At 49.8% G+C, this 115,343-nt stretch carries 92 protein-coding genes and 2 riboswitches (2 of these 94 running past the window's edge); of the genes, 41 read left to right on the top strand and 51 right to left on the bottom strand.

Features of this window, described 5'->3' with window-relative positions; all coding sequences use genetic code 11:
• Window positions 1-787 carry the 5' portion of a nitrate- and nitrite sensing domain-containing protein gene (locus ACXAGC_RS15095; protein WP_474845110.1) on the bottom strand. It extends 542 nt beyond the left edge of the window, so 787 of the gene's 1,329 nt are visible here — the first part of the coding sequence; its start codon is at window positions 785-787; its stop codon lies off the left edge, out of view.
• 441 nt (window positions 788-1,228) lie between these two features.
• On the opposite strand from ACXAGC_RS15095, the gene ACXAGC_RS15090 reads away from it, so the two are divergent.
• The 3 genes from ACXAGC_RS15090 to cynS all read left to right on the top strand — a co-directional run bounded on the left by ACXAGC_RS15090 (window position 1,229) and on the right by cynS (window position 4,363).
• Window positions 1,229-2,086: a formate/nitrite transporter family protein gene (locus ACXAGC_RS15090; RefSeq protein WP_119500049.1), complete on the top strand. Its 858-nt coding sequence runs from the start codon at window positions 1,229-1,231 to the stop codon at window positions 2,084-2,086.
• Window positions 2,087-2,176: 90 nt separating this feature from the next.
• Window positions 2,177-3,898, top strand: coding sequence for a bifunctional protein-serine/threonine kinase/phosphatase (locus ACXAGC_RS15085; RefSeq protein ID WP_474845107.1), 1,722 nt, complete (start codon window positions 2,177-2,179; stop codon window positions 3,896-3,898).
• Between the two features lie 15 nt (window positions 3,899-3,913).
• Complete coding sequence (cynS, locus tag ACXAGC_RS15080; RefSeq protein WP_474845105.1) at window positions 3,914-4,363, top strand: cyanase; 450 nt, start codon at window positions 3,914-3,916, stop codon at window positions 4,361-4,363.
• A gap of 84 nt (window positions 4,364-4,447) precedes the next feature.
• Here the strand turns inward: cynS and ACXAGC_RS15075 are convergent, their stop codons facing one another.
• The 3 genes from ACXAGC_RS15075 to ACXAGC_RS15065 form a co-directional block, all read right to left on the bottom strand.
• On the bottom strand, window positions 4,448-4,717 hold the full coding sequence (locus ACXAGC_RS15075) for a hypothetical protein (protein ID WP_474845103.1): 270 nt from the start codon (window positions 4,715-4,717) through the stop codon (window positions 4,448-4,450).
• 98 nt (window positions 4,718-4,815) lie between these two features.
• Window positions 4,816-6,009 (bottom strand): JmjC domain-containing protein, encoded by a 1,194-nt coding sequence (locus tag ACXAGC_RS15070; RefSeq protein WP_474845101.1) that lies wholly within the window; start codon window positions 6,007-6,009, stop codon window positions 4,816-4,818.
• 244 nt (window positions 6,010-6,253) lie between these two features.
• The gene (locus tag ACXAGC_RS15065; RefSeq protein WP_474845099.1) at window positions 6,254-6,685 is read right to left on the bottom strand and encodes an OsmC family protein; all 432 of its coding nucleotides are present in this window, start codon (window positions 6,683-6,685) and stop codon (window positions 6,254-6,256) included.
• Window positions 6,686-7,115: 430 nt separating this feature from the next.
• On the opposite strand from ACXAGC_RS15065, the gene ACXAGC_RS15060 reads away from it, so the two are divergent.
• The 11 genes from ACXAGC_RS15060 to mobA all read left to right on the top strand — a co-directional run bounded on the left by ACXAGC_RS15060 (window position 7,116) and on the right by mobA (window position 22,198).
• A complete protein-coding gene (locus tag ACXAGC_RS15060) occupies window positions 7,116-8,681 on the top strand; it encodes a SulP family inorganic anion transporter (RefSeq protein WP_303573792.1) in 1,566 nt (521 codons plus the stop codon).
• Between the two features lie 355 nt (window positions 8,682-9,036).
• Window positions 9,037-11,580 carry a nitrite reductase large subunit NirB gene (nirB, locus tag ACXAGC_RS15055; RefSeq protein WP_474845096.1) on the top strand — a complete coding sequence of 848 codons (2,544 nt, stop codon included), beginning with the start codon at window positions 9,037-9,039 and terminating at the stop codon, window positions 11,578-11,580.
• A 12-nt stretch (window positions 11,581-11,592) separates the two neighbouring features.
• Window positions 11,593-11,946, top strand: a complete 354-nt coding sequence (gene nirD / locus ACXAGC_RS15050) for a nitrite reductase small subunit NirD (RefSeq protein ID WP_474845094.1) — start codon at window positions 11,593-11,595, stop codon at window positions 11,944-11,946.
• 52 nt (window positions 11,947-11,998) lie between these two features.
• The gene (locus tag ACXAGC_RS15045; protein ID WP_474845092.1) at window positions 11,999-14,770 is read left to right on the top strand and encodes a nitrate reductase; all 2,772 of its coding nucleotides are present in this window, start codon (window positions 11,999-12,001) and stop codon (window positions 14,768-14,770) included.
• Window positions 14,763-15,653 (top strand): uroporphyrinogen-III C-methyltransferase, encoded by an 891-nt coding sequence (cobA, locus tag ACXAGC_RS15040; protein ID WP_474845090.1) that lies wholly within the window; start codon window positions 14,763-14,765, stop codon window positions 15,651-15,653. The genes ACXAGC_RS15045 and cobA overlap by 8 nt, the downstream gene beginning before the upstream one ends.
• On the top strand, window positions 15,637-16,635 hold the full coding sequence (locus ACXAGC_RS15035; RefSeq protein ID WP_474845088.1) for a glycosyl transferase family protein: 999 nt from the start codon (window positions 15,637-15,639) through the stop codon (window positions 16,633-16,635). Before cobA ends, ACXAGC_RS15035 begins: the two co-directional genes overlap by 17 nt.
• A gap of 500 nt (window positions 16,636-17,135) precedes the next feature.
• Complete coding sequence (locus ACXAGC_RS15030; RefSeq protein ID WP_442858449.1) at window positions 17,136-18,461, top strand: CmpA/NrtA family ABC transporter substrate-binding protein; 1,326 nt, start codon at window positions 17,136-17,138, stop codon at window positions 18,459-18,461.
• Window positions 18,462-18,482: 21 nt separating this feature from the next.
• The gene (locus tag ACXAGC_RS15025; RefSeq protein ID WP_474845086.1) at window positions 18,483-19,472 is read left to right on the top strand and encodes an ABC transporter permease; all 990 of its coding nucleotides are present in this window, start codon (window positions 18,483-18,485) and stop codon (window positions 19,470-19,472) included.
• A 15-nt stretch (window positions 19,473-19,487) separates the two neighbouring features.
• Window positions 19,488-20,345 carry an ABC transporter ATP-binding protein gene (locus ACXAGC_RS15020; protein WP_119500064.1) on the top strand — a complete coding sequence of 286 codons (858 nt, stop codon included), beginning with the start codon at window positions 19,488-19,490 and terminating at the stop codon, window positions 20,343-20,345.
• A gap of 90 nt (window positions 20,346-20,435) precedes the next feature.
• Window positions 20,436-21,638 (top strand): alginate export family protein, encoded by a 1,203-nt coding sequence (locus ACXAGC_RS15015; RefSeq protein WP_474845083.1) that lies wholly within the window; start codon window positions 20,436-20,438, stop codon window positions 21,636-21,638.
• The gene (gene mobA / locus ACXAGC_RS15010) at window positions 21,611-22,198 is read left to right on the top strand and encodes a molybdenum cofactor guanylyltransferase (RefSeq protein WP_474845081.1); all 588 of its coding nucleotides are present in this window, start codon (window positions 21,611-21,613) and stop codon (window positions 22,196-22,198) included. The genes ACXAGC_RS15015 and mobA overlap by 28 nt, the downstream gene beginning before the upstream one ends.
• 53 nt (window positions 22,199-22,251) lie before the next feature.
• Here mobA and ACXAGC_RS15005 read toward each other — a convergent pair whose 3' ends face one another.
• From ACXAGC_RS15005 to ccoG, 5 genes are all read right to left on the bottom strand, one after another.
• Entirely contained in the window at window positions 22,252-23,640 is a 1,389-nt protein-coding gene (locus tag ACXAGC_RS15005; RefSeq protein ID WP_474845079.1) for a sensor domain-containing diguanylate cyclase, read from the bottom strand.
• Between the two features lie 167 nt (window positions 23,641-23,807).
• Complete coding sequence (locus ACXAGC_RS15000) at window positions 23,808-24,410, bottom strand: HD domain-containing protein (protein ID WP_474845077.1); 603 nt, start codon at window positions 24,408-24,410, stop codon at window positions 23,808-23,810.
• A gap of 67 nt (window positions 24,411-24,477) precedes the next feature.
• Window positions 24,478-25,101, bottom strand: coding sequence for a thiol:disulfide interchange protein DsbA/DsbL (locus ACXAGC_RS14995; RefSeq protein ID WP_119500069.1), 624 nt, complete (start codon window positions 25,099-25,101; stop codon window positions 24,478-24,480).
• Between the two features lie 94 nt (window positions 25,102-25,195).
• Window positions 25,196-26,203: a serine/threonine protein kinase gene (locus ACXAGC_RS14990; protein WP_474845075.1), complete on the bottom strand. Its 1,008-nt coding sequence runs from the start codon at window positions 26,201-26,203 to the stop codon at window positions 25,196-25,198.
• Window positions 26,175-27,608: a cytochrome c oxidase accessory protein CcoG gene (gene ccoG / locus ACXAGC_RS14985; RefSeq protein WP_119500071.1), complete on the bottom strand. Its 1,434-nt coding sequence runs from the start codon at window positions 27,606-27,608 to the stop codon at window positions 26,175-26,177. The genes ACXAGC_RS14990 and ccoG overlap by 29 nt, the downstream gene beginning before the upstream one ends.
• Window positions 27,609-27,873: 265 nt before the next feature.
• On the opposite strand from ccoG, the gene ACXAGC_RS14980 reads away from it, so the two are divergent.
• From ACXAGC_RS14980 to ACXAGC_RS14970, 3 genes are all read left to right on the top strand, one after another.
• Window positions 27,874-28,239: a hypothetical protein gene (locus ACXAGC_RS14980; RefSeq protein ID WP_474845072.1), complete on the top strand. Its 366-nt coding sequence runs from the start codon at window positions 27,874-27,876 to the stop codon at window positions 28,237-28,239.
• A 220-nt stretch (window positions 28,240-28,459) separates the two neighbouring features.
• The gene (locus ACXAGC_RS14975; protein WP_474845070.1) at window positions 28,460-28,990 is read left to right on the top strand and encodes a DUF3016 domain-containing protein; all 531 of its coding nucleotides are present in this window, start codon (window positions 28,460-28,462) and stop codon (window positions 28,988-28,990) included.
• A gap of 231 nt (window positions 28,991-29,221) precedes the next feature.
• The gene (locus tag ACXAGC_RS14970; RefSeq protein WP_474845068.1) at window positions 29,222-33,709 is read left to right on the top strand and encodes an ExeM/NucH family extracellular endonuclease; all 4,488 of its coding nucleotides are present in this window, start codon (window positions 29,222-29,224) and stop codon (window positions 33,707-33,709) included.
• 87 nt (window positions 33,710-33,796) lie between these two features.
• Here the strand turns inward: ACXAGC_RS14970 and ACXAGC_RS14965 are convergent, their stop codons facing one another.
• Window positions 33,797-35,557: an acyl-CoA dehydrogenase family protein gene (locus tag ACXAGC_RS14965; RefSeq protein WP_474845066.1), complete on the bottom strand. Its 1,761-nt coding sequence runs from the start codon at window positions 35,555-35,557 to the stop codon at window positions 33,797-33,799.
• A gap of 273 nt (window positions 35,558-35,830) precedes the next feature.
• Here ACXAGC_RS14965 and ACXAGC_RS14960 point away from each other — a divergent pair, with 273 nt between their 5' ends.
• From ACXAGC_RS14960 to ACXAGC_RS14950, 3 genes are all read left to right on the top strand, one after another.
• Window positions 35,831-37,699 (top strand): acyltransferase family protein, encoded by a 1,869-nt coding sequence (locus tag ACXAGC_RS14960; protein ID WP_474845064.1) that lies wholly within the window; start codon window positions 35,831-35,833, stop codon window positions 37,697-37,699.
• A 119-nt stretch (window positions 37,700-37,818) separates the two neighbouring features.
• Window positions 37,819-38,568, top strand: a complete 750-nt coding sequence (locus tag ACXAGC_RS14955; protein WP_474845062.1) for an SDR family NAD(P)-dependent oxidoreductase — start codon at window positions 37,819-37,821, stop codon at window positions 38,566-38,568.
• A gap of 2 nt (window positions 38,569-38,570) precedes the next feature.
• The gene (locus ACXAGC_RS14950; RefSeq protein WP_474845060.1) at window positions 38,571-39,410 is read left to right on the top strand and encodes an amidohydrolase family protein; all 840 of its coding nucleotides are present in this window, start codon (window positions 38,571-38,573) and stop codon (window positions 39,408-39,410) included.
• A gap of 57 nt (window positions 39,411-39,467) precedes the next feature.
• On the opposite strand, the gene ACXAGC_RS14945 is transcribed toward ACXAGC_RS14950, so the two are convergent.
• From ACXAGC_RS14945 to ACXAGC_RS14925, 5 genes are all read right to left on the bottom strand, one after another.
• Window positions 39,468-40,832: a TrkH family potassium uptake protein gene (locus ACXAGC_RS14945; protein WP_474845058.1), complete on the bottom strand. Its 1,365-nt coding sequence runs from the start codon at window positions 40,830-40,832 to the stop codon at window positions 39,468-39,470.
• Window positions 40,829-41,485, bottom strand: a complete 657-nt coding sequence (locus ACXAGC_RS14940) for a potassium channel family protein (RefSeq protein WP_474845056.1) — start codon at window positions 41,483-41,485, stop codon at window positions 40,829-40,831. The genes ACXAGC_RS14945 and ACXAGC_RS14940 overlap by 4 nt, the downstream gene beginning before the upstream one ends.
• A gap of 197 nt (window positions 41,486-41,682) precedes the next feature.
• On the bottom strand, window positions 41,683-42,867 hold the full coding sequence (locus ACXAGC_RS14935) for a mandelate racemase/muconate lactonizing enzyme family protein (RefSeq protein WP_119500080.1): 1,185 nt from the start codon (window positions 42,865-42,867) through the stop codon (window positions 41,683-41,685).
• 175 nt (window positions 42,868-43,042) lie between these two features.
• Complete coding sequence (locus tag ACXAGC_RS14930; RefSeq protein WP_119500081.1) at window positions 43,043-43,810, bottom strand: class II aldolase/adducin family protein; 768 nt, start codon at window positions 43,808-43,810, stop codon at window positions 43,043-43,045.
• Window positions 43,811-43,929: 119 nt separating this feature from the next.
• Window positions 43,930-44,346 (bottom strand): hypothetical protein, encoded by a 417-nt coding sequence (locus ACXAGC_RS14925; protein WP_474845053.1) that lies wholly within the window; start codon window positions 44,344-44,346, stop codon window positions 43,930-43,932.
• Between the two features lie 351 nt (window positions 44,347-44,697).
• Here ACXAGC_RS14925 and ACXAGC_RS14920 point away from each other — a divergent pair, with 351 nt between their 5' ends.
• On the top strand, window positions 44,698-45,756 hold the full coding sequence (locus ACXAGC_RS14920) for an efflux RND transporter periplasmic adaptor subunit (RefSeq protein WP_474845051.1): 1,059 nt from the start codon (window positions 44,698-44,700) through the stop codon (window positions 45,754-45,756).
• 2 nt (window positions 45,757-45,758) lie between these two features.
• A complete protein-coding gene (locus ACXAGC_RS14915; RefSeq protein ID WP_474845049.1) occupies window positions 45,759-48,866 on the top strand; it encodes an efflux RND transporter permease subunit in 3,108 nt (1,035 codons plus the stop codon).
• Between the two features lie 60 nt (window positions 48,867-48,926).
• Here the strand turns inward: ACXAGC_RS14915 and tmpT are convergent, their stop codons facing one another.
• The 3 genes from tmpT to ACXAGC_RS14900 all read right to left on the bottom strand — a co-directional run bounded on the left by tmpT (window position 48,927) and on the right by ACXAGC_RS14900 (window position 51,883).
• Complete coding sequence (gene tmpT / locus ACXAGC_RS14910; RefSeq protein ID WP_474845047.1) at window positions 48,927-49,553, bottom strand: thiopurine S-methyltransferase; 627 nt, start codon at window positions 49,551-49,553, stop codon at window positions 48,927-48,929.
• Between the two features lie 30 nt (window positions 49,554-49,583).
• Window positions 49,584-51,143: a sodium:solute symporter family transporter gene (locus tag ACXAGC_RS14905; protein ID WP_474845045.1), complete on the bottom strand. Its 1,560-nt coding sequence runs from the start codon at window positions 51,141-51,143 to the stop codon at window positions 49,584-49,586.
• 212 nt (window positions 51,144-51,355) lie between these two features.
• Window positions 51,356-51,883 (bottom strand): NADPH-dependent FMN reductase, encoded by a 528-nt coding sequence (locus ACXAGC_RS14900; RefSeq protein WP_474845043.1) that lies wholly within the window; start codon window positions 51,881-51,883, stop codon window positions 51,356-51,358.
• A 239-nt stretch (window positions 51,884-52,122) separates the two neighbouring features.
• Here ACXAGC_RS14900 and ACXAGC_RS14895 point away from each other — a divergent pair, with 239 nt between their 5' ends.
• The gene (locus ACXAGC_RS14895; protein ID WP_474845041.1) at window positions 52,123-53,265 is read left to right on the top strand and encodes an MFS transporter; all 1,143 of its coding nucleotides are present in this window, start codon (window positions 52,123-52,125) and stop codon (window positions 53,263-53,265) included.
• 3 nt (window positions 53,266-53,268) lie between these two features.
• Here the strand turns inward: ACXAGC_RS14895 and ACXAGC_RS14890 are convergent, their stop codons facing one another.
• The 4 genes from ACXAGC_RS14890 to ACXAGC_RS14875 are packed head-to-tail and all read right to left on the bottom strand — an operon-like array spanning window position 53,269 to window position 57,796.
• Window positions 53,269-54,675 (bottom strand): ABC transporter ATP-binding protein, encoded by a 1,407-nt coding sequence (locus tag ACXAGC_RS14890; RefSeq protein ID WP_474845039.1) that lies wholly within the window; start codon window positions 54,673-54,675, stop codon window positions 53,269-53,271.
• The gene (locus ACXAGC_RS14885; RefSeq protein ID WP_474845037.1) at window positions 54,672-55,463 is read right to left on the bottom strand and encodes an ABC transporter permease; all 792 of its coding nucleotides are present in this window, start codon (window positions 55,461-55,463) and stop codon (window positions 54,672-54,674) included. The genes ACXAGC_RS14890 and ACXAGC_RS14885 overlap by 4 nt, the downstream gene beginning before the upstream one ends.
• Complete coding sequence (locus ACXAGC_RS14880; RefSeq protein ID WP_474845035.1) at window positions 55,463-56,401, bottom strand: ABC transporter permease; 939 nt, start codon at window positions 56,399-56,401, stop codon at window positions 55,463-55,465. The genes ACXAGC_RS14885 and ACXAGC_RS14880 overlap by 1 nt, the downstream gene beginning before the upstream one ends.
• A complete protein-coding gene (locus tag ACXAGC_RS14875; RefSeq protein WP_474845033.1) occupies window positions 56,402-57,796 on the bottom strand; it encodes an ABC transporter substrate-binding protein in 1,395 nt (464 codons plus the stop codon).
• Between the two features lie 354 nt (window positions 57,797-58,150).
• Between ACXAGC_RS14875 and ACXAGC_RS14870 the strand changes: the two genes are divergently transcribed.
• From ACXAGC_RS14870 to ACXAGC_RS14855, 4 genes are all read left to right on the top strand, one after another.
• Window positions 58,151-60,283: a TonB-dependent siderophore receptor gene (locus tag ACXAGC_RS14870; RefSeq protein WP_474845032.1), complete on the top strand. Its 2,133-nt coding sequence runs from the start codon at window positions 58,151-58,153 to the stop codon at window positions 60,281-60,283.
• A gap of 69 nt (window positions 60,284-60,352) precedes the next feature.
• Window positions 60,353-61,399 carry a succinylglutamate desuccinylase/aspartoacylase family protein gene (locus tag ACXAGC_RS14865; RefSeq protein ID WP_474845030.1) on the top strand — a complete coding sequence of 349 codons (1,047 nt, stop codon included), beginning with the start codon at window positions 60,353-60,355 and terminating at the stop codon, window positions 61,397-61,399.
• Between the two features lie 233 nt (window positions 61,400-61,632).
• Window positions 61,633-62,445 carry a 2,5-didehydrogluconate reductase DkgB gene (dkgB, locus tag ACXAGC_RS14860; protein WP_474845028.1) on the top strand — a complete coding sequence of 271 codons (813 nt, stop codon included), beginning with the start codon at window positions 61,633-61,635 and terminating at the stop codon, window positions 62,443-62,445.
• 21 nt (window positions 62,446-62,466) lie between these two features.
• Entirely contained in the window at window positions 62,467-62,760 is a 294-nt protein-coding gene (locus ACXAGC_RS14855) for a putative quinol monooxygenase (protein WP_474845026.1), read from the top strand.
• Between the two features lie 67 nt (window positions 62,761-62,827).
• Here the strand turns inward: ACXAGC_RS14855 and tyrS are convergent, their stop codons facing one another.
• The 10 genes from tyrS to rpsU all read right to left on the bottom strand — a co-directional run bounded on the left by tyrS (window position 62,828) and on the right by rpsU (window position 73,967).
• Complete coding sequence (gene tyrS / locus ACXAGC_RS14850) at window positions 62,828-64,117, bottom strand: tyrosine--tRNA ligase (protein WP_474845024.1); 1,290 nt, start codon at window positions 64,115-64,117, stop codon at window positions 62,828-62,830.
• 80 nt (window positions 64,118-64,197) lie between these two features.
• A complete protein-coding gene (locus tag ACXAGC_RS14845; protein WP_474845022.1) occupies window positions 64,198-64,977 on the bottom strand; it encodes a response regulator transcription factor in 780 nt (259 codons plus the stop codon).
• A gap of 68 nt (window positions 64,978-65,045) precedes the next feature.
• Complete coding sequence (gene dgcA, locus ACXAGC_RS14840) at window positions 65,046-66,050, bottom strand: N-acetyl-D-Glu racemase DgcA (protein WP_474845020.1); 1,005 nt, start codon at window positions 66,048-66,050, stop codon at window positions 65,046-65,048.
• Window positions 66,050-67,045, bottom strand: a complete 996-nt coding sequence (dgcN, locus tag ACXAGC_RS14835; RefSeq protein ID WP_474845018.1) for an N-acetyltransferase DgcN — start codon at window positions 67,043-67,045, stop codon at window positions 66,050-66,052. Before dgcN ends, dgcA begins: the two co-directional genes overlap by 1 nt.
• Window positions 67,046-67,159: 114 nt before the next feature.
• On the bottom strand, window positions 67,160-68,047 hold the full coding sequence (locus tag ACXAGC_RS14830; RefSeq protein WP_474845016.1) for a LysR family transcriptional regulator: 888 nt from the start codon (window positions 68,045-68,047) through the stop codon (window positions 67,160-67,162).
• A gap of 150 nt (window positions 68,048-68,197) precedes the next feature.
• Window positions 68,198-68,923: an SHOCT domain-containing protein gene (locus ACXAGC_RS14825; protein WP_474845014.1), complete on the bottom strand. Its 726-nt coding sequence runs from the start codon at window positions 68,921-68,923 to the stop codon at window positions 68,198-68,200.
• 171 nt (window positions 68,924-69,094) lie between these two features.
• Window positions 69,095-70,936, bottom strand: a complete 1,842-nt coding sequence (gene rpoD, locus ACXAGC_RS14820) for an RNA polymerase sigma factor RpoD (protein ID WP_474845012.1) — start codon at window positions 70,934-70,936, stop codon at window positions 69,095-69,097.
• A gap of 294 nt (window positions 70,937-71,230) precedes the next feature.
• Entirely contained in the window at window positions 71,231-73,006 is a 1,776-nt protein-coding gene (gene dnaG / locus ACXAGC_RS14815) for a DNA primase (RefSeq protein ID WP_474845010.1), read from the bottom strand.
• A 174-nt stretch (window positions 73,007-73,180) separates the two neighbouring features.
• On the bottom strand, window positions 73,181-73,627 hold the full coding sequence (locus ACXAGC_RS14810; RefSeq protein ID WP_119500099.1) for a GatB/YqeY domain-containing protein: 447 nt from the start codon (window positions 73,625-73,627) through the stop codon (window positions 73,181-73,183).
• Between the two features lie 124 nt (window positions 73,628-73,751).
• The gene (gene rpsU, locus ACXAGC_RS14805; protein WP_012517258.1) at window positions 73,752-73,967 is read right to left on the bottom strand and encodes a 30S ribosomal protein S21; all 216 of its coding nucleotides are present in this window, start codon (window positions 73,965-73,967) and stop codon (window positions 73,752-73,754) included.
• A 252-nt stretch (window positions 73,968-74,219) separates the two neighbouring features.
• Here rpsU and tsaD point away from each other — a divergent pair, with 252 nt between their 5' ends.
• The gene (gene tsaD, locus ACXAGC_RS14800) at window positions 74,220-75,233 is read left to right on the top strand and encodes a tRNA (adenosine(37)-N6)-threonylcarbamoyltransferase complex transferase subunit TsaD (RefSeq protein ID WP_474845008.1); all 1,014 of its coding nucleotides are present in this window, start codon (window positions 74,220-74,222) and stop codon (window positions 75,231-75,233) included.
• Between the two features lie 82 nt (window positions 75,234-75,315).
• Entirely contained in the window at window positions 75,316-76,539 is a 1,224-nt protein-coding gene (locus tag ACXAGC_RS14795; RefSeq protein ID WP_474845006.1) for an alkaline phosphatase family protein, read from the top strand.
• Here ACXAGC_RS14795 and ACXAGC_RS14790 read toward each other — a convergent pair.
• Entirely contained in the window at window positions 76,514-77,710 is a 1,197-nt protein-coding gene (locus tag ACXAGC_RS14790) for an MFS transporter (RefSeq protein ID WP_474845004.1), read from the bottom strand. The genes ACXAGC_RS14795 and ACXAGC_RS14790 overlap by 26 nt on opposite strands.
• An 80-nt stretch (window positions 77,711-77,790) precedes the next feature.
• Window positions 77,791-78,390: a glycerol-3-phosphate 1-O-acyltransferase PlsY gene (plsY, locus tag ACXAGC_RS14785; protein WP_119500103.1), complete on the bottom strand. Its 600-nt coding sequence runs from the start codon at window positions 78,388-78,390 to the stop codon at window positions 77,791-77,793.
• A gap of 144 nt (window positions 78,391-78,534) precedes the next feature.
• Between plsY and folB the strand changes: the two genes are divergently transcribed.
• From folB to ACXAGC_RS14765, 4 genes are read left to right on the top strand one after another with little or no spacing between them, the layout of a single operon-like run.
• The gene (gene folB, locus ACXAGC_RS14780; protein ID WP_474845002.1) at window positions 78,535-78,900 is read left to right on the top strand and encodes a dihydroneopterin aldolase; all 366 of its coding nucleotides are present in this window, start codon (window positions 78,535-78,537) and stop codon (window positions 78,898-78,900) included.
• Complete coding sequence (folK, locus tag ACXAGC_RS14775; protein ID WP_119500105.1) at window positions 78,900-79,394, top strand: 2-amino-4-hydroxy-6-hydroxymethyldihydropteridine diphosphokinase; 495 nt, start codon at window positions 78,900-78,902, stop codon at window positions 79,392-79,394. Before folB ends, folK begins: the two co-directional genes overlap by 1 nt.
• A gap of 2 nt (window positions 79,395-79,396) precedes the next feature.
• The gene (locus tag ACXAGC_RS14770; protein ID WP_303573745.1) at window positions 79,397-80,197 is read left to right on the top strand and encodes an undecaprenyl-diphosphate phosphatase; all 801 of its coding nucleotides are present in this window, start codon (window positions 79,397-79,399) and stop codon (window positions 80,195-80,197) included.
• Window positions 80,198-80,215: 18 nt separating this feature from the next.
• A complete protein-coding gene (locus ACXAGC_RS14765; protein WP_474844999.1) occupies window positions 80,216-80,587 on the top strand; it encodes a histidine triad nucleotide-binding protein in 372 nt (123 codons plus the stop codon).
• A gap of 130 nt (window positions 80,588-80,717) precedes the next feature.
• Here the strand turns inward: ACXAGC_RS14765 and ACXAGC_RS14760 are convergent, their stop codons facing one another.
• The 3 genes from ACXAGC_RS14760 to ACXAGC_RS14750 form a co-directional block, all read right to left on the bottom strand.
• A complete protein-coding gene (locus ACXAGC_RS14760) occupies window positions 80,718-81,944 on the bottom strand; it encodes a PepSY-associated TM helix domain-containing protein (protein WP_474844997.1) in 1,227 nt (408 codons plus the stop codon).
• A gap of 128 nt (window positions 81,945-82,072) precedes the next feature.
• Window positions 82,073-84,328 carry a TonB-dependent siderophore receptor gene (locus ACXAGC_RS14755; protein ID WP_474844995.1) on the bottom strand — a complete coding sequence of 752 codons (2,256 nt, stop codon included), beginning with the start codon at window positions 84,326-84,328 and terminating at the stop codon, window positions 82,073-82,075.
• A gap of 398 nt (window positions 84,329-84,726) precedes the next feature.
• The gene (locus tag ACXAGC_RS14750; protein WP_474845357.1) at window positions 84,727-86,415 is read right to left on the bottom strand and encodes a dipeptidyl-peptidase 3 family protein; all 1,689 of its coding nucleotides are present in this window, start codon (window positions 86,413-86,415) and stop codon (window positions 84,727-84,729) included.
• A gap of 270 nt (window positions 86,416-86,685) precedes the next feature.
• Between ACXAGC_RS14750 and ACXAGC_RS14745 the strand changes: the two genes are divergently transcribed.
• The gene (locus ACXAGC_RS14745) at window positions 86,686-88,683 is read left to right on the top strand and encodes a cache domain-containing protein (RefSeq protein WP_474844993.1); all 1,998 of its coding nucleotides are present in this window, start codon (window positions 86,686-86,688) and stop codon (window positions 88,681-88,683) included.
• Between the two features lie 49 nt (window positions 88,684-88,732).
• Here ACXAGC_RS14745 and ACXAGC_RS14740 read toward each other — a convergent pair whose 3' ends face one another.
• From ACXAGC_RS14740 to ACXAGC_RS14685, 12 genes are all read right to left on the bottom strand, one after another.
• On the bottom strand, window positions 88,733-90,571 hold the full coding sequence (locus tag ACXAGC_RS14740) for a TonB-dependent receptor plug domain-containing protein (protein WP_474844991.1): 1,839 nt from the start codon (window positions 90,569-90,571) through the stop codon (window positions 88,733-88,735).
• Window positions 90,572-90,736: 165 nt separating this feature from the next.
• Window positions 90,737-90,890: riboswitch (cobalamin riboswitch) on the bottom strand.
• Window positions 90,891-90,943: 53 nt separating this feature from the next.
• A complete protein-coding gene (gene cobD / locus ACXAGC_RS14735; protein ID WP_474844989.1) occupies window positions 90,944-91,993 on the bottom strand; it encodes a threonine-phosphate decarboxylase CobD in 1,050 nt (349 codons plus the stop codon).
• A complete protein-coding gene (locus ACXAGC_RS14730; RefSeq protein ID WP_474844987.1) occupies window positions 91,990-92,952 on the bottom strand; it encodes a cobalamin biosynthesis protein CobD/CbiB in 963 nt (320 codons plus the stop codon). Before ACXAGC_RS14730 ends, cobD begins: the two co-directional genes overlap by 4 nt.
• Window positions 92,945-93,802 carry a cobalamin-binding protein gene (locus ACXAGC_RS14725; protein WP_474844985.1) on the bottom strand — a complete coding sequence of 286 codons (858 nt, stop codon included), beginning with the start codon at window positions 93,800-93,802 and terminating at the stop codon, window positions 92,945-92,947. The genes ACXAGC_RS14730 and ACXAGC_RS14725 overlap by 8 nt, the downstream gene beginning before the upstream one ends.
• Window positions 93,802-94,395 carry a cob(I)yrinic acid a,c-diamide adenosyltransferase gene (cobO, locus tag ACXAGC_RS14720; RefSeq protein WP_474844983.1) on the bottom strand — a complete coding sequence of 198 codons (594 nt, stop codon included), beginning with the start codon at window positions 94,393-94,395 and terminating at the stop codon, window positions 93,802-93,804. Before cobO ends, ACXAGC_RS14725 begins: the two co-directional genes overlap by 1 nt.
• 88 nt (window positions 94,396-94,483) lie before the next feature.
• Entirely contained in the window at window positions 94,484-95,965 is a 1,482-nt protein-coding gene (locus ACXAGC_RS14715; RefSeq protein WP_474844981.1) for a cobyric acid synthase, read from the bottom strand.
• A complete protein-coding gene (locus ACXAGC_RS14710; RefSeq protein WP_474844979.1) occupies window positions 95,966-96,592 on the bottom strand; it encodes a histidine phosphatase family protein in 627 nt (208 codons plus the stop codon). It lies immediately after the preceding gene.
• Window positions 96,589-97,122: a bifunctional adenosylcobinamide kinase/adenosylcobinamide-phosphate guanylyltransferase gene (gene cobU, locus ACXAGC_RS14705; protein WP_474844977.1), complete on the bottom strand. Its 534-nt coding sequence runs from the start codon at window positions 97,120-97,122 to the stop codon at window positions 96,589-96,591. The genes ACXAGC_RS14710 and cobU overlap by 4 nt, the downstream gene beginning before the upstream one ends.
• Window positions 97,119-97,916, bottom strand: a complete 798-nt coding sequence (locus ACXAGC_RS14700; RefSeq protein WP_474844975.1) for an adenosylcobinamide-GDP ribazoletransferase — start codon at window positions 97,914-97,916, stop codon at window positions 97,119-97,121. The genes cobU and ACXAGC_RS14700 overlap by 4 nt, the downstream gene beginning before the upstream one ends.
• Window positions 97,917-98,990: a nicotinate-nucleotide--dimethylbenzimidazole phosphoribosyltransferase gene (gene cobT, locus ACXAGC_RS14695; RefSeq protein ID WP_474844973.1), complete on the bottom strand. Its 1,074-nt coding sequence runs from the start codon at window positions 98,988-98,990 to the stop codon at window positions 97,917-97,919.
• 16 nt (window positions 98,991-99,006) lie between these two features.
• On the bottom strand, window positions 99,007-100,017 hold the full coding sequence (locus ACXAGC_RS14690) for a FecCD family ABC transporter permease (protein ID WP_474844971.1): 1,011 nt from the start codon (window positions 100,015-100,017) through the stop codon (window positions 99,007-99,009).
• On the bottom strand, window positions 100,007-100,840 hold the full coding sequence (locus tag ACXAGC_RS14685; protein WP_474844969.1) for an ABC transporter ATP-binding protein: 834 nt from the start codon (window positions 100,838-100,840) through the stop codon (window positions 100,007-100,009). Before ACXAGC_RS14685 ends, ACXAGC_RS14690 begins: the two co-directional genes overlap by 11 nt.
• 164 nt (window positions 100,841-101,004) lie before the next feature.
• Window positions 101,005-101,146, bottom strand: a riboswitch (cobalamin riboswitch).
• Between the two features lie 303 nt (window positions 101,147-101,449).
• Here ACXAGC_RS14685 and ACXAGC_RS14680 point away from each other — a divergent pair.
• Together ACXAGC_RS14680 and ACXAGC_RS14675 are read left to right on the top strand one after the other, a co-directional pair.
• Entirely contained in the window at window positions 101,450-102,286 is an 837-nt protein-coding gene (locus tag ACXAGC_RS14680; RefSeq protein ID WP_474844967.1) for an HDOD domain-containing protein, read from the top strand.
• Between the two features lie 217 nt (window positions 102,287-102,503).
• Entirely contained in the window at window positions 102,504-103,688 is a 1,185-nt protein-coding gene (locus ACXAGC_RS14675) for a benzoate/H(+) symporter BenE family transporter (RefSeq protein ID WP_474844966.1), read from the top strand.
• A gap of 17 nt (window positions 103,689-103,705) precedes the next feature.
• Here the strand turns inward: ACXAGC_RS14675 and rdgC are convergent, their stop codons facing one another.
• On the bottom strand, window positions 103,706-104,611 hold the full coding sequence (gene rdgC, locus ACXAGC_RS14670) for a recombination-associated protein RdgC (protein WP_119503293.1): 906 nt from the start codon (window positions 104,609-104,611) through the stop codon (window positions 103,706-103,708).
• Between the two features lie 97 nt (window positions 104,612-104,708).
• Window positions 104,709-106,439 carry a sensor histidine kinase gene (locus ACXAGC_RS14665; protein ID WP_474844965.1) on the bottom strand — a complete coding sequence of 577 codons (1,731 nt, stop codon included), beginning with the start codon at window positions 106,437-106,439 and terminating at the stop codon, window positions 104,709-104,711.
• Window positions 106,440-106,637: 198 nt separating this feature from the next.
• Between ACXAGC_RS14665 and phoB the strand changes: the two genes are divergently transcribed.
• The 5 genes from phoB to ACXAGC_RS14640 all read left to right on the top strand — a co-directional run.
• Window positions 106,638-107,327, top strand: a complete 690-nt coding sequence (gene phoB, locus ACXAGC_RS14660) for a phosphate regulon transcriptional regulator PhoB (RefSeq protein ID WP_119500123.1) — start codon at window positions 106,638-106,640, stop codon at window positions 107,325-107,327.
• A gap of 83 nt (window positions 107,328-107,410) precedes the next feature.
• Window positions 107,411-108,709, top strand: coding sequence for a phosphate regulon sensor histidine kinase PhoR (gene phoR / locus ACXAGC_RS14655; RefSeq protein WP_474844964.1), 1,299 nt, complete (start codon window positions 107,411-107,413; stop codon window positions 108,707-108,709).
• Window positions 108,706-109,668 (top strand): PstS family phosphate ABC transporter substrate-binding protein, encoded by a 963-nt coding sequence (locus ACXAGC_RS14650; protein WP_474844963.1) that lies wholly within the window; start codon window positions 108,706-108,708, stop codon window positions 109,666-109,668. Before phoR ends, ACXAGC_RS14650 begins: the two co-directional genes overlap by 4 nt.
• Before the next feature lie 315 nt (window positions 109,669-109,983).
• Window positions 109,984-112,743, top strand: coding sequence for a hypothetical protein (locus tag ACXAGC_RS14645; RefSeq protein WP_474844962.1), 2,760 nt, complete (start codon window positions 109,984-109,986; stop codon window positions 112,741-112,743).
• A gap of 123 nt (window positions 112,744-112,866) precedes the next feature.
• Window positions 112,867-115,343, top strand: the 5' portion of a protein-coding gene (locus ACXAGC_RS14640) for a TonB-dependent receptor domain-containing protein (protein ID WP_474844961.1). The gene runs 175 nt beyond the window's last position; 2,477 of the gene's 2,652 nt are visible here — the first part of the coding sequence; the start codon lies at window positions 112,867-112,869; its stop codon lies off the right edge, out of view.

The raw sequence follows: 115,343 nt of genomic DNA, 5'->3' as shown, positions 1-115,343 counted from the left end.
TGGGACTGCCATCAGCCAGTTGTTTTATCATTGTTCGCAGGCGGGTAAGGTCGGCCTGGGCATCGCTCTGACAGATGACTTCCCATTGCTGCAGCGTTTGCGGATCCGCAAAAGCCGTAAAAATGTCAAAGCTGTGTTGCTGATCCTGCTGCAGTTGATCAAGGCGGTCGCACAATGACTTATTAAAATGGGTTTCAGCAAAGCCAATAGCACCCCAGGCCCGCTCTTGTCCGGCCAGTTCTTTACCCTGTAAAAAATTGAACAGCGCCACCAGAAGCCGGGTGATATCCGGATCGCTCGCTACGTCAGCGGCCTCAAAGATAACCGAGAGTAAACCCGTTACCAGCCGGCAGTATGCCTGTGTTGACTCAAGGGATGTCAGTGCCTGTTCAGCTACCTGATCCCGCAGGGAAGAAAGGTTATCCAGCCCTTGTAGCGCCATGGTGATGCTCACCAGTAAGCGCATGTTAGCGGCACTTTCATCACCTGAGAGATATAGAGATTTTAGCTGGCTGCGTAAGGTTTGTTCGGCAAAATTACTGTCTGCAATCTGATCTTCCCGTTGCTGACCAAACCGTTCCCCTTTCGACGCAAGATATACGTTACTGATACCGCGCTCCCGCTGGAGTTGATGGATCATGTCTTTCACTGAGGTCACCAGTTTGCAGTTGGATGCCAGTTGATTAAGTGCGTGAATTTCGGCGTGCTTTGCCGCCAGTAGGAACCGTTTTGTCGCTTCGCTGAATACTGCCATGGTGGTGCTGGTGTCTTTCTGTGGTGGTCGCAATCGACGTTGCCTGTTTATAAGATTTAGCAAAGCCTGTTCCACCATTTTAACCTGTTGATAATTAGGGATTAGTTTCCTCTGGCTAACTTGTTAATACGCAATCCGTTTGGCTTTGACGGAATTTTCCCCGTTTCACAGGAAATTGCGGATCTTCATTGTGCGCGGATGAACTTTTTTGGTGCAATAAATAAATGAATGCTCGGCAAGTCACACGTGAATATTCATAACTGTCAGAAAAATAATGACAATTTAAATCTGGCCTTTTCCTTGCTGTTTAAAATTGCAACACGGGGTTTTGCATACAACACAATGTAAACTTGGATAACGGCGTCCAATACCACACTGGAAACAGTGCATGGTTGGGCGTTTTTTTGTGCCCGCATTTTGTTGTGTGCAACACATGTCAGCGACTAAACAACACACAACAAAAAGGTATACACAATGGCTTACTTACTTCCGAATGAATTTGTAACCAAGATGGTGGATGCGGGTGAATCCAAAATTTACATGTCTACCCGTGATACATTAATCCGCGGTTATATGGCCGGCGCAATCCTTGCTCTGGCAGCGGTTTTTGCAATTACGATTGCTGTACAAACCGGCGTATTTTTAATTGGTGCGGTGCTGTTTCCTGTTGGCTTCTGTATGCTTTATCTGATGGGATTCGATCTGTTAACCGGTGTTTTTGTACTGACACCACTGGCCTGGCTGGCGAAACGGCCCGGCGTCACATGGTCTCAAATTCTCCGTAACTGGGGGCTGGTATTCTGCGGTAATTTTGCCGGTGCACTGACAGTGGCGTTCATGATGTCATTTATCTTTACCATGGGTTACAACACTGATGGTGGTGCTATTGCAACAAAAGTAGCCGGTATCGGTGAAGCCCGTACCCTGGGTTATGCTCAGTACGGTATGGAAGGCTGGCTGACCATTTTCATCCGTGGCATGTTATGTAACTGGATGGTATCACTGGGTGTAGTAGGTGCCATGATCTCAACCCACGTGAGCGGTAAAATCTTTGCCATGTGGATGCCAATCATGTTGTTCTTCTTCATGGGCTTTGAACACTCTGTGGTAAATATGTTCCTGTTCCCGTTCGGCCTGATCATGGGCGGTGATTTCTCTGTAATGGATTATTTCTTCTGGAATGAAATCCCGACGGCTCTGGGTAACCTGGTCGGTGGTCTGGCGTTTACAGGTTTAACGCTGTACAGCACGCACTTCCGTACTGCTCCCAAGCGTAAGCTGGCTGCGCAATCTGCACCGGTAGCAACAGATTCAAAACCTGCTGCAGTTTAATGAAGATTTGCCGGATATTCTCCGGCACACAGGGCTTGCCGGGCAATGTCCGGCAGGCTCAATTCAAACCTCTCACTGAGCTGCTTCAATATGCTTAGTTTATCCATCGGTCAATATTCCAGTGCAGGAGAAAAGCCGCTGAACCAGGACAGTTATGGTTTCAGGCTTCCCGAAGGTGAATTGCTCACATTTAAAGGCGCTGCGGTGGCACTGGCAGACGGCATCAGTACCAGTTCAGTGAGTCACATTGCCAGTCAGGTATGTGTTAAACACTTTCTCGAAGATTATTTTTGTACCTCAGATACCTGGACGGTCCCCCGTGCGGCTACGCAAGTTATTACAGCAATAAACCGCTGGTTACTCGGCCAGAGTCGCAACAGTCCCTATGCCGGCGAACCGGACAAAGGTTACGTTTGCACATTCAGTGCACTGATTTTTAAACACCAGCGTGTACATATATTTCATCTGGGGGACGCCAGAGTGTACCGGCTGCGGGGCAGGGTGCTGGAGCAACTTACCCGCGACCACCGTCAGATGATAAATGGTGAAAAGCACTATTTGTCCAATGCCATGGGCATTAATGAATCATTGCAACTGGATAAAGACAGCCGCTCTCTGAAAGAGCAGGACTGCTTTCTTCTGCTCACCGACGGTGTGTATGAGTTTATCGATGAGGCCAGCCTCTGCAGTGTAGTGACTGAATATGAGCATGATCCGGATGAGGCAGCGAAGAGGCTGGTGGAAATGGCCTTTGCCAGAGGCAGTAACGATAACCTGACAGCTCAGATAGTCAGGGTAAATACCCTGCCAGCAGCCCATACCAGTGCCGCCGGGTCTGAAGAGGAAGAATTACCCATTCCCGGTGTCCTGCAAAGCGGGGATTTTCTCGATCAGTTTAAAATTGTTCGCAACATCTATCACAGTGCCCGCAGCCACGTTTACCTGGCTCAGAACACAGCAGATGGCAGCCAGGTGGTGCTGAAAGTGCCTTCTGTGGAAATGGCACATGAACTGGCACATCTTGAAGCATTCAGGATGGAAGAGTGGATAGCAAGGCGAATTCACAGCCAGCATGTGGTGAGCGCCCCCGATCAGCAGGCTGCCAAAACAGCATTGTATACCGTGACAGATTTTGTGCCGGGACAAACACTGGCCCAGTGGCTGAATGATAACCCGCAGCCGGATCTGGAAACTGTCCGCATGATCATTGAGCAGGTCGCCAGGGGATTGATGGCATTGCATCGCAAAGATGTTCTCCACCGTGATATCAGACCTGAAAATATCATGATTGATATCAACCATCACATCACACTGGTGGATTTAGGTGGGGCTTCTGTTGCCGGTATCAATGAATTTACCGGTGATAATGATGATATTCCCGGTACAGCTATTTATGCAGCACCGGAGTATTTTCTTGGTCAGGGTGGCAGTGAACAGTCTGAGCAGTTTTCGCTGGCGGTGCTGACCTACTATTTGCTTAGTGGCCGCTTCCCCTATGGCACGCAGGTTGCCAAATGCAGAAGCGTGACATCACAGCATAAATTGAAATATGAAAGCGTGTTAGATCCGAACCGGAGCATTCCCTTCTGGCTTGATCACACGCTAAGAAAAGCACTGCATCCCAATCCGTTCAAGCGCTATGACGCACTTTCAGAGTTTGTGTATGCCCTGAGACATCCGGATGCAAAATTTCTCAGCAGCGAGAGGCCGCCCCTACTGGAGCGCAATCCCGTTGCTTTCTGGCAGGGAGTCAGCGGTTTACTCCTTTGTCTTATTCTCGTTCTCTTACTGGAACGATTTTCACTTATCTAACCCGTGGAGCCCACTATGATTACTGACAGACAGCAAGTCACCGCAATGATTATGAGCGCAAAAGTCACTAAAGGCATTAAATGGTCGCAGGCCGCAGAAGTGATCGGCGAGTCGAAAGAATGGAGTACTGCAGCATGCCTGGGCCAGATGGCAATGACCAAAGCGCAGGCTGAAGCCACCGGTGAATTATTCGGGTTATCAGAAGAAGCCGTCGCCTGGTTACAGATTGCACCTTATAAAGGCTCTCTGCCAACGGCTGTTCCTACTGATCCGTTAATTTACCGCTGGTACGAACTGGTGAATGTGTACGGCACCACACTGAAAGAGCTTATTCACGAAGAGTTTGGCGACGGTATTATGAGTGCCATTGATTTTGAAATGGACTTAACCCGTGAACCTGATCCTAAAGGCGACCGTGTGAAAGTGGTGATGTCCGGTAAATTCCTGCCGTATAAAACTTACTGACCGTAGTCGTAACTTAAGGCGAGACGGCATCATGAAACTCGATGGTGCCGCGTCATGCCTTTAAAAGGATATTTTGAAATTAAATTATTTACGTACCACGTAAAGAAACCAGCCTACGAATACTGAAATCAGAATTGCGAAAAAACCAAGCAGGGGCAAAATCGAGAATACCCAGCGGCGAACTTCATCAGGCTCTGCTTCCACGCCGAGTGGCAGGTACATTAACCCCACAGATGTAACGATGAAAATGGAAAGTGCTGAGGTAAGCGTGGCGCGCCAGAATGGCCTTGGCATGAACCAGTTCACGATAAAGGCGACAACAATGGCTACACCTGCCAGAAGATATGCAATCAAGGGAGCTCCGTATTAGCTTAGCAAAAACGCACAGTTTGACAGGTCACCCGCCAAATGCAATTGCTGAACTCCGCTTTTGCACGGTAAATCATGGATGATTATTGGCGGGCTGGCGAAGGTTCAAGAAAGCCGCAGGCAAGCAAACGCTGTGTCAGGGCGACACGTACATCATCACCTATCTCACCCGGAATATCAGCAACCCTGAACGCAGACGTTGTTATCATGAATTGCAATTGTGCTTTTACGCCAGGGTGAATCAGTATTTGTTCGCCGGGAACAGATAAATCAAGAATATTGTCTGTCTCTACTAACTCGGCCATGGCAAGGGGACTGCGCTGAACATAAGTATTTACGGAGACAGGATGCCGCGCAGTCGCTGACGGCGTCAATTTTGGCATATCCTGAATCAGTCGTGCCCGCTGGCGTTTAAGTGACTCCATAATAAACTGATCGTGTTGTGCAGCACTCAATAAGCTTTGCAGATGCTCCTTTACCTGCTGAGAAACCTGCTCCAGTGCATTATGTGACGCAAGGCAGTCCGCTCTCGGGCCTATATCTTTCCGCAACGGCAAACTAACTTCAGTTAAATGGTCCAAAACAGCATTAACTGTATCCCTGACGGTGACCGGGACAAAGCCAATGGATAAGTGGATTGACTCTGAAGTCGACTGCACAGTATGGACGGTGCCCCGTGGCAGATAGATAAGATCGCCTGCCTTCACATCGACTGTTTGATAATGGGGCATTTGAGGAGGGAGTGAACCCGCCTTTTTCCATCGCGTAGGAAAGGAAGGCGGTGCGTCGGAAATAAACCAGCGTTTTGTGCCTTCCAACTGTATAACAATAACATCCACCTCATCGTGATGCACCGGAGCCTGTGCGCCCTGATGACTCCAGAATACGACGACACTGACCGGTGATTGAATGAGCTTTTCAAGTGACCGGGTAAAATTCGTAAGGTCAGGTGACAGTCCGGTGACATCGGGTATGCGGACTGTGTAGTCACGCTTAAAGTGATCAGAAATCAGCTGATAAAAAGCTTGTTCGTTTTCAACTTCCGTTGCCGCAGGAGGGGGCAGCTTGGGGGCATGAGAGTGACAGGTTACCGCAGGAGCATACCTGCGATGTCCCTGAAGTAATTTTTCCCTTGGAGATGTACCGCCAATCGCTGCTCTGAAAGGATTGTTGTCTTTAATTATTAGTGGCCTTTTACCCACATAGGAATTGAAGAAATCGTCGTAACTGACCGGGTTCAGGACCCTTTGCAGCGCTTCCCTGGCGTCTGAAAGCATTGGTTTTCCTCCAAAAATTCTCATACTACATTAAGAATGGTTGGATAAATGTAACCTTTTGTAAAGAAATTTGAACAGTGAAACACTTAGTGAATTCAGCTTGAGTTATTTTCCCGTACCAGCCTCATTGTGTTTTACTGTGTTCTGGTGAGACTATCCACCAGAATGAACGGTCACAGCAAAGGCACAATTTCACAGGAGTAATTACTGAAACCGTCCCTGGCTTCATTTGCTTGCCGGCCGGTTAGCTTTGTAAAGTGTAATCGAGAGTGATTTTGGCGTTCAGCAATTTAGAGATCGGGCAGTTTTCTTTTGCGCCCTTCGCGATATCTGCAAACTTACCTTCATCAATCCCGTCTACTTTAGCTTCAAGGGTTAATGCAGATTTCGTTACGGTAAAGCCATCACCGTCTTTTTCCAGTGTGACCTCAGCATCAACTTTTAGATCACCGTTTTGATAACCTGCGTCTGATAACGCAAACGACAACGCCATGGCATAGCAACTGCTGTGAGCAGCAGCAATCAGTTCCTCAGGATTAGTACCGCTCTTGTCTTCAAAACGTGTATTAAAGCCATAAGGCTGATCAGACAAGGCACCACTTCCGGTGCTCACATGACCTTTGCCTTCTTTACCCAGCGGCTTATAGTGCGCAGAACCAGTTTTTACAATTGGCATAATTTCTCCTTTTTCGGGAACAGTGACGGGAAGCCTTTCTGGCCAGAAAGGGAATTCACATTTAAAACTCGCGGTAAACCCATCCCTGGGCGCTCGGCAGCCGCATCCATGCGGCTGACGGTTTTAAATGTGAATTCCCACTCTGTCCGCGGCTTCCCCGAACTAATCCCGAATGCAGTCCTTATGCCGTCAGCTATACTTTGTGCTGCAGCCCTTGCCATGAAAGAGCTGTATGTAATTTGGCTGCAAATTCTCTGCCTTACATTTATTGGAGATTACTGTAACCCTTACAGAGCCGCTGTACCTTTTTCTGGCAGCGTACAGTGACAGCGTGACAGCCGGTTTTAACATTCTGTTAAAGGACTTTGCAGGTCGATGGTGATAGAATCGCCGACCGTTTTCTAACCATGTACTGAATAATTGGACACCCATGTTTGATTTGATTAATAGCAAAGACAGCAATGTTAAAAACGACGTGCTGTCTGGCATTACTGTCGCACTGGCTTTAGTACCTGAAGCTGTGGCATTTGCCTTTGTTGCCGGTGTAGAACCTATGATTGGTTTGTATGCGGCCTTTATGATGGGCCTCATTACGTCTGCCATCGGTGGTCGTCCGGGCATGATTTCCGGCGCAACAGGGGCAATGGCCGTTGTAATGGTGGCACTGGTTGCAGAGCATGGCGTGCAATATCTTTTTGCTGCTGTGGTGCTGGCAGGCTTGCTGCAAATTTTGTGCGGGGTATTCCGTCTGGGTAAGTTCATCCGGCTGGTACCCTATCCGGTGATGCTGGGCTTTGTAAATGGCCTCGCTATCGTTATATTCCTTGCCCAGTTAGGTCAGTTTAAAGTGCAAAATGCGCCGGGTTCACTGGAATGGATGCAGGGCACCATGCTTTACATCATGCTGGGTCTGGTGGGGCTGACAATGGCGATCATCTATCTGTTGCCTAAGCTGACAAAGGCTGTTCCAGCCTCGCTGGTGGCTATCGTCACCATTACGCTGCTGGTACATGGTCTGGATTTAGAAGCCCGTACCGTTATCGATTTTGTCCGTGATTTACTACCGGCAGATCAAAAAGCCACGGCCACACTGGCCGGTGAGTTGCCAACATTCTCTATCCCTATGGTGCCGTTCACCTGGGATACGCTGATGATTATCCTGCCAACTTCAGTCATTTTATGCCTGGTTGGCTTAATTGAGTCACTGTTAACTCTCACACTTATCGATGAGATGACGGATACCCGTGGTCGCGGAAACAAAGAATGTATTGGTCAGGGTGTGGCGAACACCGTGAACGGTTTCTTTGGTGGTATGGGCGGTTGTGCCATGATTGGGCAGTCGATGATCAACATCAACTCCGGTGGCCGTGGCCGTTTGTCAGGGATTACTGCAGCGGTAGTGCTGCTGGGCTTTATCCTGTTTGCAGCGCCGCTGATTGAAATGATTCCCCTTGCTGCACTGGTAGGCGTTATGTTCGTGGTAGTAATCGGTACCTTCGAATGGGCATCGTTCCGCATAATTCGTGGTGTGAATAAGGAAGATGCATTCGTGCTGTTCCTGGTAACAGCGGTAACCGTTATCTCTGACCTCGCCATTGCTGTTGTTGTTGGTGTGATTGTGTCGGCACTGGTTTTTGCCTGGAAAGCGGCCCGCTACATTGAAGCAAAAACCCACATCGATGACGATGGCTGGAAGGTTTATGAGCTGCGCGGACCGGTTTTCTTTGGTTCGATTCATCACTTTAAAGAGATGTTTGATGTAGCTAATGACCCGAATGACGTGGTGATCGATTTTAATAACAGCCGCATCTGGGACTCTTCCGGTATCGATGCGCTGGACAGTCTGGCCGGTAAATACGAAGAGCAGGGTAAAAAGCTGCACATCCGGCATATCAGTTCTGAGTGTCGTGGCCTGCTTACAAAAGCCGATAAGTTTGTTGAAATTAATGTCAATGAAGACCCGCGTTATCGGGTAGCAACGGATAAATTAGGTTAAGCCGGTTAGTTGCGCCAGAGGTTGCCGGTCAGGACAAGGCTGGCACTAAAATAGTGCAATTGCAGTGTTAAGGTGCGTGTTTCCGGAAGCAGAATACGCATCTGAATCGCGCAGTTTAAGCTAACTTATTGATCTGTAGACATTGCTCAAACTGGCATCATACCTGCTATATCCAATACATAACCGTAAGTGATATCACGTAGATATCCACATAGCGTGAAGTTAAAGGCCGGCAAGAGCCTGACGCTGTGTAAGGAAACAATTTGTGCACGTTAAGTGCGTATCAGGCAAAGAAGCCCATGTTCAGTTTATCTGAGTGTGGGCTTTTTTTATGGCTCAAAGAAAGGGTTAAACAATGACAACATCAACAACACATCCAAAAGTACTCGTTATCGGTAACGGGATGGTTGGTCACCACTTTGTCGAACAACTGGTCGCCAGTGAGTACCCCTGTGACATTACAGTGTTAAGTGGCGAAAACCGTCTGGCATATGACCGTGTTTATCTTTCTTCGTGGTTTACCGGTGCAACGGCAGCCGATCTGGCCATGACAGATGAAGAAACTTATACCAAGTGGGGCGTTAACTTTAAGCTGAATGCCCGGGTCGAAAGCATTGACCGTAAGAACAAAACCGTCAGCACCAAAACTGACACCTTTGATTATGATGTGCTGGTGATGGCAACCGGTTCATATCCGTTTGTTCCACCTATTCCGGGTAACGACCAGCCTCATTGTCTGGTCTATCGAACCATTGAAGATCTTCAGGCCATCGAAGCCTCTGCTGCCGTCAGTAAAACTGGCGTGGTAGTAGGCGGAGGATTGCTGGGTCTTGAGGCAGCAAACGCACTGAAACAAGCCGGTGTAGAAACACACGTGGTTGAGTTTGCGCCTCAATTGATGGCCGTCCAGCTGGACGGGCAGGGCGGTGATCTGCTGCGCACTAAAATTGAAGATTTGGGCGTAACAGTACATACACAAAAAGCTACCCAAGTGATTGAGGCCGGTGAACAAAGCCGCTACCGCATGGTGTTTGCCGACGGCTCACACTTAGAAACCGACATGATTTTATTCTCTGCCGGTATACGCCCGTCGGATGCTCTGGGCCGGTCAGCGGAGCTGGCAGTAGGCGAACGTGGTGGTATTGTCATTAACAATCAGTGCCAGACATCTGACCCCGACATCTATGCTATCGGTGAATGTGCGTTATGGGACAACCGTATTTTTGGTCTGGTTGCGCCAGGCTACACCATGGCCCGTGCGGTTGCAGCAAACATCGCCGGTAAAGAAGGTGAGTTTGCCGGTGCTGACATGAGTACCAAACTTAAACTTATGGGCGTAGAAGTGGGCTCTATCGGTGATGCACATGCCAGAACCCCGGGCGCACTGAGCTATACCTATCACAACCAGCCAGACGGCGTTTACAAAAAGCTGGTGGTTGATGCGGCTCAAAAGCAGGTTATCGGTGCTGTGCTGGTAGGTGATACCAGTGATTACGATACCTTATTGCAATATGCGTTAAACGGCATTGAACTGCCTGAGCACGCTGAATCGCTTATTCTGCCTTCATCGTCAGACAAGCCTGCTCTGGGCGCTGATGCGCTGCCGGATACGGCGACTATCTGTTCTTGTCACAACGTGGCGAAATGCGATATTTCGGCAGCCATCGACGGCGGTTGCTGCAGTGTTGGCGACGTGAAGTCAGCGACCAAAGCGGCAACGGGTTGCGGTGGTTGTGCGGCACTGCTTAAAAATGTGGTGGACAGCGAGCTTGAGAAACGTGGTGTGGAAGTGTCAAAAGCCATTTGTGAGCATTTCAACTTTACCCGCCAGGAGCTTTACCACATGGTAAAAGTGGAAGGGATCCGAAGCTTCGATGCACTGCTTGAAAAGCACGGTACCGGTTTGGGCTGTGATGTGTGTAAGCCGGCAGTGGGCTCTATTCTGGCTTCAGTATGGAATGACTACATTCTTACGCAAACTAATTTGCCGCTGCAGGACACCAACGATACCTACCTGGGTAACATGCAAAAAGATGGTACTTATTCCATTGTACCCCGTGTACCCGGCGGTGAAATCACCCCGGAAGGCCTTATCCTGATTGGTGAAGTGGCGAAGAAATATGGCCTGTATACCAAGATAACCGGTGGACAACGTATCGATTTATTCGGTGCCCGTGTAGAGCAGTTACCTGATATCTGGCAGGAACTGGTCGACGGTGGTTTTGAAACCGGCCACGCCTATGCCAAAGCACTGCGTACGGTTAAATCCTGTGTGGGCAGCACCTGGTGCCGCTACGGTGTACAGGACTCTGTAGGTCAGGCTATTGATCTGGAAAATCGTTACAAAGGCCTGCGTGCACCTCACAAAATCAAATTTGCAGTATCAGGTTGTACCCGTGAATGTGCAGAAGCACAGGGCAAAGACATTGGCATAATTGCAACGGAAAAAGGCTGGAACCTGTATGTGTGCGGTAACGGCGGTATGAAGCCCCGTCACGCAGATTTGTTCGCCACCGATATTGATGATGAAACACTGGTCAAATATATCGACCGTGTACTGATGTTCTACGTGAAAACAGCTGACAGATTACAGCGCACATCGGTGTGGATGGAAAACCTGGAAGGCGGACTCGATTATCTTAAATCTGTCGTGATTGATGATGCACTGGGTATTTGTCAGGAGCTGGAAGATCAGATGCAGGCTGTGGTTGATGCTTATCAGTGCGAATGGAAAACCACACTGGAGTCACCTGAATCACGGAAGCGTTTCCGTCAGTTTGTGAACAGTAAAGAAAGCGATTCAAACATTCAGTTTGTAGACGAGCGTGGTCAGATCCGCCCTGCCACAGAGGCAGAGAAAATTGCGGGTACATCGCGTATTCCGGTAGAGCTGGTTTAAGGAGACAATATCATGCAAGCATCTGTAGAAATCATGCCGCGCTGGCACGACATCTGTGAACAAAGTGACCTGGTTGCCAACAGTGGCGTGTGCGCCCTGATTGACGAACAACAGGTTGCGATCTTCGCCTTGAACACAGCCGGCGGCACCAACCTTTACGCAGTCTCAAACTGGGACCCGGTAGGTAAAGCCAATGTGATATACCGCGGCATTGTCGGTTCTGTTAAAGGTGAAGCCGTGATTGCCTCTCCTTTGTATAAAGAGCATTACTCTCTGGTGACGGGGAAATGTGTCGAGAATGAAGCAGTCAGCCTGTCTGTATACGATGTCCGTCTTGAAGACGGCCGCGTACAGGTTGCACTGTAAGATTCCGGTTTAAAAGGTCTGCTGACCACCATTAAAAGCACAGGTAACTACCATGAATCACGCCCGCGCCACAGTAATTTCAGTACAGTCTGCCCCTAAAAGTGTTGCCAGGACACCAACGCTTGCGCAGACAACGTGCCCTTACTGTGGCGTTGGTTGTGGTGTGGACATCACGCTGGAAACAGCAGGCAATAAAACAACGCTTAAAGCCCTTACCGGTACGCCTGAACATCCGGCCAACTTCGGCAGATTATGTGTAAAAGGCACCAACCTGCTTGAAACCAATGATCTTAATGGCCGCCTGACTCAGCCTCAGATGGGCGGCAAGCCGGTATCCTGGGACACTGCAACCAGCGCCATTGCTGAAAAAATGCAACATGTGATTGATGAGCATGGCCCGGATGCTGTGGCGCTGTATGTTTCAGGACAACTGCTCACTGAAGACTACTACGTCGCCAATAAGTTTATGAAGGGGTATGTTGGCAGCGCGAACATCGACACCAACTCACGACTTTGTATGTCTTCTGCGGTTGCCGCGTATAAACGAGCTTTCGGGGAAGATATCGTACCGTGCAACTACGAAGACCTGGAGCAGACGGATTTGCTCATCCTTACAGGCAGCAACGCTGCCTGGACACATCCGGTGCTGTTCCAGCGTATGGAGCGGGCAAAACGACAAAATCCGGATATGAAAGTGGTTGTGGTTGACCCGCGGGCAACAGATACATCCACGCTGGCCGATTTACACATTCCGTTAAAACCGGGCACTGATGCAGTGCTGTTTAACGGTCTGCTGCATTTTCTGGCACAAAACGGTGGCCTGGATACTGATTTTATTGCCGCTTCAACCAGTGGTTTTGAGGCGGCACTGTCCAGTGCGGCAGAATATTCGCTGAGCCGTGTGGCTGAAGAATGTGACGTGCCGGAGCACGATATACTGGCACTGTTCACGCTGTTCCTCGAACGTCAACGAGCCATTACCTTTTTCTCTATGGGTATCAATCAGTCCACCAGTGGTGTAGATAAAGGTAATGCCATTATCAACTGCCATCTGGCGACAGGCAAAATTGGCAAAACAGGCAGCGGACCGTTCTCCATTACCGGACAACCTAATGCCATGGGCGGCCGCGAAGTTGGCGGACTGGCGAATATGCTGGCTGCTCACATGGATATTGATAACGCGCAGCACCGTGATCGGGTGCAACGTTTCTGGCAGTCGCCCCGTATGGCTGAAAAGCCGGGGTTAAAAGCGGTTGATCTGTTTAAGCGGATTAATGAAGGCAAAGTGAAGTTTGTCTGGATCATGGCCACTAACCCTGTGGTGAGCATGCCAAACCGCTGTGAAGTCGAAGCGGCACTGAGCAAATGCGATATGGTTGTGGTATCGGATATGGTGACCAAAAACGATACTCTGAAGTTTGCTCATATTGCGCTGCCGGCATCCGGCTGGTCAGAAAAAAACGGTACAGTAACCAATTCAGAAAGACGTATTTCACGCCAGCGCGGTTTACTGAAACCGGCAGGTGATTCCAGACATGACTGGCAGGCATTATGTGCTGTGGCAGCAAAAATGGGGTTTGCAGAACATTTTGATTACCAGCACCCGGCTGAAATTTTCGATGAACATGCCCGCCTGACCGCTTTTGAGAATCACGGCGACCGTGCTTTGGATTTGGGCGGCCTTAGCGGCTTAACAACTGCACAATACGATAACTTCCGTCCTGTGCAGTGGCCGGTGCCGGAAAAAACAGTAGCCGGCGCGACGCGCTTGTTTGCTGATGGCGCGTTTTTTACCGCAGATAAAAAAGCCCGGTTTATCGCGATTTCCCCCCGTTTGCCTGAACAGCAAACCACATCAGCATTTCCGTTTGTGCTTAATACCGGTCGCAGTCGTGAACAGTGGCATACCATGACCCGTACCGGTAAAGCAGGGAAATTACTCAAGCATGCACCGTATTCTCAACTGTCTTTGCACCCTGAAGATATAAAAGCGCTGGGACTGTCAGCACAGGAACTGGTTGCTGTGAACAGCGCCTGCAATACCGGTGAACCGGTTATTTTACCTGTGGTTGAAGACAAACAGCTGCGTAAAGGCAATTGTTTTGCGCCTATTCACTGGTCTGCTACCTGGGGCTCTAACCTGACACTTGGTGCGTTGTTTAATGGTGCCCACGACCCCTTATCCGGACAGCCTGAACTGAAACAGGGCGCGGTGAGTGTTGCCGCAGTCAGTTTTAATTTACACGGACAAATGATTATCAGCGACGCTGATGTGGCAGCGGCTCTGTCTCCGGCTTTTGATTACTGGGCGAAAACCACCACCGACGGCGGCACGGCCTTCCGCATCGCCAGCAACAACGACACCGTGAGTCTGTTCAGCAATTTGAAAAGCGTGCTTCCCGCGCACTGGTTACTCGTTACCCGTCAGCATGAAAAAGGTCTGACGGTCATCGCAACCAGTGAGAATCGTTTTGTTTTTGGTTTATGGCTGGAAAACAGCTACCGGGCTTTACCTGATGAGTGGCTGGACAGTTGTTTGCAACAGGACGACATCTCTTCAGAGCTGCTGGCTAATCTGTTGCGCGGTACACCTGATGAAGCGTTCCTCAACGGAAAACTGGTATGCAGTTGCTTCTCCGTGCGGGAAAAAACCATTGAAACTGCCATTCAGGCAGGTTGCTCCTCTGTCGACGGACTGGGCAATGAACTTAAATGCGGTACTAACTGCGGTTCCTGCAAACCGGAACTGCAGAAGATGCTCGACAGTTATTCTTCTACTCAAGCTGCAAAAGCAGTTACACCTGAGGTGCTTCTCCATGATTAATTCAGCCATCGCAAAACTGCCGCAAATGTTCTTCCGTAAGCTGATGACCGGCCAGCAACGTCACCGTGTCATGCAGCCAGCGACGCCGGCATCCCTGACGGATGAGAAAAAACAGGGGCAGGTATTTATTGTCGGCGCCGGCCCGGGCGATGCAGAGTTGCTGACCATCAAAGCATGGAAGTGCCTGCAGCAGGCCGATGTGGTGCTGTTTGACTGGCTGGTGGATGAGTCTGTCATTGCAGAAATTCCCCGCCATGTGAAAACGGAATTCGTGGGTAAGCGGGCAGGCAAACATTCAATGGTGCAGGATGACATCTGCAAGCGGGTGGTTGAGCTGGCGCAGTCAGGATTAAATGTGGTGCGGCTAAAAGGCGGGGATCCGGCAGTTTTTGCCCGTACCTGTGAGGAAACCGCTGCGCTGGAAGCCGCTGACATTCCGTTTGCCATTGTGCCCGGGATCACTGCCGCTTCAGGGGCTTCGGCTTATACCGGCATTCCTTTGACAGAGCGCAACTGCGCGCAGTCGGTGACATTAACCACCGCCAGTTTTAAAGATAAAAACCAGATGCCCGACTGGGCAACGCTTGCAGATACCATGCAGCGTCAAACTGTTGTGGTGTACATGGGATTGTCCCGGTTGAGCAAAATCACGTCTGAGCTGGTGGATGCCGGTATTCGTGAAACCCTTCCGGTGGCGGTGATTGAGAACGCTTGCACTCCCAACCAGCAAGTGATCACCGGCACTGTTTCTTCTATCGCTGAAAAGGTAACGTCAGCAAACCTGCAAGGTCCTGCTTTGTTGATCTTCGGAGAGGTGGTAAAGTCTCGCCAACAGGTCTCCACAGCACTGCTTCAGCAGGTAACCCATGTCGCAGGAATTTAGTCAGTACATCAAAATAATAGGAAAGGGTCAGAAAGGCAGCCGTAGTCTGACCCGAGAAGAAGCATTCACCGCGATGAGAATGCTGCTGGCCGGCGAAGTGACCGGTGATCAAAGGGGCGCATTTTTAATGTTGCTCCGTACCCGTGAAGAAACTCCCGAAGAAGTCATTGGCTTTGTTCAGGCATGCCATCAACTTATCCCGCAAGATTTAGCCACACTCAAACCTGACGTAGACATTGGTTGTTATGCCGGTAAAAGACGCCAGTTGCCCTGGTACCTTTTATCTGCAGCTTTGCTGGCAAAAACAGGAAAACGGGTTTTTCTGCACGGTGCCCATGAACCCGGTTCCGGTCGCTTATATGCCAGCCACGTGCTGCCAACGCTGGGCTTGCAGGCTATGACATCAATCAGCGAAGCGAAGTCTCAACTGGACAGCTTCAATGCCAGCTATCTGGATTTAGGCGTGGTTCTGCCGCCGCTAAATACTCTGATAAAGCTCCGCGAAGTCTTTGCGCTGCGTTCCTGTGCGAATACGTTGGCGCGGTTACTGAATCCTACGGTAGCCCCGTATTGTGTGCAGGGTGTTTATCATATGCATCTTGATCATAAACACCGGCACGTCAATGAAGCCTTCACTGCGTGGGATTCATTGTGTTTCCGGGGAGATGGTGGCGATCCGGAAGTGAATAGTGAAAGGCCTACGGATTTGTTTATTACCCGTAAAGGTGAGACGGAAACGGCGGTGTTACCTGCTTTTACGGAAAAGTGGGCCATGAAAGACAGGGATATGGACATTGCTGATATGCTGGCCTTCTGGCGCGGCGATATTCAGCATCAATATGGTGAGCAGGCCGTTCATGCGACCCTAGTGAGCTATCTGATGCTGACAGATTCCTTATCATCAGAGGAAGCCGCGACGCAGGCTGTTACTCTCTGGCAAAACAGAGACAAGCAAGCTTTACCTTTCACTCAGTCTTTGTAAGGCTGAGTTCTTCATCCTGCCGTTACCGGCAATATTCTGCATTTTGTGGCGCAAATCAGGCAGTTTAACTGCCTTTTTTGTTAATTTAATGTTTATTTACACCTTAATGATACACGTCGGCGGGTTTCTATTTGCATCCCAATTGAGCGCAATGCGCGCTTTTTGTGCACAAATTTGAAACAGCCTTTACTGTTCCTAATGCTGTATTTTTCTAAGTAATTGATATTAATAACTTTTAATTTTTGGCATACCTGATGCAATAACCAATTTGCGATAGTTACTGCTTATTAAAAGAACATTCATAGTAACGCGCTTACAACTTATTCTTGCTTCAAAGTGATTTGGAGTGCGGCAACGAAGCCCACCACCTTAGCGGTCATTCGCTAAGGTGGTGGGTTTTTTTTTGGCAACGAGGAACCCACATGAAAGCGTCAAAACCGTTATTTGGTCTGACAAAGAAAGTAAAAGCGCTGGCATCTACGCTGGCTCTGTCGTTGACAATGGCAGGCGCAAGCGTCTCAGCTGTTACAGCACAGGAAATTGACTGGCCCGAGAAAGAAGAGCTTAAATTCGGCTTTATCAAACTGACTGATATGGCACCTCTGGCTATTGCTTATGAGAAAGGTTTCTTCGAAGACGAAGGTTTGTATGTCACGCTGGAAGCGCAGGCAAACTGGAAGGTTCTGCTCGACCGTGTCATTGACGGTCAGCTGGATGGTGCACATATGCTGGCCGGACAGCCTTTGGGTGCAACCATCGGTTTCGGAACTGAAGCGCACATCATTACTGCATTCAGCATGGACTTAAACGGTAACGGTATTACCGTCTCCAACGACATCTGGAAGGAGATGGAAAAGCACATCCCTCAGGAAAACGGTCAACCGGTTCACCCGATTAAAGCGGATTATCTGAAGCCGGTAGTCGACAGTTACCGTGAAGCGGGCAAACCTTTTAATATGGGCATGGTATTCCCGGTATCCACCCACAACTACGAGCTGCGTTACTGGCTGGCGGCCGGCGGTATTCACCCGGGCTTCTATGCACCGCACAAAGGTGACACATCCGGTCAGATTGATGCTCAGGCACTGCTGTCTGTGACACCTCCGCCGCAAATGCCGGCTACCATGGAAGCGGGTACCATTTACGGTTATTGCGTAGGTGAGCCGTGGAACCAGCAAGCCGTGTTTAAAGGCATTGGTGTACCGGTTATTACCGACTATGAAATCTGGAAAAACAACCCGGAAAAAGTATTCGGTGTCAGCAACGAATGGGCCGAAAAGTACCCGAACACGCACCTTCGTGTTGTAAAAGCGATGATCCGTGCAGCGATGTGGCTGGATGAAAACAACAACGCTAACCGTCCTGAAGCGGTAAAAATTCTCTCTAAACCTTCTTATGTGGGTGCAGATGAAGCGGTACTGGCGAACAGCATGACCGGTACGTTTGAATACGAAAAAGGCGATAAGCGTGAGGTGCCTGATTTCAACGTATTCTTCCGCTACAACGCTACTTACCCGTACTACAGCGATGCAATCTGGTATTTAACGCAAATGCGTCGTTGGGGTCAGATCTCTGAAGCGAAACCTGACAGCTGGTATATGGACATGGCGAAGAAAGTGTATCGTCCTGACATCTACGCTGTCGCTGCTAAAGCGCTAATCGCGGAAGGCAAAGCGAAAGCTGCAGACTTCCCTGATTTCGACTCAGAATCTGGTTTTAAACCACCTCAATCAGAATTCATTGACGGCGTAACGTACGACGGTACTAAGCCCAATGCTTATCTGGAAAGCTTTGGTATCGGCCTGAAAGGCGACACCGTACTTTAATTACGCATACGGGAGACGAACATGAGCAAGTCAGCGTCATTAGTCACATCCATTGGATTAAAAGAAGGCAATATGGGCAAGGTCATATTATCAAACCTGCAAGCGTTGTTGTTGCCAGTCATTGGTTTACTGCTTTTCCTTGCCGTCTGGAACGGGGTAGCAAAAACCATCGATACGTCACTGGGCCAGTTCCCTGGTCCGGCACAGGTATGGACACAGGCGCTGACTCTCATGGACGAACACAATGCGCAACGGGAAAAGGCTGACGCATTCTACGAGCGACAGGAAGAACGTAATGCAGCGCGGGCAGCAAAGGACCCGGACTATGTACCGAAAATTCGTCCTTTTACCGGCGCACCAACCTTCTTTGATCAAATCTGGACAAGCTTGTACACCGTTATGGTCGGCTTTTTTATTGCGTCGCTCATCGCTGTACCGGTAGGGATAATGTGCGGACTAAGCAAGTCTGCTTATACCGCGATTAACCCACTTATCCAGCTTTTCAAACCCGTGTCTCCGTTGGCCTGGCTGCCATTGGTAACGATGGTAGTCAGTGCCCTTTATGTGTCAGACGACCCGATGTTTTCCAAGTCATTTGTCACTTCTGCTTTCACAGTATCACTGTGCTGTTTGTGGCCAACACTGATCAATACGGCAGTGGGGGTCTCTAACATCGACAAAGACCTGGTGAATGTAAGCCGCGTACTGCGTCTCAAGCCGCCTACACACCTGACTAAAATTGTTTTACCTGCCTCAATTCCGATGATCTTTACCGGTTTGCGCTTGTCGCTGGGTATTGGCTGGATGGTATTGATTGCTGCAGAAATGCTGGCACAAAACCCGGGGCTGGGTAAGTTCGTGTGGGATGAGTTCCAGAACGGCAGCTCAGAATCACTGGCCCGTATTATGGTTGCTGTACTGACTATCGGTGCCATCGGCTTCGTACTGGACCGCATCATGCTGATGTTTCAGCGCATGGTGAGCTGGGACAAAAACAGCGTATTACGCTAATCAGGAGAAACAGATATGACTGCAAAACATCTTGAACTGACGCAGGTAGGTATCGATTTTCCTACCCCGAAAGGCCCGTTCACTGCTTTACGGGACGTAAACCTGAAAATCAGCAAAGGCGAATTTGTATCACTAATCGGCCACTCAGGGTGCGGTAAGTCCACCGTACTGAACATCGTTGCCGGTTTACATCAGGCAACTTCCGGCGGTGTCATCCTGGACAACGCTGAAGTGAAAGAGCCCGGTCCGGAGCGGGCGGTAGTATTCCAGAACCATTCTTTGCTGCCCTGGCTGACCGTTTACAAAAATGTAGAGCTTGCTGTTAAGCAAACTCTGCGTGGTAAGTCTAAAGCCGAAATAAAAGACTGGGTGATGCACAACCTTGAGCTGGTGCATATGACCCATGCGATCGACAAGCTGCCTTCGGAAATTTCCGGCGGGATGAAACAGCGTGTTGGTATTGCCCGCGCACTGGCTATGGAGCCCAAAGTGCTGCTTATGGACGAACCCTTCGGTGCCCTTGATGCACTGACCCGTGCCCATTTGCAGGATTCACTGATGGACATCCATGCTGATCTTGGGAACACCGTCATCATGATTACCCATGACGTGGATGAAGCCGTTTTGTTGTCTGACCGCATTGTGATGATGACTAACGGTCCGGCTGCAACGGTTGGTGAAATTCTGGATATTAATCTGCCAAGACCACGGGATCGTCTGGTGCTGGCAGATAACCCGGAATACAACCATTACCGCCATGAAGTACTCACCTTCCTGTACGAAAAACAGAAAAAAGTTGAGCCGGTTAACAGCCGTCAAAAAGATTCAAAAAACACTAAGGCTACATCAGCAAAAAAGTCTGATGCTGCCTGACTAAAGCACACAGTTTAATAAAAACAATAGGATAGCTCAGCCGCAAGGCACGGGCGGGCTATCTCTGTCTCAAAATCAGAGGAACACACGATGAAACTAACTGCAATGTACCCGCGCACACTGCTTGCTGTTGCGCTCACAGGTGTCTTTTCCCCGGCTATGGCAGCCGACTGGTATGACGCAATGAAAGAAACCACTGCCACGGCAGCCTTTAATTTGCGTTACGAGGGTGTGCAACAGGATAACGCGCTGGCTGACGCCGATGCCCTGACGTTACGTACAATGGTGGGAATTACATCCGGTAGCTACAAAGGTTTTTCTTTCACTGCTGAAATGGAAGATGTGCGTATTGCTTTAGGGCAGGGCGATTACTCAGTGCCACCGGCCGGTTACCAGGCGGGTGAATATTCCGTTATCGCAGACCCTGAAACCACCGAGTTGCACCAGGGATTTGTACAATATAAGAATGAAGGCCTGACCATTAAAGGCGGTCGTCAGATCATTGCACTTGACGGTCACCGCTTTGTCGGCCACGTGGGCTGGCGTCAGGACTGGCAAACCTTCGACGGGGTAACCGCAAAGTACACGTCAGGTAATATGTCTGCATTTTACGGGTATGTTACCCAACGTAACCGTATTTTCGCTGAAGCGGCAGACCTGGACAGTAAAGATCACCTGCTGAACCTGTCTTACAGCAGCGATATCGGTAAGTTCACGGCGTATGCTTACTTACTGGAAGTGGATAACGGTGTTGATAACGGACTCGATACCTACGGCATCAGCTATGCCGGCAGCACCGCAACGGATTCCGTGAAATGGATTTATAATGCTGAATATGCCACGCAAACCAGCGATACCCCCGCGGCCAGCTATGATGCCGATTATTACATGTTAGAAGGTGGTGCAGTGGTTTCCGGCATCACGGCTAAAGTGACTTATGAAGTGCTGGGTTCAGACAATGGCATGTACGGCTTCTCTACACCGCTGGCGACCCTGCATAAGTTTAACGGCTGGACGGATCAATTCCTTGCTACACCGGCACAGGGTCTGGAAGACCTGGCCTTTACCGTCAGTGGCGGTCTGGCAGGTGGTAAATGGCTGGCAGCTTATCACGCGTTTGATGCAAATGAAGCCACTGAAGGGGTCAGTGATCTCGGTAGTGAAATCAATGTACAATACGTCACAAAAGTAGCTGAGCATTTCACACTGGGTCTGAAATACGGTACGTATTCTGCCGGTGATATTAAAGTGGACACTGATAAAGTATGGGTTTGGATCGGCGCGAAATTCTAAGTCATGAAACCGCAGGGTTAGTTCTCTGCGGCGGCAAGTCATCCAGAATGGGGCGGGATAAATCCCGCCTGACACTGAATGGTTTGACGCTGCTGGATACTACCCTGCAAACATTGTCAGGTGTTTGTGAGATGGTTTACACCCTTGGCAAAACAGACTGTGATTTTACCGATTTATACGAAGATAAAGGGCCGGCCATGGCCCTTTTCAGTATGCTCGGCCAAGCCCGTATTCAGGATGATGCCAGATTACTGGTTATGCCGGTAGACATGCCTCTTTGTACCACATCGTGCCTGCAGGCAATTCTGCAGGAGAGCCGCCAGCGTAAGACCAGCGTATATACCACTGATGCTATCATGCCACTGGTGATCTGCTACTCGCAGCAGGGCATGAATAACCTCAAACAATGCGTTAAAGATCAGTCCTCATTATCTCTGCGAAGATTACTCAATTGTTTCGGCTGCGAAGCGGTAGCCCTGCCACAATTTGCAGACGAATTGATGAATGTGAATAACCCTGACGACTGGCAGCAGGTGCTCGACAGAAAAGGCAGTGAGTAGGTTTGTCTGAACGAAAATGAAAAATTACGTAAAGTGGTGAATGCGGCGGAACCTTATATGATGCGATTCCGGCCGGCTTTTTTTGCATCGTAAAGTGCTCTGTCAGCCTCATCAAATGCCTGCCCAAATGGAGCGCCTGTAGTTGCTTCAGCGACACCGAAGCTACAAGTGGCAGTAAACTCAAAACCAGTAAACGAAAGTTGTGAGATGTTTTCTCTTAACGTAGCGGCAACCTGTCTGGCCCTGTGTACATTTGTCCGGGGTAAAAGTAAAACAAATTCGTCTCCGCCAAACCGCCCGAACACATCACTTTTGCGTAATTTTTGACGCACACAAATAGCAATCTCTCTGAGTACATTGTCACCCACAGAGTGCCCGTAGGTGTCGTTAATCACTTTGAACTTGTCCACATCAAAAACAATCAGGCTGACCGGCTTGTCGTAACGGGCTGCGTATTTCAGCTGCTGTTCAGCCAGAGCCGTGAAGTGTTCACGGTTTAAGGCCTGCGTCAGATAATCTATATGTACTTTTTCAAACAGTGCCCGGTTGTCCGCTGCCAGTGCAGGGACGCACATAGTAAAGTAAGCACTACAGGCGATGACATTGATGCCGAACTGGTAAATATAGGCCTGCGTGTCTACACCAATAACCGCCACTATTGCCGCAGTCAAAACACTCACTGCAGCCAGGCTGATACTGGCTCTGAATGGCGTCTCAGTAAATACAATCCAGGTGACAGGAATAGCGAGAAAGAAAATGAAGCATGCTATCTCCTCTGAGTTAAGCCATTCTGCCGTGACTAAAATTATGCTTAATAGCAGACCTGTCAGTACCAGTTTCCAGATAAACGTCGAAAGGGCTTTCGGGCGATCATAAAAATTAATTTCCGGCATGAATGAGTAACGTGGAAATAAACGGGTGACTATACCGGCAAATATCGGGGTCATAACTACAACACCCGTCATATCCCCAATCCACCAGGCAATCAGGCTGTCAACGCCATCGTAAGAATAAATCAGAGCCAACCCGCTTGCCGCCAGAATCAGACTGCTGACAGCGGCAATCAGCAAAAATCTGGTCACAAGAGTGACTAAGTTAAAAGACGCTGAAAGCGCCATCTGGCGCTTAAGCAGTAACGCGCCTCCACCATACAGGAACGTGTGCAGGGTAGCGAAGATACTGCCGGAAGCTAACAGTTCAGCGGTATCCCTGGCAGTATTAAATAAGCTGTTTTCCCAGAATGTAGAGAGCATGCAGGCAAGCCATACAGCAAGCGTTGCAGATCTGCTTCCCATGAGTAAGAAAGCTGCAAAGGTAAGTCCTGCAGGAGGAAACCAGAGACTCGCGTGCGGTGCATACTCCAGAAATACAGACAGCCTCCAGAGCAATAACCACAGTGGAAGCAGCAGACAACATTTAATGACAGCAGAGAAATTTAACAAGGATCCAGCACAGCATACGAGTATCTATACTTCCATCATAAAACGACCCTCTTGTTGTTCCAAACAAAACTGGAGCTTTTACCTGAAGACAAAAAGGTAAAGAGAAAAGTACAGTGCTTGTCTCATCGTGTGAGAGCGATTTGCAGACATCCCTCAGCTCAAACAGGCTAAGCCTTGTCACCGCTTTTCAGCCATCCCTTCTCAACGGCCACATCAAGCTGTTCGTTCACATAGCGCCATAAGCCCGGGGCGGCTTGTTGTAAGTGGGCGTTGCGGGCAAGAATTTTCTCTTTCGCTACCCCGTGACGCACCCAGCTTCCGCCTTCTGCTGCCATGTTCTGAAACACCGGTAATACTCTGTCCATGGCTTTGGCAAATTTAGCGTCGGGTGTTTCTGCAGCTTCAAACTCGTGCCACAACGCCAGCAAGGTTTCGCCCTGGCCCTTGGGAAGTAATCCGAAGATGCGCTCTGCGGCGGCAAATTCTTTTTCTTCCTGCTCAGCATGATCGGCCGCTTCAGCAAAAGCGAACATATCGCCGGCATCGATTTCAACCAGATCGTGGATAAGAATCATCTGTATGACACGGTGAATATTCACGTTTTGTTCTGCGTACGGTGCCAGCACCGATGCCATTAACGCCACGTGCCAGCTGTGTTCGGCGCTGTTCTCCTGTCGGTCACCATCGCAGGGCAGGCGGACCTGACGTTTCACGGCTTTGAGATTATCGAGCTCACGGATAAAAGTGGCCTGAGCCTGAATATCTGTCATAAAAGGGTTCCTGTGTAGCAAAGAAAAAACGCGCCGTTCGGCGCGTTTTAAGTGATTTGTAAAAAGCTTACTGTGTAGACAACCACACGATCAGGTCTTTCACGTCATCCATGGTCATGCCCTGGGTGAACGTTGCCTGATAACGGCCATTCACGATGAAAGATGGCGTACCACGAACATAGGCGCGGTATTGATCCTGCAACTTGATGTTCTTTTTCACCATGTTGTTTACGCCGAAGCTGGCAGCCAGCTTATCGAACTCAGCCGGATCAACATCGTTAACTACGAAGAGGTTTTTCAGATCAGCCAGATTTGTCACCGGGGCACGTTGCTCATGAATGTATTTGAAGATTGCGCCGTTCAGCTTGTCTTCTTCTTTCATTGCACGGCCAATCATCATGGCTCGGGTAGCATCGTTCTGTGCTTCTTCTGAGGCACCGGGCATAAAGTTTACGTGAATTTTTGTGAACTTGGTGCCGGCAGGCAGATCTTTCTTAATTTCAGCTACAACCGGCTCGAAGCGGTAGCAGTGACCACACCAGAATGAATGGAATTCATACACTTCCGGTTTGGCTGTCGCCGGCTCATCCAGTACTTTATAGTGCGTACCTTCTTTCCATTTAACGTCATCTGCACAGGCCTGCAACGGGATCATCAGTGCCGCCAGCAGAAATAAACCTATTTTTTTCATTGTTTAACAATCCGTAAAACCAAAATACAAAAAAAGAGTACCACAGCAATTCCCGTCCGGGTAGCGTACGCGACAAGTCGCTCACATCTCAGGGCTAGTAACCCAGTTTTAACGGCGGTTCATGCAGGGCTGCCAGCTGTTCCTTCAGTGCCAGAATTTGTCCTTCCCAGTATTTGTCTTCGGCAAACCAGGGGAATGCACGGGGGAAAGCGGGATCTTCCCATCGCTGTGACAGCCATGCCATATAGTGCACCATACGCATCGCCCGCAGAGGTTCTATCAGGGTAAGCTGGCTGTTATCGAATGAATGGAATTCTTCATAGGCTTCCACCAGCACATCAAGTTGCAACATCTGTTGCTGCCTGTCACCGCAAAGCATCATCCACAAATCCTGAATGGCCGGACCGCTGCGGCAGTCGTCCAGGTCGACAAACATGGGACCATCACGCCACAAAATATTGCCGGGGTGACAATCGCCATGTAAGCGGATAAGGGTTGAATTATGGTAGCGCTGGCGGGTTTCTTTGATCAGCGGATCGAGAATAGCGAAAAAAGCGGTTTCCAGATGTGACGGCAGCAAGCGGCTGCGGGTAAGCACATCTCTTGGTGCATCCAGAAAGCTCTGAGTATTCAGCTCTGGCCGGTGAACAAAAGGTTTGGCCTGAGCCACACGGTGAATACGGCCAATGAAGCGTCCCATCCATTCAATCTGATCAAGGTTGTCGACTTCAAACTGTCTGCCGCCTACCGACGGAAATATCGCAAAGCGGAATCCGCAAGTCTGCTGCATAGTTTTGCCATCGATGGTAAGCGGGGCTACCAGAGGAATATCGGCACCGGCCAGCTCCAGAGCAAAGGCATGTTCTTCGAGGATCTGTTCATCTGTCCAGCGACCGGGACGGTAAAATTTGACCACCAGGCGCTGACCGTCTTCGGCTTTAAACTGATATACGCGGTTTTCGTAACTGTTCAGCGCCAGTAAACCGGACTCAGGATAAATGCCACAGGTTTCCAGCGCGTCTAAAACAGTATCCGGGCTGAGCCCGGAAAAGGCGAAATCACCCTGAGGTGTTTCACCGGTAGAGGAATTTTGTTGGTTCATTGACTTCCACAACATTGCCCTCAGCGTCCTGAGTACGGACACGGAATGATATTTCCGTTACCGCCTCGCTGAGGTTCTTCGGAGAGGTTTCCAGAGATATTGGCATACTGAAGACTTCTCCGCCACCCACAGTCACGGTTGTGTCACCCAAAATGTTGTAATCGGGCAGGCCTTCAACCTGAATGGTATAGGTGTGGGTGTCCTGAGATTTATTCAGAATCTTAATGGTGTAGACGTTTTCCACGTTGCCTTTACCGTTTTCCCTGTACAGAGAATTACGGTCGCGGATTAAATCCACTTCCAGCGGCGTGCGGGTGGCAATGTCGGCAATCAGTAACCCGACCATCAGCAGCAGGACAATCAGGTAGCCTATCAGTTTGGGTCTGACGATATGAGTGGTTCCGCCGGTCAGCCTTTCCTCAGAGGTAAAGCTGATAAGTCCCTTCGGATAATTCATTTTCTCCATAACGCCGTTGCAGGCATCCACGCAGGCGCCGCAGTTAATGCATTCGTATTGCAGACCGTTACGGATATCGATACCGGTGGGACACACCTGCACACACAAGTTGCAGTCTATGCAGTCTCCCAACTGTTTTGTCGCCAGATCTTCATGACTGAGTTTGCGGGGGCGGGGTCCGCGTTTTTCACCACGGTTGTAATTGTATGACACGGTGAAGGTGTCTTTATCAAACATGGCAGACTGGAAACGGGCATACGGACACATGTGGGTGCACATGATTTCACGCATCCATCCGGCATTACCATAGGTACAGAAGGTAAAAAACAGAATGGAAAATACTGACCAGAAGCCGGCATTGAAGGTGAAAAAATCGATAAATAACTGTCCGATTGGCGTGAAGTATCCCACAAACGTCAGTGAGGTCAGCAGGGCGATGGCAATCCACGCGCTGTGCTTGAGTGTTTTGCGCCAGAACTTGTCGAAGTCCATGGCCCTTTCATCCAGCTTGATACGCTTATTACGGGGACCTTCAATTTTCTCTTCGCACCAGATATACATGTAGACCCAGGTAGTTTGCGGGCACATAAAACCACACCACACACGGCCTGCAAATGTGGTAACAAAAAACAGGGCGAAAGCACCGACGATAAATATGTACGCTAGCAGGGTAAGGTCCTGAGGCCATAAAGTCAGACCGAAGATGGTAAACCGCTGCTCCATGATATCGAGAAGAATGGCCTGATGGCCGTCATAGCGGATCCAGGGGATCACGGCGAATAAACCCAGGAAGATAAAACCGAACAGGCGGCGGAACGTTTCGATGGGGCCCTTCACCGCGCGCACATAAATCTGACTGCGTGCAGACTGACGCTTATGACTTACGCCGCCGGCGGGCTGGTGTACTTTTACCGTGGATACTTGTTTTACCTGAATTTGTTCGCTCATTAGGCAACCTTAACTGGCACAGGTGTGTAGTGTACTGCGGGCAGTATAACAAGTGTATGTCCGCCACACTTAATATAGATCAAATAAACCCTTTCTGTGCATACTACTCAGGCTTATAAAACCTCATAAATAAGTATGAAAACAAATCTGTTGCACTTGACGTTAAGCGGTTAAATTATCTACAGGGCTAATTGTCACCAATGATTTATTACCGGGCGGGGAACAGGCCGGGGTAGTCAGAAAACAACAGGAAAAAGTAAAGCAGATGTGGCGTAGTTTTGTGGTAGTTTCAGAGATTGTAGTACTGGTCTTTGTGCTTCGGTTACCCTTCGTCCAGTACATGTTCAAAGATGCACAGGATGTGGTCGGCCAGTGGTATGCCTATGTGGCTACCTGGCAGGACAGAAATGAACTCGCTGAGCTTCACACAATCAGTGCAGCACAACGGGGCCAGCTTCGTCCCTTCCAGCAGGAATACGTGGACGGCATCATGGCGAGCCGCCACAGTGTGCAAATCTTCCATAAGAAATTCTGTGGTACAGACAACATCAATCCTTATATCCACGGTGCGCAACTGGCGCAGTTTTGCCACTCAATAGAGACCACCGGCCTGCTGGCGATGGACTACTGAACGCGGTTCAGCTTCCATTCATCTTTTCATGCTTTAATAATGGTGATTTAGCGGAACAATCTGCTTAATCACTGCTCTAACAAAGTGTCTGCTTATTGTCTCCGTGCGGGATTTCGCATGAGAGGCGCGGTAAATCCACTCAAAGCAGGCACCGGATAACCGGAGAATGTTTTCGCCGCCCGCGGGCAACGCGGCCGAAATTATCGGGGAGATGCAAAGCATGAACACATTGATTAGAACTGCACTGGTTTCTCTGACCGCCGGCAGTTTACTGCTGTCTGTACAGGCATGGTCTGCCACCACAGAAATTACCTGGGAAAAGCCGGAGAAGTACACTGATGTACGTCCTGCTAATGAAAGCCGGGTGAAGTTCCGTGAGCGCACATTTAAAGCGCTGGACGAATACTTCGCCAAACTGGCAGAGAAGCTGCCTGAAAAAGACAAGCTTGCGATCACGGTGACAAATCTGGATCTTGCCGGCCAGGTGTGGCCAAGCAGCTTTGTTTTTGGCAATGCTACCGGCACCGATGTTCGCATTGTGAAACGGGTGGACATTCCGCGTATTAAATTCAGCTACACCCTCACTAACGAAGCGGGCAAAGTCGTTAAGAGTGCAGATGTTGACTTAAAGGATATGGGATTTTTAGATAACCCCCGTACCTTCACCCAAAATACGCACCTGGGTTACGAGAAAGCCATGATAAAAGAATGGTTCAACGAAGAGATGGCCAGCGCGCTGGTGCAAAACTAACCCGTTATCCCGCAACTTTCTTCATTGCCCTGAATTCTCAGGGCACAACCCCTTCCTTGTACATCAATTTTCTCTGATATTCCTGCATCCCTTTGTTTCCAGGCAGTACAGACCATGTGGTCAAAAAAGTACCGCTGCTGGCCAAAAAATTGTCATTTCTTTGTAGTAATTTCTTTATACTCTGTAACTGCACTTTGGGATAGTTTCTAATTACAAGCAGGAGCACTAATAATGAAAGCACCAATCCTGCTTCCTCTCGTATTGGGGATATCAGCATCTGCCATTGGCGATGAACTGCTTATTTCTCAGTATGTTGAAGGGAGTAGCTCTAATAAAGCGATAGAAATCTATAACCCGACAGACAGCGCGGTATCACTGACTGGTTATACACTGTCCATTTATTTCAACGGAAAAACTGCAGCGGGCGCAAACATTGAACTTTCAGGTTCAATCGCAGCGCAAAGTACACAAGTTATTGCCAGTTCAAGTGCCGGAGACACTTTGAAGGCATTGGCTGATGTGCTGACTTCACAGTCCATGTTCAACGGTGATGACGCCATTGTTCTGACTGACAGCAGCGGTAACGTACTGGACAGTATTGGCCAGGTTGGCGTTGACCCCGGTTCTTCCTGGGGCAGCGGCAGTGTAACCACAGCGAACGACACACTCATACGTTTAAGCAGTGTTGCCGGTGGCGATACTGACCCGTTTGATGCCTATGATACGTCGGAATGGGAAGGTCTGGCTCAGGATGATTTCACAGGCCTGGGCAGCCACGATTACACCGGCAGTGGTGATGACGGCGGTGATGATGGCAGTGGCACCGGCGGCGGTGACGAAGACTTAAGCGGTGTTTGCACAAACTGTCCTGATCTGGACAAAGTTGCAGATGCCGGTGAATTTGATGCTGCTACATACTACGCGGCGGTTCAGGCTGAAATCGATGCCAGTTCCGACACCTCTGTTATCCGTCAGGTACTCAGTGAAACCATTTCCGGTCAACGGGTACTGACTTATTCTGAAGTCTGGACGGCATTAACGGAAACCGATGAAGATCCTGCAAATCCGGATAACATCATTCTGATTTATTCCGGCAAATCGATTCCTAAGTCAGAAAACGGCTCCGGCGAGTATTCCAGCCAGCCTGACTACTGGAACCGTGAGCACAGCTGGCCAAAGAGTCATGGTTTCAGCAGCTCGTCAAATGAAGCTTATACCGATATTCAGCACCTGCGTCCGTCTGACATTACTGTAAACAGCAGCCGCAGCAACCTGGATTTCGACAATTCCGACAACGCCCTTTCTGAAGCGCCGGCCAACCGTATCGACAGTGACTCTTTCGAGCCACGTGACGAGGTAAAAGGCGACATCGCGCGGATGATGATGTACATGGATATGCGCTATGAAGGCGCCGGCAGCGATGTTACGCCTGACCTGGTACTGGTTGACCGTATCACCTCAAATGGTGAAGCGGCGCTGGGCAAACTGTGTACGCTGATTGCCTGGAGCAATGCTGACCCGGTAGATGCTGACGAAACCCGTCGTCACAGTGCCATCTATGAATATCAGGGCAACCGTAATCCGTTTGTCGACCATCCTGAATGGATCGACTTATTTTACGATGCAGACAGCTGTGGTGATGTAACCGCGCCCGATCCTGAGCCGGACCCTGAACCGGAGCCCGATCCGGAACCACAACCTTCCGGCAGCGGTGCACTGATGCTTACCGGTGTATTTGACGGCCCGTTATCCGGCGGTACACCTAAAGGTATCGAATTACTGGTAACGCAGAACATTGATGATCTCAGTGTGTGTGGTGTCGGCGGCGCGAATAATGGTGGCGGTTCTGACGGTCAGGAATTCACTTTCCCTGCGGTATCAGCTGTGGCCGGCCAATTCATTTATGTTGCCAGCGAGGCCACAGGGTTCGCAGACTTCTTCGGTTTTGCACCGGATTACACCAGTGGTGCTATGTCTATCAACGGTGACGATGCCATTGAAGTCTTTTGTGACGGCGCGCTGGTAGATTACTACGGTGACCGTGATACTGACGGCACGGGCACAGACTGGGATTATCTGGACAGCTGGGCTTACCGTACCGGCGGCAGTGCTTCTTCAACGTTTAACATTGCAGACTGGCAGGTTGCCGGTACCAATGTGTTTGACGGTGAAACCAGCAATGCCACTGCGGCAATGCCTTTCCCGCTGGGTTCTTACGTAGCTCCGGCCACAGAGCTTTTCTTTTCTGAATACATTGAAGGCGGTTCTAATAATAAAGCGGTTGAGATTGCTAACCTGACATTGTCTGACATCGACCTGAGTACATACGATGTGCAGATTTACTTTAACGGGTCGGCCTCTGCCGGTCAGACATTCACTTTAACCGGCACACTGGCTGCGGGTGATGTATTTGTGCTGGCGCATACTTCTTCGGAAGATCCAATCCTGAATGTGGCAGACATGACCAGCGGCAGCGTTCAGTTCAACGGTGATGATGCTGTTGTGCTGCGTAACAATGGCGTGATCATTGACAGTATTGGTGTTATCGGAGAAGACCCCGGTTCATACTGGTCTGGTGGTGACGTGCGTACACAAAACCGCACGCTGGTGCGCAAGTCTTCTGTTACGGAAGGCGACAGTGATGCCTATGATGCGTTCGACCCCAGTGTTGAATGGGATGCGTACGCTCAGGATACCTTCGATTACCTCGGTTTCTACGGCACCGGCAATGATGATGGCGGCAACGCATCATTAGGTATTTGCGGTGACGAAGCGACATACATCAGTGCTGTACAGGGAAGCGGTGACAGCTCACCACTTTCAGGTCAGAGCGTGATTGTTGAAGCCATTGTGACCCATGTGACACCGGCTCTGGACGGTTTCTGGATTCAGGAAGAAAGCAGCGACAGTGACGGCGACGAGACAACCTCTGAAGGTGTGTTCATTGCCAGCTCTTCTCTGGCCGGCTCTGTCACTGAAGGTGAGATTGTCCGTTTAGCGGGTACGGTTGGTGAAGACTACGGCCGCACAATGATCACTGCCTCTTCAGAAGCCCTGTCCTGTGGTTCCGGCTCTGTATCTGCAGTGGCGATTACTCTGCCTATGACAGATGCTTCCGGATTTGAAAAATATGAAGGTATGCTGGTAACCAGTAACGAAAACTGGGTGATCAGCAATATCTATCCGTATTCTGACTTCGGTGAAATCTGGGTGTCTACAGAGCGTCTGTTCAACCCTACACAACTGTATGCACCGGGTTCTCAGGAAGCGGCAGACCTGGCGACAGCCAACGGGCTGAACAAGCTGATCATTGACGACAATGCAGACGGTTATGCGTCAGAGTGGATGCTGCCTGCAGGTGGTTTCACACCTTACAACACTATCCGTTCCGGCGACCTGATCACCGGTGTAACCGGCGTGATGGACTATGGCTATTCTGCATACCGAATCCGTCCGGTTGAGGTGCCGTCTTTACTGGCTGATAACTACCGTGAAGATGCGCCAGTGGTATCTGAAGGTAACCTGAAAATTGCCAGCTTCAACGTACTGAACCTGTTCAACGGTGACGGTAATGAAGGTGGTTTCCCAACAGAGCGCGGTGCAGATTCCTATGCAGAATATCAGCGCCAGCTGGCGAAAATTGTCAACGCGCTGGTAGCCATTGATGCTGACGTACTGGGTCTGCTGGAACTGGAAAATGACGGTTTCGGTGCTGACAGTACAGTGGCTCATCTGGTTGATGCGCTGAATGCGGAATTCGGTGAAGGCACTTACGCCTATGTAGATGCCGGTGTTGAACAGTTAGGCACCGATGCGATTACATCAGGTATTCTGTATCGTCCTGCCGTGGTTACACCTTCAGGTGCACCGCAGATTCTGATGGAAGCGAACAGTCCTTCTGATGAGGAAGGCGTGTTGTTTGCAGACTACGGTAACCGTCCGTCGCTGTCACAACTGTTTACACACACTGAAAGCGGTAAAACCTTTGTGGTTGATGTTAACCATCTGAAATCGAAAGGTTCAAGCAGCAGCTGTCAGGAAGACGGTAATACCGAACAGGGTTTCTGTAACCGTAAGCGTACCCGTGCCGCCATGGCCATTGCACAATGGTTGCAAAGCACTTATCAGGACACGCCGATGATCCTGCTGGGAGACTACAACGCTTATGCTCAGGAAGATCCTGTGCAGGTACTGGCAGAAGCCGGTTTTACCGACACCGTGTCTGAATTGAAAGGCAGTGCGTCTTACAGCTATACCTATGACGGCCTTGTGGGTACGCTGGATTACATGTTCAACAACGCCGCTGCCCGCGATATGCTGGTGGATGTTACTGAATGGCACATCAACAGTGATGAACCGGAGTTCTTCGATTATAACGAAGAATATAAGCCGGCTTCATTCCTGAACGAGCTGCCCTTCCGTGCGTCTGACCATGATCCGGTTATCGGTACCTATCAGCTGGACGCAGATGTGCAGGCAGTGACAGGTGACTGGGACGGCGACGAAGACGTGGATAACAATGATATCCGCAGTTTCATGTTTGCTATCATCGCCCGTCAGGCTATCGACATGGCTTTCGATTTAAATAATGACGGCAAAGTGAATACCCGTGACATCGCAGTAATGCGTTCGTTATGTACACGCAGCCGCTGTGCGACGGAAGACGCGCAGAACAACGGTGCCCGCCGCAATCTTGGGGCGCTGTTACGCAGCAGATAAATACTGCTGATTTGATATAAATGAGAAGGGCGCCTTGCATTGCAGGCGCCCTTCTTTTTTATCTGTGGCTATTGTTGCCAGTGATAATTAGCGGTAGTCAAACTCACTGCCACTGACGGCAAGTACATTCTCAGCGCCGCTTAACATGGCTGACAAATGCGCGTCCCGCCGTGGCAAGATACGTGCAACGTAAAAATCTGCACACTTTTGTTTCGCTGCGGCAAAGGTGGGATTGTCTCCCTGCGCGGCTTTATCTGCCATGCTGTACCAGCAAAGACCAGTTAATGAATACGCTGTGTATGCCAGATAATCACAGGCCGCAGCCGCTACAAATACCGGATCTTTGTCCAGGCAGGCAGTGGATGCATCCATCCAGCTGCTCAGGAGAGTCTGCGCATTCTGTCTGGCGTCTGAATCTGTCATAGCGTCAACAAGTCCGCCGAACACATCGTAAGTCGCTTTCAGCATGTTGCCGCCATCGCGGGTCAGTTTTCGGCCAATTAAATCCAGCGCCTGTATGCCATTGGTACCTTCATATAACTGGGCTATACGCACATCCCGCATCAGTTGCTCCATGCCCCATTCCCGGATGTAGCCGTGTCCGCCGAATATCTGGATCCCCAGGCTGGTGGTTTCCAGCCCCATATCAGTGAAGAATGCTTTGCAGACCGGGGTCAGAAATTGCAGAACCTGACCGGCGTGCAGTTTCTCGTCCTCTGTCCCGTAGTGCTCCGCATCCATATACTTTGCATACAACAGTGATAAAGCGCGGCAGCCTTCTGTTAACGTTTTCTGGGTGAGCAGCATACGGGCCACATCAGGCTGAAATACAATAGGATCGGCTTTCGCGTCCGGTTGCTGTACGCCCTGTGGCGCGCGGCTTTGCAGTCTCTCTCTGGCATATGTCAGTGCGCCCTGGAAAGAGGCTTCTGCAGCACCAAGCCCCTGCAGACCTACCTGAAAACGGGCATCATTCATCATGGTAAACATACAGGCCAGGCCCTGGTTTTCACCGCCAACCAGCCAGCCTGTCGCACCATCGAAATTCATTACACAGGTGGGGCTGGCTTTGATCCCCATCTTGTGTTCAATACTGCCCACAGACAGCGAGTTAGCTTCACCCGGTTCTCCCTGACTGTCCGGCATAAACTTCGGCACCAGAAACAGGCTGATCCCCTTCACACCTTTCGGCGCATCAGGTAAACGTGCCAGCACCATATGGATAATATTCGACGTCCAGTCGTGGTCGCCGCCGGTGATGAATATTTTGCTGCCGGTAATGCGATAACTGCCGTCGTCCTGCGGCTCAGCTTTAGTGTTCAGCAAAGCCAGATCGGTACCGGCCTGTGGCTCTGTCAGGTTCATGGTTCCGGTCCACTCTCCGGACACCAGCTTTGCCAGATAAGTGGCTTTTAAATCCTCACTTGCATGGCGGCTGACAGCCAGAACGGCGCTTTCTGTCAGCATAGTCGTCAGGCGCCAGCTCAGGTTGGCTGAGTTCAGCATTTCATGCACCGGCACCGCCATGGTGTAGGGTAATCCCTGACCTTCGTAGTCCACCGGACCAAGCATGGCGTTCCAGCCATTGGCAACATACTCTTCATAGGCCGCAGCAAACCCTTGCGGCGTGGTTACTGCACCATTTGCAAACGTACAGCCGGCTTCGTCACCGCTGCGGTTTAGCGGTGCCACCACGTCTTCTGCAAATCTGGCTCCCTGAGTGAGCACTTCGCTGGCAAGCTCAAAATCGAAATCTTCCAGTCCGGTCGATTGATAATGGTCACTGACGTTCAGCCAGTCCCGCAACAGAAATTGAAAATCCGCCAGTGGCGCCTGATATTGCGGCATGGTTCACTCCAAAGTTAAACGCTTGTTTGAATTTTAACATTATATGCACAAACTCACCGGACAAGATAGCCTGCAGGTTTTAAATTTAGTGTTTGTCATCTGAATGAAAGCATAGTCTATGAGCTGAGAAAGGGCAGCGGTAGCCGTACCAGCGTGAATTAAGCAGACCGGTTGCGGGGTAATCCTGATTATCCCTTTAAGCGTAGTTATGTGATGACAAAAAGTGCCTGGTCAGACGCTCTGAGTTCAGGTATGTGATTTACAGGGAATGAATTGCAATTTCGTAAAGATATAAACGGACTCCGCGCGCTGGCAGTGATTGCCGTGGTGCTTTTTCATTATCAACCGGAATACCTGCCCGGCGGTTTCGCCGGCGTCGATGTGTTCTTTGTGATATCCGGTTTCCTGATGACTTCCATTATCAGCAGGGGGCTGGATAAAAAAACCTTCGGTACCTGGCGGTTCTATTGTGCCAGAGCTAAACGTATCGTTCCTGCTCTGACAGCGGCTTGTCTGGTATTACTGGTGTGCGGCTGGTTTGCTGTCACGCCGGTTGATTATGCAGCGCTGAGTAAGCATATTGCGTCCAGCCTGACTTTTGTTTCGAATATTGTGTACTGGCAGGAGGCCGGTTATTTTGATGCGGCATCGACGCAAAAATGGTTGCTGCACACCTGGTCACTGTCTGTGGAGTGGCAGTTTTATCTCCTTTATCCACTGATACTCATCGGGTTGCGTAAGCTGTGCGGCAGTAAATCTCTCCGGCATGTTGTGCTGGCTCTCACCCTGCTGGCCTTCTTAGCTAACGTGTGGCTGTCTTTTGCTTATCCTTCAGCAAGCTATTTTTTAATTTCTGCACGGGCCTGGGAAATGCTGGCCGGCGGAGTGGCATTCTTCTATCCGTTAAATGTTTCAGACAAAACACGGGGTTACCTTGCACTGGCGGGACTGGCGCTCATCGCAATAACCTATTTTGTTATCAGCGAAGATAACCTCTGGCCCGGCTATCTCGCATTCTTTCCGGTTGCCGGCACGTTTATGGTTATTCAGGCGCGGGACGAAAAGAGCGTCATCACCACCAATGTCGTCAGTCAGAAACTGGGATTGTGGTCTTACTCCATCTATCTCTGGCACTGGATCATTGTGGTGGCGAACAATATTTACCACCTTGAACTGTCTTTCTGGCTTTTTGTTGCCCTGACTACTCTGGCAGGCTGGTTATCCTACCGGCTGATAGAGCAGCACCACCGGCCCCGGCGTTACTGGTTGATGTTCATCCTGACCCTTGCGGGAAGTTTATGGGTTTACCAGCAACAGGGAGCGCCGGAACGCGTGCCGGAGAAATTCCGTCACGATGCTCTGTCTTACCATGAAACCTATTATGGCGGGGCGGGCTACAGTGCCGATGAATGGATTTATTTTCATGCGAAGGACAATGACTACAAGTTTATTCTCATCGGTGACAGCTATTCTCTTCAATATGGCCGTACGCTGAGTGATAGCGGGATCCCGGTGCTCGGACGGTTTTATCATGGCTGTCCCTTCTTTCCCACACTGGCCAAATATGAAGAAGGCGGTGAACTTGAAGCTTGCTCAGATCAGTTTGAGGAAGTGAAACAACGGATAGAAGGTAACGACAAGCCGCTGGTTCTGGCCCAGTCATGGGACAGCTATCAGGAAAAAATTATGAAAAAAGACGCCAGTAATAAGCTGGAGCTTACCGAAGAAGAATATAACGACAAAGTCATCGCTGAAATGGAAACCTTTATCTCAAGGTTGGGTGACAGAAAGTATTTTCTGGTTGGTGTGCCACAAAAGGCGTGGGTAAATGCTTACGAATGTCTGGCCAGGCAGTCTCTTCCCGCTGCCGGCTTTTTTCCTGTATGCAGCAGTACTCAGCCGAAGCAGGACTACTCCGTTAATAGCCGCCTGAAGCAATTTGCTGAAGCGCACAGTAATGTGTGGTACGTGGATCCTGATGCCGCCCTTTGTGAAGGCGAAACCTGTACCATCATTGATGACGGGAAACCGGTTCACTCAGACCGCTCTCATCTTGCGGTGCACGGGGCAGGAAAAGTCTGGCAGGAATTGATGCAGGTGATGGCGTCTGCTGATGTCAGCCTGGCGACGGAGAAGCCCTGACCGCCTGAGATTGTCAGTTATGAAACTGAACGCTGCCGGCACGGTTCATTTTTACTTTTCCGTCAACTGCAGGCATCCTGTTAGCCATTGTGAAGGCGAAAGCTGAAATAGGAAAAGTAATGCAACAATCATCACCTGTTTGCGTGGTCACCGGCGGCAGTTTAGGTATCGGTCTGGCCGTCTGCGAAAAGTTTGCGTCCGGGGGATATCAGGTCATCAATTTAGATATTCGTGATTTCGATAACCCACCTGAGCACGCGCAATGGATGCAGTGCGATGTCACCAGTGCTGCAGCGGTCAGTGACTGTATCAGTGACATTGCAGCGCGTTTCGGACGTATCGATTGCCTGGTAAGCAATGCGGGTATGCATTTCTCTGCCACCATCGAAGACACTACGCCGGAAGACTTCGATAAGGTGTTCTCTTTAAACGTGAAAGGGGCCTATCATGCAGTACGCGCGGTGTTGCCGGTAATGAAACAGGCGAACAAAGGCGCAATCATCATCATGGCGTCAGACCAGGCGATCATCGGTAAGCGTAATTCTTTTGCTTATAACCTGAGTAAAGCGGCGCTGGCATCCATGGCTAAAACCACCGCGCTGGATTACGCGCCTTATAATATTCGTGCAAACGCGGTTTGCCCGGGCACAATCGAAACGCCTTTGTACCATAACGCCATCGATAAATATGTGGCCGCCAGCGGTGCGGATAAAGCAGAAGTGCACGCAGAAGAGGCTGCTGCACAACCCCTCGGACGGCTGGGGCAACCGGAAGAAGTGGCTGCGCTAACATTCTTCCTTGCCAGTGATGATGCGGCTTTTATCACCGGCAGTCTGCAAAGTATTGACGGCGGCTATACTACACAGTAACCATGAAAATCATCGACGCCCATCTGCACTTATTTGATTTACAGGCCGGTGAATACCGCTGGTTGTCTCCTGACAACCCGCCATTCTGGCCGGATAAACCGGTTATTGCGAAAAATTTCTCTGAGTCTGATTTAGTTGTGTCAGCCCCGTCGCAGCTTACCGGTTTTGTGCATATTGAAGCCGGATTCGACAATGCAAAGCCCTGGCGTGAGGCTGATTACCTGGCGCAGCATTGCCATATGCCTTTTCGCGCAGTTGCCGGTTTTGACTTGCTGGCAGGTAATAATCAGCATGTGATTTCAGAATTGCTCAAACGCCCTTGTATTACCGGTGTCAGGCATATTCTGGACGACGAAGCCGCGTCTGTTCTGAACGATTCTGAAGCCAAAGCGAGCCTGGCATTGCTGGCAGAGGCGGGATTGAGTTTTGATGCCCAGTTATCCTTGTATGACACAGCCGGCGTCCAGGCGTTGTCTGCTGTGGCTGCGGATTTTCCTGCCTTGTCGTTCATCTTGAATCATGCCGGATTTCCGTTGGCAGATAAAAATATTAAGGTGTGGCAGGACAACCTGAAAGCCTTAAGCAGGGCTGATAATATTGCTGTAAAACTGTCCGGTTGGGAAATGCATAACCGTCAATGGCGTGCTGATGATATTGCGCCGGTGGTGAACACCGTGCATCAGTATTTTGGCGAAAGCCGGGTAATGACAGGCAGTAACTTTCCCTTGTGTACCTGGCACAGTGATTACGATGCTTTCTGGCGCACAATAACGCAGGCAGTGCCCGCCGTGTGTGCAGAAAAATGGCTGAGTGAAAATACTCTGGACTGGTATTTTGGTTAGCCTGCCGGCTATTCAGGTAATCCACACCGGCATGCTTAACGATAAGGTCTGAGACTTTTATCCGATAGAAATACGGCTGTCAGGATAGCGAACATGACGTTGTCTCGGACTTGCCAGCAAATAGGCGAGGGTAAGCGGCCCTAGCCGGCCAAGGAACATCAGTACAATAATAATGCCTTCGCCGGCAGCGGATAAGCTTCCTGTCAGTCCTCTCGACAGACCCACCGTGCCCATCGCGGATACGGCTTCAAAGACGATATCCAGAAAAGGGGCATCCTCTGTGATGGTCAGCAGAAAAATCGCCACCCAGGTTACCCCGCCTGAAATCACTGTCAGGGCCAAAGCTTTAGACACGGTTTCTGTACGGATGGTGCGTTGAAAAAGCGTTGGCGCGTGGTCACGGCGCAGAAAATTGTAAGTGGCGGTCAGAAGTACCACGAAGGTTACGACTTTGATACCGCTGGCGGTACTCATTGACCCGCCGCCGATAAACATCAGCAGCAACATAAGGGTGACAGAGCCGTCTTCCAACGCAGCGATGTCCAGGGTGTTAAAACCCGCGGTTCTTGGTGTGACTGCCTGAAACCAGGAGGCCCACCATTTACCCGCCGCGTCCAGCTTGCTCAGTGTGTCCGGGTTATCGTATTCAATGACATAAATAAGCAATAACGCGACTACGTTGATGATGACCGTTCCGGCTATCATGGTTTTACTGTAAGGCGTCAGCGTTTGCCAGCTTCGTTTTTTAACCAGATCTATCCATACAGAAAAGCCCAGCCCGCCGGTGATGAACAGCGCGGTAATCGTAATATTAACCACAGGATCGCTGACATACCGGGACAGACTGTCCGGTTGCAGTGCAAAGCCGGCGTTATTGAACGCGGATATGGTATAGAAGAAGGCTTCGTATGCGGCCGTTGACCAGCCGGATTCCGCCTGCCAGTAACAGGTCAGGATCAGCATGCCTGCGGCTTCTGTTACCAGTGCAAAAAGAATAACGGCTTTAGCGGTACTGACCAGCGACGACGTGTCGGTTTCATTGAACGCTTCTTTCACCGCGCTTTGTTGCAGAAAGCTTATCTTACTGCCTACCGCGACCAGTGTCACAACCGCAAAGGTCATTAACCCAAGGCCGCCAAATTGAATGAGGCCGGCAATAACGGTTTGTCCGAAAAGAGTGAAGCCGGTTCCGGTATCCACTACGGCGAGTCCCGTTACAGTTACCGCTGAGGTGGCGGTGAACAGGCTTTGTGTCCAGGTGATTGGTGCTGTGGTGGCAAAAGGCAATTTAAGCAGCAGGGTGCCAAGAACGATAAAACTCAGAAAGCTCAACGACAGGATAAGAGGCGGAGCCGCCTGAATTTTTCGCGCACCTTTAGGTTTTCTTTCCAGCGGGCGGTTCGCCGGCAACCAGCGTTTCAATGTTTAAGTCTCGGCGCAATTTTTACCAGTAATTCCCTGGGTCCACTCAGCACCAGCTGATCTTCAGGTTTCAGCTGAAACGCCATGTCAGGCGTACAGTGTATCTGATGCTTACGTTTAACCATCAGGCAGTGAATATCATCTTTGTAGCCGTTAATAACCGTATCCAGGGTCATGGGGGACTTTGTTTGCGGTATCACCACTTCTACAATGTAATGGCCGTGGCCCAAACTCAGATAGTCGCTGACCATAGGGTAATTCAATGCCTGAGCCACGCGAACGCCCATCTCTTCTTCTGGGTGAATGATGCGGCTCACATCCAGTTTTGAAAGAATGGTGTGATGCGCCTTGCTGTTGGCCTTCACCCAGATATTCTGCACACCTTCATTTTTCAGGTTCAGCACACACAGCAAGCTGGCCTGCATGTCTTCACCGATGGCGACAAGCACGGCATCACTGTCGTGAAGGCTCAGTTCTGCCATGGCTCTTTCGTCGGTGGCGTCACAGATAAGGGTTTGGGTCAGTTCGGTAGAATATTGTTCAGCCAGCTTTTCATCGCTGTCGATACCGGTAACAGTGTGACCCAGATGGATCAGCTCTAAACTGGTGGTAATGCCAAAGCGGCCAAGGCCGATGACAGTAAAATGCGCCATAAGTGCTCCAGAAAACGGAAACGGCGTCGCAAGGATTGCGGCAACTGGCGTATGATACGTGAGAGACTGGAAAAAGGAGCGGTTACTGAACGTGATAGTTGGTGGTTTCAGCTATGTAAGCCGGCGCTTTCCTGCGGACAGAAAAAAGCCGTTCAACGGATGAACGGCTCTGAAGATATTAAATGCGTCGAAGCAACTTATTTCAATTCAGTCACTGACATGTTGGGTGAGCGGTAAACCACTTCATCATTCAGCTCGATACCAATTCCCGGTGTGTCCGGCGCTTCGATAAATCCGTTAACCGGTTGAGGATCCTGAATACATAATTCACGGTTCCAGGATTTTGTTGCGTAGGTGTGATGCTCGTGGATCAGGAAGTTAGGAATGGCGGTTTCTAGGTGCAGGCTGGCTGCCGTTGCCACCGGACCACCGCAGACGTGAGCCTGAATGCGAACATCGTAAATGTCTGCGTAGTCACACACTTTTTTCGCTTCGGTAAAGCCGCCGCACAGACCAATATCAGGCTGTAAAACGTCCAGAGACTGATCTTCCAGATACGGACGGATGCCCCAGCGGTTATATAAACGTTCACCGCCGGCAATCGGCGCTTTCACGTTGCGGGCAACTTTGTCATGCAGTTTTGAGTTCAGGTAGTTAACCGGCTCTTCGTAATACATACAGCCAAATTCTTCTACCAGTTCGCCCAGTTGAATAGCCGTAGTCGCACCCGGTAAGCTGTGGCATTCAAAAATAATATCGCCTTCGTCACCCATGGCATCACGGATTGCCTGCAGACGTGCACGGAACAGTTTCATTTCACCTCTGGAAATGATTTTCGTGCGGTCATAATGGGTATCGCCGTTAATGTCATAAACGATTGGATCAACTTTCACCGCGGTGTAACCTTCAGCCATCGCCTTTTCTGCGGCACGGCCATATTCTTCAGGCTGGATCAGTTTAGTAATAGTGGTGTCCCAGTCGAACTGTAGCTGACTGGCGTAAGAACGCAGCTTGCCGTTAGTCTTACCGCCAAGCAGTTGGTAAACCGGCAAGCCAAGTGCCTTCCCTTTGATATCCCAAAGGGCTGTATCTACCGCACTCATGGCGGCGTAAATGACAGGACCGCCACCTAAGCCCCAGAAGCTCTCACGGAGCATTTTCGACCACAGGCCTTCAGTGTTGAACGGGTTCCAGCCAATCAGCATGGCTTCTGCGATTTCTTTGATCATGTGCGCAGCAGCAGAATGTCCCCAGTCGTAAGCCAGGCCTGCTTCACCTACACCGGTAATACCTTCATCGGTGTAAATACGCACAAAAACCGGATTCCATGGCGGACGTTCCGGGCACTCAATATCAAATATTTCAACTTTGGTAATTTTCATCTTTTGTCCTGAATGTAGTTGCTCAGACTACCGCGTCGCGCTGTTGCGGGAACGGGATTGTCATTCATAACACGGCGTAAACCCATCCATGGGGCCCCGACTGCCGCTTCCCTGCGGCAGACGGTTATGAATGACAAAGCCCTTATCCCGCAGCGCCACCGCGATAGCATTTCGCTTATTCGCAGAATGTCGGGTCGAGTTTCCAGGCTTTTCTCAGCATCGCTGGCCAGGCTTTCTGGCCGCCGGTTTCGCCTGAGTGTACAATTTTTGCCTGATCATAAATGCCCTTTACAATGGGCTCTGGTATTTCAATCACTTCCTGACCGGATTGCATCAGTGACATTTGTATATCACAGGCGCGTTCCAGATCATAAAAGCGCATAAATGCGTCGCCTACCGTAGGGCCTAACGTCAAGCCGCCGTGATTTGGCAATAACATATGGTTGGTATCGCCCAAATCATCCTGTAACTGCTTTCTTTCATTATCATCAACCGCCAGACCTTCGTAGCTGTGATAGCTCAGCGAGGGCAGGGAAAACAGAGAATACTGGCTCCAGGGTTTCAAACCACCTTTAACTGACGCCACGGCAATAGTGGCTTTTGTGTGCAGGTGAATAACACATTTCGCATCTTCACGGACTTCGTGAATGGCGCTGTGAATGGTGAAACCGGCCGGATTAATCTGGTAGGGGGAGCCATCGAGAATATTGCCGTCGAGATCAACTTTCACCAGATTCGACGCGCGCACTTCATCAAATGCCAGACCAAAAGGGTTAACCAGATAATGCTGTGTACCCGGTACTTTAGCGGAAATGTGAGTATAGATAAGATCGCCCCAGCGCATGTTATCTACCAGCCTGTAGCAGGCGGCGAGATCGACGCGGGTTTGCCATTCTTCCGGCGACACCTTGTCTTTCAAACTGAAATGTTCAAGCTCAAACACGGGTATCACTCCTTTTATGTCCTGTTGATACAAAGTAGCAGACGGACTGACAGTCAACAATGCCAGTATCGTCTGACTTATTATTTATCATCCGGAGGAAAAAGCAGAGACGTTGAGATTTACTCTCCGGACTGGTTCGCTATGGTGGTGTTACCACCGGCTGATTGCGTATTCTGATGCAGTATTGTGACGCTGTCACGCAGCGGGATCAAATGATCGCGATTTTCCATGTCTTTGATATTGATTGAAAAAACATCACGCTTTACCCAGCTGAGTGATTCGCCGGTCCAGCCGGGCGAGGGAAAGTCGTCAGTGATGTTGTCCAGGCCGGCTTGCTGGGAGCATTCGTACACGGCCATATTCTGGCTGGTGGTCAGCACAAGTTTACCCACTTCCACGTTTACACCGGTTTGTTGCCAGACCTGTTCATGCAGAGCGCACTGTTCACTTTGCTCTTCATTAATGCTGGCCAGCGGCATGGTCAGAAGACCTCCGGCATTTTCCAGCAGTAATGCGTATTTGTCTGATTTGATCACACAAGCGAGAGCGTCATGAGCGGGTTCGGTGGATTCAACTGAACGGCAAACCGGGGGCGCGGGAACCTCAGAGCAGCCAAAAAGCGGCAGAAGTAACAAAACGACTGATGAGCGAATCCTAAAAAGCATACAACCAGGTAAAATAAAATTTAAATAATTACAAACAAACAAACAAACAAACAAACAGACCGGCGGCCTGATTTCATCATGAGTTGTCCGGCAGTATAACAACAATAACAACAGCCACGTACCAAGGCTTGTTTTAATTTCTCAGTGCATGGAATAGAAATGCATACACAGTGTCAGCATCGCCCTGACTGTGCAGTTGAGAAACGTTGATAGGAATCAGAGATGTCGAAAAAGTCCTTTTTGTCCCCGTTACTGGTGGGCGTTGTCGCGTTAGGTGCGTTCTTAATTTATATCAATCTGCCTGCTGAAGAATCTTCCGCAGGCGGAGGCCGTTTACCTTCTCCCGTTCGCGTGACTGTAGTAGCCGAGCAAACCTTTCCGGTGACCATTGAGGCGCTGGGTACGGCCAATGCCAACGAATCGGTCACGATCACGGCGCAGCAGACCGACCGCGTTACGGACGTAAAGTTTGATGACGGTGATACGGTAAAAACCGGGCAATTGCTGGTTCAGTTGAATAATGACGAAGAGCTGGCCCGCATTGTTGAACTTGAAGCGAACATTGTGGAAGCGAAAAGTCAGTATGAGCGGGTAGTGAACCTGGCGAAAACCCGCGCGGCATCGCAACAAATACTTGGCGAACAGCAAGCCAAACTGAAAGGACTTGAAGCGCAACTGGATGTTGCGAAGTCTCAACTGGATGAGCTGCAAATCCGTGCACCCTTTGCCGGTCTGCTCGGGATCCGCAACATCAGCAAAGGCTCACTGGTACAACCGGGTGATGCCATTACCACGCTGGACGATATCAGCATTATCAAGGTAGATTTCAGTGTGGCAGAAGGGCAGCTGGCCAGCCTGTCTCCCGGTCAGCGGGTTATCGCACAGTCCGTAGCGTATCCGGGAGAAGATTTTGAAGGCACCATTGCCACTATCGGTTCCCGTATCGATCCGGTCTCCCGCTCTGTTCTGGTAAGAGCACACATTAAAAACGAACCGGTGAAAATCCGTCCCGGTATGCTGCTTCAAATCACACTGGAAAAGCAGGTACTGGAAACACTGGTTATTCCTGAAAAAGCGCTGGTGCCCATTCAGGATAAGCAGTACGTATTTGTTGTGAATAACGATGTGGTCGAGCAACGCGAAGTCATTATCGGTGAGCGTAAACCCGGTATCGTGCAGGTTGTCGACGGCCTGGTCAGCGGTGAACGTATTATTACCGAAGGCACGTTACGTGTGCAGGAAGGCTCTGCCGTTCGTGTACTGAATGCTGAGGGAGTGTAACCATGTGGTTATCTGATGCTTCCGTAAAAAGGCCGGTGTTCGCATCGGTGATTAATTTGCTGGTGGTGATCTTCGGCATCGTGGCGATCAGTATGCTGTCGCTGCGTGAATATCCGGATATCGACCCGCCAATTGTATCAATCAACACTAATTACGACGGGGCTTCTGCCAACATTGTTGAAACCCGTATCACTCAGTTGCTGGAGGACCGGATCAGCGGAATTGAAGGGATAAAAAATATCACCTCAACCAGCCGCAACGGACGTTCGTCTATTTCTATTGAGTTTAAGCTGACCCGTGATATCGATGCCGCAGCCAATGATGTGCGGGAACGGGTGAGCCGTGCGCTGAACAACCTGCCTGAACAGGCTGATCCTCCCGAGGTATCAAAAGAAAGTTCAGACGAAGATGTTGTGGTGTGGTTTAACCTGCGCAGTACTAACCTGGATACCATGGAGCTTACCGATTATGCCGAGCGCTTCCTGGTAGACCGCTTGTCTATTGCTGATGGTGTGGCCAGGGTTCAGCTGGGTGGCGGCCGGACCTATGCCATGAAGGTGTTTCTTGACCGTAACGCCATGGCGGCACGTGGTATCACCGTTACCGACGTGGAAGATGTGATTCAGTCAGAAAACGTAGAGTTGCCGGCTGGTGAGGTCGAGTCCAATGACCGGGATTTTGAGGTGCGGGTAGCGCGCTCATTCTTAACGCCGGATGATTTTGCCCAGTTGACTGTCGCGGTAGGTAATGACGGTTATCTGGTACGACTGGGTGAAATTGCCAATGTGGAGCTGGCACCGGAGGATGACGAAAGTGAATTCCGCGGTGACGGTGTAAACATGATTGGCCTGGGGATCATTAAGCAATCGAAAGCCAATACCCTCGATGTGGTGCGTTCTGCCAAAGAGCAGATTGCTAAAATTGAAGAAACGCTGCCGGATAACATTTTCATTGTACCCAGTTACGACTCTTCGGTATTTATCGAGGAATCAATCAACGAAGTATACAACACCCTGATTATCGCCATGATTCTGGTGGTGGTAGTGATTTACCTGTTCCTCGGGAATGTCCGTGCAACACTGATCCCTGCTGTCACCGTGCCGGTGTCGATGATCGGTGCGTTCATTGTGATGTATATGCTGGGCTTTTCCATCAACTTGCTGACGCTGCTGGCAATGGTGCTTGGCATCGGGCTGGTGGTCGATGACGCCATTGTTGTGCTTGAGAATATTTACCGTCGTATCGAAATGGGAGAGCCGCCTTTACTGGCGTCTTACCGCGGGGCAAAAGAAGTAGGCTTTGCTGTTATCGCTACCACGCTGGTACTGATTTCTGTATTTGTACCGCTAATCTTCCTGGAAGGAAATATCGGACGGCTGTTTACAGAATTTGCTTTGGCCATGGCTGCCGCTGTGGCCTTCTCCAGTTTTACAGCCTTGTCGCTGTCTCCCATGATGTGCTCGAAATTACTGAAAAAGCAGTCGCGGGATAAAGGCTTCGGCAGCTGGCTGGATAAGCGCTTCAAGGCTATTGAGAACCGCTACGAAAGCAGTTTGGGCACCACCATTCACCAGCCGTGGCTGATGGCTGTGCTGTTCATCATTACACTTGTTCTCATCTGGCAGCTGTTCGGGAAAATTCCCGGCGAGTTCACCCCGAAAGAAGACCGGGGGACTTTTTATATCATGGTAAAAGGTCAGGAAGGTGCGTCTTTTGAAAATACAGCGGAAAGCATGAGAAAAGTGGAATCGATTCTGATGCCTTACCGTGAAGAAGGAACCTTTGATCGCCTGCTGGTACGTGCGCCGGGCCGGGGCACCATGGCCGGCCTGGCTGTGGTAGGCGTGATCCCATGGGATCAGCGTGACTTCACGTCTTTTGAATTAATGGAAGAGGTGACTAAGAAACTGGAAGTCATTCCGGATGTTACTGCGTTTGGTGTAATGCGAAGCGGCATCAGTGGCGGGACAGGGCGTCCGGTCCAGTTTGTGTTGCAGGGCGACACCTACGAAAACCTGGTCGCCTGGCGTGACATCGTCATGGATAAAGCCAGAGACAATCCGGGACTGGTACGCCTGGATTCCGATTACAAAGATACCTCTCCGCAGCTACTGGTTAATATCGACCGTGATCGCGCAGCCGATTTAGGGGTGTCGATTTCTGATATCGGCCGCACACTGGAAGTCATGCTGGGACAACGCCGCGTATCTACTTACCTGGACAGAGGCGAAGAATACTACGTCATCATGGAAGGGATTGAGTCGGATTACCGCAGCCCCAGCAGTATTGATAACCTGTATGTGCGTTCACAACGCACCGGTCAGCTTATTCCCATGGATAACCTGCTGAAAGTGGATGAGCAGGCTACTTCGGCGCTGCTTAACCGTTATAACCGCATGCGTGCTATTACTATTGAAGCGAACCTGGCAGAAGGTTATACCCTCGGGGAAGCACTGGCGTATCTGGAAAACATCGTTGCGACAGAACTGCCTGATGCAGTGTCCATTGACTACAAAGGTGAGTCCCAGCTTTATCATGAAGCCGGTAATTCATTTATCTTCGTTTTCATTCTGGCACTGGCGGTGACCTACCTCATTCTTGCTGCTCAGTTTGAAAGCTGGGTGCATCCGCTGGTTATCATGCTTACCGTTCCTCTGGCACTGGTCGGGGCGTTTATCGGCTTGTATGTGGCAGGCATGACCATGAATATCTACAGCCAGATCGGGCTGGTGATGTTGATTGGTCTGGCGGCGAAGAACGGTATTCTTATTGTTGAGTTTGCCAATCAGTTACGGGATGCCGGTGTTGAATTTGAAGAGGCGCTGAAACGTGCTGCGGCCCAGCGCTTGCGCCCGATTGTGATGACGGGCTTCACTACGGTATTCAGCTCGCTGCCGCTGGTACTGGCAACAGGCCCGGGATCTGAAAGCCGGATGGTGATTGGCATGGTGATATTTGCCGGTGTAATCGTATCGGCCTTTATGACCCTGTTCATCGTGCCTACAGCCTATGCTGCATTTGCCCGTAATACCGGGTCACCGGAAGCCCGGGAAAAAGCACTGACAGAGCAGGATGCTGCTATTCCATACCGCAAAGGGGAGTTGGAATAAACGGCGAGTAAACGACAAATGGCCTGCCTGACGCAGGCCATTTTTTTTATCCGCAGGAGACTATTTCAGCAACCAGACATTTTCCTGTGCCGGCACTTTGCCTTTCAGGTTGATTTCCTTACCCTGCAGCAAAGTTAAGCTGTAGTGGTCGATGTAATGTTGTTCTACTTCGTTGCTGATCACTGAGAACGGCGGGCCATCAAGCTTTTGCTGGTCATAGTCAAAGGTCACCAGTAACTGGGGAGCCGTCCTGGTAATTTCACGAAGATGTGCAGCATAGCGGACACGCATTTCAAACGGTAAAGCTACCAGTGCGGCACGGTCGTAGATGGCGTCTACTTTGCCGAGCATGTCAGCCGTAAGATCAAAAATGTCGCCGCCGAAAAGGGTGAAATTGGGAACGTCGTAGCGGGTTACGCCATTCAGCTTTTCTGAATCAGGAATAATATTTAACTGATCGAATAACTGAATGATCGCCAGATGGCTTAATTCCGCTGCCACTACTTCATAACCCTTCGACAAAAGCCAGGGAATATCCAGTGTTTTGCCGCATAAAGGCACGAAAATACGACTGCCCGGAGCCAGCGATAACTGGTCAATATTGGCAGTCAGATTCGGGTTCGCTTCAGGCTCATGAAATCCGGTTTCATTGTTTTGCCACTTTAACATCCAGAATTGCGGATCCATACATTCCCCTAAAGAAGATAAAAAAGCAGATTATCCTAACCAGTCCGGCAGGTAAATCACAGTCAGTACTAAAATACCGGACCAGACGGCCAGGATGGCGGCAGAGCGGTAACTGATACCCCGCACCGAAGGCAGCTTATGTGCCGCATCGTTGGGTAAAAAGCGGGATAACACAAAGGCTGAAGACAAGGTGATCACAAAACCAATCAGGTTCCACCAGAACCAGAATAACGGGTTACCGCTCAGCCACAAAAATACGTTTACCGCTACACCGGCCAGCAATCCGGCATTAGCGGCAGCAGGAGACACCTTACGGCTGTGAATACCCGCCAGGAATGTGGCCAGCACCGGACCGTAAAAAACTGAACCGATTTTATTAATAGCCTCAATCACCGTGGGAGCAATGTTGCCGGCATACAATGACAGCACCAGAGTAATCAGTCCCCACACTATACCGGCAAGGCGAGCCCGTTTCAGATAGGTCTCATCATCGGGTTTGGCACCTGTGATACGGCAAATGTCTTCTGTGGTTACCGCAGCCAGACTGTTAATGGCAGAACTGAGCGACGACATAGCCGCAGCCAGAATGGCGACTACCAGAATGCCGACAATGCCTGCAGGAAGATAGTTTATAATAAAGACGGGCATCATCCAGTCGGGTTCGCCTTCCGGGATTTGCGCCTGCAATTCCGGCGTTGCTATCACAAGGGCCCCGATCACCAGGCCCGCAGCACAATACAGCAAAGTGACGGGAAAACGCAGAAAGGCTACAGTCAGCATCATTTTCTTTAAATCTTTTATGCTGTGGCTGGACAGCGCCCGCTGGGCTTCAGACTGATCGCACCCGTAATACGAGGCATACAGCACAAGACCGCCAAACAGCATTGGCAGTAAACCGAAATCGCTGCCATTTAGTCCGGCTGTGCCGGTATTGGCTGCCTGCAGACGTTCCGGCGGAATGATTTCAAATACTTTGTCCCAGCCTCCGGCAGCGTCCAGACCTGCCCACAGACATAAAGCTGCGCCGGCAACGATGAGGATCATCTGAATGGCATCACCGTAAACCACCGCTTTCATGCCGCCCATTGCAGAGTAAATCAGTGTGATCACCCCGATAACCAGAATAGCGTGAAACTGGTTCAGTCCCATGGTGCCCTGTAATATCAGGCTGATAGCGTAAATCATAATGGCAGTGGCGAAGGATCGGCTGATCTGAAAGACCAAGCTGATCAGCAGGCGGGTAGAACGGGAGAAACGCTGCTCAAGATAGTCATAGACACTTACCACACCGGCGTTGTGTAAGGTGGGCAACAAACGCCAGAGCATAATAATTACCGCCAGCGGCAAAGCCAGTTCGTAGCTCAGCCAGATGAGACCGCCACCTTCACGCAGTCCGACAAATGCCGGGGCCGAAATGAAGCTGATGGCGGATAGCTGGGTTGCCATGACAGAGAGTGTCAGTGTGGGCCACGCCAGTGAGCGCCCGCCGAGAAAGTATTCCTGCCCGGAATGCTGATGCCTGAACCTGAGTCCTAAAAACAATAATCCCAGTAAATAAATACCTACAATGGAATAGTCCAGCCACGTCATTCCTTTCTCCTGAATTTGCTTCCGCTGCCTGCGCGTAATGAGGTAACACGTTGAATATAAAGGGGGCAGAGTGTTGATGATATTTCAACCATATCACACTGTCAGAAAGAGTTAAGTGCAGAATATATACAGATAAGAGAAAGGAAACGTTCAGAGGGGCGGGAATAAAAAAGGGCAGCCGCAGCTGCCCCTGTATTTTTTTGACGCTGTGATTAAGCCGTCAGCTTTGCCGCTGCCGCTTTTAATTCAGTCGCGACTGTGTCGTCTTTTACTTCACCGGTTTCCATATCGAAAACATCGTAGAAGTTAGCCACAGAAACCGATGCTTTTACGTTTCCGCCGAAGAAACCTGCAGAACCGGTTGCCGCTGCCAGTACAGACTTTGCGCCGCCGGGACCAGGTGAAGATGAAAGGTAAACGGCTGGTTTGTCGCCATATACCGCGCGGTTGATACGGGTTGCCCAGTCGAACAGGTTTTTAAACGCCGCCGGGTAGTGACCATTGTGCTCAGCAAATGAGATAACCAGGGCGTCAGCGCCGGCGATGTCATCTAAAAACTTCTGAGCGCCTTCAGCCTGACCAATCTCTTTTTCTTTATCTTCACTGAACATAGGAACATCATAATCGTTGATGTCCAGAACGGTAACATCAGCACCTTCTACCTGCTTTGCCGTGTAGGTTGCTAACGCCTTATTAATTGAGTTTTTGCTCGTACTTGCACCAAATGCAACAACTTTCATGAATTGAATCCTTTTTGAGTTTTTCGTTATCAATACAGTACGTTTTTTATCGTAAATGGATAAGTGCTAAATACAAAATGGTTCGTTCGATTTTATGAAATGAACGTGTTTAGCGGAAATAGCTTGTTGCATATTGTGCCAACGGAATTTAAATTCAGTCCGGATATTGTATGATGCTGAGTGCGCTGCCAGCAGAGTCTGAATATTACCAGCGTCGTCAACTACATGTAGGATAGTGAATGTCTTCAGTGCCAGCAGGTCCTCTAATACCTGCGCAAAAACGTGCCACCCGGATTGCTTTTTTCAGCGCAGGATTCATTACTGCAGCCTGGGCGGCCATCATTCCATTTATTAAGATAAACCTCGCCATTGGTGACGGTACCATGGGGCTGATGTTGTTATGTCTCGGCGCCGGAGCGTTAGTTGGCATGCCTCTGGCCGGTAAATTCTCATCTCAGCTTGGCTGCAAACCTGTTCTGGTGGCTTCTATGGCATGCTTCTCACTGCTTTATCCGGCATTGATCTGGCTGGACTCTGTTACCCTGCTGGCTGTTTTTCTGGTGCTCTTCGGCTTGTGCGTTGGAACCACCGATTGTGCGATGAATATTCAGGGCGTTGCAGTAGAAAAAGAAGCGGATAAGCCGCTGATGTCGGGGTTTCATGGCTTTTACAGTCTGGGAGGCATGAGTGGCGCAATTTTAATGACAGCGATTTTATCTTCCGGTGTACCGGTGGAGTTGGCCAGTGCAGCCGGTGCGGTAATGTCAGTGGCCTTTTTGCTGACTGGCATAAACGGATTCAGAACCGGCAAGTCACAGGAGCCGGCGGCATTTTTTGCCCTGCCAAAAGGTGTGGTAGTACTGATTGGTATCGTGTGTTCCATTGTGTTTCTGGCCGAAGGTACTGTGCTGGACTGGAGCGGCATTTATCTGACTGAATACCGTGACGTTAATCCTGAGAACGCCGGGTTGGGTGTCGCCTGTTTTTCTGTTGCCATGACGTTAGGACGTCTGGCCGGGGATAAGATCACCAGCATACTGGGACCAAAAATGATGGTACTGGGAGGCGGCGGCATTGCAATTACAGGTTTTGCATTATCACTTCTGGTGCCGCTTCCTGTGGCAGCGCTTACCGGATATGTCCTGATTGGTCTCGGGTGTTCCAATATTGTGCCCATCATGTTTTCGGCCACGGGTAAGCAAAAAATTATGAGCGAAGCGTCTGCGGTAACAGCCGTATCAACACTGGGCTATGTGGGTGTTCTGGCCGGGCCTGCACTGGTCGGCTTCGGGGCACAGGTTTACGGCCTGCCTGCGGCATTGGGTGTGATTGCTGTGTTACTTTGTGTCGCTACTGCCCTGGCCGGAAGAGTCAGGGTATAGGTGTTACTGCTGCCTGAGGCTGTTTGTATCGATCACCCGGTCACAGAGCTTTTCCAGTTGTTGCCTGTCGTGGCTGATAAAGAGCAGCGTACACTGCCGCTCACGGCAGCTTGATACCAGTAACCGTGAGACCACTTCACTGGTTATGGGGTCCAACCGGGAGGCGGGTTCATCGGCGACCAGGAAAGCCGGTTTCAATAGCAGCGCCCGCAAAAGGGCGACCCGCTGTAATTCGCCTCCGCTGATCATGCCTGCGTGCCGTTGCAGTAACTGACGGGAAAGCCCGAGTTCATTGATCAGCGGGTCAAGTTCACTGTCGTTCAGTTGGTGGAGGCGGATGACATCGTCCAGAAGCTGAATAACAGGCACGTTTTTAGCGAAAGCATTGGGCGGGTCCTGATAGATTTTCAGCATGTTGTGACGGGCCAGTGGCTCTGCAATGTGTCGCTTACCGTCTGCCGGAAGCAATCCCAGAAGTACATTCCCCAACGTGGATTTTCCGCTGCCACTGTCACCGGTTAAGCCGACAATTTCCCCTTTCCCTAATGTCAGACTGACATTATCAAATATAACGTCGGTGCCACGTCTTATCGCGCAGTTCTGTAGCGTAATTAGTGGATCAAAACTCCCTTTCTTTGTGCTCAGTGTAGTCCAGTTTTCAGGTAAGGCGTTAAGCAGGGCTTGCCCGTATGGCGAACGGGGTGTATTCAGTACGTGGCCCGCTGCACCGGTTTCCAAAACCTTACCTTGCTGCATAATGATGACTTTGCCGCCAAGCAGCTTTGCAAGGCTCATATCATGGGTGATTGTGAGCAGGGTACCCGCTTTAGCGAACTGACGAAGCTCTTCCCCCAGAACCGCTTTGTGATGACTATCCAGTCCTTTCGTCGGCTCATCGGCAATCATGATTCCGGCAGACGTTGCCGCAACACAGGTATAAGCGGCCCGCTGCGCCATACCGCCTGATAGTTGCGACGGTATTTTATCTGCTGCCTGAGTCAGTCCGGTACGTCCGAGTGCCCCGTCAGCGGATGCCTGAGCACTGACGTCGCTGAGATTTTTGATAAATCTGAATACTTCACCAACCTGCTGCCGGAGCTTCATCAGGGGGCTTAAGGCTTTCACAGGTTCCTGGGGCAACATGACAATGGTTCGTCCCCAGAGAGACGATGGTGTCTGCGTGGCATGCGCCTGCAACATGTCATGTCCGGCGGTGAGCACTTTACCGGTGGCCTGAAGATTCCGCGGTAAGTCTCCCATGATGGTGTGAGCCAGCAAGCTTTTTCCTGAGCCGGTTTCTCCGATAACCGTTACCGGCTCGCCGGGGCTGACGGTGAAACTCAGGTTGTCTACCAGTGTGCCTTCTGAAGACACGATGGTCAGATTTTCTATTTGAAGCACAGAATTCATGACTGTTTACCTGCCAGAAGCTGAAAAGCAAAAACCATTAAAAACAGTGCTGCAATAGGCTCTATTAACAGCCAGGGCGCTTTGTAGTAATAAGGAAATAATTCCACAATCATCAGGCCGAGTTCCGGCGTGGGGGGCTTGAGGCCGACGTACACAAACCCTGTTGATGACATAGCAATGACCGATGTCGCAGCGCCGAAGGCGGAAAGAGAATACACATCGGGTGCAATGGCAGGCCAGATATGACGCTTGAACAGATACCACTTTCCGAAGCCGTGCAATGCTGATGACTCCAGTTCTTCTCCCTGTACAACCGGCAGGGTAATGGCTCTGACGAGCCTGAAAAATTCTACCCACAGCACCAGCGATATGGCGATGTAGATCATCAAAAATGAACCGGGCACAATTGCAGCAAAAACGAGGATCAGAACCAGCCCGGGCAGTGCCAGAATCGTGTTGGCCAGAAAATTCAGACCTGTGTCAAGCCAGCGCCGGTACCAGGCAGCGGCCAGACCGCAGGCTACACCGCTTACTGCTGCGCTGAATACGCAGATTATCGCCAGCGCAAATGAAATCCGCATTCCGCCGCTCAGACGGGCAAGCATGTCGCGGCCAAAATGATCAGTACCTAGCAGGTGTTCTGCGCCCGGCGCGGCGAATGCATGGCGCAAATCCTGTGCATCAGGATCGGTGCCGGCAAGCGGTGCACAAAAGGCAAAGACAGCGAGGCATAACAGAATTACCATGCCAGCCCGTTGCTGCATGGTCAGCCTGTGAAAAACAGACATCAATTTTCCAGCCTCGTTCTTGGGTCAAGGTAGTGCTGGCTGATATCCACAAGGGTGTTTATCGCCACAAACAACATACCCATGACCAGCGCTGTGCCCTGCAACATGGGAATGTCTCTGGCAAAAACAGCGTGAGACAAACCATGGCCTATACCCGGCCAGGCAAACAGACTTTCCACCATAATAACCCCTTCAATCAGGCCGATGAGCTGAATACCCATGAAGGCAAGGCCGGGTACAATGACGTTCGGGACTACATGACGGGTGAAGGCTTGTGCATAGCTCAGTCCCTTGGTGCGGGCAAAATGAAAGTAAGCACTGTTAACGGCCTGACGGGTACTGTTGCGGACTACCCGGTTAGATACTGCTGCCAGGCTGAGTGCTAAAGTCAGCACCGGAAGTACAGCGTACTCAGCGCTGCCGAATCCGGCCACAGGGAACCAGTTCAGCTCCATGGCAAAAATAAAAATGAGTAACAGCCCCAGACAAAATACCGGCTGGGAGCGGATAAATGTTGATGTGATGAGTGAAGCCTTGTCTGGCACGGTTTCGGCTTTTGCACCACACAACAGCCCCACAGGAAAGGCAATGAGCGCTGCTGCAAGAATAGCCCAGAACGCCAGCACCAGAGTAAAGCTCATCTGGTTTTGCAACTCATGGACAACCGGCGCGCCGGTCACCAGGCTTGTACCCAGGTCGCCGGTGAGTAAATCTCCCAGCCACACCAGATATTGCTGAAAAGCAGGCCGGTCAAGTCCTAGTTCGGCGTTCACCGCATTGGCTGCAGCGGTGCTGACTGCATCATCGCCATAGCGTCCGGTTGCAATTTTATAGGCCATATCCCCCGGCAGCAGGCGGGTAAGGATGAACGTGAGTGTGCCTACGCTCCACGCCATCAAAAAGCACTGACCAAGTCTGGAGAGTAGTATTTTCAGCATTTATTTACTCTGAAAGCGCATCTGGTCGATTCTGAACGAACGCTCATAGGGGTCGAAACTGAAATTTCTGACCCGTGAAGATGTGGCTGATTGCTGAACATAAAATGCCACCGGAATAAGCGGCATATCTTCGTTCAGCGTGCTGATAAGTTCTTTTTGCAACACATAGTAGTTGTCATCCGGTTTACCGGACGCCAACTGATTAACGATGGAAAATACCCGTTCATTGCTCCAGTTCATGGGGCCCCATTCTCCGCCTTCAACCGAGGTGAAGTCGGCCAGTAAGATGCCAAGAGGGTCCGGGATATTGGCAAAGTTGCGCGCCAGCAAAGCCGTTTCCAGTGTGCCGTCGCTGTGACCTGAAGGTATGGCGCTGGCATTCTCCATATGCACTGCAAGCTCAACACCAACTTCCCGCCACTGAGCCTGAATCGCCGTGGCAATAGTGATAAGTTCCGGCCGGTTTGCGTAGGTAATCATTGATAAGGACAGCGGCTTACCGTCTCGGTAGCGGATACCGTCATCACGAAGTTTCCAGCCTGCTTCATCAAGCAACGTTTTTGCTTTTTTAATATTTGTAGCAAGAGGGGGCAAAGAAGCATCATGCCAGGTGCCCATGGATGGCCCGAACAGCTGATTAGCTTCAGCACCTTTAACATGAAGAATACCTTCTACGATGGCCTGACGGTCAATGGCCAGACTCAGCGCCTGCCTTACCCGTACATCACTGAGTTTTTCGTTTCCGCTGTTAAGCTTGACCAGAGTCGTTCTGGGGATATAACGGGTGTGCACATTTACATCCGGATCCTGTTTCAGCATTTCTGTTGCCGGCGGATCGAGATTAAAAACAATATCTGCCTGGCCAGTTCTTACCATGAGGGCACGGGTTTCTGACCGGTGTCCGGTTACATAATCAACGGATTCAATGGTAGCAGGGCCATTGCGATATTTTTCAAAACGCTTAGCTTTAATGTTATGAGGCGGTATGAATTCAGTAATTACATAAGGACCCGTACCAATCAGTGCCTTCATCCGGTTAAATTTACCAAATGAGTCGGGCGATAATATTGCTGTCGTGTAGTTGGAAAGCAGTGACGGAAAAGGACGGTAAGGCGCTTTGAGTGTAAAACTGACCGTGAGCGGGTCAACGATTTCAATGTTGGTGACAATATCGACCGGAAAGGGAGCCGGTTTTCCCAGCGCCACAGCAAGGCTCTTTCGCACTGACTCTGCGTCCATCAATGTGCCGTCGTGAAATGTTACGCCGGGTCTGAGATTAAATGTCCAGCGGGTCAAATCTGCATTGCTTTTCCAGGAAGTTGCCAGACCCGGTATCAGGTTCCCATCATTATCCACGTCTACCAGTGTTTCTATAATTTGCATCCGGGTAAACATATAGCCTGCGGAAGCCGGGTCCAGGTTGACAGGCTCGAAAGGGCCGCTGATATGTAAAGTCGTGTCTTTCGGCGCTGGCGAGCAGGATTGGAGGAAGAGTGCCAGAAAGCAAAAAAAGAAAACGCGGGAGATCACGGCAAACCTTATTGAATTTATATTTAGCAGATGGAATTTTAACCGCTAAGTATACATATCTCGCGTAAAAAAGTGGCGCTTTTTACGTTAGTTGACATCCAAAAGGCGTTTAGCAGACCGCTCTGATTATTAGTAGAGTAAACTTTGATGATATGTGATAATGTATCAAATGATATTGGTTTATTAATTATTATTATCTTTTAGAATGGAACTTGCACAGTGAAACCCTCAGTAACCCGGGTGACCAGGCTCACCTCTCTCGCCATACTTATCGGTACCAGTTTTCAATCTTTTTCACAAAATATTGAAGCAGAAGACGACAGTGTAGAACACGTCGAAGTGACCTCTCTTCGCCAGGCTTATCGCGGCAATGTGCCACTAAAGTCCTTACCGCAAGCGGTGACAGTCTTGTCAGATGAAACCCTGGATTCCTTTGGGGTTACCGATTTGCAAACAGCCTTGTCCCTTTCAGGAAGTGTTGCCAGCCAGAATAACTTTGGTGGTCTCTGGGACAGCTTTGCAGTGCGGGGATTTGCAGGTGATGAGAATTCACCTTCGGGTTATCTGGTCAACGGCTTTAACGTTGGCCGCGGATTCAGTGGCCGTCGTGATGCCTCAAATATTGAAGCGATAGAAATTCTCAAAGGTCCGGGATCAGCGCTGTATGGTCGTGGTGAACCCGGCGGCACCATCAATATTATTACCAAAAAGCCTGAGTTTGATCAGGAAGGCTATATTGAAGCAACGGCAGGCAGTTACGATTTATATCGTCTGGAAGGTGATTACACCAACGCAGTCACGTCGGATCTGGCTTTCCGGGTTAATGGAGCTTATGAAGACGCGGGTAGTTTCCGTGACACTGTTGAAAGCAATAAGCTCATTTTCACCCCTTCAGTGCTTTACCGGCTCAATGACACTACAAACCTGGTTTACGAACTGGAGATAATCGACCAGCAAGCGCCATTCGACAGAGGCATTGTGGTTGTGGGTGACAACTTTACCGGCGTACCCCGTGAAACCTTCTATGGCGAACCAGCCGACGGCGACATGAATATTGAAGCTGTAGGACATCAATTGTCACTACAAACATCTTTGAACGAAAACTGGGACGTAAATGCCGGTCTAAGCTACCGTGATTCTTCATTCGAAGGTTACTCAACAGAGGTTGAGTTGTCTTCCGGTCGCCAGCTGCTGAGCGAAGATAATCCTGTTGTCTCACGTCAGCGTCGTTACAGAGACTACGATACTAAGGACCTTTCTGCGCGGGCAGAACTGAGTGGCCGGGTACAAACCGGTGAAATGACTCATCACATTTTGATCGGGGTGGATGCATATGATTACACCTTTGAACAGGAAATGCAGCGCTGGAGAACGGCGTGGGGAGCAGGCGATACTACTTATTCAGTGAGTAAAATAAATCCGGAATATGGCCAGGTTCAGCCTGAGGTTGCGCCCCTAACGGACCGTGAAGAAAATCAAAGTGCGCAAGGTCTCTACATTCAGGATCAGGTAGATTTGTCGGAGCAGTTTAAGCTGTTAGTTGGTTTCCGCTTCGATGACTTTTCTCAGGATATTGAGAATTTCATGAACGGATCGGTGACCAGTCAGGATCGCACGGCAACCAGCCCGCGGGTGGGTTTTGTGTTTGAGGCGAATAGTAATTTCACCTTTTACACCAGTTATTCTGAAGGGTTCCGTCCGAATAGCGGAGCCGACGTAGATGGTAATTCTTTTGAGCCTGAAGAAAGTGAGTCTTACGAGCTGGGGGTTAAATTCTCTACTGAAGGCGACAGGATCACCGGTACACTGGCGTTATTTAATGCCGAAAAGTCGAATATACTGGCTTCTGACCCGGTGAATTCCGGGTTCACAGCCGCGCTGGGTGAAGCGGAAAGTAAAGGGCTTGAACTGGATGTAAAAGCGTATATTTCTGAGCAAACCTCTCTGAGCTTGTCTTATGCTTATACGGACGCAGCGACTTCTAATACAGTAACGAATTCCGACTGGGGTGTTGAGATCCCGGCAGGGACCAGGTTGCTGAACATTCCTGAGAACCGGTTTGTGCTTACCGCGCAACGGGAGTTTACCGTTTCCGGTAAAGACGCAGCGGTGCTGGGGTCATTCCAATACGTTGGTGAGCGTCCCGGAGAGCTGATTAACCAGTCATATGTATTGCCGTCCTATACTCTGGTGAGTATTGCCGGGCATGTAGACATTAACGAATCCTTGCAGGTGAAGGTGTTTGTCGACAACTTGTTGGATGAAGTGTATTTCGATAATTCATATTCTGCTTTATGGACTCAGCCAGGCACACCGCGAACGGTTAATGTAAGTGCCCGCTATCAATTCTGACCATTACTATTCGTTTTAAAAGGGGCTGATGCCCCTTTTTCTGTTATTCAACTACTTCAGAGTATTTTCATGCACTTAACTACATTGCGTACTGGCATTGTGGCAGTATTTTTCTTTTTTTCTTATTTCATTAGCGCCGGCGTTCTGGCTAAAGACGGTTTTGAACTTGCCGGAATAACAACTCAGGCCGGTGAAAAAAAGTCCTTCATGGCGACAAGGGAAGATATCGCTCTGCCGGTCACAGTCATTAACGGTAAGAAAGAGGGGCCTGTATTACTTCTGGCCGCCGGCACGCATGGTGATGAATTTCCGTCTATGTTTGCGTTGCAAAAATTACGGGAAGAGGTCAGGCCCGGTGAGCTTTCCGGTACGTTGGTTCTGCTTCATCTTTCGAACATTGATGGCTTTCATGCCAATCGCATAGCCTTAAACCCCAAAGATAACAAAAACCTCAATCGTGAATTTCCGGGTAGCGCCGGTGGCACGCCGACTGAGCAAATCGCAGACTTCTTAACCAAAGAATTTATTGCAAAGGCGGACTACTTCATTGATATGCATTCAGGTAGTGCTAATCAACAATTACTGGACCATGTCTATTCGCCATTTGTGGGTGACAAAGCACTTGATGATCTGACTTTTGAATTTGCTAAAGCCACCGGTATGCAACACATCGTGATGTATGGCGACAGACCCCGCGACCCTGACAATTCTATCTCGTTCCCCAACACTGGCATGACTAGAGGCGTACCGAGTCTTACTACAGAAATCGGGCACCTGGGGCAGTACACGGAAGAATCAGTGGAGTATGCTGTTCAGGTATCACGGAATGCGCTGTATTTCTTAGAGATGTTACCGGGGGAGCCGGGTCCGCATGCAGAGCCTGTATTTTATGAAACACTGACTTCGGCGAAAAGTCATCATACCGGCTTCTTTCTGCCAGGCGTGAAAATTGGTGCAAAGGTTGAAAAAGGCGCGTCGCTGGGCAAAGTCACGGACTACTTTGGAAATGTGGTAGAAACCATTTCCTCGCCTGTAGCGGGCACAGTGATGATGATTAATGAGATGCCGGCTATCAAAGAGGGGCAATCAGCCGTGACGATTGGTATTCTGCAATAAGAGGCAAAAATCTTTCCTGACAAAAATGTCAGTAACAGTAGCAGGTATGATATCTCTATCATTTCAGACAAAGGTATTTTGTCACTATTACTGTTTTTGTTATTTAAACTATCCCTCAAACTGCGCTTCATTTTTCTGCGACTGAACCTGCTTAATCTGAATTCAGTCGTAAATCGTAAAGATTGAGTATTTTCATCCCAATACTCATTTCATAGAACATGAAGGAGCAATTTATGGAATCCCATTCATCCATGCCTCAGTTAGGCGCGGGTACTTTCCGGTTAAAAGACGACGTGGCATACAACAGTGTGAAAGATGCACTGGAAGTCGGTTACCGTCATATCGACACTGCACAAATTTATGAAAATGAAGAAGCGGTAGGCCGTGCATTGAAAGACAGCGGTATCAGCAGAGGCGAATTATTTGTCACTACCAAAGTGTGGAATAACAAGCTGAACAGCAAGGACTTTCTGCCCAGTGTGAAGAAAAGTCTGGAGAAATTACAGCTCAGTTATGTTGATCTGCTGCTGATCCACTGGCCTTCCCCTGAGAACGGCGAGTCCATGGAGGAGTATCTGGGTGAACTGGCGAAAGCGAAAGCGCAGGGCCTGACCAGACATATCGGGGTATCTAACTTTACTATTGCCCACCTGAAAGAAGCGCAGCAGATTTTAGGAAAAGGGGAAATTTTTACCAATCAGGTAGAGGTACACCCGCATTTAACTAACGACAAGCTGCGTGCATACTGTACGGTAAATGATATTCATATCACAGGATATATGCCGTTTGCTGTGGGCAAAGTGTTGAAAGACGAAACGGTGATACAAATTGCTGAGAAGTATGAAGTGTCACCCGCCGAAGTAGTGATTGCATGGGAACTGGGGCACGGTCTGGCGACCATCCCGTCATCCACTAAGCGGGAAAATCTGGCGACAAACCTTAAAGGGGCATCGCTGACTCTCGCTATCGAAGACATGGATGCCATCGACAAATTAAACCGCAATGAACGTGAAGCGACGCCGGACTTTTCACCTGAGTGGGATTAATCCCTGACAAAAAAGGAACTGATGATGACTGTATGTGTAATTGCCACCGCAAGGACATCGCTGAGTGATGCAGCGAAAGTTACTGCATTGTTTGAAACGTTGCAGGAACATTCACGAAAGGAAGAAGGCTGTATTCAGTATGATCTTGGGTTACGTGAAGTTGACGAAGAAGTGGAAGTGCTGGTGATGGAGCAGTGGACGTCTCAGGCGGCTTTGGACGACCATATGACTTTGCCTCATTTCACTGCTTTTCAGGAAGTCTCGGAAGGCCTTGTTAAAGACGTCACTATGCACGTATATATGCTGCATTCATAAAACTTTGAAGGCCTGGCTTGCTAGACAGGCCTTCATATCCGGAGTTTCGTCAGTAGTGACGCTCTGTTTATTGTGCGGGACTGGCGACACGCATCATTCTTTCTGTGCTGTCCTCGCTCTCTCTTTTGATTAAACAAAATTGCTTTTTACCTTTTTGTAAAATCCAGTATGTGTTGAAGAGTGGCTGACCAACAGAGCTGGTATCAGATGACGCTTTTTTCCCGTTCACACTAACGGCATTGCAGGCAATAAGTTCCCTGGCCTCACGCCGGGAAGACGCAAGTCCGGTCAGGGTGAGTAATAGTACAAGCTCTTGCTGCAGAGTTTTCACGAGTGGCAGGCCGTCCATTTCCAGCTGTCTGATTTCTGATAGTGACAGCTTATTTACCTCTCCGGAAAACAAAGCTGAAGTAATTCTTATAGCGCTTTCAAGAGACGCCTGGCCGTGTACTAATGCTGTCACTTCTTTCGCCAGAATTTGCTGTGCTTCAGGTTTATTGCCTCGCGTTTTGTCTGCGAGCTCAATGGCTGCAATATCCTCTGTGCTCAGAAATGTGTAATAGCGAAGCAGGTTATAAACGTCTTTGTCATCTACTGAGAGCCAAAACTGGAAGAAGCGGTAAGCAGAGGTTTTGTCCGGGTCAAGCCAAATCGTGCCAGATTCCGTTTTACCGAACTTCGTGCCGTCAGCTTTTGTGATCAGAGGCAGTGTCATTCCGGAAACTCTGCATTGATTGAGCCTGCGGGTCAGATCAATACCGTCTAAAATATTTCCCCACTGATCGTTTCCACCAATCTGCAGCTTGCACTGGTGGCGACGGTTTAGTTCTGCAAAGTCATGCGCTTGTAACAACGCATAGCTGAACTCTGTGAACGATATTCCTTGTTCAGCACGTTGTAAACGCTTTTTTACTGAGTCACGTTTCAGCATAGCGTTAACCGAAAAGTGCTTGCCAGTGTCCCGAAAGAAGTCAATGATATTGATTGATCTAAACCAGTCAGCATTGTTTTCAATCAGGATAGGCTCCCCCACCAGTTCTTTAATCTGAATACCAAGCCTTTCAACCCATTCACCGACTTGCTCTGCAGAATTTAAAGTACGCTCACTGTCTTTAAAGCTCGGGTCGCCTATCATTCCTGTGGCTCCGCCGATCAGCGCTATCACTTTATGACCAGCTTTCTGCAAACGTTTGAGCATAATAAGCGGTACCAGATGACCTATGTGTAAACTGCCTGCAGTAGGGTCAAAACCACAGTAAATCGTCTGCGGCGACTCGAATAGGTTTTGCAGTTCTGCAACATCGCTTGTCTGGGATATCAATCCTCTGTCATTTAGATCATTGAAGATATTCATCATTGATAACCTGCCTTTCAATTTAATAAGGCGAGCGTACTGGAATGGACTTATCTACAGAATATCCCTAAAGGGACAGAACGTTATTTAGCGTGCGTAATGAGGTGATTAAGAAACAGCTGGAAAAACTCACTCAGAGATTTGACGTTTAACTGCTTATAGATTCGTTTCCGGTGATTTTTTACTGTTCCCTCAGAAATACCGGTAGCAACAGCGATTTCCTTAGAATCACAACCTTTTGCAATCAACATGGAGATTTCCTGTTCCCTGGGAGTGAGTATTGACTGTCCGAAAGTTGCCAGCGCGGATGAGATTAACTGACGCATATTGTCCGTTTGTTGAGTCGGGTTATAGACGCTTTCTGAAAAAATGAACTCTGTTTGTCCCCAGTGCTTCTGACAAATAGCCTCGATAACGGTGAAGTGTCGTGTAAGTAACTCAGTGTTCTGACGGGTAAAACGGGTAGCCTTCCTGATTGAGCCAAAACAAAACAGAACTGACTTACTGTCAGAAACATTAATCATCATGCCAAGCTCATCCTTCCAGCCAGTCTGATGATAAAAATGTCTGCAATAAGAGTTGTAGTCCGTGCGATCTATATTCAAATCGCTAAGCATATAAACGCCACTTTTTTTCCGCTTGCTGAAGTACCTGAAAAACGGGTCTTCATTGAAAGAGGATTTGAGATAAAGTTCGAACAGAAGGTCGCGGTTATCTTTAAGGGAGTCGTGAAGATAAACCGGGTGTTTGTCGGTCCGGCAGCCCAGAATCACAACACAGTCGAATTCCAGCATTGCGTCAAGCAACGTTGTTAACGTTGCAGCGAAGTTGACTGAATGAATGGCAGAGATTGTCTCTGCCATTAGTGTGTTAAATGATAAATCCCGCATGCCGGAAGTGTATGACTACAGGAGATTTTTCGCAACTTTTGCTAGGCTTCCTGGCTATTCACTCCGCCCCACAAAAACGTATCGGGTTGCCACATTTTGCCGTTGTCGAAACAGAAGCCGTTTTCTCTGTCCTGTGCAATGAGGATAGGGCCGTCGAGATCGACAAAGTCAGCGCCGTCACACAGCAAATAAGCCGGCGCCATTGCCAGCGACGTGCCTACCATACAACCTACCATGACAGAGAAATCCATTGCTCTTGCGGCTTTGTACAGAGCGGCAGCTTCGGTGAGACCGCCGGTTTTATCTAACTTGATGTTGATGCTCTGATAGCGTTTGCGCAATACGTCCAGCCCGGCTGACGTATGGCAGGACTCGTCGGCGCAAAGTGGAATTGGGCATTCATAATACTCAAGCACTTCATCGTTCTCTGCCGGTATGGGTTGCTCAATGAGTACAACATTGCAGGCTTTCAGCGGCTCAGCCACGGCTTTCAAGTCTTCGATGGTCCAGCCTTCGTTAGCATCTACAATCAGCCGGCTTTCCGGCGTGACTTCGTGAATAGCGCGGATCTTGTCAACAACGGCATCGGGGTCCAGCTTCACTTTGATTATTGGCGCGCCTTTGAGTTTACGCGCAGACGCCTGCATATTTTCGACAGTATCCACACTGATAGTTTGTGCGGTAAAGCAATGTGGCGTAACGGGTAAATCAAGTAGTTCCGACACCGGTTTGCCGGTTACTTTTGCGGTTAAGTCCCACAGGGCACAATCCAGCGCATTGCGGGCAGAGCCGGCTGGCAGCAATTCCGGTAGTGCTGCATGATCTTCAAGGCTGTCAATGCTGGCCCTGACCTGTTCTAACTGGGCCGTAACCGATTCGATGGACTCGCCATACCTGCCATAGGGCACGGATTCGCCAAATCCGGTATGCTCGCCGTCACTCACTGACACGTGTATCACATCGGCTGCTGTTTTGGCTCCCCGGGAAATGCGAAACACCTGCGCCAGCGGAAAACGTTCGTGTTGAATTGTAATAGTTAATGCCATCAGAGGTTCCCGATAATATCACTGACACCAAAACGTACCGGGTCGGTACACGGTAAGCCGAGTTTTGAAGCCGTTTCTTCACAGTACGCCTTTGCTTCAGCTGCACTGACACTGGATGTGTTCACTGCAATGCCAACAACTTTCACGTCAGGATTCGTTAATCTGGCAGCATTTACAGTCATTTCAATGACGGCTTCCAGCGTTGGTTGGGGATAGTGAGGTAACCCCCGCATGTGTGAACGGTTCAGCGCATGGCAGATCACCAGTGCATCAGGTTGGGAGCCGTGCAACAACCCTAAACTGACACCGGCAAAGGCCGGATGGGACAGGGAGCCTTGTCCCTCGATAATATCCCAATGGTCTTCGTCGTTGTCAGGGCTGAGTGTTTCCACAGCACCGGATATGAAATCTGCTACCACACAGTCGATAGCGACGCCTTCACCGGCAACCAGAATGCCGCTTTGCCCGGTAGCACGGAAAGTCGCTTTCTGACCGGCTTCTTCCAGCGCTCTGGTCAGACACAGTGAAGTGTACATTTTGCCCACAGAGCAGTCGGTACCAACTGTAAGCAGACGCTTACCTGTACGTTTGATACCTTTGCCTGTCTTGAAGCGGGCTGTGGGATGACGGATATCAATGAGCTGGCGGTCACAACGCTGCGCGGCTTCCACCACGGCGGGGATACTGGTAAGTTTATCGTGCAGGCCGCTGACAACATGCATGCCGGCTTCAATGGCTTCTACGATTGTAGGAACCCACGCTTCATCAATAAAACCGCCGCTGTTTGCAAAGCCCAGCACAAAAGTGTTGGCGCCGGCATCGACCGCCTCATCAATAGTCATTGACGGGCAGCCGGTGGTGACCTCGCAACCCGGCAAGCGGTATTCACCGATGCAGGCTTCAGGATTCCAGTCTGCCACGCTCTTTGCCATTTTTATACTGAGCGGATCGGTGGCGTTGCCAATGAAAAGCAAATAAGGAGGAGTAAGTATCATAGTGCATCCTGAAAATTCTGAGAAGAAATCACTGTAAGGTCAGTGTGTTATTTCAGGCAGTGTAAAAGGCCGGAGAGCCGGTGATAAGTAGTAACTTTTGGCAAGGGTATAACGTCAGGTTATCCGCACGATAGTGTCGGACAGTGTACCGAGGAAACTTTCACACAGTTTGGATACCGGACGGCTGTCCAGAGAAAGCGCTTTTACGGTGAACGTTAATGAAGGGGCGAACCGGGCAATACCGGTTTTTTCTGTCTGATTACCCTCAGCGGTCAGTCTGTCAACAATACAGCATCCCAGACCTGCATCAACCAGCCGCGCGGCGATGTAATAGGTATCCACCTGGATTTGCGTTTTAATATCCAGGCCGGACTGTTCTATGTGACGCCAGGCCATTTCTCCTAACGGTCCGCTTTCCCAGATCCCGATAATGTCCAGGTTTTGTAAATCACTGATGGTCAGTGTTTCCGGCGCTTCGTTGAAAGCTTGTCTGGGATACATCACTACCATTTCCTGTTCACATAGCTGACGTTCTGCCACACCGGGCAATTCGGGAGATGAAAACAGTACGGCGGCATCACATTTGTGCGCCAGCAGGGTTTGCAGTGCTTCCTGGTTGTGTACGGTTTTAATATTCAGGGCAACATCCGGATGTTGCCGGCGGAACATTGCCATGGTTTGGGGAAGCACGTTGAAACCCAGCGCAGGAGTAACAGCAATATTGATGATGCCACTGCGTCCCCGTTGAATATTATTGGCAAGCTGCTTAACCGTATTCAGTTGCTTATAAATTTTGCTGATTTCCGGAAACATCATTTCTGCTTCCGCTGTGGGCGTTAACTTGCCTTTGTTGCGGTGAAAAAGGTCGAAGCCAAGCTGTTGCTCTGCATGGGCCAGTACTTTAGACACCGATGGCTGAGACACATACAGTAAGTTAGCAGCGCCGGTAATGGAGCCGGTGGTATAAATGGCATGAAATACTTCAATATGGCGCAAACGCATATCACTTTCCCTGGTTCAGCAAAGGCCTGACAAACCATTTAATGAAATTCGCAGCGGGATGACAAGGTCACGAAGACAAAAAACTCAGGAGGGGAGGCCGCGCAACAGCAAGGAAGTGCTATTGTGCGGCAGGTTAGTATAAGGGATGACTCAAAGCTGGTCTAAAAGTGCCTTACGTTTCTCTTCGTAATCCGCGTCACTGATAAGCCCTTCATCGAAAAGCTCTTTAAGTGTAGCGAGTTTGGCACGAACTTCGGTTGAAATCGTGTCAGCTGCCTCACCGACGATAGAACTGCGTTTACCCGTTAAGGTTTCATCGATGGTTGCGACAAAAATTTTGCTGTATCTGCCGTTCGCTTCAAACTGACAATCTGTTTCACCATCATAGGCCCATGGTACGTTAGACCACTCTTTGATCTGAGGGCTGTCAGACGCACATTTACGAATTTGACCCAGCTTTATCAGGTTCCGGCCTTCAAGCTGATACTTTTCAATCACACTCCATGACCAGTGTGAATTTTCCGGATGGTGGCGGACATCTTTAGGAGATTCGAGGAAAAACTCCTCATGATGCCCATATGTCATATACAGGTAGCTGCCGTCATACAGCGCGAGAAATTTAGAACGGGTCCAGTTACAGTTGGTACAGGTATACCAGCCGTAAATAATATTATTTTCGTCCATGCGCTCGAATTGGAGGTAAATACCGTCACTCACGTACTGCCGGTAAATTTTTTCCTGCGGCTCCACAGGCTTTATACTGACGAGCTTCTTAAATACCTCTGTTTCCAGCATAGGCGAGGGCGGATTCCACGTGGCGCAACCACCCAGAGATAAACCTGCAAGGACCAGACAGGCCGATAAAAATTTGTTCACGGACACTTCCTTATTCAGTAATGCAATTGATTAAATATGGAACAAGTATACAAAACTGACAAGGAAGCGGGCGGGAACTTGCTAACGTTCTTTCATACCCGGGTATAGTAAGCCGGAAACAAAACAGCCACCCGAAGGTGGCTGTTTTTAACGATAACTTATCTGCAAGTCTTACTCGTCCAGGAAGCTGCGCAGCTGCTCTGAACGGCTTGGGTGGCGAAGTTTACGTAACGCTTTCGCTTCAATCTGACGGATACGCTCACGGGTAACATCGAACTGCTTACCTACTTCTTCCAGCGTGTGGTCAGTGTTCATGTCGATACCGAAACGCATACGTAGTACTTTTGCTTCACGGGCTGTCAGACCGGCCAGAACTTCTTGGGTCGCGTCTTTCAGGCTGCCGCCGGTCGCTGAATCGAGGGGCTGAATAATGGTGCTGTCCTCGATAAAGTCACCCAGATGCGAATCTTCATCATCACCGATGGGGGTTTCCATGGAGATGGGCTCTTTCGCAATCTTAAGCACTTTACGGATTTTGTCTTCCGGCATTGCCATACGTTCTGACAATTCTTCCGGCGTTGGCTCACGACCCATTTCCTGCAGCATCTGACGGGAGATACGGTTCAGTTTGTTAATGGTTTCAATCATGTGAACCGGAATACGGATAGTCCGTGCCTGGTCAGCGATTGAACGGGTGATCGCCTGACGGATCCACCATGTTGCATAGGTTGAGAACTTATAACCACGACGGTATTCGAACTTATCAACCGCTTTCATCAGACCGATGTTACCTTCCTGAATCAAATCCAGGAATTGAAGGCCACGGTTGGTGTACTTCTTCGCGATTGAAATAACCAGACGTAAGTTCGCCTCAACCATTTCTTTCTTCGCACGGCGGGCTTTCGCTTCACCGATAGACATGCGACGGTTGATGTCTTTAATGTCAGCGATAACCAAACCAGTTTCCTGTTCTACGCTGTTCATCTTGGAGACAGAACGCTCGATATCTTCTTTGTAGTTTTGCAGCATGCCGGTGTAAGGCGCGCCTGAAGATAACGTAGCTTCTAACCAGTCTGTAGTGGTTTCGTTGCCAGCAAATGCCTTAATGAAATCTTTCTTAGGCATCTTTGCGTTTACAACGCAGTACTTCATGACCAGACGTTCCTGGATACGTACTTTGTCCATCATGTCGCGCATGTTTTTAACCATGCGGTCAAACTGCTTAGGTACTAAGCGGAATTCTTTGAAGACTTCGCTGAGTACGCCAATTTCTTCGCGGGACTTCTTGTCTGAACGGCCATGCTTTTCAATAACAGCACGGGTTTTCAGGTATTGTTCACGAAGCTTGCCGAACTTTTCACGGGCAACTTCCGGATCAACGCCGCTATCGTCCTCGTCGCTGTCATCATCATCGTCGTCATCATCGTCATCGTCTTCGTCATCTAACTCTTCAGCTGACAATTCAGAACCGATGTGGGTAGCGGTAGGTGCGAGATCCTGCTCTTCGTTAGGATCGACGAAACCGGAAATAATATCGCCAAGACGAATTTCTTCCGCTTCAAATAAATCCCACTGTTCCAGCAGATAAGTGATGGCTTCAGGGTATTCAGCAACAGAACACTGTACCTGGTTGATACCGTCTTCGATACGCTTGGCGATTTCGATTTCGCCTTCACGGGTCAACAGTTCAACGGTACCCATTTCACGCATGTACATGCGGACAGGGTCGGTTGTACGGCCAATTTCACTTTCTACGGTTGCCAGCGCCTGAGCTGCAGCTTCAGCGGCATCTTCATCGGCGGTGGTTTCTTGCATGAGTAATTCATCGGAATCCGGTGCGGACTCTGAAACCTGAATACCCATATCGTTGATCATACTAATGATGTCTTCGATCTGATCTGAATCGACGATATCTTGTGGCAGGTGGTCGTTTACTTCTGCAAAAGTTAAGTAACCTTGTTCTTTACCTTTTGCAATCAGGAGTTTAATCTGAGACTGCTTGCTTTGAGCCATATAACCTACACTTCTCACATTGAATTAATAAGCAAAAAAGCACGTTCAAGAGCCGGAAAAATCCCGTCTTGTCCATGCTTGCTATCGTTTGTTACCGCACCTGTCAGAACATCGGCTATTGTAATTTCGGCCTGAATTATGCATCTTATACGTCTCAAGATTGCATCAAGGTAAGCCCGATGTTTTCTATAAAATCTGCTTGCAGCGAATTAGCCAGTATAACAGAAAGACCCCATTTTTGACCAGACGTTCAGCGTGATTTTTCGCCAGAACTTTATCCGGCGGCCTCGTGAGCTACGACTTCTGACGTTCTTTCATCAATAAGGTCAATTCTGTTTTCTCTTCCTGAGAGAGTGGCTGCATACGCGACCGTGAAATCAACGTCTCAATTCTGCTGTCGAAATGCCAGTCGAGCAGCTTTGCAAAACTGTCGCAATACACGGTATCTGCGTCATCTTCCTTAATCAGGTGTTCCTGTAACAGCAACTTCGCGATGACAGAAGAATGGGGATGGTCACGGAAGTTTTCAAGGACCTGGGCGGTGTTGGATTGTGGATTATTTAAACAGTACCCGTGAATATCGATAAGCACGTGGATTCCGGCAACACCACTTTGTGCCAGTACCTGTGGCGAGCAGTGGGTGTGTCTGGCTGCCAGTGCCGGGTTATCCAGCAGTAACCGCACCATTGTGCGGACCGGCGATATCTGGGTCTTTTGTTGGGTGTAGTGGGAATCCTTTGGTTTTGACGACTTTTGCTTTGCCTGTTGCATATCCTGCTGCAAACGAAAGCGGTCATATTCACCCACATGTTTCGCCAGCTCTTCCTGCAACATGGCTTTCTGACTGTCACCCAGTACCTGGTCTATCAAAGGCTGCGCAGCGGCTTTCAACGCCACTTTACCTTCCGGCGTGCCGACTTCATGTTGTTTCAGTAGTGACTCAAAGAAGAACCGCGACAAGGGCATGGCGTCATCGAGTAATGCCATAAAAGTATCTTTGCCCGTCTGGCGAACCATGGTATCCGGATCTTCACCGTCAGGAAGAAACAGAAATGTCAGTTTCACACCATCTTTTAATGCGGGCAATGCATTTTCAAGTGCCCGCCAGGCAGCTTCACGCCCGGCACGGTCACCGTCGTAACAGCACACAATGTGGGAAGTGGTGCGCATCAGCATACTGAGGTGCTCCGGCGTCGTTGCTGTGCCCAGTGCTGCAGTGGCAATATGGATATCGAACTGGCTTAGCGCAACCACATCCATGTAGCCTTCCACTATCACCACTTTATCAAGGTGGCGCTGGCTTTGTTTCGCCTGATAAAAGCCAAACAGTTCGTAGCCTTTGTGGAAAATCCGTGTTTCCGGAGAGTTAAGGTATTTCGGGCCGCCGTCATCCAGCACCCGGCCGCCAAAGCCGATCACTCTGCCACGGCGGTCGCGGATAGGAAACATGATCCGGTCACGGAAGAAATCATACGTCTTGCCGCGATCATTTTTGTTTACCAGTTTCAGATCCAGCAACTGTTGAACCCGTTGGGGATCTGTGCCGAAGGTTTTCAGTACGCCATCCCATTCTGACGGGGCGTAGCCGATTTCCCAGTGCTTTACAATATCACCGGATAAGCCGCGACCTTTCAGGTAGTCAATTGCTTTGGGGCTGTTGGCATGCTGTCTTAACTGCTGCTGAAAATAGCGGGTGACAGATTCCATCAGCGCATAGTCATCCTGTTGCTGCTGACGCTTCTCTTCTGTCATTGCCGGCCGGCTGCTCTGCTCCCGCGGGATCTCTAACCCGTGTAACCGTGCCAGTTCTTCAATCGCTTCTACAAACTCCAGCCGGTCAAATTCCATGATAAAGGAGATTGCATTGCCGTGAGCGCCACAGCCAAAACAGTGATAGAACTGTTTATCCTGACTGACGGTAAAAGAAGGGGTTTTTTCATTGTGAAACGGACAACAGGCCTGATAATTCTTACCCGCTTTTTTCAGTTTCACGCGGCTGTCCACAATGTCGACAACATCGGTACGGGCTAACAGATCATCAATAAAATCGCGGGGAATTCTTCCGGACATGCAGTTTATGTAACCTACGGGTATATAACAGAAACAGTAACAGCTGATCAGTGCCTGAGCGCGATGTCAGAAGGGTCAGCAAACGTGGGTTACTTTATCAGGGAGAGAAGAAGGCGCAACCTTTTCGTATTGCGCCTGATCTTTTTAAATGGCTATCTGAACTGACTCAGGGTGTTACGCGTTCAGACGTGCTTTAATTTTTCCACTCAGTGCGCCCATGTCTGTGCGGCCCTGAACTTTTGGCTTCAATGCACCCATGACTTTACCCATGTCCTGCATGCCGGTGGCACCGGTTGCAGCCATAGCTTCGTCAATCAGGGCAGCCACTTCTTCATCAGTAAGCGGTTGTGGCAGGAAAGATTCTAAAATTACGATTTCCGCACGTTCTGTGCTGGCCAGATCATCACGATTTGCCTGATCATACTGGGCGGCCGCGTCGGCACGCTGCTTAACCATTTTGGTTAAGATAGCCAGAATGGCGGTATCATCTACAGTGATTTGCTCATCAATTTCTTTTTGCTTGATGGCGGCCAGTGCCATACGAATTGTGCCAAGTTTCAATTTTTCCTTGGCGCGCATGGCATCTTTTTGTGCGTTTTTTAAATCGTCAATTAAAGCCATAGTATTTTTCTTTCCTGATGTCGGGCTTATCAGAAGGACAGGGCGGGCAGGACGGGAATCACTTTTTCAGTGGTCCTGAGACAGCAAAGGTGCCTTAAGGCACCTTTGTTAAGCCAACACTATCTTAGTAGAGTTTTACGCGACGTGCGTTTTCGCGAGCCAGCTTTTTCAGATGACGCTTTTTAGCAGCCGCTTTTTTACGCTTACGTTCCCAAGTAGGCTTTTCGAAGAACTCACGACGACGAACTTCTGACAAAACACCTGCTTTTTCACAAGAGCGTTTAAAACGACGAAGAGCGACATCAAACGGCTCGTTTTCTCTAACTTTAACGATAGGCATTAAATTCTCACCTCAAAATTTTCAAGACTGTAGCCGGGCGTGAAAGTGTGCGATAAATCGACACCCGGGTTAAAAATGGTGCGAAATTCTATTCTTTTCTGAAGGGAAAGTAAAGCCGGTAGTGTTAATAAATTAACCAGCGATCGCAGATTTTTAGCTGAATCTGATTCGCGATCCTCGCATTTACCGTTTTCAGGGTGAACGAATAACGGTAAACTTGCCCGCCCTGCACCACCATAAAGAGGTTTATCAATGCGTATTCTGGGTATCGAAACATCCTGCGACGAAACGGGCATCGCGGTTTACGATGACGAAAAAGGATTGTTGTCCCACGAATTATACAGTCAGGTTAAACTGCACGCCGATTATGGTGGTGTGGTTCCCGAACTGGCATCCCGCGATCATGTGCGTAAGATCATACCACTGATCCGCAAAGCATTGAAAGACGCGGCTACTGAAGGTGAAGACCTGGACGGCATCGCATTTACTCAGGGACCGGGCCTTGTCGGGGCATTATTAGTAGGCTCATCCGTAGGTCGCGCACTGTCTTACGCATGGAATATACCGGCCGTGGGTGTGCACCACATGGAAGGGCACTTGCTGGCTCCTATGCTGGAAGAAAATGCTCCCGCGTTTCCTTTCGTGGCGCTGTTGGTATCCGGTGGTCACTCGATGCTGGTGAATGTGCAGGGAATTGGTCAGTATGAAGTGCTGGGTGAGTCCATTGACGATGCTGCCGGTGAAGCCTTTGATAAAACCGCCAAGTTACTGGGTCTGGATTACCCTGGCGGTCCGCTGCTGGCAAAGCTGGCAGAAAAAGGTGAGGGTGGACATTATAAATTTCCCCGTCCGATGACAGATCGCCCCGGGCTGGATTTCAGCTTCAGCGGATTAAAAACCTTTGCCGCTAACACCATCCGCGATGCCGACGACTCCGAACAAACCAAAGCGAATATTGCGTTCGCCTTTCAGGAAGCTGTTGTTGATACCCTTATCATTAAGTGCAAGCGTGCGCTTAAACAAACCGGTCTGAAGCGGCTGGTCATTGCCGGGGGGGTCAGTGCCAATACATATTTACGTGAGTCCATGGAATCGCTGATGAAAGAACTCCGTGGCGAGGTGTTCTATCCGGGACTTGCTTTTTGCACCGATAACGGCGCCATGATTGCCTATGCCGGCATGCAGCGCTTAAAGGCCGGACAATTCTGTGATTTATCCGCCGCCGCCAAACCCCGCTGGCCACTGGATTCTCTGCCCGCGGTGTAAGTCGCGAACTTTGCGGTCAGTGAATTGTTGTTGTCATAGTCCACTTTTATACTGTGCCAAGTATTAAAAGACGGAAAAAACAATGAAACGAAAAGGACTGTGGGCAACACTATTGCTGGCTGTACTGACAACCGGCGTGCAGGCGAAGGATGACACGCCTTATGTGGTGATGATATCCATCGATGGTTTTCGCCACGATTATGTGGAAAAACACAACGCGGCCAATATTGCACAAATTGCGAAAGACGGGGTGCGGGCTGAAAAGATGATTCCGGTGTACCCGTCCAGCACATTTCCCAATCATATTTCTATAATCACCGGTTTATTGCCCGTTCACCACGGTATCGTAAATAACGCTTTTTACGACAAATCCCGCCCTGTAAAAGACAGTTATGCCCGATATTCCATGGGTAAAGGGTACGGCGATTCGACCTGGTTATCTGGTATGCCTTTTTGGAATCTGGTGGAGTTTAACGGTTTAAAGGCGGCTACGTATTTCTGGCCGGAATCTGATGCCAGAATTAACGGCAATCTGCCGTCTTATCACTATCACTACTCTAAATATGCGGATTATCAGGGAAGAATTGATCAGATAACCGAATGGTTGTCTTTACCTGAAGTATCGCGGCCGCATTTTATTGCGGGCTACTTTTCACTGGTGGATACGCAAGGGCACGATTTCGGGCCGGATGCTAAAGAAACCTATGACGCTGTTCAGCTCATAGACGGTCTGATTGGCCAGCTTTATGGCAGAATCAAACAGCTGGATATCCCGGTTAACCTGGTGCTGGTGTCTGATCACGGTATGACTGCTATCCGCCAGGAAAGCAAGGTGGTAGAGGCTGAGCTTGGGATCAGCGACAAGTTTGCCGTTGAGACCCGCGGTTCACAGGTACTTATCTATGGTAAAAAAGGCACAACGGAGCAGGAAATCAGTGCGCTGAAGGCGTCTTTAGAAGATACCGTTAAAGGGCGTTATTCGGTGATGTCAGATTCCCGCAGAGCCAGCGTGCATATGGAACGGGATCAGCGAACCGGCGATATTATGCTGGAAATCCGGCCCCCGGGTTACTTTGTCAGCGACAGCACCCACGACGGTAAAGGCGCTCACGGTTTTGATGCAACACTGGAAGACATGGCTGCCACCTTTATTGCTGCAGGCCCTGATTTCAGACAGGGGGCGACCATACCGCCGATGAAAAACCTGGAAATTTATCCTGGTCTGGCAAAGCTGATGAAGCTGGAATATGTGCCTGAAACAGACAGTGGCAGCGACACCTTTAATCTTGGTCTGGCTGAGCAGTAATCTGACCCGCAACGCGGGGGCTGAAGCGTCGCTCGAAGCACCCAGCGGTTACCGGAATGATCAGAAGAACCAGCAGTACACCTACCAGCGTATTCCATCCGAAATGCTTGTACAAAAGGCTGGATAGGGTAATACCGGCCCAGCCACCCGCATAGTAAAACAGTGTGTACAGAGCATTAGCACGGCCCTGCCCGCCGGTAAGTTTACCGTTCAGTGCACCCACAGCAGCGGCATGAATGGTGAAAAAGCCTGCGCATAGTAAAATCAGCCCGGCAGTGACAGCCAGCACCGAGGGAAGCAACAACATCAGCAGGGAAACACACAGTACAGCAGCACCTGTCAGTAAGGTGTTACCGCTGCCGATACGGTTACTGAGCTTGCCTGTCACCGGACCAATCATCACGCCGGTAAGATACACCAGATAAAGCAGGGTGGTGTCTTCAGTGGTGAATGCAAATGGGGCTTGAGTAAGGTGAAAAGGCAGAAAATTAAATACTGATGAGAAGATGCCGAATCCGCTCAACGCACACAGATACAGTCGTAAAAGCGGCCACTGCCTGACAAGTTGAATGTAACGGACAGCAGGCGCTTTCGGGTCAGACTTTTCGCGCTTATCACGGGGAAGACCATACAGCGCCAGCGAAAAGGCAACGAGTGTGAACAGACTGGTTGCAACAAATGCGTAGCGCCAGTGCTCCGGAGAAAACGCCCAGCCACCCAGTAACCGGCCGCCAAGACCGCCGGCAACGGTGGCTGACACATAAGCACCCATCACAACATTCAGTTTTTCAGGGGGCAATGAGCGGGACAGCCAGGCAACGATACAGGTTGTCAGGGACGGAACGAAGATACCCTGTACGAATCTTGCGGCAATCAGTACATTCAGGTTGTCTGTCGCCGCACAAATCAGTCCGCACAGAACAATAGCGGTTCCGCCTGTTGCGATGACGGGGCGAACCGGAAATTTATCTGATATTAATCCGAAAGGCAGGTTTGCCAGCGCTATACCCAACACCACTGCCGATACCGTGAAAGACACCATGACCAGGTCAGTATTAAAGTCCTGACGGAGTACCGGAAGTACCGGTTGAGTAATATAGATGTTGGTAAACGCGGCACAGACCAGCATGAAAATGATGAACTGCAAGCGGGTTTGCGCCTGAAAATGCATGATGTTTTCTCAGATTACAGAAAGAAATGAAGAGTTTGCCGGTAAACCGGTCACATCTGTTATTCTGGCAGTGTGCGGTTTTATTTTAAACGTACTTTATCCCACACTTTACTTTCTTCACCTTTGAGCAGGCGTTGAATATTGTCTTTGTGCCGAAAGATAATGAGTACCGACAGCATGATCACCGGAACGGTGTACATAGGTTTGATAAACCAGGTAAATAACGGCGCCAGACTTACCGCAATAATGGCCGCCAGAGAGGCATAGCCCCAGACAAACATCACCAGCAGCCAGGTCAGGATCAGCAAGCCAGCCAGTTCCGGGCCCAGTGGTAACAGAACACCAAAAGCGGTAGCCACGGCTTTGCCACCTTTGAAGCCGAAGTACAGCGGAAAAATGTGTCCCAGACAGGCCGCAACGCCAATAAAACCCAGAGCAACAGGTTCAATGCCCATCCAGTAGCTGCAATACACCGGCACCGTGCCTTTAAACACGTCCATGAACAATACCAGCGCTGCCGGAACGCGGCCGCCGAGTCTGAATACATTGGTGGCCCCGGGGTTATTTGAACCGGCGGCACGGGGATCAGGAAGCTGGTATAACCGGCAAACCACAACGGCGCTGGAAAGCGAACCCATCAGGTAAGCGATACAGACCATAAGAATTACCAGGGCGATCATTTGTTGCAGACACTATCAATACGTTACATGCACGCAGACTAACAGGAATCGCAGGTAAAATACCAGCAAGGTTTAGTGACCGCAGGGGCAGTTGTGGTAAAGTGGCGGCCACCACTGTAAGGCGAGCCGCAGGCGCTGTAACCTATGCCACAAACGCAACACATTATTCTGTCCGGTCTTAAAGTTGATACCCTGATCGGGGTGTATGACTGGGAGCGGACCCGCAAAACCACACTACTGTTTGACGTGACCGTGCAGGCCGATCTGTCTGCGGCAATGCAAAGCGATGATGTAAAAGACACCATTGATTATGCATTGCTGGCAAAAGCCATTCAGGATGCCGCCGCCGATCAGACCTTTGAGTTGCTTGAAGCCCTGGGCGGCCACGTGATTAACGCTGTCTTGAAAGGCTTTCCTGTAGCGCACATTAAGCTGGCGATAACCAAGCCGGATATTCTGCCGGATGTAAATACAGTGACAGTTGTCTTTGAACAGAGTCGTGGTGACTGATGCACCTTATTACCATCAGTCTGGGCACTAACGTTCAGCGTACCTGGTACGCCAGACAAGGGTACGTTTATTTAAAACGTCACTTTTCTGCGGTAACGTGTTCCAGAATGTTTGAAAGTGAAGCGGTTGGCTTTGATGGTTCACCGTTTTATAACTGTGTGATCAGTGCTGAAACGACTTTAAGTCCCGGTGATGTGAATGCCACGCTGAAAGCGATTGAGCGTGAAAATGGCCGGACTCACAGTGAAAAAAAGTATTGTGCTCGCACTCTGGATTTAGATCTATTAACCTACGACAACGTAGTGACAACGCACCCTGTTGCGTTGCCGAGGGCAGAAATTTTGCACAATGCATTTGTACTGCAACCCCTTGCAGAACTGTTGCCTGACCACGTGCACCCCGTAACAGGAAAAACCTACCGGCAGTTGTGGCAGGAATACGATCAAACTTCCCAACGGCTATGGCCAATCGATTTTACATGGAGTGATTCTTAGGGATGACGCTTTTTGAAATTATTATTCTTGCCCTGATCCAGGGAATAACTGAATTTTTGCCAATCAGCAGTTCGGGACATTTGTTGTTGCCGGCGGAACTGCTTGGCTGGGACAGTCAGGGGCTGGCCTTTGATGTGGCTGTTCACGTGGGCAGTTTACTGGCTGTTATGCTGTACTTCCGTCAGGAGATCGCGCAAATGACAGTGGCCTGGCTGACCCGGGGATTCACAAAGAACCAGAATACCGACAGCAAGCTTGCCTGGTATGTCATTCTGGCGACCATTCCCGCAGTGCTTGTGGGCCTGGCACTGGATGACTGGATTGAAATGAATGCCAGAACAGCGCTGGTGATAGCGGCCACAACCATTATTTTTGGACTCTTACTGTGGTATGCCGACGTTAAAGCGACACACACACAGTCGCTGGAAAACATCACCATGAAACAGGCGATCATCATTGGTATCGCTCAGGTGATGGCGCTGATCCCGGGCACATCACGCTCTGGCATTACGATGACGGCCGGATTGATGTTAGGTCTGGACCGCGAGAGTTGTGCACGGTTTTCTTTCTTACTGTCTATTCCGGTCATTCTGGGAGCAGGTACGTTGAAAACCTTTGATTTAGTTCAGGCGACGACAGCAGTAGACTGGAGCGCGTTGCTGTACGGTGCGGCATTCTCGTTCATCAGTGCCTATTTATGTATTTTCCTGTTCCTGAGCTGGATTTCCCGCATCGGCATGCTGCCGTTTGTTATCTACCGCATGATTTTAGGCGCGGTGTTGCTTTGGTTCGTGTTCGCTTAACCTGCATGGAGAATTAGAATGTCAGAGACTATTTTTACGAAAATCATCAACAAAGAAATTCCCGCTGATATCATTTATGAAGATGATCTGGCGCTGGCATTCAAAGACATTAATCCGCAGGCGCCGGTGCACTTTCTGGTGATCCCGAAAAAGCCCATCGCAACCATTAACGACATTGAAGAAGAGGACCGTGCCGTGGTCGGGCACTTAAGTTATGTGGCTGCGAAAGTCGCCGCAGAACAGGGCTTCGCAGAGCAGGGCTATCGTACGGTAATGAACTGCAATGAGTTCGGTGGTCAGACGGTCTATCACATTCATCTGCACGTACTGGCCGGTAAGCCGCTGGGCTGGCCGCCGTACACTGAGAAGCTGAAAACAGCGCTGGAATAAGCTAAGCGCTTAAGTGGCAATAGCTGAGCATCATCGCCTGTATTATTTATTCCATGGTATTTTCTTAGTGAAACTGCCTGAACATGAACTTCTGCCGGTATTTTTGAAAGTATAAAATGTATGGTTGGCCTTAGGTAAAACGTCCGATATAAAAGTACAGGGCTATTACCGCTAGCACAAAAATTGGTAACGTACCGATTTGTGCGCGCGATAAGGAGGTGGATTTAGTGCGTTTCCATGTCATCCACACGCCAGTAAAGGACATACCGGTAAGGGTGATGCCAAAAATAAACCAAGTGATTTTAGTCCAAATACCCCCAAAAGTGCCAAAATGTAACGGGTCGGCGTATTCATTTAAGTATGCATTTACACCAATAGATTCAGGTGTAAAAGTGCTTATGATTTCGAGGCTTTCAGGATGAATGAAAACCCGGTACGCTCTGTCTCGCAGCAGTGGGTTGTTTTTCACTCCTCGCATTTGAATTGGGGAAGTCTGATCGTTTGGTATAAAGATTGAGGTGATATGCCAATTTTTGTGGGCTTTTTGCGCTGTACGTATCGCTTTTTCAAACTCTTTAGACGTTAAATGAATGCCTTCAGTTGGTTGATTTTGGATTGATGCAGCTAGATCATTGTGTTGCACATTACGCTCAATTTCAGGCCCACGTGGCTCAACACTGCTTCCTGAGAACCGGTAGCCAAACTCGTAAAAATACCACAAACCCGTTACACAGATTAGCACGCTAAACCAGATTCCCCACAACCCCAGAAATTTATGCAGATCACTTAAAGCGATTCGGCCTCCTTTATCAAAGCGAACGCGAAACAGCGCTTTGCGCCAATTCTTAGTTGTTTTAATTCCTGTGTATATTGAAATAGATAAGGCGAATGCCATAGCACAAACGAAGATAATGCCGGGGAGGGCAGGCATAAATAGATATCTGTGGAAATCGCGGAAAAAACGTTGAACCGTCAGTCTTGGCATGGTGCCAGTCACTTCATAAGTCCATTGATCAACCTGAACAAATTGGTTGTCTATAGTTTCGTCTTCAATCGTAGCCCGAAAAGTGAGGTAATCCTCGCCCATTGTGAGCATAAAACGGGGTTGGCCATTAGGGTATGCTTCTTTTATCGCATCATATACTTCAACCCAGTCATCATCTGTGGGTTTACTGCTTCGTCCAGGTGGTTTTTCTGACGCGCGTAATTCATCGAAAATTAACCAGTCTATCTCATTTGAAATAGTAGCTACGGTGCCCGTGAACAATACGACAAACATTAAAATAGCCAGATGAAAGCCAACCCATGCATGCCAGTTGTAGAGTTTCTTTAACCCTTTTCTATTTTCTTTTGTCACGTAGAACAAAACCTTTGAACGCATTATACTCAGCCAGCCTTAACTGGCTGTGTATACTTCTCTGAAATCACACAACAAGTATGCGAAATGCTTTAACTACACCAGTATAAACGTGAGGGGAATTATCACTAAAAATCAAATGATACCGATGCAATTACTGTGCGCGGCGCACCTAAAGGGATACGCAGAACGGTAAAGCCAGCGCCATAGTATTCTTCATCAAACACATTTTTGGCTGCAAGTTGAAGACGGACATTTCCTGACTTCCCAACTATGCCCGAAGTCGGAAGCGTGAACCAAACCGATAAATCGACCAAAGAAACATCGCCCAGGTTTAACTGAGATGAAAGGTTCCCTTCAGCGTCCATAACCCGATCAGACTCATAGTAGTAGCCCGCACCAATACCAAGCCCTTCAAAATCTCCACTCTGCAATTCGTAAGATGCATAAAGGTTTAAAATGTTATCAGCAATACTTTCAGCTTGTCGTGTCACTCCGGCGCTATCCCTGTCTTCTGCATTGGTATATGCATAGGAAACTGAAATATTCATACCGTCCAGTGGCTGGCCTGTAACGCTGAGTTCAACACCATCAGAGGAACGCCCGTCAATAAATATGACGTTGCCGGCATCATCCAGGCCGTCGACAACGTTTACTTTATCGATACTATATAGTGTTAACGACCCCTGTACTTTACCGTTAAGCTGTTCGCTTTTTACACCAAACTCAAATTGTTCACCTTCTTCCGGAGCAATCTCTGTTACTTCGCCAGCATTGTTTGGCACAACAGCGTTAGGTTCAAAAGATTCTGCGTAAGAAGCAAAGAACGAAACCGTTTCAAATGGACGGTAGGTAAAACCTGCCTGTGGCGTTATGCCGGATGCACGAGTTTGAGCCAGTATGGTACCTTCGCGGTCGAACTCGTAATCGGTTTCGCTGTAACGAATTCCTGCAAGTACTGCAAATGACTCAGTAACATCAGTGAAGATGTTTGCATAATAACCTGTATCTTCATTTCTCCATGTATCAACTGGAACACCTTCTAAAGAAAAGCCATCGGAAAGTGTGTAAACCGGGTCGATAAAGCTATGAAAGGGAGCCGTAATGCCATCTGTTTGCGCACCGGTAACAAACCGGCGAGTGGTAACACTGTCAATATAATCTGCACCCACTATGATCTGATGTGTCATTCCTGCAAAGTCAAAACTTCCGCGTACTTTTACGTTAGCGAGGGTCGATTCGATGTCGCGGTCCCGACTCCCGTCCAGACGCTTAACTAAATATACGCGGTCGTCGGGATCATCATAAACAGCACCGGATGTGATGATCGCGGGGTCGAATAAACCAGTTGCATAACCCTGGTCGTTAATTGGCGTGTCTGCATCTACAACGAAAGCGATTCTGGGACGGGATTGCAAGTCATTGCCCGTTGAGTCCTCTCGTGCAAAGTTAGCTTCTATACTCCAATTGGTAAGGAATTCATGCTCTAAACCCAATTCGAGAATTTGATAGTCAACTTCAGCAATTTCCCAGGGACTACCGAAGCGCTGGCTATATGGCACATCCAGTAAATCGTTAATGATTTTAGGACCTTCGGAGGTCTCAATAGCTATTGTCCCTCTATCCAATGGGCGGGACTCATCACGCCATTCATAAGCAAGGTTCAACTGAGTGGTATCACTGACGAAATAGCGAGAAGAAAAAGCAATGGTATCGCGTTTGATCTCTGAAAAATCTCTGAAGCTATCAGAATTCTGTGTTGAAGCGACAACACGAATATCCAGATCATCGTTGACAGGTTGTGCGTAGTCAATCATGGCAAATTTATCGTTAAATGTGCCATAGCGCACCTCACCCGCGATGCGTTGTTTACTTAAGGGCCGTTTGGTGCGCACGTCTACAACACCACCAGGTTCAACCTGACCATACGTAATGGCTGCAGGGCCTTTAACCAACTGTACATATTCTGTGTTTGAAAGGTTGGTTTTAAAATTCGAAGTTACTTTAAAGCCGTTGCGATATACAGCATTACGTCTGAAGCCACGCATGAAAAAGTCGTCGTTTGTGCCGCCGAAGCCATCGCCGGCACTTACTCCGGGGGCATTTCTAAGCGCTTCTTCCAGCGTGGTAATTTTTCTGTCCAGAACGAGCTGTTCAGGTATGAGCGTGACGTTGCGAGGGTTATCTAAAAATGAAAGTTTCAGGCCTGTCGCACCATCTTTAGCTTCAATTATGTAGCGGGACTGGTTTGTACCAACAACGCTGATAACCTCAATCCCTTTTGTTCCGTTGGACGCCTCATCCTGTTCCTGACCCAGGACACAAGGAGAGTTGAGACCATAAAACATGGTGGCGAAAAGTGTGCTTAAAAGTGTTTTATTCATATCGCGACTACTATATTTCCTTGTACTATTCACTAATAGTAATAATTTTTATTCTCAGTTAATGGTAAGCTAATAGAAATGAGTCAGCAAGCTAATTACTTACATACAACAGAACAAAAGGAATAAAACAGCGGTGACCGGTGGAATAATAAATGTTTCAAGTGATCACATGCTCAGGACTTTAGTCTGTGATCTTCACTAAATAATTGAGTTTGATTTGTCTGCATGTCTTTTTTGTTAAGCTGCAACCGTCATCCGGGGGTAAAATATTGACTCACCAGGTGTGTAAACAACAGTGTCCTGAGATTTAGATCGTCGGGGTAAATTTAGGTTTGAAAACAATAAGGCCCCTTCTTCTGAAGTGGCCTTATTTACGGAGAGCAAACTGGAAGTCGTGTCTACAATCCCAGAACATCTTTACCTTGTTTAAAGGTAATATCGACAGGAATATTAGCGGCTTCGAGCTTCGCCAGGTCAGACGCTAATTCAGGTTTTATGACCCCCATTTCGTCCACCAGTTTTGCAACACCGTCGTAATCGCCGTCACCCTGATAAGTTAAAATCAACCGGCTTAATGCCTCTACCGCGCTGCCCATTTTTTCCATGTTTACGCTGTAGTAGCCGTCTTCATCTTTGGTAAACGCACCTTGTTGAGCAAAGAAGTTAAACCGGATCATGTTGGCTTTGCCGTGGGCCGAGCTGGCACCGAAACGCACGGAACGGAAAATCCCGGCAAGGAAAGTCACGTAGTAATCTTCAAGTACACCTTCAGTGATCTCGCCTTTTTCCAGCAGGCTCTGCACCATGTATAAACCGAGAATGTCAGCTTTCCCTTCTTCAAGGGCTGATGCATGTTCTTTCAGTGCGGCACGGACGGTGCTGCTGCCGTCCAGCGTGTTTTTGATACCCAGACCATGAGCAACTTCATGGAACATAGTATTGGCAAAAAATGCGTCGAAGGTGATGTGATTGCGCTGTTCAGGGGTGATAAGTTCATCTGCAATGGGCATGAGGATTTCGTCGAACTTGGCGCGCATGGCGTTTTTAAGCTGCAAACGACGTGTTCCTTTCGCCAGTTGTACCCGTTCATCGTTAGGCAGATTAATCGCTATGGTTTTACTGCCTGCATTGGAGTGGCCTGCATAGTAGATGACATCATAGGCGTTTAAATCAGCATCGGAGCCGGGCATTTCTGCTTTATAGGCATCCGGTACCGGTAAGCCTTTTTGCAACTCCGGCAAAAACTGCGCGTACTTAGACAGTTTGTCACTCCAGGCCAGGTCTTTTATCAGAACATAAGCTTCAAAGGCGGCACGGTAACCAAAAAGCTGATCTTCGTAGGTTTCAATGGGGCCAATCACCAGTTCAACAGGATTGGTTTTCATGTCCATCCAGGCCATATCAGACGCGTAATAATCGTTGCTTAACAGGGCGTCTGCCCGCAAATTCAGGTAATTCGCAAATTCTTCATTGCCGGCCAGTTTTGCGGCTTTTCTCAGCAGCGCCGCCGCTTCGGTAAGCTCAGGTTTGTATGCGTCTGAGTAAGGTAGGCTATGAAGGGAGCCGTCGTCCTTGCGTTTTACCAGCGAATAAAGGCCGTCCTTATCTGCAAAGTCTGCTGCAGCGAACTCCTCTTTAGTCATGTCGAGAGGATAGAATTCTGCGCCGGCAGGCTTGCTGTCTGTGTTTTTAAGAAAAGCGGCGTCACCGTTCAGGCGATCCCAGGGGCCATAATTAATATCTGCAAAACGGGCAACGTCTTCGTTACTGAAAGACTTCAGGAACGTATCTTTATCGCCACTGAACGCCTGCTTCCAGAAAAGTCTGTCCATGATGACAGAGGCATCGATGAGCAGCGAAAGCATGGCCTTCTGATCATCAGAAAAACGTGACAGATCAGTCGTTAATTCGACAGGCTTATAAATAGATAGTCGGGCAGGGTCGACCAGCAACTGGCCGGACTTTTCAGAAGCAGATTGCGCTTCAGGTGTATGGGGGGTTGTCGTTTCCGGTGCTTTTGAGCAGGCTGACAGCGCAAAAACGGCAGCAGCAACGGCAATACTCAAACGGGCTTTACGGGTATTCATTATCATCGTTATTTTTCCAAACAAGTTTGTCCCACCGATTGATACACAAAACATTGTGCATGTTCAACATCTGCTGCGGTCACTTGCGCTGAATATCCGTCTGTTAAGGGGAAGTCCTTTTAACAACTTGCACTGGCAGGACGCATAAAAAAGTTTAAAAAAAAGCCATGTTTAACAAAATTTATACAAACCGGCGTTTTAATATCTGCTAGGGTAATTTAAAAATGCTGATAAAAAACAATAATTTATACTAAAGTATAAGGTGTCACAGTGGAAGCGCTACTCAAAAATAATAAAAGTCAGTTCCTCGATATTTTTACAACAGTATCCGGTCATAAATCGAATCTGGTCAGTCTCAACAGCTGGTGGGATAAGGTGGCACTGGTCGGCAAAATCAATTCTCTGAATGTACCCCAGAGTTTACTCAGCAATATGCTTGAAACAAAAGCCGAATTCAGCGAACTGCAGGAAATTCTCATAGACAATCTGCTGTCTGAAAACACGCAGCAATGCGGAGTAAAAAATCAGGCTGTTGCGCAAACGCTGATTGATATACCAGTCCGAAATCTGTTTGAACGCACTGCAGACGTTGGATTTCTGGCAACAGATGCTGACATACTGGCATTCCTTAGTGATAGCACAGATCACGGGCCGGATACGTATGCCATTGTGAAACGCCTGACTGAATATGCTGCCAAGTATTCTGTCTATGATGACATTATGTTGTTTGATGAGACCGGACAGTTAAAAGCACAGATGGATACAGGCGCAGATATTTCCGGCGATGATCCGGTGATTGCAGAAGTACTGACCGGCGAACATGAATATCTGGAAATTTGTCGCTATTCTCCTCTGAGGCCAGCCTTTCCCCTGTCCTCCCTTTTCCTTGCGCCTGTGAAAGATCCTGAGACCCAACGTGTTACCGGCGTTTTATGCATGAGTTTCAAACTGGAAGGTGAGATGCGCAGTTTGTTTGCCGATCTGGATGACGGGTCCGGTGCGATCATGGCATTGCTCGATAAGCAGGGAAATACACTGGTGTCGGCTGACGAAGCTGTGCTACCACGGGGGACGGCGCTGAATGTCAGTCGCAGTAATCAGATCATTACTCTGGGTAAGCATGAGTACTACTGCACCGTAGCCCGCACGCGTGGCTATCAGGGCTATGCGGGGCTTGGCTGGCAAGGATGTGTTTTGCTGCCGTTTGCCAGCATGTCGGCACATCCTGAGAACAGTGAAGGAAACAGTGACGATGTTCAGCGCTGGCGCGGCTTTTCACCGGCATTGAGTAACATACGTCACAAGGCGAAAATTGTGACTGAGGATTTGGATCTCGTTGTGCTTAACGGACGGATAGCTGCTGCCCGCAGTGATGCTGACGAGTTTATTCCCATTCTGGAAGAGATCCGGCAAATTGGCCGGCAAATGCAGTCAATTTTTACCGACTCAGTAAGTCAGTTGATGAATACTGCGCTGAACACGCATTACGACGGACTGATTTTTCAGGCTGCTCTTGCCATCGATATCATGGACAGAAATCTTTATGAGCGGGCGAACGATTGCCGCTGGTGGGCACTCACAGGGTTGTTTCAGAGTGTACTTAACAAGCGCCGGAGTTCCCCTGATGATGCTGCGGCAATGGCCGGCGTGCTTGGCTATATTAACGATCTCTATACTGTTTATACCGGCCTGTATATTTATGACCGGGATGGAAAAATCGTTGCTGTTTCCCGTCCGGCAATGAAAGCGCTGGAAGGAACCACGGTTCATGCTGATACTGGGGCCGGACAGGTGTTTAACCTGAAAAGCTCGCAGCAGTTTTGTGTATCAGAATTCGTGCCCTGTCATTACTATGAGGGTAAGCATACCTACATTTACAACGCAGCGATTACCGCAGACGGTCAGGTAAATGGTGGGATTGGACTGGTCTTCGACAGCGGACCCGAGTTTAAACAAATGCTGGAGGATGTCACCGGCGGGGAAAATGACGGTATATTTGGTCTGTACACCGACAGGAACGGGTATGTGATCAGTACCACTGACAATGCAAACTGGCGAACCGGTGACAGAATCACGTTGCCGGATACCATCAGTAAAGGTGGTAACGGGCACAAAGGTGCAGGTATTCATGAGATTAACGGCGAGGAATATATTCTGGCTTTTGCCGTATCGAAAGGCTACCGGGAATATAAAACGTCAGATGGTTATCATAATGATGTTATTGCTATTATCGGTGAGCCAAATCAACCGGTAAAATCACAGCAATAAAAAATGGCTGCCCGGGGCAGCCATTTTTGTCTGTATTAATGCACAACTATCAGAATGCGTAAGTCAGACCTACGTGGGCTGCCCGTCCACGTGAACGGAATGCTGATGCGCCCTGGTAATCTTCATCCAGCGCGTTTTCAACGCGACCAAATACGTCCAGGTGCTCATTAACACTGTAACGTGCGCTTACATCTACCAGTGCATAGTCTTTCAGCTTGACGCCACTGTCGACAGCATCAGCGACCAGACGGACGTTAGCTTCTGCGGTCAGTGCTTCGTACTGATACATAACCCCTAGTGAACCCAGTTGCCGCGGCCGGCGGCTTCGCTGAGCGCCGGTGGCATCTTCGGTATCGTTATAGGTATAGTTAGCTTTCAGTAACCAGGCGTCTGTTACCGCCCACTGACCAATCAGCTCGACACCGTCAGAATACGACGTGCCGGATTCCTGCAGATAGCCGGAGTAAGTGGCGAGATCAAAAGAAATGGCGTCTTCGATTTTTTGATCGAAGTAAACCACCTCAACAGATGTGCCTTCAGACGGGGTAAATTGCAGGCCGATCTCGTAACCTTCGGAGGTTTCTTCTTTCAAATCGATGTCTGAAGCAGGGGCATAACCGAAATCACGGTTATACTGAATTTCGTACAGGCTCGGCGCGCGGAAACCCGTTCCGTATGCTCCACGTAATTTCAAATCACCCTGTTCCAGCGCCCAGATGTATGCAGAACTGAGACGGAAGCTGACATGTTCGCCAAAATCTTCGTTATCATCGTAGCGAACGCCGGCGGTGGTAAATAAGTTTTCAGTGAATTCGCTTTGTAGTTCGGCATAGTAACCGGTCTGTGTACGGCTTTCTCCGGAAGATGTAATGCTCTCTTCCTCCCAGTCGATACCGTAAACTACGTTGTTCTCAGCATTTAACTGCGTATTACCCAGATATTCGACCCGCTCGATATTCCCTTTCGTGAAGTAGCTTTGCTCGCCGAGAGTCAGGTTTTCACGCTCTACCAGGCTTTTCGAGTACGCCAGTTGCTGGTTACCTGAATCTGTTTCGTAGTTAGCATTTACGCGAAAGTTGGTCTGTTTGAAATTGCTCTGACAGTCGTCTACGTAACCATCGCTGTAGCAATGGTCATACTCACCTTCACCGTCGTTATTACGGACAACAAAACCCAGAGATAAATCTTCAACCGGACGAACATTCACGCGGGCGTGCACGGTGGTATTTTCATAACCGTCATCATCCTGCAGGGTGGTGTCGTCCAGACGTGCGTTAAAGCCATCCGTTGAGTAATCAGATACTGACAAATACCCATCAACCCGTTCTGTACCTGCACCCACTTCACCGGCAATGTTATTGGTGTTATACGCGCCGGCAGAGGCGGACACGCTGCCAAATGTACCTTGTTCAACACGGCCGGTCTGGATGTTGATAACACCACCGGCATCTGCGCCGTATACCAGGCCTTGTGTACCACGGAGGATCTCTACCCGCGACACATTGGCGCTCTGTAACTGACCAACATGAGGTTGAACCTGTGTGCCGGTAGGATCAGAGATGTCCACGCCGTCAATACGGATAAGCGTACGGTAACCTTCTTCACCACGGATCCGCAGTGCCGAAGTCGAACCGATACCGCCGCTGTCAGTCACATGAATGGATGGCTGAATGCGCAGTACTTCTGCCAGGTTGGCATAACCGCGAAGTTCGATTTCTTCCTGCGTAACAACAGATACGGAGGTTGCCAGTTGCCGCAGTGGCGTGGCAATACGGCTTGAAACGACAACGTGTTCAATAGTGTCTTCTGTACTGCCTGCGTCTGCCGCCATCACAGATGTAGCAGCGCAGCTCATAGCAACGGCCAGGGCCAGTTTGCTGGTTTTCATGTGTGTTCCTCAATCTTATTGGTGTCAACGATTGAAGGAGGGAAAGGGAGTGCGGAAACGTAAAGTCAGTTTAGCCTGAACATCCGGCATGGTGTTACATGCAGGAATGAAATGCATAAGGTAGTCACGAACAATGCAATCCGATGAAGCCCTCCGCTTCATTCGTAAAAAACTGTCTGACAGGCCGGTGTCGGGCTGAATGCATTAACTGCATTGTACCGTTGCGGGGGCAGCGGTGGATTAGAACCACACTTCCCGTTTACCTTACCCAAATACACATCGGTGTGTACCGGTAAGCACCTGAAACAGCGGGCGCAACCTTACAAACAGGAGAAGCTAAAGTCAATGTGAACAGGCGGTTTGCTACTAAATTTACGGCCTTTCCATGATCCCGCTCACCCTGGCGACAACTTGTGCCAGGCGAGGTCTTTGCGAAACAGTGACCATACCAAACCGCAGAGCGTCTTTCTCATCGGTAAGACGGGGATAAACCCCCTCTGCACAGAATGCTGCAAACAGGTCCGGAGCGCGGGGATGTGGCATGGTGCAAAAGAGCGGCGTGCCCGTACATTTAACGCCGAAGTGCGTTGTCAGTAGTTTACCAAGCCACAATGCAGACTCGTTGAGCTGCCGGCGCTGAGCAGATTGCCATGATACATCGTTAAATGCTGACTCCAGCACATGCAATGCCGGCCCGTTAATCTGCCAGGGGCCCAGTACCGCGGAGCAACGCTCCCGCCATTGACGGGATGCAAACAAAAAGCCGGCGCGGATGCCGGCAAGACCAAAGAACTTCCCTGCCGAGCGCAATACCATTAAGTTTTCCCCGTGCAGAGACTCCAACATGGAATGTTCCGGTGTGCAGTCCATAAACGCCTCGTCAATGATGAGGAGGCCGTTCAGCGCATGCAGTTGTTCCTGAACGGTAGCGAGTGTGGTCCTCTCTTCAAGGGTGCCTGTCGGGTTGTTCGGGTTTATCACTACAACAATATCGCCGCTTTTAAGTGCGGTCAGATGAGGGAGATGCCGGTACCGGTAAACCGGTACGCCGATGTCTGCCCAGGCTTTTTCATGTTCCTTGTAACCGGGGTGCGGCACCCATACACGGGGTGGTTTGCGACCGGCGCGGCTGACTATGGCAGGTAAGTGCTGAATAACGCTCTGTGACCCGGCAACCGGCAAAAGGCTTTCACAGCCATAATAGTCTGAGGCTGCCTTAAGAAACGAAGGGGTAATTTCGGGCAGACGGTGCCAGGCTGAAGACGGTAAATCCGGTAGCGGATAACTTTCCGGCGCAATACCAGTGGATATGTCCAGCCAGTCTGCAACCGGCCGGTTATATTGCTGTGCGATTGTATGCAGGCGGCCACCATGCTCAAGCGGTGACGGAGAAGATAATGGAGTTAAAGGTGATGACTTCAAAATGAAAGTGCCCCCGCAGCGAATATGGCGGAAAAGAGAGATACTACGACACAGAATATCTCCGCAGCTTTACTTACCAGAGTGAGACTTTGCCGGATATGCTCCGGCTTTGGGTTGCTGCCCCTGCCCAGCAGCGGTACCGGCACAGATACGCCGTGATAAACCGGCGTCCCGCCACCTATGGTCACGCCCAGCGTATTTGCGCCGGCAGCCATAACCAGCCCGCCATTGGCGCTTTTATAGGTCGCTGATTGTTTCCGGCTCTTAGCCAGGTTGGTAAACAAATGTCCCGGATGTTTTTGTAATAAGTAGCCTGTGGCAGTAAGCCAGGCGCCGGGCAATGCCATCAGATCGTCAGCTTTAGCAGCTGCCCGGCCGAAGTAAAAGTAACGGGCATTTTTGTAGCCCCACATGGCATCCAGTGTGTTCACCAGCCGGTGGAGCAGGGCGAATGCAGGTCCTCCGGCTGCGAAATAAAACAACCCGGAGATAACAGCGTCATTCCCGTTCTCCAGCACGGATTCAACCGTGGCGCTGGCCATCTCGTCTTTGCTCAGGCTGGTTGTATCCCTTGAAACCATATAACCGGTAAAGTGTCTGGCGGTGGTGAGCTCGTCTCTGCTCAGCGGCCCGGCAATCTGTAGCGCATGAACACGCAAGCTCTGCAGGCCGGTACATAAATAAAGCGTGAGTGCGCTGAACGCAATGTACAGCCAGCCGTTCAACGTCCATTGTAAATAAAGTACCAGGCAAAAGGCCGGCGCGGTAAGTAATACTAACGCCAGCGAACCGGTGACGACACTGAGTGATGACGCCGGGGCACGGTTAAGAAGATGCTCAACCTTGCCGGCAAGGGTTCCGAAGCCAACCAGCGGGTGACAGCGTGCTGGTTCGCCCAATACTCTGTCAAGGAGCAGGGCCAGCCACAACACCAGCGGGATGACTATCCATTCATTCATCAGAGGCGTAAAACTGACGAGCTTTGTCTATGCCTTCACACATACTTTCCACTTCCCCGAGCATGCGGGTGGTCATGCGGTGAACTTTGTCTGCATCCGGTGTGAGAATGAATGCATTTTCTACGGAGGGAATGCCGGGCCACTTTTGCCAGTCCATTTTGTCCGGCTGTCCCCGTCCGTGGGTTGAAGGCTGAATAATGACCTGTGGTCTGGCTGACAACACCTGCTCGAGGCTGACCTGAGGATAATCGTCATCGATACTGGCAAAGATATTGTCTCCGCCACATACCGCGATTTGTTGCTGCAACCAGGCTTCGCCGGCTACTGTGCGAAGGGGCCGGGCCCACAGTTCATAAAATACGCTCACCGGCGCGGCAGATTTATACGTGTTTTTTAACTTCTCAAGACGCATAAGATAGTCATCTGCAATGCGGTTGGCGGTGGAGTCCCGGCCTGTGATTTGCCCTAACAAGCGGATCTCTTCTGCCACGTCTTCCAGTTTGCCCGGTTGGGTGTACACCACATTAATGTTGTATTTCTCCAGCCGCAGTAAATCTTCAGCGGGGTTACCGGTTCGCCAGGCAACCACAACATCCGGTCGTAACTGGAGAATTTTTTCAATCTGTAAGCGGGCGTAGTTGCCAATTCTCGGAATGGATGAGGCAGCCTGCGGGTAATCGGAATGGTCGGTGGTGGCAATGATTTGATCGCCGGCACCGATTTCATACATTGACTCAACCAGATGCGGCGCCAGGACGATTAACCTGAGTTGTTGTTTCTGTATATCGTCAGCACGGACGGCGACAGACAGAAATAAACAGAGAAAAGGCAGCAGAAAGCGCAATCTCATCACCAGTCGATTCCTTTTTGCGCTTTAATGCCGGCGTCGAAGGCATGTTTGCGGGATTGCACTTCACTGACGGTATCTGCGATATCGATAACTGCGCGGTGGCAGGCACGTCCGGTCACGACCACGCTCTGGTTCACAGGGCGGTTTTGCAGGGTCTCAATAACGTCATCGAGGTCAAGATACTTGTAGGTCAGCATGTAAGTGATTTCATCCAGCAGGACCACATCAATGGACGGATCGTTGAGCCAGATCTTCGCCTGCTCCCAGGCTTTGGTGGCGGCTTTAATATCAGTGTCTTTGTCCTGAGTTTCCCAGGTGAAGCCGGTTCCCATCACGTGGAAGGGTACACCAACCTGTTGCAGCAAATCCCGTTCGCCGCAAGGCCAGGTGCCTTTGACAAACTGTACCACGGCGGCTTTCAGACCGTGACCTGCTGCCCGCGCGACAGTGCCGAAACCTGACGTTGACTTGCCCTTACCGTTTCCGGTGATCACAATCAATATGCCCCGTTCTTCCGTGGCCTGTGCAATGCGCTCGTCTACTTTCTCTTTTTGCGCCTGCATGCGCTTTTTATGTTTATCCTGTTCACTCATGTTTTGTACCTTTTACGTTTTCAGGGCTGTGCCTGTCACTGATGTTCTGACCGCAACGCACTATACGTGGTTACCGGCTGACAATGGATTACGTTAAATTCAGGATCGCGTTAAGTTTCGTCCAGTCCAGATACTCCTCACACATGCTGGCAAGACGTGAGATTTCCCGTTCCTGTTGAACCTCGTAAGGCTCGGCTAAATCTGTTTTTAGTCCTGCCCAGTCAATAATGTGCTGCAACGCTTCCGGCGAATCAAAAATGCCGTGTAAGTAAGTACCTGCTACCTGATTATCGTTACTGATACAGCCGTCTGGTCTGCCATTTTTTAGTATGGAAAAGGGCTGCTGTCCCGGCACTACCGTGCTTCTTCCTGCATGAATTTGATAGCCGCTGACAGGAATACAGTCTGCCTGATCTAAACAAAGTTGACCCTCATCACGGGTCAGTTGCTTTTCTTTTTCGAGACGGGTAGAGACGGGCAGATATCCCAGTCCCAGGCTGCTGCCGGCTTCATCTTCAATACCGTCCGGATCGTGAATGTCTGTACCCAGCATTTGATAGCCGCCGCAAATTCCCAGTACTTTTCCTCCGTAGCGCAAATGCCGGTTAATATCATTGTGCCAGCCGCACTGGTGCAACAGTGCCAGATCGCCGCGAACATTTTTGCTGCCCGGTAAAATGATGAGATCAGCGGGAGGTAAGGGACTGTGCTGCGGCACAAACTGCAGATTGATTTGCGGATGGGTGCGCAACATATCGAAATCTGTGTGGTTGCTGATGCGGCTGAAAACCGGCACAACCACGTTCAGAATCGCCTGTTCAGGGTTTGTATACTGAGAGGCCTGAATCGCATCTTCAGCGGCCAGTTGCAGGTTGTGCAGGTAAGGCAGTACTCCTAAAACCGGTTTGCCGGTCTCCTTCTCAAGCCATGCCAGCCCGGATTCCAGCAGACTGATATCGCCGCGGAATTTGTTGATCACCAAGCCGCATATTCTTTCACGCTCACTGTCAGAGAGCAGGGCAAGAGTGCCCACCAGTTGGGCAAACACACCACCCCGGTCAATATCGGCAACCAGAATAACCGGACAATCTGCAGCTTCGGCAAAGCCCATATTCGCAATGTCACGGTCGCGCAGGTTAACCTCTGCCGGACTGCCTGCACCTTCAACAATTACCCGTTTATACTTAGCGGTAAGTCTGCGGTGCGATGCCATGACGGCTTCCATGGCGATAGTTTTGTACTGGTGGTAAGGCGCAGCCTGCATGTTGCCAATGGCTTTACCATGCACAATTACCTGTGCGCCTGTGTCGGAAGATGGCTTCAGCAGAATAGGGTTCATATCGGTGTGCGGTGCAATGCCCGCTGCCTGTGCCTGCACTGCCTGCGCACGGCCAATTTCACCACCTTCTGTTGTTACCGCACTGTTTAAGGCCATGTTTTGCGGCTTGAAAGGGGCTACGGTGTATTGTCTGTTCTTCAGACACCGGCACAGGGCGGCAACCAGCATACTTTTTCCGGCATCGGAAGACGTGCCCTGAACCATTAACGTGGTATGACTTTTATATCCCATTTATCTGTCTGCTCCGTTTACAGCCGGTGGCGGTACGCCAATAAACTGAATGGCTGGAAGGGCATCAGCATAATCGCCAATGGTTATCCGGGTCAGACTACCGTAGCCGATAGTCAGGTGTTGATACACGCTGGCCTGTTGCCAGTCGATATTCAGTAACCGGGCGATGATCTGGCGAATCACACCGCCATGGGTGACAACCAGACAATGTTGCCCTTTTACATCATGCAGCAGGGTATGCCAGGCATCCATCACACGCTGATGGAATTCAGCAAGGGGTTCTCCTCCCGGCAGCGGACAGGAAACCGGTTGTTGCCAGAATGCTTCCATTGCCGGCCACTTATCACCTGCGTCATCAAAAGGCAGGCCGTCCACCTCACCAAACCGGCATTCTGCGATACCGGACATCAAAGACAGCGGGGCGGCAAGGGCTTCACTTAATGCCACAGCACCTTTGCGGCAGCGCTGCAAAGGAGAGGAAATGAGCCGGTCTGCGCTACAGACGTGGGGCAATTGAGACATCATCTGCTGTAAACCGTTGCCACTGAGAGGCACATCGGTTTCGCCGTAAAGTGCCGGTTTTCCTGCTACTTCACCGTGTCTGAGTAAATCGATGGTGGTCGTCACAATCCGCCACCATTTTTCAGTGACAGGGGCAGGCCGGCAGCCACAAAGGTCACGTTGTCAGCCACTGCAGCCACCGTCTGATTCAGCCAGCCGGCGAGATCCACAAACCGGCGGCTGACAGAATCGGCAGGAATGACACCAAGACCCACTTCATTCGCCACCACGAAGGTGGGGCCGGTACGGGTACTGAGTACATCTGTAAGTGCGCCAAACAGTGCCGTAAAATCCTGATCCGGATAATGATACAACTGGTTATTGAGCCACAGTGTCAGGCAGTCGGTAAGCACGATATCATCTGCAGGCAGTGCGGCCAGCGCCTCAGCCAGCAACAGCGGCGCTTCAACAGTTTGCCAGTGTGACGGACGGTCCTGGCGGTGGCGCGCAATACGTAACTGCATTTCCTCATCAAGGGGCGTCGCTGTGGCGATATAGTGAACGTGTTGCACACTCTGTGCAGCGGCTTGTTCTGTAAGAGTCTGTGCGTAGCGGGATTTGCCTGAACGGGCGCCGCCGGTAATAAAATGGATCACAGGTTACCTCCGGCTACGGCTGCGAAGAACAGATAAATCAGCAACTCCTGGCATTGTTGCGCTGCGCCGAGGGTATCACCGGTAAACCCCTGAATGTGTTTCTGCATACGATTTTTCAGCACGCTGCGCATCAACAGGCAGGCTGCAAGCAACAGCAGACTGTGTGCTAACGGAATAAACAGCAACATCAGACCGCCGGTAATAAACAGAAATGCCATTGAAGCTGTATTGTAAGGCACTGCAAACGGCATGCTCTTACTGGCTTTACCGCTGAGATCGCCGGTGGCATAGGGAAGATGCTGCACATGGCTTAGCGCGAATGCGCGGGAAAGCGGACAGGCGGTCAGTAATGCCGGGAGCAGCGCATCCTGTGCAGCCAGTACCGACAGCAGTAACCATTTGCCCACCAGTGCGCCGGTGAGTGCGCAAACACCGTAGGTACCCAGCAGGCTGTCTTTCATGATTGTCAGTTTGTGTGCTCTGTCCCGGCCGCCGCCGAATGCATCGGCCGTATCGGCAAGACCATCCTCATGGAAGGCGCCGGTGAGCATAAGGCTGAGTGCAATCATCAGAAAAACACTGATTTCAGGGGCGAAGACTAACGACAGCACACTGTAAAAAGCATAGAGAATAAGGGCGACTAGCCAGCCGGTAAGCGCAAAGTATTTACCGGCATCGTGCATGGCTTCGTCGCTGTAGGCTACATATTTGCCTACAGGGATACGGGTGAAAAAACTTAACGCCAGCAGAAAACTGGCAGTATGCCGGTTAAACCCGGAAATACGATGACTCATTTACAGCACCACTTTCGCACTTTCAAAAGAGGCCATGTCGTTATAGAAGGACGCAGCAGCTTTTAATAGTGGCAACGACAACGCCGCGCCGGTGCCTTCACCCAGCCTCAGGCCTAAATCCAGCAAGGGCGTGGCATTCAGTTGCTCCAGCACAAACTTGTGCCCCCGTTCCGCTGAGCAGTGACAAAACACCATATAATCCCGCACTTCGGGGGCAATTTTTGTCGCCAGCAGCGCCGCAGCAGAGACAATAAATCCGTCGACCAGAATGAGCTTGCCCGCCTGTGCGGTTGCCAGCATTGCGCCTGCTATCTGCCCGATTTCAAAGCCGCCGGTGTGAACCAGTGCCTGTTCAGGACTGACGGGTAAATTCCCGCAGGCAGTTTCAGTTCTGGCCATAGCCTGTTCCAGTAAGTTTTGTTTCACCGTTAACTGTGAGTCGTTAATGCCGGTGCCTTTGCCGGTTAAATTTTTAACCGGTTCGCCGGTGAGCGCACTGACCAGAGCGGCTGCCACACTGGTGTTGCCAATGCCCATTTCGCCAAAGCCCACCACATTGCAGCCTTTACCGGTAATGCATTTAGCCACGTCGGCACCATGCAGTATGGCCAGTTCGGCCTCCATGTCAGACATGGCCGGTTGACGGGAGATGTCATGACTACCGGAAGCAACCCGTTTAACGATGTAATCTTCATGGGATACCGGCAGTGCTTTTATCATCCCGCAATCGATGACTTTCAGAGCCAGCCCGTTGGTGGCACAAAAGGCATTGATGGCTGCGCCGCCATTGAGGAAATTCAGTACCATCTGCTGAGTCACAGTCTGCGGGGCAATACTGATATTATGGGCAGCAATACCGTGGTCGGCAGCGAACACCAGCATGGCCGGTTGAGTAATGTAGACAGGTTGAATCGTTCCCTGCCATTGCATCAGCGCCAGTTGCAACGCCAGTGACTCAAGTTGGCCCAGTGCTCCCGGCGGCTTAGTTTTGCCATCTATATGCCCGCGGATCAATGGCTCCGGTTCGCGGTTTAATGGCGGGACTGACCAGAATGTACTTTCAAATATCGACATAAATTATGACTTGTCCTCAGGTCTGACGCTGTCGCATGACCAGCAGAAAGAAAACACTGCCGATGGCCGACGTGATAATACCGATGGGTATTTCCCTTCCGGTAAAGGCTGTGCGGGCGAATACATCTACCCACACCATGAAAAATCCGCCGAGCAGCGCGCAACCAATGAACAGGGTGCGGCTGGTGACGCCCAGCCAGTGCCTGACAATATGCGGGATCATCAGACCCACAAAACCAATGCCACCGCAGTAGGAAACAATGGCAGCTGTCAGAGCGGCGCACAGCAGTAAACATAAAACGCGCATCCTGGTGACGTTCACGCCCAGTGTGCGGGCGCTTTCATCGCCCAGCAACAATGCATCAATCTGCGGTCCGTACAGGTACAGCACGCCGGTACTTGCTGCCACAATCAACAGCATGGCCCAGGCATACCAGCCTTCCACCCGCGCCAGCGAACCCATGAGCCAGAACACCACCTGGTTGGCAGCGAAAGGGTCACCGACAAACAGTAAAAACTGGCTGAGTGCACTGAGCATGAAAGACACGGCAACACCTGCCAGTAACATGTGTTCTATGCGTCTGCCGAAAGTAGTGTGTGACAACACCTGCACCAGCAGTACAGCCAATACCGCTCCGGCTAATGCAGATGCGGGCAGGGCGATGCTGTACATTTGTGCCGGAAAACCGGCTTCGCTGCCGGCAGGGCTGTTAAACAGCAGGGCGGCAACGGCTGCACCGAGTCCTGCGCCTGCAACAACACCGAAAAGATAAGGATCGGCCAGGCCGTTCCGGGTGACATTCTGCAGTGTTGCGCCGGCTACAGACAAACCTGCACCAACAAGAAAGCCGGTGAGTACGCGGGGAGCACGAATTTCCATAAAAATCGCCTGATCAACCGGATCGGCACATTGTACGAATACGCACTGAAAAATTGTGTCTGCGGATAATGATGCAGCACCAAAAAACAGTGACAGTACAGGGGCTGAAAGTGCCAGTAATACCAGCAGGATCCATTTAAACTTCATGGGGTTGTCCTGAATGCTGTTGCCATTGATGCTCAGTATTTTGTGGCATGAACTCTACACGGGCAGAGCCGGGTGAATGGCCTTTGTGGACGGTACAGGGGATCCTGAATGTGTCACTCAGCCGTTCTGCTTCCAGGACCTGTTCCGGTGTGCCGGTGGCAACGGCTTTACCGTTGTTGAGCAAAACAACGTGATCGCAGTAGGCGGCAGCCAGATTTAAATCATGCAAACTGACAATTACGGTTTTCCCGTGTTGCTGACAAAGACTGTGCAGCAAATGCAGAACCTGGTGCTGGTAATACACGTCAAGGTGATTAACCGGTTCATCCAGCACTAATAGTGATGCGCCCTGTACCAGAGCTCTGGCGATAAGACATCGTTGTTGTTCACCCCCGGACAACTCACTGAAAAACTGGTCCCGTTTGTCGCTCAGGCCTACATCGTTTAGCGCGCAGTCCACCACCTGCATGTCGGCTTTGGTGTAACGGGACAGCAGGTTTTTATGAGGCAGAAGACCCATGGTCACCACCTGGCGGCTGGTCAGGGCAAATACAGTATCGTTTACCTGATTGACCACGGCGATTTGTCTGGCCAGTGCCTGAGGAGAAAGGGTATTAAGGTGCTGGCCCTGCCATATAACCTTGCCTTTACTTTGCCGCTGGCCGGTGAGGATTTTCAGTAAACTGGTTTTGCCCGCCCCGTTGGGGCCCAGAACACCATGAAACTGACCGCCGCAAAAGGAAAGAGTCATATCATCAAGAATGACTTTGTCACCGGCTTGTAACCGGATAACTTCAGTTTGTAAAGCCGTGGTTGTGGTCATGGTGTTCTGCCGCGTCAATCCGGGCGCAGGAGAAAACACCGGTCAGAACCGGTACAGGCAAGGTCTCCTGCCAGAAGATGTGGCAGGGACAGTGTCACTGTCTTCGTGTTTTCCCGCACGAGTTAAGTATTTAAATGGTTATATTTGCACCATGATGTCTGTCAAAAGGCGCAAGGCCGGAGTTTGGTATCTGACTTTGCTGACAGGCAGCATTACAGTTGCGGGTACAGTTCCGGATTTTCACCGGATTCCCAATCAGGCTGCTCATTATCTGATGAGTACAGCACCTCCGGAACGTGTGCCGGAGTCTAGCAAGTTTTCTGCTGGCTGACGAGTTCGCTGATACATATATCAACGATTTACCTGGCCGTTGATGCCACAATACTTTAGGTGAGAAAACGTATGACAGAAGAAACGCCTGTATATGACCTGTTTCAATAAAATCGCATTTGTAGGATGCAGATTACTTATTCTGCTGATATATTTTCATTAACACGCTTTAATGATGGCCTGGTCGTTCCACTGCGAAGGATTGCCGGATTTCCACATACCTCTCGGCTACTCTATGCTTTCAGGCGGGTGGCTTACAGACAATAAAAAGGTAGGTATATGTCAACACAAAACGCGCTTCTCACGATTCTTGTTGAAAAGATTAATAACGATACACTGGTACTGCCAACTTTACCGGCCATTGCGCTGAAAGTCCGGAAGGCAGCAGATGATCCGAACGTGAATCTGAATGCCATGGGAGACGTTATCGGCAAAGATCCTTCTTTAAGTATGCGGATGATTAAGATTGCCAACAGTGCATACTTGGGCCGAACAGTTAAAGTCACATCCATTGGTCAGGCGGTAACCCGTATCGGCCTGCGCCAGATTAAAAATATTTCCACTGCGCTGGCAATGGAACAGTTGTTCGTGTCTAAGAATGATGTCGTTGCCAAACACCTGAAAAAAGAATGGGCTTCAACGGTTAATGTAGTGGCCTATTCTATGGCTACGCTGCAGCTTTACATCAACCGCACGAAGAACCGTGAGCTGAGCCTGGACACCATGACCCTCGCTGCACTGGTTCACAACATTGGCGTACTGCCTATTCTCACAGAAGCTGAACGCCACGAAGAGGTGTTTGCGAACCCGACCTTCCTGAATGTTGCTATTGATAAGTTGTCCGGCCGGATTGGCGGCAGCATCATGCGAGCCTGGGATTTCAGTGATAATTTCACTATGGTAGCCGAGCAATGGCGGGATCTGTCAGTCATACCGGAGAAGCTGTCTTATCTGGATTTTGTCCGTGTCGGTGCAGCGCTGGCGGGTAAAATGGAAGGTCAGAAAGATGCCGTTCTGAATCTGGCAATTCAGCGTGGCGTAATTGAAGACATTAAAGAACTGACCACTGACGAATATAAAGAAATGTGTGTTAACGCCAAGCAAGTCTTCGCCTGAGCTTAACCGCAATACCCGACCGGCAGCGCTGTTGCCGGTCTGAATCTTCCGCTTATCTCTGACAACATCCACGTCCATTCTCACTTTTTCTGTTCATAATCCTGTTCATTCGCTTACGGGTGAACGATGAATTCGTTTGTGCGCTATAGCGCACGGTGGTAAACTTTGTTTCCTTTATTGTGCGTTATAGCGCACATTTAAATTGACGGAGAATATCGTGTCCACATCATCACTTCCCAAGCTGAGCCATATAACTGCCGGACTCACCGCTGTTATTGTGGGGTACAGTAGTGCAGTGGTGCTGGTAATAAAGGCTGCTCAGGCTTCCGGAGCAGATGCGGGCATGATTGTCAGTTGGTTGCTGATGCTCGGGTTGGGTATGGGCATCACCTGTATCGGCTTTTCCTGGTTTTATAAGGTGCCGGTGGTTACGGCATGGTCCACGCCGGGTGCTGCTTTTCTCATTGGTGCTGCAGGCGGATTTTCGCTGGCAGAAGTCATCGGGGCTTTTGTCATCGCGGCATTGCTGGCACTTATCGCCGCCCGGAGCCGCTTTATTACTAAGCAAATTGAGCGCATCCCGTCTGCGGTGTCTTCGGCCATGCTGGCGGGCATTCTACTGCCGGTATGTTTGGGCATATTTTCTGACGCGCCGGAGCATCCGCTTCTGGTGGTTATATTTATCAGTGTGTATTTGCTGGGTACGGTGTGGTTTCCCCGCTATAGCATGCTGATATTGCTCGCCGTGGCACTGGTTGCTGGTATGTGGGTGGCCGGTGAGCCTGCAATGGCGTTTGAGTGGGCCTGGCCGGTGCCTGTATGGGTCGCCCCGGCATTTACCCTCTCAGCGACTGTGAGTCTGGCTGTTCCGTTATTTCTCATCACGCTGCTATCGCAGAATTTACCCGGCATCGCTATTTTAAAAAGTTATGACTACCACCCGGATGTGAGACAGGTTCTGTCAGGGGTGTATGTGGTCAATCTGATCACTGCACCTTTCGGGGGTTTTGCACTGAATCTGGCAGCCATTACTGCGGCGATTTGTATGGGGGAGAACGCGGGAACAGACCGGCAGCAACGTTATAAGGCCGGAATCATGGCCGGTGCAGGTTATATACTCTTTGGTGTACTGGCTTCGCTGGTGGTGTATTTGTTCAGCCAGATGCCGCTGGTGGTTGTACATCTGCTTGCCGGACTGGCCTTATTCAGCACATTACAGGCATCATTGATCAAGGCGCTGGAGGATCAGGCTCATCGTAAAGCGGCTTTGTTGACTTTTCTTTGCTGTGCATCCGGCATCACTGTGGCTCAGCTTGGGGCACCGGTATGGGGATTACTGGCTGGTTTATGCGTGCTGGGGCTGGATAAACTGCAGGCCCGCATTAAATCAAAGCGGGCCTGAGCTGGGTAAGCTTAACGTTATTCGTCGTTGAGCTTCAACGTGGTGCGCATGAAATCGAGGAACTGACACAGTTCGGCTGACATCAGTGCAAACTCTGCATCCATACGGGCTTCAACCTGATCTTTAGGAATATCTTCAGATTCTTCTTTTAAACGGTCAGTAAATTTCACCCGTTTAAATGAACCGTCTTCCGCAATGGTCGCTGTGAGTACTTCCTGCCAGGCGAAGCCGACTTTCTGAACCAGCTTGCCGTTGTCCAGGTGCATAGTGATTTCTTCGCTGTCCAGAGGCTGGTTTTTACAACGGATCACACTTTCCAGATCGTCGGTCGACTTCAGCTCTGCTTCTTCAAGCAGTTCAATACCTTCCGGTGCGCCATCTGTCAGCCAGTGGGTCAGCTCTGATTGCAGGCTGCGGCGGGCCAGTGGTACGACAGGCAGTGACGAAATAGCTTTACGGACCAGAGCCAGCCAGGCTTCTGCTTTACCGTCTGCAGACGCGTCTATTACGACCATTTTTTCAGGAATAGAAATGAAGCCGTGGGTGTACGTGTTACGCACGAATGCCTGAGGCAGCAGTTGGAAAATGATTTCCTGCTTCAGATCCTGCTGTTGTTTTTTGCCCACCGGTGAACCGGTTTCCGCTTCGATGTGTGCGACCTTGTCAGCCAGTTCAGCATTGACCACTGAAGAGGGCAGAATTTTTTCCTGTTTTTTTACCGTGATCCAGTAGCGTTCCTGCACTTTGTGGAACATCACGCCTTCTTTTCCGGCCTGAGAGAAAGGCGAAGCAAAGCCCATAGTGGCGGTGTCTTGTTTACCACAGGGACGGAAAGCGTTATCCATCAGCATACGGCTGAGATCATCATCGTCCAGAGAAAGTGGTTGAGTAAGCTGATAGGCTTTGAGGTTTTTGAACCACATAGAAATACGTCCTGATCCAGATTGTTTTTATTAAGGGCGGCAAGCGTACCAATGCCAGCGTTTTGCTGCAACGCCGGGCTGTGGTTTTTAGTAAAGATCAGGCGTGTTTATCAGGGAAGCGGATAACGTAGCGGAGGCCTTTTTCCGGTTCGCTGAAGGCTTCAATTGAACCGTCCAGCGTCTGGGTAACCAGGTTAAACACAATATGCGTGCCCAGGCCACTGCCACCCTGGTTTCGCCGGGTTGTGTAGAAGGCGTCAAATAAATGAGATAAAGCCTCTTTACTCATTCCTTTACCATCATCCTGATATTCCATCACGATATGACCGCCTTCACGGGACACGACCAGCGAGATGTGTCCTTCTTGTATGTGTTCAAAGCCGTGCATCAAAGAGTTTATCATCATATTGGTGACAATCTGGGCAATGACGCCGGGCGCGCAGAGTATCTCAAGATCAGCGGGACACTGAATATTGACCTGATGTCTGGTATTCTTAAAAGTGGGCTTCAGCGACTGTAAAATTTCATGCAGGTAGCTGTTAAGATTAAAAAGACGCTCTGCTTCGCTGGTCTGATCTACCGCGACCTGTTTAAAACTGGCAATCAGATCAGATGCCCGGTTCAGGTTGCTCAGTAACAGAGTGGAGGCCTGTTCGGCTTCGTCTATGAAAGCATTCATGGACTTGTTCGATAACGTTTTGTCATCGAAGGCGGCCCGTAACGATACCAGGCGTTCATTCAGGTAACTGGCAGCGGTAACACTCACGCCGATGGGAGTATTAACGTCATGGGCGATACCGGCTACCAGACCGCCCAGTGATGCCATACGCTCAGATTCCACCAGCTGATCTTTGATCAGATTGAGCATTTCCATATTTCTTGCCAGTTCAGTATTCCGCTTCCGCAATTCATCTTCAATGTACTGACGGTTTTCGTTTTCCTGACGCAGTTCCCGCTGATTGGCGATGAGCTCATCTTTTTGTTGTTCAAGATCAAGCATAATTTGCGATAAGGAAGCGGTTTTCTTGGCGACTTCCTGCTCCAGGATGAGGTTCTGATCATCCAGTTTTTTATTCGCCTGTCGCAGGGCTTCCCGGGTACCTTTCAGTTTTTCCTGGGAGTCGACGAAGTCGTCGATAACCTGATTAAAAGACTGTTGCAGCATGCGTAATTCGTTGTCTTCGCCGTCTGTCACCTGAATTTTAGAATCTTCCGGATGTTCAGGATCGAAAGTCGTCATTTGCCCGGTCAGTTCTGCCAGCGGCTCAGACAGCATATGTTTAAAGGCCGTCATGAACAGAAAAATCAGAAAAGCGGTTTTTACAATGGCATTACCGATAAGAAAGAAAATACCGACTTCGATGCGGCTTAAAATGATGTCGAAACTGGAATAGAGGGTTACATCACCGACGAAAGACTCCCGTCCGGAAAACTCAAAAATGAGCGGGAAGCTGTAACTGAAAATACCGCCGGGGTGGTCCTGCATAATACCTGTTTGCACAGGGTTGCCGTTGCTCGGGATGGTTTGACCTTCATCGGCCACCAGATCGCCGTTTTCATCCCGTACCTGTACGCCTTCAATGGTAGGGAGTTTAGTCAGGCCTTCTGCAATGATGCGGGCCTGAACCTTGTTCAGTTCCCAGTTGGCCCGTGTCAGGCTTTCTGCAAAGGTATTTTTGAGGGTACGGAGTTCACTTTCGATGTGATTTTTTGTACTCAGGTACTCAGTGAAAATTTGTCCCACTGTAACGATAAGTGTCAGGATGAAATACACCGACAGTACCCGCGTGAGCAGCTTGCGCGACAATCCTGTCTTAACTGTGGCCATCCAACCGTAACCTCACCGTGAAATCCTGATTCCTGCTACACAGAATAGGCGTAAAAGATTGAATTAACAAGCGAGATGATATTCGACAAAAGCATAAAAAACCGTAATCTCCTTGACACATAAATGTAATCGTTTTAATAAAACTGTCACAGACCACCTTAATAATAGCGGCGTTTTGTTATGAGCAGGAAAATATCAATGTCCCGTACTGTCTTGATAGTGGAAGACGAAGCGCCAATTCGCGAAATGCTGAAATTCGTTCTTGAGCAATCAGGTTTTGATACCGTTGAGGCTGAAGATTTTGATGTGGCACAACAGAAAATCTGTGAACCATATCCGGATTTGATATTGCTTGACTGGATGTTACCGGGAGGTTCCGGTGTCCAGCTGGCTAAAGGATTGAAGCAACATGAGTTTACCCGTGATATTCCCGTTATTATGTTAACGGCACGGGGTGAAGAAGAAGATAAAATCCGCGGGTTAGATGCCGGTGCCGATGATTACGTCACCAAGCCATTCTCTCCCAAGGAACTAATCGCCCGTATCAAAGCTGTAATGCGACGTGTGACACCGACGTCCAGTGAAGAGCCTATTGAGTTTAATGGTCTGAAACTGGAGCCGATTTCTCACCGTGTTATGGCGAATCATGATCCGTTGGATATGGGGCCTACAGAGTTTAAGTTACTCCACTTTTTCATGACTCACCCGGAGCGGGTGTACAGTCGTGAACTGTTGCTGGATAACGTGTGGGGCACGAACGTTTACGTTGAAGACCGTACCGTTGATGTGCACATCCGTCGTTTACGGAAAGCTATTTCTAAGCACGGACATGACGCGATGATTCAGACAGTGCGTGGTGCAGGTTACCGGTTCTCTACCAAATTGTAATCTGACGGCGCACCGGCATACGTTGCGTGCGCCGCCCGACATTGTCACAATAGCCTTCACATTAAAATAAGGCCTTCAATTACATGTACTATCCTTTTTCCTGGCTGAGAAGCGCAATTCGCCTGCTGGCCTATTTGCTTGTCTTCGCGCTGGTGGGGTTGTACCTGGATGACATGTTATTCGCCATTACGCTGGGTGCGCTGGGGCTGCTGATAATCAACTACTGGCAGCTTTTTAAGCTCAACCGCTGGTTATGGCATAGCCGGAAAATGTCTCCGCCCACGGTCAGCGGGGTGTGGGAGCATATCTACGAAGGTATATATTATCTCCAGCGGCGCAACCGCAATAAAAGGAAAGAACTCGGTGAGCTGGTAAAGCGTTTCCGTGAAGGGTCGGAAGCCTTACCTGATGCCGCAGTGGTGGTGGATTCCAAGGCCTGTATTATCTGGTGCAACCGGCTGGCAAGACTGGAAATGGGGCTTAAATGGCCCGGCGACGCCGGCGCACGTATTGATAACCTTATCCGCCATCCTGAATTTATAGAATATTTTCATGCCGGCGATTTCAGCCATCCTATCGAAGTACCCGCACCGGCAAACCCCAGTAAAACATTCGAATACCGGATCATGCCCTATGGGGAAGAGCACCTGTTGCTGATTGCCCGTGACGTGACCCGTGTTAGCCAGTTAGAAGAAATGCGTAAGGATTTCGTGGCAAACGTTTCACACGAATTACGCACGCCGCTCACCGTGATCTCCGGTTATCTGGAATTGTTACCGGATAATGAAGACAATCCCATGGTGACCAAAGCGCTCAAAGAAATGAACGCCCAGACTTACAGAATGCAAAACCTGATTGAGGATCTGCTGGTATTGTCACGCATTGAAGCCAGTTCGGAGCGTATCTACGAAAATAAAGTCAATATGCCTTCCATGTTCCGGCAACTGGAAAAAGAAGCGCAGACACTCAATGCGGAAAAAGGTCATACCATACGCTTCCATATCGACCCTGAACTTTGGGTTTTCGGGGTGGAAACAGAACTTCGCAGTGCCTGTTCTAATCTGGTGTTTAACGCTGTGCATTACACGCCGGCCGGGGGCGAAATTGATGTTTACTGGAAACGGGATGATCACGGCGCTTTATTTGCGGTGGTGGATAACGGTGACGGTATTGAGCAGAATCACCTTGCGCGGCTGACTGAGCGTTTTTATCGTGTGGATAAGGCGCGTTCCAGAAAAACAGGTGGTTCCGGTCTGGGCTTATCTATTGTGAAACACGTGCTCAGCCATCATAATTCGCAGCTGGATATCACCAGTACAGTAGGCGAGGGCAGTCAGTTTTCTTTCCTGCTGGACGAAGAGTTAATTACGGAGAAGTCATGAGCCGGTTTACGGCCTTAGTTCTGTTCCTTTGCTGTTCTGTTATCTTCCGGGCCCATGCAGCTGAGCCTGTGCCGGAATATACCCGCAGTCCGGGCGTGGCAGGGAAAATTACCTCTGTAGGGTCTGATACGCTGGCCAACCTGATGACCCTGTGGTCGCAGGAGTTCATGGAAATGTATCCGCAGGTGAAGTTTCAGATCCAGGCTTCCGGTTCTTCTACTGCGCCGCCGGCGCTGACAGAGGGCACGGCGACGATTGGCCCCATGAGCCGTGAAATGAAACCTTCGGAAATCCGCGATTTTGTCCGTGAGCATGGTTATCCGCCTACGGTGCTGAAGGTGGCCATGGATGCCATTGCCATTTTCGTCGAGCGTCGTAACCCGGTCGGGGGCCTGACACTGGAACAGGTTGACGCTATCTTTTCTGCTACCCGTTATTGCGGCGCTGGTTCACCGGTGACAGACTGGTCAGAACTTACCGGGAATTCAGCAACCAGTCCTTCACCCATTCGCCTGTTCGGGCGAAATTCAGTTTCCGGTACTTACGGCTTGTTTAAACTCATGGCGTTATGTGACGGAGATTTCAGGACGACAGTGAATGAACAGCCCGGTTCTGCTTCCGTGGTACTGTCGGTTGCAACCAGTCAGCATGGAATGGGGTACGCGGCCTACGGTTACAAAACCGCCGGCGTAAAGGCGCTCTCAATTGGTGAAAGCGTGGATTCACTGGTGCCGCTGACTACAGAGACTGTTCGTAATGAAACCTATCCTTATGCCCGCTTTCTCTACCTGGTGGTGAATAAAGCACCGGGAAAACCTCTGCCCACACTGGAGCGTGAGTTTCTGAAGTATGTACTGTCAAAACAAGGGCAGGTGCAGGTTCAGCGTGACGGCTATTTTCCTGTCAGGGAAGATGTATTGCTTCGCCAGCGCCGTCTTCTGGACAACGTTCAGCGTTAAAAACGCCGTGATGGCTGTCATTTTTCCTTCATACTTTCGTTTAATTGTTACCGGCAAATTCGCCGGACTGCCGCTTTTTTAACGTTAAACCACAAATCCAGCCTTTATTTTCCCGTGTGACGGGAAATAATAAATTAAGCAAAATCATATACTAAGATTTTTAACCATCCTACAGGTCTGATTTAGATACTAAAAGTTCACTTTTCACTGTGAAAGTTTTGTGACAACGCAGAAGTGTAACAAATGTGTCATTTAGCTTAGGTAAAGTGCCTGCGTTTTCTAAATCCATAATTATATTTGCACTTGGAGAGATGAATGGAACTTAAGCACTTATTTCAGGCTTCAGCAATCGCAGCAGCGCTTGTTTTAGCCGGCTGTGGTGGTGACATCAATATCAGCGAAGGCGACATCGATAACAGCGTTACAAATAACAACGGAAGTAGTAGCGATTCTGGCTCAGGTGATTCTGGCGATACTGATACAGCACCCGGCGAAGTGAGCTCAGGTCTGAGCACTCAAGTTTCAACTGCATTTGGCAGCGACGTAACTGTTCGCGTACTGTCTGGTCGTTTAACTGCTGATGATGCTGACGACAGCGGTAACATTACTCTGACTAACGACACCGTATGGGCGTTAGACGGCGCGGTTTTCTTCGGTAGCGATAACGCAGACAGCGTAAACCTGGTTATCGAGCCGGGCACAACTATATTCGGCCGCAGCGGTAACGATTACATGGTTATCAGCCGTGGTTCTACTATTGAAGCAAACGGTACTGCAGCAGCACCGGTAATCCTTACCTCAATTGAAGACGTAGTTGGCGGTGACGCTCAGCCTGGTCAGTGGGGTGGTCTGGTAATGCTGGGTAATGCGTCATCTAACCAGTGTCCTGATACAGGTGACTGTTCTCTGCAAATCGAAGGTGCTGAAGAAGGCGCGGTATTCGGTGGAACAGACGATACAGAAAGCTCTGGTTCAATCAGCTACATGGTTATCAAGTACTCTGGTTTCGAAATTGCACCCGACAACGAGCTGCAAGGTCTGACTATGGGCGGTGTGGGTTCAGGTACTTCTATCGACCACATCCAGGTACACGCATCTTCAGATGACGGTATCGAATTCTTCGGCGGTAGCCCGCAACTGAAATATGTTCTGGTTACAGGCGCGCAAGATGATTCATTAGACTGGGATAACGGCTTCACCGGTAAAATCCAGTACGCATTCCTTGAACATGCTACTGATGATTCTGACGCAAACCGTGGTATCGAAGCGGATAACGACGGTTCAGATCCGGCAAACGAGCCACAGTCTAACCCAATGATTTCTAACCTGACTATCATCGGTAACAACTTCGACGGTGACGACGATTCTGAAGGCGTTTACCTTCGTGAAGGTACCGGCGCTCAGATCTACAACATGGTTGTAACTGGCCCTGCTGGTATGGGCGAGTGTTTCGAAGTTGAAAACGTGACTGAATCTCAGGCTAACCTGGCTGACGGTACTATCACGATTCAAAACTCTGTTATGGCTTGTCGTAACGGCGAAAACTTCAAGAACGATGACGGTGCAGTTGACCTGGAAGACTGGTTCCTGAACACCATGACAGGTAACTCTGTTTCTGAAGCGATTGCCCTGAATGCAGACGGTTCTCCTACATCAGGCAGCCCGCTGTTAGGTGCCGGTGCTGATGCATCTCAGGTTGACGGTTTCTTCGATGCGACTGATTACATCGGTGCGTTAGACGGAACAACTGACTGGCGTGAAGGCTGGGCATTTGGTTACGGCGGCGGTGAAGTGACCGGCGTAGTAGAAACTGTAGAAGGTTGTCCTTCCGGTACGTCTGAAATCACTTCTGTTGATGGTACAACCACAACATGTGAACTGTCTGGCCGCATTACTTCTGACCTGACACTGACTGAAGGCAACATGTATGCTCTGTCTGGTGCAGTATTCATCGGTAATGACAATGCTGACAGCGCGACGCTGACTATCGAAGACGGTGTAACGCTGTACGGTGCAAGCGGTAACGATTACCTGGTAATCAGCCGTGGCTCTAAAATTGATGCACAGGGTACTGCTGCAAACCCAATCACTTTCACTTCACAAGCTGATGTGGCGTCTGACGCCGGTGAGCCTGGTCAGTGGGGTGGTCTGGTAATGCTGGGTAACGCCCCATCTAACCAGTGTCCTGCTGAAGGTGCCTGCTCTCTGCAAATCGAAGGTGCAGAAGAAGGTGCGGTATTCGGTGGTTCAGACACTGCTGATAACTCAGGTACTATCCGCTACGTGCGTATCATGTACTCTGGTTTCGAAATCGCACCGGACAACGAGCTGCAAGGTCTGACTATGGGCGGTGTGGGTTCAGGTACTGATATCAGCTACATTCAAATCCACAAATCATCTGACGACGGTGTTGAGTTCTTCGGCGGTAACGTTGATATGAAGTACGTAGTACTGACTGACAACCAGGACGACAGCATTGACTGGGATAACGGCTTCCAGGGTCGCATGCAGTATGTATTAGTTCGCCAGGCGACTGACAACTCTGATGCAAACCGTGGTATCGAAGCTGACAACGACGGTTCAGACCCGGCTAATGAGCCTCAGTCTAACCCGACTCTGTCTAACGTCACCATTATCGGTAACGAGTTTGACGGTGATGACGATTCAGAAGGTGTTTACTTACGTGAAGGTACAGGCGCTCAGCTGTCTAACTTCATCGTAACAGGCCCTGCAGGCATGGGTGAGTGTTTCGAAATCGAAAACGTTAACGAATCACAAGCTAACCTGTCTGACGGTACAACAACCTTCACTAACTCTGTAATCGCTTGTGAAAACGACGAGAACTTCAAGTTTGATGACGGTGCAGTTGACCTGGAAAACTGGTTCCTGAACACCATGACCGGCAACGCAGTTGTTGCTACTCAGGCTGAAGTAGTTAACGGTATCTACAGCATCACTGATGCAGTAACGCCTAAAGACTGGACTGGCGACACGTTCTTCGACAATGCTGACTTCGTAGGTGCAGTATCTGAAGACAACGACTGGACAGCTGGCTGGACTGTTGGTCTGGAGTAATCACTCCTAATCCCACCATCAGAGCAGGCACGTTGCGGTAAAAGTAACGTGCTTGCTTTTTAAGTATTAAAAGCATCGATTTTTATCGTTGTATTGTAAGAACGCTTTTCCACGAGGTTTACAATGAAAAAGCCTGCAATCAGGTTTCCTGTCAAACCACTGAGTCTGGCTGTACTGGCAACATTATCAGCCAGTATCGCGCCCGCAGTAGCTCAGGAAACAGATGACGAAGAAGTCATTGAAGAAGTGGTTGCCACCGGCACCCGCTTAAAAGGTACGGCGACTGCCGTTATGGAAGAACGTAAGAACCAGGCGTTTGTTGCGGATATCATGGGTGCTGAGCAAATCTCTCGTACCGGTGACTCTGATGCGGCATCAGCATTGCGTCGTGTAACAGGTTTGACCCTGGTTGACGGTAAGTTCATTTACGTTCGTGGTCTGGGTGAGCGTTATTCATCTACCCAGTTAAATGGCCTGGCGGTACCAAGCCCGGATCCTACCCGCAACGTAATGCCTCTCGATTTATTCCCGTCTTCTATTATCGAGAGCTTATCGGTCCAGAAAGCGTATTCGCCTTCTATGCCGGCTTCGTTTGGCGGTGGTAACGTAGATATCCGTTTGCGTACCATTCCTTCCGATTTTGTGATGAGTGTGCAGGGCCAGTTAGGTTATAACTCCGATAACTTTGACGATGCCTACATGTACAACGGCGGCAGCGATGACTGGATGGGTAAAGATGACGGCACCCGCGCCATGCCTGCTGACATTGCAGCCCAATATGCCAGCAAAGACTTTCTGGATGATTTAAGCCAGGAAGAATCTGTCGCGCTGTTCAAGCAATTAAACCGTGACTACGACCCTGTACTGGAAAGTGTTGATCCTGATATGAAAGGCAACTTCTCCATCGGTAACAGTTTCGATTATAACGACGACTGGCGTTTCGGTTTCCTTGTTGCTACCGGTTATGACCGTTCTACCAATGTGAGTGAAGAATACATTGGTGAGCAGCCACTGCGTAACGGCGATGAAATCCGTATGGTCCGCTACTACGACGAAGTGAACACCACAGAGAAATCTGTGAAGTGGTCTTCACTGTTTAACGTCGGTATCGACTATAACCGCCAGCACCGCGTGGATTACAGTGTCATTGTACTGAGCGATACCCGTGACCAGATCCGTGATATGATTGGTAACACGGCGAACATCACCTTGTCTGATAACCAGCGTGTTCGCAAATACGAAGTGCAGTACGAAGAGCGTAAACTGTTTACTAATCAGATTCGTGGTACCCATACGTTCCCTGAACTGGGTTTCTTAGGGTTTGACTGGAAATACTCATTAGGCCGTTCACTGCGTGACGCGCCGGGTAATATGGAAGCCCGCTTCCTGCTGGAAGATGAAAACCTGGATGGTATTTACGATCGTGAAACCGAAAGCAGCGTGAGTAACTCTACCGTTGCCGGACGTTATTCATTCCAGGGTCTCCATGACCGCGTAGAAAACTATGCCTACAACTTCAACTATCCGCTGATGGTAGATAAGTGGGAGATGGAATTTAAAGCGGGTGGAAATTTCCTGACCAAAACCCGTACTGCAGAAAACCGCCGTCTTGATGTGAGCACCCGTGCTTTCTCTGATACCTCATTGCTTACCGGCTATGAGTTTGACGAAGTGCTTGACGATGAAGCGCTGGACAATGCCAGCTACACCACACAGAACCTGCTGCGTGACACCACCGTTGCCGGTGATGACTATGCCGCCGGTCAGAAAGTGGATTCGTACTACTTCGAAGCGGATCTGTTCTGGAACAACCTGTGGCGTTTCAGTGGTGGTGTGCGTTACGAAGACTTCCGTCAGGCTGTTGTACCTTTTGACCCCCGTACAAACCAGTTTGACTTAACTGACGATGCGGACCGTTCACAACTGGCGTTTGCTGAAGCAGATTTCTATCCGTCTCTGGCAGTGACTTACTTCCTTGAGCAGGATATGCAGTTGCGTTTCAGCTACGGTAAAACGGTAGTACGTCCTGACTTGCGTGAAGTATCTTCAGCCACCTACATTGACCCGCTGACTGAAAACCCTGTGGGTGGTACGCCGGGTCTGGAAACCACGTCCATCGATAACTTTGATGTTCGTTGGGAATGGTACCGTGAGGCCGGTAATAACCTGTCTGTAGGTCTTTTCTACAAAGACATGGATACACCTATTGAATCTGTTCAGTCACCTGCACAGGACGGTCCGCCGCTCATCCGTATCGCTAATGCCGAAACCGGTAAGATGTACGGTGTGGAAGTGGAGTTCCTGCAAGGGCTAGAGGTGTTCGGTGACGGCGTATGGGACAACCTGTTCCTGTCCGGTAACCTGACGTTAAGTGACTCTGAGATCGAGCTTGATCCGGCGGCCATTGAACAGCAAACAGGTGTGTCTACATCCATTACCAACACAACGCGTGCAATGACAGGTCACTCTAAGTGGGTAGTCAATACACAGTTAGGTTATGACTCAGATAACGGTGAGCACTCTGCATCTTTAGTCTATAACGTGTTTGGTCCGCGTATTCTTATTCCCGGCATCGACGGGTTCGATGACAGTTTCGAGCA

The organism is Alteromonas sp. AWJ4_197 (assembly GCF_056160285.1).
Note: the sequence above shows the minus strand (reverse complement) of the source record. Positions and strands in the feature narration are given on the sequence as shown.

Coding starts and splice junctions, on each gene's coding strand:
- cobO (WP_474844983.1), bottom strand. CDS start 94,395: ATGAGTGAACAGGATAAACATAAAAAGCGCATGCAGGCGCAAAAAGAG.
- ACXAGC_RS15065 (WP_474845099.1), bottom strand. CDS start 6,685: ATGCCAATTGTAAAAACTGGTTCTGCGCACTATAAGCCGCTGGGTAAA.
- ACXAGC_RS14905 (WP_474845045.1), bottom strand. CDS start 51,143: ATGACGTGGCTGGACTATTCCATTGTAGGTATTTATTTACTGGGATTA.
- ACXAGC_RS14950 (WP_474845060.1), top strand. CDS start 38,571: ATGAAAATCATCGACGCCCATCTGCACTTATTTGATTTACAGGCCGGT.
- rpoD (WP_474845012.1), bottom strand. CDS start 70,936: ATGGCTCAAAGCAAGCAGTCTCAGATTAAACTCCTGATTGCAAAAGGT.
- ACXAGC_RS14730 (WP_474844987.1), bottom strand. CDS start 92,952: ATGAATGAATGGATAGTCATCCCGCTGGTGTTGTGGCTGGCCCTGCTC.
- ccoG (WP_119500071.1), bottom strand. CDS start 27,608: ATGAGCGAACAAATTCAGGTAAAACAAGTATCCACGGTAAAAGTACAC.
- ACXAGC_RS14765 (WP_474844999.1), top strand. CDS start 80,216: ATGTCAGAGACTATTTTTACGAAAATCATCAACAAAGAAATTCCCGCT.
- ACXAGC_RS14865 (WP_474845030.1), top strand. CDS start 60,353: ATGCACTTAACTACATTGCGTACTGGCATTGTGGCAGTATTTTTCTTT.
- ACXAGC_RS14955 (WP_474845062.1), top strand. CDS start 37,819: ATGCAACAATCATCACCTGTTTGCGTGGTCACCGGCGGCAGTTTAGGT.
- ACXAGC_RS14875 (WP_474845033.1), bottom strand. CDS start 57,796: ATGTTTACCCGGATGCAAATTATAGAAACACTGGTAGACGTGGATAAT.
- dkgB (WP_474845028.1), top strand. CDS start 61,633: ATGGAATCCCATTCATCCATGCCTCAGTTAGGCGCGGGTACTTTCCGG.
- ACXAGC_RS14665 (WP_474844965.1), bottom strand. CDS start 106,439: ATGGCCACAGTTAAGACAGGATTGTCGCGCAAGCTGCTCACGCGGGTA.
- ACXAGC_RS14995 (WP_119500069.1), bottom strand. CDS start 25,101: ATGAAAAAAATAGGTTTATTTCTGCTGGCGGCACTGATGATCCCGTTG.
- ACXAGC_RS14795 (WP_474845006.1), top strand. CDS start 75,316: ATGAAACGAAAAGGACTGTGGGCAACACTATTGCTGGCTGTACTGACA.
- ACXAGC_RS14980 (WP_474845072.1), top strand. CDS start 27,874: ATGTGGCGTAGTTTTGTGGTAGTTTCAGAGATTGTAGTACTGGTCTTT.
- ACXAGC_RS15090 (WP_119500049.1), top strand. CDS start 1,229: ATGGCTTACTTACTTCCGAATGAATTTGTAACCAAGATGGTGGATGCG.
- folB (WP_474845002.1), top strand. CDS start 78,535: ATGCCACAAACGCAACACATTATTCTGTCCGGTCTTAAAGTTGATACC.
- ACXAGC_RS15025 (WP_474845086.1), top strand. CDS start 18,483: ATGAGCAAGTCAGCGTCATTAGTCACATCCATTGGATTAAAAGAAGGC.
- ACXAGC_RS14890 (WP_474845039.1), bottom strand. CDS start 54,675: ATGAATTCTGTGCTTCAAATAGAAAATCTGACCATCGTGTCTTCAGAA.
- ACXAGC_RS14880 (WP_474845035.1), bottom strand. CDS start 56,401: ATGCTGAAAATACTACTCTCCAGACTTGGTCAGTGCTTTTTGATGGCG.
- ACXAGC_RS14770 (WP_303573745.1), top strand. CDS start 79,397: ATGACGCTTTTTGAAATTATTATTCTTGCCCTGATCCAGGGAATAACT.
- plsY (WP_119500103.1), bottom strand. CDS start 78,390: ATGATCGCCCTGGTAATTCTTATGGTCTGTATCGCTTACCTGATGGGT.
- rpsU (WP_012517258.1), bottom strand. CDS start 73,967: ATGCCTATCGTTAAAGTTAGAGAAAACGAGCCGTTTGATGTCGCTCTT.
- tmpT (WP_474845047.1), bottom strand. CDS start 49,553: ATGGATCCGCAATTCTGGATGTTAAAGTGGCAAAACAATGAAACCGGA.
- ACXAGC_RS14690 (WP_474844971.1), bottom strand. CDS start 100,017: ATGAAGTTTAAATGGATCCTGCTGGTATTACTGGCACTTTCAGCCCCT.
- ACXAGC_RS14755 (WP_474844995.1), bottom strand. CDS start 84,328: ATGAATAAAACACTTTTAAGCACACTTTTCGCCACCATGTTTTATGGT.
- ACXAGC_RS14725 (WP_474844985.1), bottom strand. CDS start 93,802: ATGAGATTGCGCTTTCTGCTGCCTTTTCTCTGTTTATTTCTGTCTGTC.
- cobT (WP_474844973.1), bottom strand. CDS start 98,990: ATGTCGATATTTGAAAGTACATTCTGGTCAGTCCCGCCATTAAACCGC.
- ACXAGC_RS14900 (WP_474845043.1), bottom strand. CDS start 51,883: ATGAAAGTTGTTGCATTTGGTGCAAGTACGAGCAAAAACTCAATTAAT.
- ACXAGC_RS14680 (WP_474844967.1), top strand. CDS start 101,450: ATGTCAACACAAAACGCGCTTCTCACGATTCTTGTTGAAAAGATTAAT.
- ACXAGC_RS14830 (WP_474845016.1), bottom strand. CDS start 68,047: ATGCGTTTGCGCCATATTGAAGTATTTCATGCCATTTATACCACCGGC.
- ACXAGC_RS14645 (WP_474844962.1), top strand. CDS start 109,984: ATGGAACTTAAGCACTTATTTCAGGCTTCAGCAATCGCAGCAGCGCTT.
- ACXAGC_RS14935 (WP_119500080.1), bottom strand. CDS start 42,867: ATGAAAATTACCAAAGTTGAAATATTTGATATTGAGTGCCCGGAACGT.
- ACXAGC_RS14965 (WP_474845066.1), bottom strand. CDS start 35,557: ATGCCGCAATATCAGGCGCCACTGGCGGATTTTCAATTTCTGTTGCGG.
- ACXAGC_RS14685 (WP_474844969.1), bottom strand. CDS start 100,840: ATGACCACAACCACGGCTTTACAAACTGAAGTTATCCGGTTACAAGCC.
- mobA (WP_474845081.1), top strand. CDS start 21,611: ATGGGTTTGGATCGGCGCGAAATTCTAAGTCATGAAACCGCAGGGTTA.
- phoR (WP_474844964.1), top strand. CDS start 107,411: ATGTACTATCCTTTTTCCTGGCTGAGAAGCGCAATTCGCCTGCTGGCC.
- ACXAGC_RS14975 (WP_474845070.1), top strand. CDS start 28,460: ATGAACACATTGATTAGAACTGCACTGGTTTCTCTGACCGCCGGCAGT.
- ACXAGC_RS15015 (WP_474845083.1), top strand. CDS start 20,436: ATGAAACTAACTGCAATGTACCCGCGCACACTGCTTGCTGTTGCGCTC.
- ACXAGC_RS14990 (WP_474845075.1), bottom strand. CDS start 26,203: ATGAACCAACAAAATTCCTCTACCGGTGAAACACCTCAGGGTGATTTC.
- nirB (WP_474845096.1), top strand. CDS start 9,037: ATGACAACATCAACAACACATCCAAAAGTACTCGTTATCGGTAACGGG.
- ACXAGC_RS14920 (WP_474845051.1), top strand. CDS start 44,698: ATGTCGAAAAAGTCCTTTTTGTCCCCGTTACTGGTGGGCGTTGTCGCG.
- phoB (WP_119500123.1), top strand. CDS start 106,638: ATGTCCCGTACTGTCTTGATAGTGGAAGACGAAGCGCCAATTCGCGAA.
- ACXAGC_RS15000 (WP_474845077.1), bottom strand. CDS start 24,410: ATGACAGATATTCAGGCTCAGGCCACTTTTATCCGTGAGCTCGATAAT.
- dgcA (WP_474845020.1), bottom strand. CDS start 66,050: ATGGCATTAACTATTACAATTCAACACGAACGTTTTCCGCTGGCGCAG.
- nirD (WP_474845094.1), top strand. CDS start 11,593: ATGCAAGCATCTGTAGAAATCATGCCGCGCTGGCACGACATCTGTGAA.
- ACXAGC_RS15045 (WP_474845092.1), top strand. CDS start 11,999: ATGAATCACGCCCGCGCCACAGTAATTTCAGTACAGTCTGCCCCTAAA.
- ACXAGC_RS14855 (WP_474845026.1), top strand. CDS start 62,467: ATGATGACTGTATGTGTAATTGCCACCGCAAGGACATCGCTGAGTGAT.
- ACXAGC_RS15035 (WP_474845088.1), top strand. CDS start 15,637: ATGTCGCAGGAATTTAGTCAGTACATCAAAATAATAGGAAAGGGTCAG.
- ACXAGC_RS14790 (WP_474845004.1), bottom strand. CDS start 77,710: ATGCATTTTCAGGCGCAAACCCGCTTGCAGTTCATCATTTTCATGCTG.
- ACXAGC_RS14650 (WP_474844963.1), top strand. CDS start 108,706: ATGAGCCGGTTTACGGCCTTAGTTCTGTTCCTTTGCTGTTCTGTTATC.
- dgcN (WP_474845018.1), bottom strand. CDS start 67,045: ATGATACTTACTCCTCCTTATTTGCTTTTCATTGGCAACGCCACCGAT.
- rdgC (WP_119503293.1), bottom strand. CDS start 104,611: ATGTGGTTCAAAAACCTCAAAGCCTATCAGCTTACTCAACCACTTTCT.
- folK (WP_119500105.1), top strand. CDS start 78,900: ATGCACCTTATTACCATCAGTCTGGGCACTAACGTTCAGCGTACCTGG.
- ACXAGC_RS14970 (WP_474845068.1), top strand. CDS start 29,222: ATGAAAGCACCAATCCTGCTTCCTCTCGTATTGGGGATATCAGCATCT.
- ACXAGC_RS14750 (WP_474845357.1), bottom strand. CDS start 86,415: ATGAATACCCGTAAAGCCCGTTTGAGTATTGCCGTTGCTGCTGCCGTT.
- cynS (WP_474845105.1), top strand. CDS start 3,914: ATGATTACTGACAGACAGCAAGTCACCGCAATGATTATGAGCGCAAAA.
- dnaG (WP_474845010.1), bottom strand. CDS start 73,006: ATGTCCGGAAGAATTCCCCGCGATTTTATTGATGATCTGTTAGCCCGT.
- cobA (WP_474845090.1), top strand. CDS start 14,763: ATGATTAATTCAGCCATCGCAAAACTGCCGCAAATGTTCTTCCGTAAG.
- ACXAGC_RS15060 (WP_303573792.1), top strand. CDS start 7,116: ATGTTTGATTTGATTAATAGCAAAGACAGCAATGTTAAAAACGACGTG.
- ACXAGC_RS14915 (WP_474845049.1), top strand. CDS start 45,759: ATGTGGTTATCTGATGCTTCCGTAAAAAGGCCGGTGTTCGCATCGGTG.
- ACXAGC_RS14885 (WP_474845037.1), bottom strand. CDS start 55,463: ATGTCTGTTTTTCACAGGCTGACCATGCAGCAACGGGCTGGCATGGTA.
- ACXAGC_RS14700 (WP_474844975.1), bottom strand. CDS start 97,916: ATGAGTCATCGTATTTCCGGGTTTAACCGGCATACTGCCAGTTTTCTG.
- ACXAGC_RS14715 (WP_474844981.1), bottom strand. CDS start 95,965: ATGGGATATAAAAGTCATACCACGTTAATGGTTCAGGGCACGTCTTCC.
- ACXAGC_RS15030 (WP_442858449.1), top strand. CDS start 17,136: ATGGCAGGCGCAAGCGTCTCAGCTGTTACAGCACAGGAAATTGACTGG.
- ACXAGC_RS15020 (WP_119500064.1), top strand. CDS start 19,488: ATGACTGCAAAACATCTTGAACTGACGCAGGTAGGTATCGATTTTCCT.
- ACXAGC_RS14740 (WP_474844991.1), bottom strand. CDS start 90,571: ATGAAAACCAGCAAACTGGCCCTGGCCGTTGCTATGAGCTGCGCTGCT.
- ACXAGC_RS15085 (WP_474845107.1), top strand. CDS start 2,177: ATGCTTAGTTTATCCATCGGTCAATATTCCAGTGCAGGAGAAAAGCCG.
- ACXAGC_RS14895 (WP_474845041.1), top strand. CDS start 52,123: ATGTCTTCAGTGCCAGCAGGTCCTCTAATACCTGCGCAAAAACGTGCC.
- ACXAGC_RS14940 (WP_474845056.1), bottom strand. CDS start 41,485: ATGGCGCATTTTACTGTCATCGGCCTTGGCCGCTTTGGCATTACCACC.
- tyrS (WP_474845024.1), bottom strand. CDS start 64,117: ATGATGAATATCTTCAATGATCTAAATGACAGAGGATTGATATCCCAG.
- ACXAGC_RS14810 (WP_119500099.1), bottom strand. CDS start 73,627: ATGGCTTTAATTGACGATTTAAAAAACGCACAAAAAGATGCCATGCGC.
- tsaD (WP_474845008.1), top strand. CDS start 74,220: ATGCGTATTCTGGGTATCGAAACATCCTGCGACGAAACGGGCATCGCG.
- ACXAGC_RS14845 (WP_474845022.1), bottom strand. CDS start 64,977: ATGGCAGAGACAATCTCTGCCATTCATTCAGTCAACTTCGCTGCAACG.
- ACXAGC_RS15070 (WP_474845101.1), bottom strand. CDS start 6,009: ATGCTTTCAGACGCCAGGGAAGCGCTGCAAAGGGTCCTGAACCCGGTC.